Raw genomic sequence first — 114,346 nt, 5'->3', positions numbered from 1 at the left:
AGTGAAAAACCGTTTTGCCAAATCGACTTGGCAAAACGTTAGAGCCAGTGGCGAAGACGTGTCAAGCATCACTTTGAAGTGACGTGGGCTCCTTGACGAAGCCGTGGCGCCCGACCTAGGGTGAGCGAGAGGTGCAGATAAATCGTTTTGGCAACTTTGGCGGTCTCCCGCTCTCGTCACCAAAATCAAGGGAGAACAGACGGCCCTTCATCGGGCCTAGGAACAGGCACCAGGAGGCAAGATGTGGTCGGCGGGGCGGCACTACACCCTCCCGAGTCACCAGGGCGGGGCACGCCCGCGAGGACGTAGTACAGCTGGCAACCGCGACTGGTGAAACGTGTACTCTTCACCATCGGGTACCCATTGCGACGGAAACAGCGAGGGTCCAGCATTGGTACACCCGCCATCCATTATTCAAAGGAGCAGCTATGGACACCGCGGCCTACGGAATTGTGCATTTCTTTGCGGAGGGCACTAAGGAGCAGTACGAAGCCTCTATTGCCGCTGTTCATCCAGGGGAAGGGCGCTTGCCCGCCGGGCAGATCTTTCATGCTGCAGGTCCTTCCGCTGGTGGCTGGACGATTCTGGCCGTCCACGAATCAAAGGCCAGCTGGGAGCAGTTCCGGGACAACACGCTTCTTCCGCGTTTTCAACAGGGCATCGAGGGTGGTTTCACATCCATGCCGGAGGAAACTGTTATAGACGTATACAAATTGATGCCCTAGGGACAGGCCCTGCCGCCGGCGGCGCATTGCACCACACGCGGCCCGGCCACAGGGCACCTGCCCGACTTCCGGCAGCGTACAGAGCTGCTGCGAAGTCACCGTGATGCGAGTTAGGCGCGAGATCACCGTGTCCGGACAGCGGTCCTGTTGGACAGAGCCGGTTCACGGTCTGGGTGAGCGGACGGGGCCGGAAGACCTTGATCACGTACGCCACGGCGCCAGAGGCAGGTTCTTTCCGGTGGGTCAGGCAGAGGCTTCTTCGCGGGAAGGCTGGACCTCTTGTTGCCAGGGCCACTTCCCTGTGATCTCCAGTTCCAAAGAAAAGCTCAGGAAGGTCCGGATCAGGACAATCAAGGCCAACACCCCAACACTGGCGAACGTCGGTGTCACCGCTACGGCGCGAAGGATGTCCGCCGCGACGAGGAGCCAGGCCAAGGAGGATAGGCAGGTCCAGCAGTTGGCGGTACTGCCGGTACACCGAGGTGGCATGACTTCCATCGCTTCTGCCAGGCATCAGACACAGCCGTCCTCTGAAGCTGCTGGTGCCTTCGCCCTTGCATGAGGGGAGCCGGCCCGGACGGCTACTTCGCGATTGTGCGCAGATTCCGGCGTTCAAGGGCCGTGAGGCGGCTGACTCCTCGAAAGACCAGCGCGATGCTCATCGCCTCGGTGCATTCCGCTGGCCCCGCCCGCTCCAAGAGGCCCCGACGCTGGAGGGCCCGTCTCTCGTCAGCGAGATCTGCCTCGGTTCCAGCCGTCGCGTTCATGTTCTCTCGGCCGGCTTGGCTGAGCCAACGCGTCCATAATCTCCTCATCGCCGGGGAATCCTCCGGAGTCTTCCAGCGGGCCGCGCCTGGCACCGGCGGTCAGTCGGGCCCGCGGACCGATTTCGTCCGCGGGCCGGCGGGGAAACCAGCTTGAGCCGGTGAAGCCAGCCGTCACCACAGTCGCGAAGCCGGGGGTAGCCCGCATGGCCTGTTCATGGCTATGGTCAGGGCCTGTTCGCTTGGAGAATTTCGTGGCTCAACTTGTTAGGCGTCAGCGCGCTCAAATTCCTGCTCGTGGAGGCCGGTTTGTTTGCGGTTGGCGCGTTGATAGTGCTCCCGGCCGGTCGTCGCTCATGTCGTTTTGTGGTAGCTTGCCGTGATGAAGCGGATCCAGGTCGGCCTCGTGGCTGACCCTGCCTCGCCCACGGAGATCGCTCGCCGGATGATTGACCTCGAGCCGCCGGGCGGCGAGGATCGCGTCGCTTGGGACATCGAGATCGTGAGCGAGCCATTCACCATGGGTTCGGAGGACGTCGACACTGCGTTGGAACGGCTTCGGGACCAGGCTCGTCAGCACGAATGGGACGTCGTGATCGGGCTGACCGAGCTTCCGTTTCGCGACGAGGACGACGGCCGATACCTGCTGGTCGAGACCGACCCGCAGCGCCGCACGGCTGTGCTGTCGCTGCCGGCGCTCGGCGGGCTCCGTATGCAGGAGCGTGCCCGGCATGCCGTACGCGCGCTGGTCAGCGGCATGGCCGAGAACACGCGGGACGAGCACGGCGGGCCGCTCCCTCGCTTCACGAGCCGTTGGCGCTTGCTCGTGGGCATGGTTCTTGCCAACCGTCCGTGGCTCCTCGTGCCCGGGCTAAAGTCCGCGCTCGTGGCAGCACTGACAACGGGAGCGGTCGCCACGATCAACTCTACTGTTTGGCTGCTGGCCGGATCCCTGTCATGGTGGCGCCTCGTGGTCGCGACGATCGCCTCCATCACGCTCGTTGTTGCCTGGCTGGTGATCGACGGGGAATTATGGGACCGCCCCGACGACAACTCTGCGGAGGCCAGGGAAAGGTCCCGTCTCTACAACACCTCGACGTTGGTAACCCTGGCTATCGGGGTTCTCATCTGCTATCTGGCGCTCTACGTGGTGAACCTGGCCTGGGCGCTGTTTGTCCTCGACCCGGCTGTAATGGGCGGCTACCTCCACGTATCACTCGGCTATGGCGACCTGTTCGTGCTGACCTGGTTTGTCGCGTCGGCGGCGACCGTCGGCGGCGCCCTTGGCACCGGCCTGGAGTCGGACGAAGCAATCCGCGCAGCCGCGTACTCAAAGCGCGAGGAAGAGCGCCGCAACCGGCTCGCACGCGGGCGGACATAGGCCGCTGCACCTAGCCAGGACTGTTCTTGACACCGATGGAAGACCCGGAGAAGTCCGGTGTGCTGCTGCGGAGTGAACACGAGACCTGCAGGGCCCAGGCAAGTTCGAAGCTGCGCCGGTCTCACAGGTGTCCGGAGCGCTCTTTCATGGTGGCCGCAGGTCCCGGAACCGCCGGACAGGGCTCCTCATGCTTCGGCAGAACCGGGACCGCCTTACCCGCGACAGGTCCTCGGCACGGCATCGCCCAAACATTTTTCGGGCAACCTCTCGACACCCTTAGTAAGTGTGCTTAGCATTAAGGCTCGATCAGTTTCTCTCTTGCGTACAGACCGGGCAGCCGGGATTTTCCCGAACAGCCTGCCGGCTGAAAACCTTTGGCCCCCGACCCCTGGGGTGGCTCAGGGGCTACAATCCTTGTTCCCCATTTTCCTCGCCAGCTCCAATACGCGTATCCGGGTGACACTCCGCGCCCTTTTTCGGGCCGCCTTCCTGCAGGCGTGACTTTGCTGCGCGCCCGGAAGTTACGACTACTGGGCCACGCTCAGGATGGGATAAAAGAAAAGAGCGGAAAAGTGAAGGCAGTAGTTTACAAAGGACCGAACGACGTCAGCGTTGAGGACGTACCGGATGCCAAAATCGAACACCCGGCCGATGTGCTGGTGCGGATTACCGCGACAAATATCTGCGGCTCGGACCTGCACATGTACGAGGGCCGCACCAGTTTCGAACCCGGACGCACCTTTGGACATGAGAACCTGGGTGAAGTGGTCGAGACCGGCCCGGCGGTGAGAAAAGTGCAGGTGGGCGAACGTGTGGTGCTGCCGTTCAATATCGCCTGTGGGTTCTGTAAGAACTGCGAACGGGGTTTCACGAATTACTGCCTGACCATGCAGCCTGAACCACAGCTCGCCGGCGCGGCCTATGGGTTTGCGGACATGGGCCCGTACCAGGGTGGTCAGGCCGAATATCTGCGGGTGCCGTACGGGGACTTCAACTGCCTGCGCCTGGGCGAGGACTCGGTTGAGAAGGAGCTCGACTATGTGATGGTCGCCGATATCTTCCCCACCGGCTGGCACGCCACGGAGCTGGCCGGTGTGTACCCGGGAGACTCCGTGGTGATTTATGGTGCCGGACCGGTCGGCCTCATGGCCGCCTACTCGGCCGTTCTTAAGGGCGCCGGCAAAGTCATGGTTGTGGACCGCCAAAGCGACCGCCTGAAGCTGGCCGAACAGATCGGTGCAATCCCGGTGGATGATTCAGCAGTGGACCCTGTCGAGTTCGTCAAGGACCAGACCATGGGGTTCGGGGCCGACCGAGGCTGCGAATGCGTCGGCTATCAGGCCCATGACCCGGGCGGAAACGAACAGCCCAACCTGACCCTGAACCGGCTCGTGGACTCCGTCCGGTTCGTTGGTGGCCTGGGCGTGGTGGGGGTGTTCCTGCCCCAGGACCCTGGGGCCCCTGACGAACTCGCCAAGCAGGGGCAGGTGGCCTTCGACTACGGAAACTACTGGTTCAAGGGACAGACGATGGGCTCGGGTCAGTGCCCGGTCAAGAAATACAACAGGGCCTTGCGCGACCTCATTGCCGGCGGAAAGGCCAGCCCCTCTTTCATCGTCAGCCACGAGCTGCCGCTGGATCAGGCCCCCGAGGGCTACAGGAACTTCGACAGCCGCGAAGACGGCTGGACCAAAGTCGTGCTCCACCCGGCCAACGTCTGAGCCGCCCGGACAGGAGAATTTCGATGCCGGAACAAACTAGTCCCCGGAGGCGGTACTGATGCGGTCAATGGTGTATCGCGGGCCCTACAAGGTCCGCGTGGAAGAAAAAGACATGCCCCCGATCGAGCACCCCAATGACGCGATCGTACGCGTGACGCTGGCCGCGATCTGCGGATCCGACCTGCACCTCTACCACGGCATGATGCCGGACACCCGGGTGGGCATGACCTTCGGCCATGAATTCATCGGCGTGGTGGAGCAGGTCGGCCCGTCAGTGGAGCGGTTAAAGCCCGGAGACCGGGTGATGGTGCCGTTCAACATCTACTGCGGGTCCTGCTACTTCTGCTCCCGCGGGCTGTACTCCAACTGCCACAACGTCAACCCTAACGCCACCGCCGTCGGCGGGATCTACGGGTACTCCCACACCTGCGGAGGCTACGACGGCGGCCAGGCCGAGTATGTGCGCGTACCATTCGCCGACGTCGGGCCAGGCTTGATCCCCGACTGGATGGACGAAGAGGACGCCGTCCTGCTCACCGACGCCCTCCCCACCGGCTACTTCGGCGCCCAGCAGGGCGACATCGTTGAAGGGGACACCGTAGTGGTGTTCGGTGCCGGGCCGGTGGGGCTGTTCGCCGCGAAGTCCGCCTGGCTGATGGGCGCCGGCCGGGTGATCGTCATCGACCACCTGGAGTACCGGCTGGAAAAAGCCCGTACATTCGCGCACGCCGAAACGTACAACTTCGTGGAACACGACGACATCGTGGTGCACCTGAAGAAAGCCACCGACTACCTGGGCGCCGACGTCGCGATTGACGCGGTAGGGGCCGAAGCGGACGGCAACTTCCTCCAGCACGTCACGAGCAGCAAACTGAAACTTCAGGGCGGATCCCCCATTGCCCTCAACTGGGCCATCGACTCCGTCCGCAAAGGCGGGACCGTGTCCGTGGTGGGCGCGTACGGCCCGATTTTCAGTGCCGTGAAATTCGGCGATGCCATGAACAAGGGGCTGACGCTGCGCATGAACCAGTGCCCGGTCAAACGGCAGTGGCCGCGGCTGTTCCAACACGTCCGGAACGGGTACCTGAAGCCCAGCGATATCGTCACCCACCGCATCCCGCTAGAGCACATCGCCGAGGGGTACCACATGTTCTCCGCGAAGCTCGATGCCTGCATCAAGCCCCTCATCGTTTCCACGCCCGCCTGACGACGGCAGCCTGAGAGGAAGAGCACCATGGCTGAAATACCGACGCCTTACATAGCCGGCAAGCCTGCCTTGAAGGAGTCTGCGGAGGACCTGCGGGCGCGGATCCCCGGATGGGGCGCAGACCTCGACCCGGCGGACAGGCCCTCCTACCCCCGCGAGCAGCCCGGCATCGACACCGGCGCGCACTGGGACTTCCCTGAACGCCAGCCCGAGAAGTGGCCCCGGGAACGGTCCGTCGAGCACGCTTTCGTGACGCCGGTTTTCGGGACCTCCACCCCTCCCAGAGGCGCCTCCGGGGCCCTCCGGAAGTACGCCTACAAGTACAGCGAAGGCCGCGCCGCCCACTGGCTGCTGCTCATCGCTGCGGACAGGGTCGATGCGTGGGAAAGCCACCTGGGCTCATTCGCCACCCTGCGCCCGGACAACCCGGTCACCGAGACCGGAGTACTCAGCGAGTTCTCCCGCCACGGCGCCCGCTCCCGGTTCGGGAAAAAGCGCGCCGACCTGAGCCATCAGTGGATCGACCCGGTCATCGTCGGCGCCCCCTGGGCGCTGGCGGCCGGCGCACTCGCAGCCGCCGCCCTCAGGACCTTGCGAAAGCACCGCGCAGCCTAACAACTTTTCTGCCAGGCTGGGACCAAGGGCGTCAACAGCACCTCCAGTCGGAGATGCCATGAAATGACTACGTCAAAAGGGAAGGAGAGACCGGCCAAGCGTCTCCCAGGTTCGCATGCGGGGCTCCCGCCTCGCGCGCCGGTCTCTCCGCTCTCATCTTCGGCCCACTGTCTTTCGCGACTCGTCAGTTGACAGGCACGGAATTGATGAGGCGACGTAAGCCGCCTAAACAATTCGCAAGCCTGCTACGGGTCCTCGGCTGCGTCGCGCCCGGCAGATTTGCGTTCACTTGAACCTGGCCGTGCCGCCGGCGCCAGTGCCCCTCAAACCTCCGCCGCAGGAGCCGCGAACTGCGCCTCGTACAGCCGCGCATACGCACCACCCGCCGAAAGCAGTGAAGCATGCGTACCCTGCTCCACGATCTGCCCGGCCTCCATCACCAGGATCAGGTCGGCGTCGCGGATGGTGGACAGGCGATGCGCAATGACAAAGGAAGTACGGTCCGACCGCAAAGCACTCATCGCCTTCTGCACCAGCAGCTCCGTCCGGGTGTCCACGGAGGAAGTCGCCTCGTCCAGGATCAGCACCGACGGCCGGGAGAGGAACGCCCGCGCAATAGTCAACAGCTGTTTCTCCCCCGCCGACACGTTGGAGCCCTCGTCCTCGAGCACCGTGTCGTATCCCTCCGGGAGGGCACGCACGAACCGGTCCACGTACGTCGCCTGCGCCGCCTCCACGATCTCCGCCTCCGACGCCGAGGGCCGGCCGTATGCGATGTTGTCCCGGATGGTCCCCCCGAACAGCCACGTATCCTGCAGCACCATGCCCATCCGCGAGCGCAGCTCGCGCCGCGGGACAGAGGTGACGTCCACGCCGTCGAGCGTTATCCGCCCGGCGTCCAGCTCGTAGAACCGCATCATCAGGTTCACCAGGGTGGTCTTGCCGGCCCCGGTGGGGCCGACGATCGCCACCGTCTGCCCCGGCTCGGCCACGAGATTCAGAGAAGTAATCAGCGGCTTGTCCGGTGAGTAGGAGAACGAGACGTTCTCGAACACCAGCCGGCCCCGCCCGCCGGAAGGCGCAGCACCGGAAGATTCCGAAGACTGCTCCTCCTCATCCAGCAGCTCGAACACCCGCTCCGCCGACGCCACCCCGGACTGCAGCAGGTTGGCCATCGATCCCAGTTGGGCCAGCGGCTGCGTGAACTGCCGCGAGTACTGGATGAACGCCTGCACGTCGCCCAGCTGCATCGCGCCGGACGCCACCTGCAGCCCGCCCACCACCGCGATGCCCACGTACACCAGGTTCCCGATGAACGTCAGAGCCGGCATGATCAGGCCGGAAATGAACTGCGCCCCGAAGCTCGCCGCGAACAGTTCCGCGTTCTTCTCGCGGAACCGCTCCTCCACCTCACGCTGCCGGCCGAACACCTTCACCAGCGCGTGCCCCGTGTACGTCTCCTCGATCTGCCCGTTCAGCTCCCCGGTATGTTTCCACTGCGCCACGAACAGCTTCTGCGAGCGCTTGGCGATCAGCGCCGTCGTCACCAGCGTCAGCGGCACTGTCACCAGCGCAATCAGCGCCAGCACCGGCGAGAGCAGGAACATCATCACCAGCACGCCGAGCACGGTAAGCAAGGACGTGACCGCCTGGCTGATCGACTGCTGCAGGCTCTGCGAGATGTTGTCCACGTCGTTCGTCACCCGGCTGAGCAGCTCGCCGCGCTGGATCGAATCGAAATACCGCAGCGGCAGCCGGTGGATCTTCGCCTCGATCCGCTCCCGCAGCCGGTACACGGTCCGCTGCACCACGCCGTTCAGCACGTACGCCTGGATCCAGCCGAACGCCGACGCCAGCACATACAGCGCCAGCGCCCACAGCAGCACGTTCGCCAGCGCGGCGAAGTCAATCCCCGCGCCCGGCGTCAGTGTCATCGCCCCCAGCATGTCCGCCTGCGCATCCCGTCCGGACGCCCGCAGCCCGGCGATGACTTGCTCCTTACTCGCCCCGGCCGGCAGGTTCTTCGACACCACGCCGGCGAAGATCAGGTTGGTGCCTTCGCCCAGCAGCCGCGGCCCGGTCACCGAAAACGCCACGCTGACGACGGCGAGCGCCAGTACCAGCGCCAGCCACGCCCGCTCGGGGCGCAGCTCACCCAGAAGCCGCCGGGCCGACGGCCCGAAGTTCATCGCCTTCTCCGCCGGGACACTCATCCCGGCGAACGGTCCGCCGCGTCCAGGTCCGCCGGCGGGCCGCGGAATGCGTACGACGTCGGCCCGCTGGGTTCCGGGGGAAGCGCCCGTTCCGGGGGCCCCGGGTCCGGCGGTTCCGGTTCCTGGTGCCGACTGGCTTCCGCGGGCGCGGCTCGAGGTGCTCATGCCGCCTCCTCCGCCGCCAGCTGCGACGACACAATCTCGCGGTACGTCTTCGAGGTCTCCAACAGCTCGCCGTGGGTTCCGCGCCCGACGATCCTGCCGCCGTCGAGCACCAGAATCTGGTCCGCGTCCACGATGCTGGAGACGCGCTGGGCGATGATCACCAGCGTGGCCCCGGCCGTGTCCCGCCGCAGCGCCTGCCGGAGCCGGGCGTCCGTGGCGGTGTCCAGCGAGGAAAACGAGTCATCAAAGATGTACAGCTCAGGCCGCTTCACCAGCGCCCGGGCAATCGCCAGCCGCTGCCGCTGCCCGCCGGACACATTGGTGCCGCCCTGCGAGACGGGCGCGTCCAGGCCACCCTCCATCCCGCGCACGAAATCCGCTGCCTGCGCGGTGGCCAGCGCATGCCAGAGCTCCTCCTCGGTGGCGTCCGGCTTGCCATACAGCAGGTTGCTTCGCACGGTCCCGGAGAACAGGTACGGCCGCTGCGGCACCAGGCCGATGTGGCCCCACAACAGGTCCGGGTGCAGCTCCCGCACGTCCACGCCGCCCATCCGCACCGATCCGAAGGTGGCGTCGAACAGCCGCGGCATGAGGTTCACCAGAGTGGTCTTCCCCGAGCCCGTGCTGCCTATCACCGCCGTCGTCCTGCCCGCGGTGGCGGTGAAGCTGACACCGCTGAGGACCGGCCGCTCGGCACCCGGGTAGGCGAATCCGACGTCGCGCATTTCCAGCTCGCCGCGGGCGGTGCCGCTGTCAGAGCCGGCGAACACCACGGGGTTCACCGGAGGCCGCACGGACGACTCCGTCTCCAGCACCTCCCCGATCCGGTCCGCCGCGACGGCCGCACGCGGGATCATCACCGCCATGAACGTGGCCATCATGACCGACATCAAGATCTGCAGCAGGTAACTGAGGAACGCCACCAGCGTGCCCACCTGCATGGACCTGTCCTCGATCCGGAACGACCCGAACCAGATCACCGCCACGCTGGACACGTTCAGCACCAGCATCACCACCGGAAACGCGAGCGCCATCAGCCGCCCCGCCCGCAGCGCCGTGTCCGTGACGTCGGCATTCGCGCCCGCGAACCGCTCGGTTTCCAGGTCCTCGCGCACAAACGCCCGCACCACCCGGATGCCGGCCAACTGCTCGCGGAGCACCCTGTTGACGGCGTCAATCCGCAGCTGCATCAGCCGGAACAGCGGCACCATCCGGCTGACGATCAGCCCGACGCCTATCAGCAGCGCCGGCACGCTCACCGCGATCAGCCAGGACAGCTGGGCATCCTGGCGCACCGCCATCACCACGCCGCCGATGCTAAGCATGGGCGCGGCCACCATCAGTGTGGCGGACATCAGCACCAACTGCTGCACCTGCTGGACGTCGTTCGTGGACCGCGTGATCAGGCTGGCCGGGCCGAAGCGGGTGACCTCCTGCTCGGAGAAGCCGCCCACCCGGGTGAAAATCGCCCCGCGCAGGTCCCGGCCCATCCCCATCGCCGCCTTGGCCCCGAAGTACACCGCCGTCACCGCGCACGCGATCTGCAGGAGGGTGATGAACAGCATCAGGCTGCCGACGCGCAGGATGTACCCGGTGTCGCCCGTGGCCACGCCCAGGTCAATGATGTCCGCGTTCAACGTGGGGAGATAGAGGGACGCAATGGACTGCGCCAACTGAAAAACGACGACGGCGACCAGCAGCCGCCGTTGCGGCTGCAGGTACCGGACAAGAAGCTTCCAAAGCATCCAGATGCACCCTCGCAGCAGTCCTCGAAATGATGGGAAGGCCAGTGTACGTCCGGCGGCTTGGGACAGCCTGTAGGCTGGGGCCATCGCCGGAAATCCGGAAACACGCAATTGAAAACGCAAATTGAAGAATGGGGACTTCATTGAGCGATCAGCAGTTGGGCTTTGGCGAGCCCGGAAACATCGGTTTGGTAAACGCACCTGCGGCTGTCCGGCTCTCGGCAGCATGCTGGGTGGCCAGCGCCGTCGTGGCCGGCATGATGCCTGTCATTCTCGAGGTGGCCGGAATCGACTTTGGCCAGTCGATCCCCGCCTGGGCCGTGCCTTATCTCGTGGCGTTCGCCGTCCCGCTCACTGCCCTGCAGGTGCTTGCCGCCCAGCATCTGCTGCACGGCGCGCGCTGGGCCCGCATCCTTCTCAGTGTCGCCGCGGCCCTGTCGGCGCTCGGGGCACCCGTCGACCTGACAGCGCTGATCCTGGCCGGCCTGCTCCTGACGCTGGCCGGCGCCACGCTGATGTGGCTGCCCGCGTCCAACCGGTTCTTCCTGGTCCGCCGCGTTCCTGCCTATCCGGTGCCGGGTGCGGACAACCCACTTAATGACACCGCCCTCAAAGGAGAACTCCTGTGAGTGACACGCTCCTCCTGCCCGCCGTGGCCGAGGCCCTCGCCGCGCACGGCGTTGCCCACGAGATCCTCGAATGCTCGCCGGAACTCGCGGACACCGCCGAGTTCTGCGCCCACTACGGCTTCAGTTTGGAGCAGGCGGCCAACACCATCCTGGTCGCGTCCAGGAAGGTGGAGCCGCCCCGGTATGCGGTGTGCGTGGTCCTGGGCACCACCCGGCTGGACGTGAACCGTTCCGTGCGTGCCCTGCTTGACGTCAAGCGCGCCTCCTTTGCCGACGCCGAGACCACCACCGCGCTGACCGGCATGCTGGTAGGCGGGGTCACCGTGCCCGGAATCTCCGGGCTGCCCGTATACGTGGACCGCGCCGTGCTGGACGTGCCCCGGGTGGTCATGGGCGGCGGCAACAGGTCCAGCAAAATCGTCCTCAGCCCCGCCGAGCTCCTCAAACTGCCGGGGGTCGGGGTGGTGGACGGGCTCGCCGCGCCCCGCGAGCCGGCTGAGGTGCCGGGCGACTGAGACTGTGCTGCCGGTTCACCGGGCAGTTTCCCGGGGCAGGCAGATTCCCTGGCCAGGCAGATCCCCAGGGCAGACCACTTTCCCGGATTGGCTCTGGTGCCCGGCCCGGGCTACTGCCTACCGTGAATCGTGGGCTCGCCGGAGCCAGAGTAACCTCCGAGCCCGCAGTCCCCGAAGATTGAAGTCCAGAGAAAGAGCAGCATGGCCGCCACCGAATATCCCTTCTCGCAGGTCGACGTTTTTGCCCCCGGACCAAAGCCCGGCAACCCGGTCGCTGTCGTCCATGATGCCGACGGCCTGACCGCCGAGCAGATGCAGAGCTTCGCCAACTGGACCAACCTCTCCGAAACCACTTTCCTGCTGAAGCCCACGCAGCCGGAGGCGGACTACCGGCTGCGGATCTTCACGCCGGCCTCCGAGCTTCCCTTCGCGGGCCACCCCACCCTCGGCTCCGCGCACGCGTGGCTGGAGAACGGCGGACAGCCAAGGCGTTCCGGCGAGCTCGTGCAGGAATGCGAGGTGGGGCTCGTCAAGATCAGCCAGACGGCGGACGAACAGTTCTTCGAGGCCCCGCCGCTGCGCCGGTCCGGTCCCGTGGAATCCGAGGTGCTGGAGCAGGCGATCGCCAGTCTGGGCATTCCGGCCGAGCAGGTGCTGGACAGCAACTGGGTGGACAACGGCCCTGGCTGGCTCGGCATCCGGCTGGCCTCGGCCCGGCAGGTGCTCGACCTGGTGCCCGACTTCGTGGCCATGGGGAAGTTGAACGTGGGTGTGATCGGCGCCTACGGCGACGGAGGCCCGGCGGACTTCGAGGTGCGCGGCTTCGTTCCCGGCCTGGACATCCCGGAGGACCCGGTCACCGGCAGCCTGAACGCAGGGCTGGCACAATGGCTGATCGGCTCAGGAGTGGCGGAGGGCAATTACACCGTCAGCCAGGGCACTGTCCTGGGCCGCGGCGGACGGCTGACCATCACCACCGAAGGCGACAGCATCTGGGTGGGCGGCACCAGCCGCACGGTCATCCGCGGCAGCGTCTTCCTGTAGTCCCGCTGCCCTGAAATTCCCGCGGCGCCTGGATTACTGCCGCCGGTTTCGACGAACCTAGCCGGGGACGGGCCGGTGCCCCATTGCGCCTGCCCGTCCCAGTCCGTGGGGTTTCGGGGTCATGTGATGGTGATCTCCGTACCGGGAGTCTCTTGCGGGGCCGCGGCGCTTCTGCACGGCCCCTGCGGAATACTGTCCCCCGCCACGCTCAAGAATGGCGCAACTTTCCGGAAGGATCGCTGCAAGATCCGGCGGGCCCCGCCGTCGTGCGTTTTGGGGTGCAACCCCGTTACGAGCCGGAGCCAACCGCGTGACGTGTGCCTCAAAGCCGCAACGTTGCCCGGCCCCCGGCCGTTGGACAGGGGACGGAAGGAGGCCACATGATCATTGTTCTGACAGGAATCGACGGTTCGGGAAAGACGACGGCGGCCCGTTCCCTTGTTGCGGCAGCCCGGGCAGAGGGCAGGAACGCGCTTTTGCTGAGCCGGCGGCGGATGTCGCTGCTCAGCAGCCGCTTCGGCATCCGTCTGCCCGACCGCCTGGCCGACGCCGCGGAATCCGCCCTGCGGGTGTTCAACGTGCTGGTGTCACATGCCCGGGCATCGCGCTTCGAGGGGCTCGTGGTCATGGACCGGCACCTTCACTGCCAGCTGGCGCTGCGCGAGGCGAAGGGCCTGCGCCGGGGACGGCTTCTGCCCTGGCTGCTCCGGACCCTGCCGGTCCCCGACTTGGTCCTCCACTTGGACGTGAGCCCCGAAACCGCGCACCGGCGGATCGTCGCGCGCGGCACGGACGAGGAATCGGTGGCCGAGCTGACAGCCCTGCGGACCGCCTACCGGACATTACCCGAGTACGCGGACATGGTGATGATCGACGCCCACGGAAACCCGGCCGAGGTGCTCGCCAGGCTGGTTAACGCCGTCGATCCGCACCGGCGACTCAAGGTTTAGTCAAGAATTTCCGAAATGGCCGAATTTGGCTTCCCGGAAGTCGCGCCGGCTGTACATTTGTGCCAGCTCTCCTCTTTCCCCCCAAAAATGGAGTGCTGGAAGCCTCCGCGCTTGAGTCCTTTTGATTCGCGCGGAGGCTTCATGTTTCCCCCACGCACCCCAATCCGGCGCTGCCCGGTCTGGCCACGCTCCGCCGTCGAAGATATAGTAAGCATGCTGATGACTTCGGATTACCGGACCATCATCTGTTCACTTCGACGAAGGAGACACTATGAGCACAAGGGTTGAGAAGCGCATTCTGGTGAACGTGCCGGTCAGCACGGCATACAACCAGTGGACCCAGTTCGAAGACTTTCCGCACTTCATGGGCGGCGTCAAGAAAGTGACGCAGCTCAGCGATGACCGGCTCGAGTGGGTGGCCGAGATCGCGGGCGTAAAGCGCAAGTGGGAGGCTCGGATCCTCGAGCAGAAGCCGGACCAGAAGGTCGCCTGGGCCGCCACCGAGGGTGCCACCAACGCCGGCTCCGTGGAGTTTGAAGACGTTGGCGGCGGCCAGACTTCCATCAAGCTGTTCATCGACTACGAACCCGAAGGGGTCGTGGAGAAGATCGGCGACAAGCTGCACGTCGTGGAGCGCCAGGCCGAGGCCGACCTCAAAAAGTTCAAGGAATTCATCGAGGACGAAGGCTACGCCAGCGGCGCCTGGCGGGGTTCGGTCAACGAAGGCGGCTCAGTGGGCACACCGGGCGTCGAGCACGCGGCCGGGTCGCTCGGCGACAGCGGCAAGGCGGGCGTCTCCGGCAAGGTTGCGGCGGCGGCCGGAGTGGCGGCGGCAGCAGGCGCGGCAGCGGCCGTCGCTGCCGGCGGCAAGGACAAGGATGCCGACACCGTGTACGTCGTGGACGAAGCCGCTGTCGTCGATGAAGCAGTTGTCCCGGTAGACACCGAAACGACCGTTGTCACCGATACGACCGACACCCCGGGCTTCTCCGGTGGGACCGCGGCGGGCACCGTTGCCGGCGGGACCGCTGCGGGCGTGGCCGGGGGAACCGCGGCAGACGCAGGCTCCCCGCTGACGGACAAGAACATCGCCCACCCGTTCGACCAGACCAACGGACTGATTGACGACGAAGGCGACTCGGACGAAACAGCGGCCAGCGACACCCGAAGCGCCGCAGACCGGGCCGAATGGGAAGACGGCGGCCCCGGCACCGTCCCGCCCCTGGGCGGCACCTCCGGGCAGCACTGACCCTGGACAGCAATCACGGCGGCACCCGAATGGTGTCGCCGTGATTGCTGTTCTGTGTAGTTCCGGCTGCTGTCAGGATGCACTGTCAGAGTGCGGGATCCGGTGTTCCGGTTGACTTGTTGCGTGTTTCCATCAGGTGCAGCTGCAGTTTCGCTTCTGCTTCCCGGCGCCGTTTGGCCTGCTCGCGCATCTTGCGTGTTGCCTCGGAGCCTTCGGAGTGAATCAGTCCGGCCGTTTGAATACGGGGAGCGCCACCGCCGGAGGGTGCCGCCGCCATAAGTTCGTCGCTCATGCCCAATGGTCACATGGCCGTGATCTTGCGGGAAGAGTTGTTGCCCGAGCGTGACCGGATCGGAACCTGGCGTGCGGCATTGACTGACGGCATTCGTAAGGGCCGGCGGCGGTTGGGAAGGCACCCCGGGCTCGTAAGGATCGCTCTCCGGGGCTCTTGCCGTCGGCCCCACCTTTTATTTTACGAGCCCGGAGCCCCGCGAAACAGGGGCTTTTACCTCTTCCTGGTTGCCGACCCGGCAGATCTGCACCACTTTACGGCGCGGCCGCGGAAGCCGCCGTCGGAATAGCGCGGGAGCCGGCCCCGGACGGCGTCGAAAGTGGTGCAGATTTGCCCGGTCGGGGCTTTCATTTCGGAAATTTCCGACATATTCTGCAGACGTGCTTCCCGACATCTTCGGCGCCCTGGCCAACCCGGCACGGCGCACCATCCTTGACGAGCTCCGGAACGGGCCGCGGACTGCCGGTGACCTCACGGACCTGCTCGAACAGAGCCGCTCCGCGGCGTCGGAACACCTCGCAGTGCTTCGCGGGGCGGGGCTCGTCCGGGAAGAGCGGCATGGCAGGCACCGCATTTACCACCTTCAGGCCGCCGGCCTGGCTGAGGTGGGCGGCTGGCTGAAGCACTACGAGCACTACTGGAACCGGCGCCTTGATGCGCTGGGCAACCTACTGGATGAGGAGAACCCATCATGACCGAGAACACGATCCGCCTCACGCGGCATTTTCCGCACCCGCCCGAGGCCGTCTGGAAGGCGCTCACGACGCCGGACCTGCTCGCGCGCTGGTGGGCGCCGGGAGACATTGCCCCGACGGCCGGGCACCGCTTCACCATGGACATGGGCGCCTGGGGAACGCAGCAGTGCGAAGTTCTCAGCGTCCGCCCCGGCGCCTCCATCAGCTTCCTGTTCGCCGAGGGCGGCCTGGACACCACCGTCACATGGACGCTCGAGACCGTCGGGGACGGGACCGTTTTGCACCTCGAGCATGCGGGTTTCCAGCTCGACACCCCCATGGGCCAGCAGGCCTTCGACGGCATGGGCAACGGCTGGCCCGGGGTACTGTCCCGGATCGACGGTGTGCTGGTCGACGCAGCGCGAGCGTAAGGCAGCAACCACAACTACAGACCGCAAAATCGGGAAGGGCCGGCACCTCGGGTGCCGGCCCTTCCTGCGTTTCCACACTCGGAGTATTGGCGCGGCCCCAGCTCCCCTTGACTACCCCGGCCCCCCTTCCCTACACTTTTCATAAAGCAGAATCTAAATTCCACAAAGCGGAAACGGCGGAAGAGCCGAGAAGCAGGGAAGATAGATCAAAGCCCCTCCCCGGAAGGACCTACGATGACGTACACAGTGAACTGCTCCATCCTCCTGACGGAGCTGCCCCTGCTCGAGCGCCCCGCAGCCGCGAAGGCGGCCGGTTTTGACGCCGTCGAGTTCTGGTGGCCCTTTGAGAGCTCAGTCCCTTCCGACGCCGAAACCACGGCCTTCGAGCGCGCCATCACCGACGCCGGCGTCCAGCTCTCCGGCCTGAACTTCAACGCCGGCAACATGCCCGGCGGCGACCGCGGACTGGTCTCCTGGGTGGGCCGTGAAGGCGAGTTCAAGGACAACATCGACGTCGTCGCCGGCATCGGCGAGCGCCTCGGCTGCAAGGCCTTCAACGCCCTCTACGGCAACCGCCAGGAGGAGTCCAGTCCGGAGGAACAGGACGAACTGGCAGCCAGGAACCTGGCCGCCGCTGCAGAAGGCGTGGCCCGGATCGGCGGCACCGTCCTCCTCGAACCCGTCAGCGGGGCCCCGCGCTACCCGCTCCTCAAGGCCCAGGACGCGCTCGGTGTGATCGCCCGGGTCAAGGCGGAATCCGGCGCTCAGAACGTCAAGCTCCTCGCGGACTTCTACCACCTGGCCGTCAACGGGGACGACGTCGCCGCGGTGATCGAAAACCACGCCAAGGACTTCGGCCACATCCAGATTGCCGACAACCCCGGCCGCGGGGCTCCCGGAACCGGCGAGCTTCCCCTCGGCGAGTGGATCGCCCGCAGCCGCGAACTCGGCTACGGCGGCTACATCGGCCTCGAGTACAAGGAACCGCAGGAAACCGCCTTCAGCTGGGCCATCCGCGAACACGCTTCCAACTAACCACCCACCCGCACCTGCCCGCCCAACTGAGTAGCAGTAGATGTCGTTTAGAACCCTCAAAACGACATCTACTGCGAGCTAGTTGGGTAAGCCACCCACAGACTTTCAGTGAAGGAAAAACAATGAGCAACGTTGCAGTCATCGGACTCGGAATCATGGGCCTGCCCATGGCCATCAACCTCGTCAAGGCCGGCCACAACGTCACCGGCTTCAACCGCAGCCAGGACAAGATCGACAAGCTCGTCTCCGAAGGCGGCAAGGGTGCCTCCAGCATCGCTGACGCCGTCAAGGACGCCGACGTCGTCATCACCATGGTGCCGGACTCCCCCGACGTCGAAGGCGTCGTCAGCGGCCCCGACGGTGTCTTCGCCAACGCCAAGCAGGGCACCCTCTGGATCGACGCCTCCAGCATCCGCCCCGACGTCGCCAAGCGACTCTCGGAAGAAGCCACCGCAGCCGGCATCCGCCCCCTCGACGCCCCGGTCTCCGGCGGCGAACAGGGCGCCATCGACGCCGTCCTCTCCATCATGGTCGGCGGCGAGAAGGCAGACTTCGAGGCAGCCCAGGACGTCCTTAACGCCGTCGGCAAGACCATCGTCCACGTCGGCCCCTCCGGCTCCGGCCAGACCGTCAAGGCTGCCAACCAGCTGATCGTCGCCGTCAACATCGAGGTCCTCGGCGAGGCCATCGCCTTCCTCGAGGCCTACGGCGTGGACACCGACGCCGCCCTCAAGGTCCTCGGCGGCGGCCTGGCCGGCTCCAAGGTCCTCGACCAGAAGGGCCAGAAGATGCTCGACCGCAACTTCGACCCCGGCTTCCGCCTCGCCCTGCACCACAAGGACCTGGGCATCGTCACCTCCGCGGCCCGCGAAGCCAACGTCTCCATCCCGCTCGGCGCCGTCGTCGCCCAGCTCGTCGCCGCCACCGTCAACCAGGGCGACGGCGGCCTGGACCACTCGGGACTCTTCAAGCAGGTCCTGCAGCTCAGCGGCCGGAAGTAAGCCGGGCCGGTAAGAACCGGACAGAACAAGCAAAACCGGGCATCCGCCGTCGTACACAAACGACGGCGGCTCCCCCAGCACACCCAAATTCCGCCCCGAACCGGGCAAAACACAGACTTTTTAGGAGCACACCATGACCAAGATGCGCACCGTAGACGCTGCCATCGCCATCCTGGAAAAGGAGGGCGCCACCGAGGCGTTCGGCCTGCCGGGTGCGGCGATCAACCCGTTCTACTCCGCCATGCGGGCCCACGGCGGCATCCGCCACACGCTGGCCCGCCACGTTGAAGGCGCCAGCCACATGGCCGACGGCTACTCCCGCGCAGCGGACGGCAACATTGGCATCTGCATCGGCACCTCCGGCCCCGCCGGCACCGACATGATCACCGGCCTGTACGCCGCCTGGGCAGACTCCATCCCCATGCTCTGCATCACCGGCCAGGCCCCCGTGGCCAAGCTGCACAAGGAAGACTTCCAGGCCGTGGACATCGAGTCCATCGCCAAGCCCGTCACCAAGATGGCCATGACCATCCTGGAGCCCGGCCAGGTTCCCGGTGCCTTCCAGAAGGCCTTCCAGCTGATGCGCTCCGGCCGCCCCGGCCCGGTGCTGCTGGATCTGCCGATCGACGTGCAGATGGCCGAGATCGAATTCGACATCGACACCTACGAACCGCTGCCCGTCGAAAAGCCCAAGGCCTCCCGCAAGCAGCTGGAAAAGGCCCTGGACATGCTGACGGCCGGCGAGCGCCCGCTGATCGTGGCCGGCGGCGGCATCATCAACGCCGGCGCCTCCGCGCAGCTGGTGGAGCTGGCCGAGCTGCTGAACGTTCCCGTGATCCCCACGCTGATGGGCTGGGGCGCCATCCCGGACGACCATGAACTGATGGCCGGCATGGTGGGCCTGCAGACCAGCCACCGCTACGGCAACGAGAACTTCCTGCGCAGCGACTTCGTGATCGGCATCGGCAACCGCTGGGCCAACCGCCACACCGGCGGCCTGGAGACCTACACCGCCGGCCGCAAGTTCGTGCACATCGACATCGAGCCCACCCAGATCGGCCGCGTGTTCTCCCCCGACTTCGGCATCGCCTCCGACGCCGGCGCCGCCCTGGGCGGCCTGCTGGAAATCGCCCGCGAACGCCAGGCCGCCGGGACCCTGCCGGACTACAAGGGCTGGGTTGCCGAGTGCGCCGAGCGCAAGGCCACCCTGCACCGCAAGACCCACTTCGACAACGTGCCGATGAAGCCGCAGCGCGTATACGAGGAGATGAACAAGGCCTTCGGCAAGGACACCACCTACGTGTCCACCATCGGCCTGTCGCAGATCGCCGGCGCGCAGATGCTGCACGTGTTCGGCGCCCGCAAGTGGATCAACGCCGGCCAGGCAGGCCCGCTGGGCTGGACCGCCCCGGCCGCCCTCGGCGTGGTGCGCGGCAAGCCGGGCGAGAACGTGGTGGCGCTGTCCGGCGACTACGATTTCCAGTTCATGATCGAGGAACTGGCCGTGGGCGCGCAGTTCAACCTGCCGTACATCCACGTGGTGGTGAACAACTCCTACCTGGGCCTGATCCGCCAGTCCCAGCGCGGGTTCAACATGGATTACCACGTGTCCCTGGGCTTCGATAACATCAACTCACCCGAGACCGAGGGCTACGGCGTGGACCACCTGAAGGTCGCCGAGGGCCTGGGCTGCAAGGCCATCCGCGTGACCAGCCCCGAGGACATGCCTGCCGCGTTCGACAAGGCCAAGGCACTGATGGGCGAGTTCCAGGTTCCCGTGGTGGTTGAAGTGATCCTGGAAAAGGTCACCAACATCTCCATGGGGCTGGAGATCAACGCCGTGAACGAGTTCGAGGAGCTGGCTGCCACCGCTGCCGACGCCCCCACCGCCATCCTGGCCCTGCAGGACTAAACCAGTCCAAATCCAGCTGCACCAAAAAGTACCGAAGATAGGCAAGCAATGCGCATCGTGATCGCGCCGGACAAGTTCAAGGGCTCGCTCTCCGCCCCGGACGTCGCCCGGCACCTTGAAGAAGGGCTCCGGAAGGGCTCCGCCACAGCGGGCCAGTCCGAAACCCTTGAGGTACTGCGGATTCCCGTGGCCGACGGCGGCGAGGGCACCCTCGACGCCGCCGTCGGCTCCGGCTTCACCCGCCGCCGCGCCGTGGTCAGCGGCCCCACCGGGCAGCCGCTGGCCGCGGAGTTCGCGGTCCGCGGCCGGGAAGCCGTGATCGAAATGGCGGCAGCTTCCGGCCTCGCCGTCCTGCCGCCCTCCGCTCTTTCCCAGAACGACGGCGGGCGGCCGGGTTCCGCTTCCGCCAGGACTGCCAGCAGCCTGGGCACCGGTGAACTGATCCGCGCGGCGCTCGACGCCGGCTGCCGGCAGATCATTCTGGGCGTCGGCGGCAGCGCCAACACCGACGGCGGAGCGGGCGTGCTGCAGGGCCTCGGTGCCCGGCTGCTCGATGCCGCCGGTAACGAACTCCCCCTCGGCGGCGCCGCCCTCGCCGACCTCGCTGCCATCGACTTCTCCGGCTTCGACACCAGGCTGGAGGAATCGCGCTTCGTCCTCGCCAGCGACGTGGACAACCCGCTGCTCGGGCCGGAAGGAGCGGCGGCCATCTTCGGGCCGCAGAAGGGCGCCACCCCCGCGGACGTTGGCGAACTGGACGCCGCCCTCGCCAACTTCGTCCAGGTCCTTGCCGCGGAGATCGGCCCCCGGGCCGTCAAGGCCGCCAACGCGCCGGGTGCCGGAGCGGCCGGCGGCGTGGGCTACGCCGCCATCGCGGCACTGGCGGCATCACGCCGCCCCGGCATCGACGTCGTGCTTGAATTCACCCGGCTGGCTGAACGGCTGGCCGGCGCAGACCTGGTGATCACCGGCGAAGGCAGCCTCGACGAACAGAGCCTGCTCGGCAAGACGCCCATGGGCGTTGCCCGCGCGGCAGCCGCGGCCGGGCTGCCGGTCCTCGCCGTCTGCGGCCGCACCACGCTCTCGCCGGAACAGCAGCAGGGGTCGGGTTTCGGGCAGGTCTACCCTCTGACGGCGCTGGAAAGCAGAGTAGAGATATGTATAGCTGAAGCAGGCCGACTGCTTGAAGAATTGGGTCAGCACATCGGCGTGCACCTGACCGACAGTGTTAACACGAAGGAGCCCCTGAATGTCTGAAGAACGCTTTGACCTGGTCATCCGGGGCCGGCGCATCCTCACCACCGCCGGGATCGCCGCCCGTGAAGTGGGCGTCCGCGGCGGCAAGATCGTCGCTCTCGAGCCTCTCGGCAACGGCCTCGCCGGCGCCGAGGTCATCGAACTCGCCGACGACGAAACCCTGATCCCCGGTCTTGTGGACACCCACGTCCACGTCAACGAGCCCGGCCGCACCGAGTGGGAGGGCTTCGCCTCCGCTACCCGCGCCGCGGCCGCCGGCGGCGTCACCACCATCATCGACATGCCGCTGAACTCCATCCCGCCCACCACCAATGTTGAAGGCCTCAAGCTCAAGCGCGAGGTGGCCGAGGACCAGGCGTTCGTTGACGTCGGGTTCTGGGGCGGCGCCATCCCCGGCAACAAGGCGGACCTGCGCCCGCTGCACGACGAGGGCGTCTTCGGCTTCAAGTGCTTCCTGCTGCACTCGGGCGTGGACGAGTTCCCGCACCTGGAGGCGGACGAGATGGAGGAGGACATGCGCGAGCTGAAGTCCTTCGACTCGCTCATGATCGTCCACGCCGAGGATTCGCACGCCATCGACCACGCACCCCACCCCGGTGGCGCCCACTACTCAACGTTCCTTGCCTCCCGCCCCCGCGGCGCCGAGAACAAGGCCATCGCCGAGGTGATTGAGCGCGCCCGCTGGACCGGTGCCCGCACCCACATCCTGCACCTCTCCTCTTCGGACGCGCTGCCCATGATCGCTTCGGCAAAGCGCGACGGCGTGCACCTCACCGTGGAGACCTGCCCGCACTACCTCACGCTCATGGCCGAGGAGATCCCCGACGGCGCCACCGCGTACAAGTGCTGCCCGCCCATCCGTGAGGCCTCGAACCGTGAGCTCCTCTGGCAGGGCCTGCAGGACGGCACCATCGACTGCATCGTCTCCGACCACTCCCCTTCGACCCTGGACCTGAAGGACCTGGAAAACGGCGACTTCGCCGTGGCCTGGGGCGGCGTCTCCTCGCTGCAGCTGGGCCTGTCCCTGATCTGGACCGAAGCCCGGCACCGCGGCATCCCGCTGGAGCAGGTGGTGTCGTGGATGGCGGAGAAGCCGGCCGCCCTGGCCCGCCTCTCCAACAAGGGCCAGCTTGCACTGGGCTACGACGCCGACTTCTCCGTCTTCGCCCAGGACGAGGCCTTCGTGGTGGACGTCTCCAAGCTCAAGCACAAGAACCCCATCACCCCGTACGACGGCAAGGCACTCTCCGGCGTGGTCCGCCGGACGTACCTGCGCGGCAACGTGGTGGACGGCCAGACCCCCGGCGGCAAGCTGATCCGCCGCGGCGGCATCTGAGGGCCGCGCGGTGGCTGTGCATGCCCATTCACCGCGCGGCACGTCGGCCCGTAGTTTCGCCAAGGCCCACGGCCTGGCCGTCTGGGTGGCCCCGCCCGAAGGCCAGGACATCGATCCCGAGGTCCTCGCCCGGGCCGCCGGGCTGGTGCTGGCGCGGGCCCTTCAATTTGCTCCGGAGGCGGAAGTCCACTGGCCCGCCGCCGGAGCTGCTACTTCCGCCGCCGGGACGCACCCCGGCGCGCCCCCAGGGGAGGGGGAAGCCCTTGGTGCGCCCGACGGCGGAACTGCCGTGCCGCCGTCGTCCTCCCGGGAGGATTCCCAACCGGACTCCTCGGAAGGCGAGTCCCCGGAAACGGACGACGGCGGCGCCACCCACCTCCCGCCGTCGGCCGGGCACGTCAGCCGCGTGGCCGTGGACCTGGCGCAGTCTCAAGTACTGCTGGACGGCGAGCGGGTGCCGCTGACCGGCGTCGAGTTCAAGCTGCTGCGCTACCTGGTGGAGCACTGCTCGCGGACCGTTGACCGGGAGGAGCTGCGGCTGTTCCTGGAGTCGTTCGACAGCCCCGGCGCCGCGACCCGTTCCATCGACGTCTATGTGGGGCGTGTGCGGCGGAAGCTGCGCGGCGGCCGGCACGCGATCGCGACGGTCCGTGGCGGCGGCTACCGCTTCATCTGCGGTCCCGGGGCCACCGTGCGCGGCCCGGCGGAATACAGTATCTAGGGCTGCTGTTATCCATATCAGTCCGATCAGTCATTGCGCTTGACCAGATTTTTCGCTCGACCCAGATCCATCAGAAGGAATGCCATGAGCCCCAAACTGACCACCAAGCTCCAGCGCGGAACCCAGGCGCCGGACTTCACCCTGCAGGACGCAGACGGCAAGCAGACCGCACTGGCCGACTACCGCGGCAAGAACGTCATCGTATACTTCTACCCCGAGGCTGCCACCCCCGGCTGCACCACCGAGGCCTGCGACTTCCGCGACAACCTGGCTTCCTTCCAGGGCTCCGGCTACGCGGTGCTGGGTATCTCCCCCGACGCGCCGGAGAAGCTGGCAAACTTCACGGGCGACTTCGGCCTGACCTTCCCGCTGCTGGCAGACGAGGACCATGCCGTCGCCCTGGCCTACGGCGCCTGGGGCGAGAAGCTCATCGACGGCGAGGTCCACGAGGGCATCGTCCGCTCCACCGTGGTCCTGGACCCCGAGGGTAAGGTCACGCTCGCCCAGTACCAGGTCAAGGCGCAGGGCCACGTCCAGGCGCTCCGCGAACAGCTCGGCGTCTGACCCCCGACGCTTCCTCACTTTTCGCCGCTTAAACCGAAACGCTCCTGCAAGAACTGCAGGAGCGTTTCGGTTTAAGCGGCAGGACCTGAGGAAGCGTCCGGTCTATGCCGCAAGACCTGAGGAAGCGTCCCTACTTCAGGACCACCGTGCGGTTGCCGTTGAGGATGATGCGGCCTTCGCAGTGCCAGCGGACGGCGTTGCTGAGCGCCTTGCACTCCGTGTCCCGGCCGGCGGCGACCAGGTCCTCGGGGCCGAAGGTGTGGTCCACCTCCACCACCTGCTGCGCGATGATCGGACCCTCGTCGAGTTCCGCGTTCACGTAGTGTGCGGTGGCGCCCACGGTCTTCACGCCGCGGGCGTAAGCCTGGTGGTACGGCTTGGCACCCTTGAATGACGGCAGGAACGAGTGGTGGATGTTGATCGCCTTGCCGTCCAGCTTCCGCGCGAGGTCGTCGCTGAGAACCTGCATGTAGCGGGCCAGCACCACCAGCTCAACGTCGAGCTCGTCCACGATTTCCAGCAGCCGCGCCTCCGCCTGCGGCTTGGTGGCCGCCGGTGACGGGGATGTGGAAGAACGGGATGCCGTGCCAGTCCACCAGGGCCTGGTGGTCCGTGTGGTTGGACACCACGCCCACAACGTCGATGGGCAGTTCGCCCACGCGGGCCCGGAAAAGCAGGTCGTTGAGGCAGTGGCCGAACTTGGAGACCATGATCAGGACCTTGCGGCGGGACCCGTTCCGTTCCAGCCGCCACTTCATGTTGTACTTCTCGGCCACCGGGGCGAATCCGGCGCGGAGCTGTTCCAGCGTGGATTCATTGCCGTCGGACGCGAAGTGCACGCGCATGAAGAAGTGGCCCTCGGACCGGTCGCCGAATTGCTTGTTGTCGATGATGTCGCAGCCGTATTCCAGCAGGAAGCCGGAGACGGCGTGCACAATGCCCGGGCCTTCGGGGCAGTCCAGCGTCAGGACGTGCTCGACGCCGCTGTCCGCCTGCCCGGAGGCGCGGTTCTCAGTCTGAATAGCAGTCATTGCTCAGCACTCAATTACATTCACAGCGAGGCCTCCTCGAGAGGTTTCCTTGTACTTGGTTTTCATGTCGGCGCCCGTTTCGCGCATGGTCTTGATGGCCTTGTCCAGCGACACCTTGTGGCTGCCGTCCCCGTGCAGGGCCAGCCGCGCAGCGTTGATCGCCTTGACGCTGGCGATCGCGTTCCGCTCGATGCACGGGATCTGCACCAGGCCGCCCACGGGGTCGCAGGTCAGGCCCAGGTTGTGTTCGATCCCCACCTCGGCGGCGTTCTCCACCTGTTCGGGCGTGCCGCCCAGCACCTCGCAGAGCCCGGCGGCGGCCATGGAGCAGGCCGAACCCACCTCGCCCTGACAGCCCACTTCGGCGCCGGAGATGGAGGCATTGATCTTGAAGAGAATCCCGACGGCGGCCGCCGCCAGGAGGAAGCGCACCACACCGTCGTCGTCCGCTCCCGGAACAAACTTCACGTAGTAGTGCAGGACCGCGGGCACGATGCCGGCCGCCCCGTTGGTGGGGGCGGTGACGATGCGGCCGCCGGCCGCGTTCTCCTCGTTCACGGCCAGCGCGAAGAGGTTCACCCACTCCATGGCGCGCAGTGGATCGGCAGTGCGCGGGTCGGTGCTGCCGGAATCCTTGGACAGGGTCTGGAAGAGCTGCGGCGCACGCCGCTTCACATTCAGCCCGCCGGGGAGGATGCCTTCCGCGGAGCAGCCGTTGTCCACGCATTCGCGCATGACGGCCCACAGCTTCAGCAGTTCCTCGCGGAGCTCCGCCTCGCTGCGCCACGCCAGCTCATTGGCGAGCATGACATCGGAGATCGACATGTTTTCGCGCTTGCAGATCGCCAGCAGCTCGTTGGCTGTGGTGAAGGGGTACGGCAGCGGGGTCTCGTCCGCCACCAGCTTCGCGCCGGCATCGGCATCGCCGTCCACGACGAAGCCGCCGCCAATGGAGTAGAAGCTCCGTTCGCTCAGCACCCTGCCGGCGTGGTCCAGGGCGCGGAAGGTCATGCCGTTGGGGTGGGCCGGCAACGACTTCCGCCGGTGCAGCACCACGTCCTCGTCCCAGTTGAAGTCCACGCGGTGGTCCCCGCCGATCCGCAGCTCAGCGTCCAGGGCGGCGGCCGCCACCTGGTCGTCGGCGGTGGAGGTGTCAACCGTTTCCGGGTCCAGGCCCTGCAGGCCCAGCACCACGGCCTTGTCGGAGCCGTGGCCACGGCCGGTGGCGCCGAGGGAGCCGAAGAGCTCTGCCTGGACCCGGGTGGTGGCGCTCAGCAGCCCACCGCCTTTAAGTCCGTCGGCGAACTGCTTTGCCGCCCGCATCGGGCCGACCGTGTGTGACGACGACGGCCCGATGCCAACGGAAAACAGATCCAGGGCGCTGAGCGCCATCAGGGTACCTCGGGGGAAGCGAACTCCCTCATGGCATCCAGCAGCCAGCGGCCCAGGTAGTCCGCGAACGAGGCGCGGGGGAACAGCCGGAAGCTTTCCTCGCCGGTCTTGAACAGGACCACCGGGATGTTGCCCACCTCGGTGTTCAGGGCGGTGCCGGGCTTGAGGGTGCGCGGGTGCAGGTCCAGGGCGCAGCCCTTTTCCAGCACTGCACGGGCCCGCGGACCGGACAGCTCGAACGTGGTGCGGTTGGCGGACAGGTCCACCACCTGCCCGGCGGCGTCGCCCAGGGCAGACTTCAGGGAGCCGATCAGGTCCCCGCCGAGGGAGTCGTGGGCGTCTTCCGGTGCCACGATGAGGAACTCCTGGGGGCCGAGCCACAGGACGCTGATGCGTTCCGTGCCGCGGACCTCGCCGCAGCGCTCCGGCAGGCCGCCGGTGACGGAGGCGATCCGGGCGCCGGCCTCGGAGCTGGTGTCCACGCGGACGCCGACCATGGTCTGGAACGGGCCCTCTTTGAGGGTGACTGTTCCCTGCACGGACCCTGAAACGAATGCTTCGGCCAGGTGTGAGGCTGGGCTGCGGCGGATTTCCCGGAGTCCATTGATGCCTGTGAAGGCTGCTGTGTTAGCCATCTTTGCGGGTCCCTTCGGGGTCAAACAGTACGGTTTCTGCCACGACTACGTCGACGAGCTGGTTGCCGGCGGCGGCCACCAGGGTCTCGCCGATCCGGTTGCGGCCGTTCTTGATGAGGGCCAGGCCAAACGAGCGGCCCAGGGCGGCGCTGTGGTAGCTGGAGGTCACGAAGCCCTGCATCGGGACCGGGCCGTAGGCGGGGTTCGCCGGGATGCCCTTCTCCACCAGCTGGGTTCCTTCCGGAAGCTTCAGCGAGCCGTCCACCGGCAGGACGCTGACCAGGTGCTTGCGGTCGTCGCGCTGCTGGTCAGCCCGGGAGTAGGAGCGCTTGCCGATGAAGTCCTTCGCCTTGGAGACGATCCACTCCATGCCCGCGTCCTGCGGGGTGACGGTGCCGTCGGTGTCCTGCCCGACGATCGGGTAGCCCTTCTCGGCGCGCAGCACGTGCATGGTTTCGGTGCCGTAGGGGGTGATGTTGAATTCGGCACCGGCCGCGGCCACGGATTCCCAGGTGTTCAGCCCGTACCAGGACGGCACGTTGATTTCGTAGGCCAGTTCGCCGGAGAACGAGATCCGGCAGATGCGGGCCTTCACGCCGGACGCGAGGGTGGTTTCGCGGAAGGTCATGAACGGGAACGCCTCGGCGGACAGGCCGTCGTTGGCGGCCAGTTCCGGGGCGACCTTGGCGATGACGTCGCGGGACTTGGGTCCGACCACGGCGATCGTGCTCCACTGTTCGGTTACCGAGGTGCAGTGCACGTCGAGTTCCGGCCATTCGGTCTGCAGCCATTCCTCGAGCCAGTCCAGCACCTTGGCGGCGCCGCCGGTGGTGGTGGTCATGAAGTAGGTCTCTTCGTCCAGGCGCAGGGTCACACCGTCGTCGAAGATCATGCCATCCGGAAGGCACATGACACCGTAGCGGGCGGACCCCGGGGCCAGCTTCTTGAACGCGTTGGTGTAGATGCGGTTCAGGAACTCGCCGGCGTCCTTGCCACGGATCTCGATCTTGCCGAGGGTGGTGGCGTCCATGAAGCCCACCGAGTCGCGGACGGCGGCGCATTCGCGAAGCACGGCTTCGTCCATGTCCTCGCCGTTCTGCGGGTAGTACCACGGCCGCTTCCACTGTCCGACGTCCTCGAACAGCGCACCCTGGGCAACGTGCCACGGGTGGATCGAGGTGACACGGGCGGGGTCGAACAGCTCGCCGCGCTGGCGTCCTGCCAGTGCCGCGAAGGCCACGGGGGTGAACGGCGCACGGTAGGTGGTGGTGCCGATGTCGCCGATGCCCCGGGATGCCTCGCCGGCCTGGCGGAGTGCCGCGGCGATGACGCCGATGGCGTTCACGCCGGAGGTCTTGCCCTGGTCGTTGGCGGTGCTGATGGAGGTGTAGCGCTTGACGTGTTCCACGGACCGCATGCCGGCGCCGGTGGAGCGCAGGACGTCGGCCACGGACTGGTCGCGCTGGAAGTCGACGAAGTGGTGGTGCCAGTCGTCGGGGGTTCCGGTCTGGCCGGGGACCAGCCACAGCTGGCGGGTCGGGGCGGACGCCTTCGGCTCTGCCAGCGCGGCGGGCTCGACGGCGGACTCGAAGCCGGCAGCGATGGCCGCCGAAGCGCCGGCCGAGATGCCCTCGGCCAGGCAGTCAGCGAGGTCGAAGCTGCCGCGGCCGGAGCCGATGGTCTGCTGGTTCGGAACCACGGTGGCCGGCACGAAGGCGGCGAGGTCCTCGTCCCAGCGCAGCTTGCCCTGGCGCTGCGAGTGCAGGTGCACCAGCGGGCTCCAGCCGCCGGACACTGCCAGCAGGTCGGCGGCGATCTCTTCGATGCCCGAGGTGAGTTCGCCGTCGTCGTTAATGCTGCGGACGGTGACGCCGTTCAGCCGGCCGTCCGCGTCAGCGGCGGTGTTGGCAACCGCGCTGCCGATCAGCACCCGGATGCCGGCCTCGACGGCGGCGGCAGCCACCGGCGTGAGGGCGGGACGGGCATCGACGACGGCCCGCGACCTTGATGCCGGCGGCGCGCAGGTCCGCGGCCAGGGCGTAGGCGCTGTCGTTGGTGGTGCTGATCACCACACGGGAGCCGGCGGCCACGGCATAGCGGTTCAGGTAGCTGCGGACAGCCGAGGCGAGCATGATGCCCGGGCGGTCGTTGTTCTCGAACACCAGCGGACGCTCGTGGGCGCCGGGGGCCAGCACAACCTGGTTGGCACGGATGTGCCAAATACGCTGCCGGGAGACGCCGCCGGCGGCCGGGCTGGAGAGGTGGTCGGTGCGGTTCTGGACCGCGATGATGTAGTTGGCGTCGTAGGCGCCGAACGCGGTGGTGCGGTTCAGCACGGTGCTTTCGGCGCCGGAGACCAGCTCCGCCTCGACGTCGGCAACCCATTCCAGGGCAGGCTTGCCCTCGATGGTTTCCGCCAGGTCGGGGGCGGTGGATCCGGACAGCAGCGAACCGCCGAGTTCCGGCTGGTCGTCCATCAGGATGACGCGGGCTCCGCTGCGGACAGCTTCGCGGGCCGCGGCCAGGCCGGCGGGGCCGCCGCCGATGACGAGGATGTCGGTGTGCACGTACTTCTTGTCGTACTCGGCGCGGTCGTCGGCCGGGTCCAGCTTGCCGAGGCCGTTCAGGTAGCCGGCCTTCAGGCCGTCCACCAGCGAAACCGTGGTGGCGGGGAGCATGGACTCGGCGACGTCGCCGGGGAAGCGTGCTTCGACGCGGACCAGGGCGTTGGGCTCTTCCACGCCGGCGGCCAGGATGCCGCGGGCACGGTCCTCGTACAGTGAGTTGCCGGCGGCGATGCGGCCGTTGGCCAGCAGCGCGGAGGCCAGCGTGTCGCCCGGGTGTCCGGTGAATTCCTCGCCGTCCACCGTGAAGCGCCAGGAGATGCTGCGGTCGATGCGGCCGCCGGTGCTGAGGCGCGTGTTCTGGGAGGTCACTTGGTCGCTCCTTCCGGGGCGGTGCTGGGGCTGAGGGGGGTGGTGCTGGTGGCGCCGGTGCTTGCAGTGCCGGTGTCAGCTGCGGGCGGGACAGGCGCGGCGGGACGCGGCACCCCCATCGGGTAGACGGCCTGGATGTCGTAGGTGACCGTGTCGCGGAGCATGTTGAACCACTGCCGGCAGCCGGTGCTGTGCACCCACCGCTCGGCGAAGGTGCCCTTGGTGTTCTCGCGGTAGAACAGGTACTCGGCCCATTCCCGGTCGCTGAGGTCGTTGGGGTTCTCGGGGTAGGGCACGTGGGCCTGGCCGCCGTAGTGGAACTCGGTTTCGTCCCGCGGGCCGCAGTTGGGGCAGGAGATAAGCAGCATGTGCGTCTTCTTTCTTGTGGACCGTGGCTAGTGGGCGACGGCGGCAGCGCCGTGTTCGTCGATCAGGGCACCGGTTTCGAAGCGTTCCAGGGCGAAGGGCCTGTTGAGCTTGTGCGGTGCGCCGGTGGCGATGGTGTGCGCGAAGGTCAGCCCGGCAGCCGGCGTGCCCTTGAAGCCGCCGGTTCCCCAGCCGCAGTTCACAAACATGTTGTCCACCGGGGTGGTGCCCACGATCGGCGACGCGTCCAGCGTGGTGTCAACGATGCCGCCCCAGGTCCGTAGCACGTGTGCCCGGGCAAAGATCGGGAACAGTTCGACGGCGGCCGCCATCTGGTGCTCGATCACGTGGAAGGAGCCGCGCTGGCCGTAGCCGTTGTAGGAGTCGACGCCGGCGCCCATGACCAGTTCGCCCTTGTGCGCCTGGGAGACGTACACGTGGACGTGGTTGGACATGACGACGGTCGGGTGGACCGGCTCGTGCAGCTCGGAGACCAGCGCCTGCAGCGGGTGGGACTGGATGGGGAGCCGGAAGCCGGCCATTTCCGCCAGGACCGAGCTGTGGCCGGCGGCGCAGAGGCCCACCTTTTCGGTGTTGATGGTGCCGCGGTTGGTCTTGACGCCCACCACGCGGTTGCCGTCCTTGACGAAGCCGGTGACTTCGCAGTTCTGGATGATGTCCACGCCCATCTCGTCGCACTTGCGGGCGAAGGCCCAGGCGACGTGGTCGTGCTTGGCGATGCCGGCGCGGGGCTGGTAAGTGGCGCCCATGACCGGGTAGCGGATGTCGTCGCGGATGTTCAGGATGGGGCAGAGTTCCTTGACCTGCTGCGGGTCCAGCCATTCGGCGTCCACGCCGTTGAGCTTGTTGGCACCCACGCGGCGGATGCTTTCGCGGACGTCGCCCAGGGTGTGGGCCAGGTTCATCACGCCGCGCTGGCTGAAGAGGAAGTCGTACTCCAGCTCCTCCGGCAGGATCTCCCACAGCTTCAGGGCGTGCTCGTAGATGGCGGCGGACTCGTCCCAGAGGTAGTTGGAACGGATGATGGTGGTGTTGCGGGCCATGTTGCCGCCGGCGAGCCAGCCCTTTTCCAGGACGGCGATGTTGGTCATGCCGTGGTTCTTGGCCAGGAAGTAGGCGGTGGCCAGGCCGTGCCCGCCGCCGCCGACAATCACGGCGTCATAGGAGGACTTGGGCTCCGGGTTGTGCCACAGGAAATCCGGGTGCTCCGGGAGCTGGTGGGTGCTCACTGGCCTGCTCCAATCATGTCGTTTTCAAAGGCGGCAATCTCGGTGGCACCGCTGAGCTGGGGGTACAGGGGGAACTGCTCGGCGAGCGCGGTGACGCGGGCGCGGAGTTCGACGGCGGTGCCGTCGTCGAGCGTTCCGGTGCCGGCAGCGCTGGTGAGTGCCTTGGCGATGATGTCAGCGACCTCGGTGAACTCGGTGGCGCCGAAGCCTCGGGTGGCCAGGGCGGGGGTGCCGATCCGGAGCCCGGAGGAGACCATCGGCGGGCGGGGGTCGAACGGGACGGCGTTGCGGTTGACGGTGATGCCGATGCGGTGCAGCGTGTCTTCTGCCTGCTGGCCGTCCAGTTCGGAGTTCCGCAGGTCTACGAGGACCAGGTGGACGTCAGTTCCGCCGTTGACCACCGTAATGCCGGCGGCTTCGACGTCGGGCTGCAGGAAGCGCTCGGCCAGCAGCTTGGCGCCTTCCAGGACGCGCTCCTGGCGTTCCTTGAAGCCCTCGGTTGCGGCGAGCTTGAAGGCCACGGCCTTGGCGGCGATGACGTGCTCCAGCGGGCCGCCCTGCTGACCGGGGAACACAGCGCTGTTGATCTTCTTGGCGTACTGCTCCTTGGCGAGGATGACGCCGCCGCGGGGGCCGCCGAGGGTCTTGTGGGTGGTGGTGGTAACGACGTCGGCGAACGGCACCGGGTTGGGGTGCAGGCCCGCGGCGACGAGGCCGGCGAAGTGGGCCATGTCCACCATCAGGTAGGCACCGACGAGGTCGGCGATCCGGCGGAACTCGGCGAAGTCGAGCTGGCGGGAGTAGGCGGACCAGCCGGCCACGATCAGCTTGGGCTTGTGCTCCAGGGCCAGGGCCTCGACCTCGGCCATATCCACCCGGAAGTCGGATTCGCGGACGTGGTACGGGACCACGTTGTAGAGCTTGCCGGAGAAGTTGATGCGCATGCCGTGGGTGAGGTGGCCGCCGTGGGCCAGGTCCAGGCCGAGGATGGTGTCGCCCGGGTTCAGCAGTGCGAACATGGCGGCGGCGTTGGCCTGCGCGCCGGAGTGCGGCTGGACGTTGGCGAACTCGGCGCCGAACAGTGCCTTGACGCGGTCGATGGCCAGCTGCTCGACGACGTCGACGTGCTCGCAGCCGCCGTAGTAGCGCTTGCCCGGGTAGCCCTCGGCGTACTTGTTGGTGAGGACCGAACCCTGCGCCTCCATGACGGCCGCAGGAGCGAAGTTCTCCGAGGCGATCATTTCCAGCGTGGACTGCTGGCGGTCCAGCTCGCGTGCTACTGCCTGCTGGATCTCGGGATCGACTGCGGAAAGTCGGTCGTTCAACTGCTCAACCACGAATGCTCCTTATGAAATACCACTTAGCTTGGGACTGATATATCAGTGTGAGGTCAATGGTATGATTGAGCTCACAACAGAGTCAATAGCAGGAAGCAAAATGGCACTTCGCTTCCGCTTGGAGCCCATGAACGGAGTCCCGCTGTGAATGCTCTTCCCGCCATGCCGCCCGCCGAGGACGAAACGCTGTCCCATGCCGAGGCTGCGTACCGGCAGCTGCGCGACAAGCTGATCATGCTGGACATCCGCCCTGGCGATCCGATCAATGACGGCCAGCTGGCGGCCGAACTCGGGTTTGGGCGCACGCCCGTGCGTGAAGCCATCAAGCGCCTGGAAGTGGACCACCTGGTGGTGTCCTACCCGCGCCGGGGAACATTCGCCACCACCGTGGACTTCACGGAACTGGCCGACGTCTCTGAAATCCGGGAGCTGCTCGAACCGCTCGCGGCGCGCCGGGCCGCCAAGCGGGCCAACGCCGCCATGCGCGAGGAACTACTGGACGTGGCCAAGGCCATCTCGGAACTGGCGCCCACCCCCGCGCAGTCGCGGGAGCTCATGCGCTATGACCTCACGGTGCACCGGCTGATCTACCGTGCCGCGGCCAATCCGCACCTCGAGGACACCCTGATCCGCTATGACAACCTCGCCACGCGCATCTGGTGCCTGGTCCTGGACAAGGTCCCGTCGGTGAGCGGGCACATCGGCGAGCACGTGGACCTGCTCAAGGCCGTGGCCGAGGGCGATGCGGACAAGGCGGGCGAGCTCGCGCTGCACCACGTCACGAGCTTCGAGGAGACCATCCGCAAGGTGCTTTAGGGCTTTCGCACGTCGCCCCCATCCTCTTGTTAGCGGCCACCCGGGCGGCTATTCTGCCAGAAACGTCCGCCGCCAATGAGGGTGACCGCAGGGCCAGGTACCTGCCACTTCCAGGCCTGACCAGCGTTTCGAAAGAGGCACGCCGTGTCCGTTTCACCCACCCGCCAAGGCGCGTCCCGGCGTCGTCTGCTTTTGATCCTCCTTGCCGCTGTGGTGGTGGTTCTGGTGGGTGTGGCCATCGCAGTTTCTGTCCAGGCACCCCGGACGGACCAGCAGGCAGCCACCACTTCGCCATCGGCCCCAGCCGCCACTACCCCCGCCGACACGCCGGGCTCCGCGTCCCCGGCTTCCGCTTCCCCCACCCAGGAGGTTGTGAAACCGGCGGCCGCGGAGCTCCTGGACGAAGCCAACACGGTGTGTGAAATGCGCGTGACCGAGAAGTACCCTACCGCTGAGGTCCAGCCCGGCACCAAGTCCACCGCCAAGCCGAAGAGCGGCAACTTCCAAACCACCGGCTCCTATACCGACCCGACGGCCGGCAAGCCCGCGGCAACGGAATTCCAGTGCTCCTCGGTCAATGCCAGCGGCACCTGGACCCTGAACCTGGACCGGGGCTAGTTCCCGAGGGGCTTCGCTCCGCCGTGGGGGTGGAAAATATGCGTTTCGGGCACCTGAGAGCCTGCGGGCTAGTTTGGTGGCGGAGGGCACAGTTTTTTGTCCGCGGGACCGTGGATTGTTGCCTTCGAGCACGTGTGTCAGATTTGTTGTTTATCCGCCCTCCCCGAGACACATTCATCCCTGCCCCTGAAGAAATGGTTTTGGAAGGTGATCGGTCATGGAGGTCATTCACCCGCGCTGCGCGGGTGTCGATGTTTCGAAGAAGGACGCCAAGGTCTGCGTCCGCGTTCAGGGCCACGGCAACAGGGCCACCGCGTCCACCGTTACGACCTGGGCCGCAACGACCGGACAGATCCTGGACCTGAAGGAGCACCTGCTCAACGAGCACGTGAGCTTAGTCGTAATGGAGCCACCAGCGATTACTGGCGGCCGTTCTGCTACCTCCTCGGAGACGACGGGCGGGACGTGATCCTGGTCAACGCCCGCGATGCCAGAAACGTCCCGGGCCGCAAGACTGATGTCTCGGATGCGGCCTGGCTGGCCGATCTGGGCGCCCACGGACCGGTGAGGGCCTCGTTCGTGCCCCCGCCGCCGATCCGTGAACTTCGGGACCTGACCCGGGCGAGGACCATCATCACCCGTGAACGCACCCGGGAGGTGCAGCGGTTGGAGAAGCTGCTCGAGGATGCGTGCATTAAGTTGTCTTCGGTGGCCTCGGAGATCACCGGGCGCTCCGGGCGCCTGATGCTGCAGGCCCTGATCGACGGGGAAAGCGACCCAGCCGTCCTGGCCGAGCTCGCCCACGGACGGATGCGCGCGAAGATCCCCGAGCTGACCGAAGCGCTCACCGGCCGGTTCCGTGACCACCACCGCTACATGGCCGGACTCTATCTGCACCGCATCGACGCCCACACCCGGGACATCAATGATCTCAGCGCCAGGATCGAGGCGGCGATGGAGCCCTTTCGCCTCGCCCGGGAGCTCCTGACCAGCATCCCGGGATTCAGCACCACCATCGCAGAGGTCCTCATCGCCGAAACAGGGGCCGACATGACCGTCTTCCCCACACCCCAGCAGCTGGCATCCTGGGCAGGCACGTCCCCCGGGGCCAACGAGTCCGCCGGGCGGGTCAAATCCGCCGGCGCATCGCGTCCCGCCGCGGACCCCTCAAGGCCCTCGTCGCCGTCGAACATGCCATGCTCACCGCGGCCTGGCACATGCTCACCACCGGCGAGCTCTACCGGGACCCCGGAGCGGACTACTTCACCCGTCACACACCCGCTAAAACAAAGGCCCGCACGATCGGACAACTCGAATCACTCGGCTACAAAGTCACCATCGAACCACTGACGGCAACCGGATAGATCCGAGGGCCCAAACAACATGCCCTGCCCTCCGGATCCGTAGCCAACCGATTTGTGGGACCAACCTTATTTTCATGTCAGACCTGAACCAGGCTAGAGGTTCAGCGGCTGCCGAAGGCTCGGAGCGGTTCGGGCGTTCAACAGGAGATTCGTGATACCAAGCATTTCCTCCGTGGCCCGCAGCAGCGAGTAGTGGCTGTAAGCACCGGTCACCACAGTCCCCGGAACGACGGACGGCGCCACCACAAAGTTGGGGATGGGCGTGTCCTCGTCATACAGAACCACGACGGCGGTTCGTCCCGCCTGGTAGCTTTGGCTCGCCAGGATCACCGGCAGCCACCTCGAAAGCCACGTGTCGCCGGTGGTGATGCTGCAGTCGTGCGTGTCATTGCAGACATTCGGGGTGATCAGCGAGAAGCCGGGCAGCGTGTTGTTCGTCAGGTCGTTGAACAGGTTCCCGGACGTCGTGGTCCCCAGCGGGACGTTGTTCGTGGCGCACGCGGCCCTGTCGCCCGTCCCCTGGTAGTACGCCTCCGGGTTGTGCCTCACCGCGTATAGGCCGGAATTGGTCAGCCTGCAGTTCGCCGGCATGTCCTCCTGGTAGCTCTTCTGGGTCAGTCCGCGCGCCCGGACCTGGCGGAAGAGATTGTCCGCGGTGATGGCGGGAAGACTGCCCGGGCTGCTGTCCGATGTCACGCCCTGGTTGCTTCCGGAGGTCAGGGCGATGTAGTTCGGCAGCGAGGGGAACGCGGACCCGGCGTCGCTCCAGTTGGTCAGGCTGGCGCACTTTCGGGACGTCTGCGTCATGTATGGTGCGCTGGGGCTGCCGATGACCTGGGAGTACCTCTTGTTCTCGAAAATGATCCAGACGACGTGGTCATAGGTCGCCGGCGGCGCGGCTGCCGTTCCGCACGGTGATCCCGGCGGAGGTGGCGGCGGCGGCGGAGGCGTGGAGCCTGTGGTGAGCACCAGCTGCGGGCGGCGGGTGGCGTCGCTGAATTCCTTCGAGTTGTAGATAACCCCATCGGAGTTCGTGCTGCTGATGCGCAGGGAGTACGTTCCGTCGCCCTTGACCAGGCTGAAGACATCCACTTCCACCCAGGTGCCGGTGCTGACGGCTCCCAGCGAGGCGATGTTCGTGCTGCTTGCGGCAGGCGCGTTCGACCAGGTCACGGACCCCTCAGCCCAGCTGTTGTCCGGCACGTGCCGGAACTGTCCGCCGGAGGGCGAGGGATCTGCCACGAAGAGCCGGAGCTTCGCGGCTGTGACCGTGCCTCCCGTTCCGGTGACAACGAATTTCAGGAACGACATCTCCACGGGGCTGTTATCGGCCTTCAGGCCGGTCGCGGTGCCGTAATTCGTGCCCGGCGTCGCGCTCTTCACGACCGCGTCCGCCGATGGCCCCAGCGTAATTGTGGCGGCCCGGGCAGGCATGGCTGTTAACGAAAAAGTGGCCGTAAGCAACAATGCGACAGCCACAGAAAACGGTCGAAGATGACTATTCTTCGAACAGGAATTGCTACCCTGCAGATTAGCGCGTGGGGCTGCAGGGCTTAATTGGAGTTTCATGAGAAAGTTCCCATCTTGGCGAGGGCATGAAATAGTGTCTCGATGTCGGCCGGGGTCTTCCCCGGGAACCGCGGCGGGCGGGGGCTTCCACGTCCCTGACTGGCTGGACGGAGCGGCGCCTTTTGCCGGTGCGCTCATTATAGGAAGCACTATAAATGCATGGCTGTACGCACTTTTGCGTATGGCTTTTATGGATATGCTGCTTACGGACAATTGGTCAGCAAGTTTTGCAAGGCAATTATCAACGATTGTCATTGGGTCATTGCATTTGAAAACTGCAAAGCCGTGTATTTCATTGCTAGAATGCTCGGATGACGCGGAACGAAGCGTTATATCGGGAGTGGCTGGAATTTGTCGGCGAATTCCTGCAGCACCCATTTGCGGCCCACCCCCGTGCGGAGGAGGAGATCTCCAAGCGGCTCACGGCATCGTTCAACGCCGCATGCTGCAGCCGCAGCAGTGTTGGCCCGGACTGGGTTGACCACATGGAGGGCTGCTGGCCCGGCGATTATCTTCCCAAGCTGCCACCGGGCCCGCGCACTCCCGATGCCACGTGGCAGCCGCTGCTGCGCTGGTACGCCGTATCCGGGCTTTCGGGTCCCCAGTCGCTTGCCCGGGTTCCCAGCCAGGTGGCTGACCCGCGCATGCAATCCCAATGGCAGGACCTGGCGAAGCCGATGGGAATTAGCTACCAACTGGCCATCCCCCTGCTCCTGGATGGTCCGTTTCATCGTGCCTACCTGCTGGCGAGGCCTGACCTGGAGTTCGACGAGGGGGAGCTCACCTTGGCCAGTGCCCTGCAGCCGATTCTGACGGGACTGTACCGGCAGCTCGCCTGGGCCGCGGAGGACACGTCAGGAGAAGGGCCCGGGCTGACCCAGCGGGAACTCGCCATCCTGGGGCTGCTCGGCCAGGGGCTGACCGCCACGTCTTTGGGCCATCACTTCAACATCTCACCGCGGACCGCCCAGAAGCACCTCGAACACATCTACCGCAAGCTTGACGTGGGCGACCGGCTGATGGCCGTGCAGAAGGCCGCCCGGTTGGGCCTGCTGGACCAGGGGTTGGCTGTGGTGGCAAACGGCAGAGTCTGAGGCGCAACAGGGAATCCCCCGGGACCTTCTTCCCGGGGGATTCCTCTGTTCATGGGTGCATACAGTTCATGGGTGAATTCTGTTCATGGCGCGCATGGAGTTCATGGGTTGCTAGTGGCCGCCACCGCCGATCACGCCTTTCTCGACGGCCTTCGTGACGGCGTCGGCTTCGGCCTGGGTCAGGGTGCCGTCGTTGACGGCTGCGTCCAGCCTGGTCTTCAGTGCGGCGGCGCGTTCGGCCTGCTCAGCCGTGCGCATTTCCGCCAGGGCCGCGGTGACCTTGGATTCGTCCACGCCGAGAGCCGTCGCCAGGGATTTGGCCAGTGCCGCTTCCTGGGCAGTGCGGTCGGGCTTGGTGCCCTCGGTGGGCGCCGTCGTCGGTTTGTTAGCCTCGCGGAACGCCTGGATCGCCTCGGTCACTTTCGTTTCGTCGACACCCAGTTTGCTGGCAAGGTCTGCCGCAATCTGGCCGCGGTCCCCCTTGTGGCCCCTGAAGCCGTCAGCTGACGCATTGCTGTCCGTCGACGTGCTCGGCGTGGCGCTGGGGCTCGGGGTGGTGGCGGCCGAGGCCATCCCGGTTACCCCCAGGCCGGCGCCCAGCGCCAGGACGCCGGCGGTGATGCCGAGGGTGATTCTCTTGGTTCGTGACATGGTGTCTCCTTGATCGGCCGTGCAGTACGGCTTGAATGGAAGGGCATCTGTCCTAGCCCCTTCCTCAAAGATCCGGCAGCAGCTTAGGGCGCCGCTGTTCGGAAACTGTCAGGAGGCTGTGAACCCGGATGCCTGACGGAACTTTTCAACCAATAGGTGTCGCTGTTGCCCTACGCCAACGGGGAGCGCAAGCGGGCCGACCTGAAGGACAACGGAGGCTCCAAAGAGCCGCGTGACAGCGTCTTGGATCTCCGCCCGCTTGGCACGGCCTATGTCACAACTGCGTGTCTTCCGCCTCGTCCGTACCGCTTGAAAATAGCGGCCGCGCACGGTGTCAGAGTAACGGGCGGCCACAGCCCCGCGCCACCTCAATCGCGGCGGCAACTACCGAGGAGTAATGTGAAGGCCATGGGCGAGTCATCTCCGGACGGTGAACATACACCGGAACTGTTCCGCAACGTGGACGGAGAAACTCTCCGGCGCCAGGTGCTGGAGATCATCAGCGATGTGCTGGCGGACTCCGATCCGCAGAAGGCATGGGCCCGGGAGCAGTTGCTCGACCTGCTGGCAACCCACATGGACGACCCCGAACAGGCACTGCTGCACCACCTGATCAGCACCCGGAACGTCCCCAAGTCCGCAGCCGAGGATCCAGGGAAGGATTCTCCGGACGCCGAGGCCGCTGCGGGAAAGAGGATGCTGCTGACGGCCTTCCAGCCCATCAGGCAACTGCCTGGCGGAGAAGTGGTCGGGGTTGAGGCGCTGGCACGGTTCGTCAGCCATGAGGGGACCAGCGCAGACGTCTGGTTCCGCGGAGCGGCGGCCATGGGACTGGGGCCGGACCTGGAAATCGCGGCCCTGCACCTCGCCCTTTCCGCCGCAGGAGAGATTCCGCACCGCCTTTTTGCGTCATTCAACCTCAGCCCCACGGCATGCGCCGACCCCCGCGTTCAGGCGCTGATGCTGGGCGGGACGGTCGACCCGGACCGGATGGTCATCGAAATCATGGGCGACCTTGCAGACCGGGAGCTGTCTGGCCTCGCCGCGGTCCTGAGCCCCCTGCGCCAGCACGGTGTACGCCTTGCCGTGGACGGCTCCGGTCCGGCCGCCACCTCGGCGAAGCAGATCCTGCACCTGCTCCCCGACATCATCAAAGTCGACCGCGACTTCCTCGCCGGCGCCGTGGCGCCAGGAAACGGACCGGGTACGGCCCCCTTCGTTTTTGCACTGGCCGAGCAAACCGGCGCGACGCTGTCCGCGGAAGGAATCGAGAGCCGCGAGGAACTCGCCGCAGTCGTGAAACTCGGAATCACCAGGGGCCAGGGCTATCTGCTGGGCAGACCCTCGGTGGACCCCCGCGACTGGGCAGCCTGGACCGGCGAGGCTGATCCTTTGGGAGAGCGCCGCCTGGACTTCCCCGGCTGAGACGGGTTCCGCGGACGCCGGCAACAGGTCCGCCTACTGTCTCCGAGGTTCCTTCGGCTGGGCGCTTGAGCAGGGCCAGTTCACGCTCGAGCTGGACCTGCCCGACGGCGTTGAGGCCGCCGTCGAGCTCCCGGACGGCAGCACCAGGCTGGCGGCAGGAGGATCTCACCACTTCGCTGCCTGGAACCAAACTGTGAGTTCGCCCTTAATGTGACCCGCGGGCTTTGCGTCCCGGCCGAGCGGGCGTAACTTTCGAGAAAGGGCCTCTTCTCCCGGCGTCCGCGCCTTCAGATGCAGGCCGCCCGGTCCGGAAGGGGCCAAGATGAGAACACGTACGCGTAATGCCACAGTTGTAGCGGGCATGGCCATCCTCTTGGGGACGGCGGGCGGTGGAATGCTCACCGCGCAGGGGCCGGCGAAGCAACAGATCTCCAATGACGCTGTGATCCTGGTGTCAGCTACGTCCCCCGACCACCACTCCCGCGGGGAACACCGGACCGCCCACCGCACCAGGAACCGGTCTGCGCAGGAAACGACGGTGCAGAACCCGGCAGCCGTGGCCGGGGTGGAGGCGGCCGCAGATGTGGGGGCACGGGGCCGGGCCGCCAGCCAGTCCCCGAACGCGGCCACCACGGAGGTGGTTCTCAGATCCCTGCCCGGTCTCGATGCAGACGGGGATTCGTGCTCGTAGCGGGGCCCGTTTCCCGAACAGGAGTTAAAGACCGATGGCGGCCCCCACCTGTCGGTGAGGACCGCCCGGCGGCGGGTCCGCCGTCGGCCTTTCAAGCCGTCGGCTTTTTATCCAGGGAAGACCTAGACGATGGCTGCGCGGAGTTCCTTGGCGGCCAGTGCGGGGTCGGCTGCACCGTAGATGGCGCCGCCGGCGACGGCGACATCGGCGCCGGCCTTCTGGACGTCACCGATGGTGGCGAGCTTCACGCCGCCGGCCACGGAGAACGGAACGCGGGCCTCGGCGCCGGCGCGGAGCAGACCGTTCAGGTCAAAGCCCGGCTTGGCCTGCTCGTCCAGGCCGGCGTGCATCTCGACGAACTTCGCACCCAGGGCGCGGACTTCCTTGGCCCGGGTGACCTTGTCCTCGATGCCGATGAGGTCAACGACGACGCCCTTGTTGTGGGCCTGGGCTGCCTTGACCGCACCGGCAATGGTGGAGTCATCGGCGGCACCGAGCACGGTCACCAGGTCGGCGCCGGCCTTGAACGCGATGTCGGCTTCGAGCTCACCGGCGTCCATGGTCTTCAGGTCAGCGAAAACAACCTTGTCCGGGTGGGCGTTCTTCACCGCGGTGATGACGGACAGGCCTTCGGCCTTGATCAGCGGGGTGCCCAGTTCGATGATGTCAACGTGCTCGGCAACCTTGCCGGCCAGCTCGAGGGCAGCTTCGGTGGTCAGGAGGTCAATGGCAACTTGGAGCTTCATGAGTCTTTCCTTTGTTCGTGCGGTCTTTCAGGATTGGTTTTTCCCTGCTTCCATCCTCGAAGGCCAGACGGGCGGGCGCCACGACATAATCGGACAGTCTTTCCCACCCAAAGGGATAGGCAGCGCCTCGGATTTCTATACACTGGACAGGGGTCAGTCACCACCGAAGCCACCTTTCGCCCGACGCCAGACACCGCCGAAGGTGTAAAACCCCTGCTCGCGGCGATCGCGTCCCTGTCAACGGCGTCGCTGAGCGAGATTGCCCAACGGTTGCACCAGGCCACCCTCCCGTACCTGCGCAGCAGCGCCCTCGTGATCTTCACGGAAGACTGCACCGGCCGGCCGCAGAAGAAGTCCGGCGACGAAGCCGTGATCAGCCAGGTTTCCATCGCTGAACTGGACGCCATCAAGGCGACACTGTCCGCAGATGAAACGTGGCAGGGCCGGGCACCGATAGGCGGGCAGGAACACCCGGTCCTGGCGCTCCCCTCCCCCACGAATGCGTTGCTGGTCCTGGTCGATACCCGGCCGGTCAGCGGCGAAGGAGGCGGAGAAGGCGGTGCGCACCTCTCCGGGCAGGAGGTTCCGGTGCCCTGGCTGGTTCGCTATCTGTGGAACCTCGCGGCCGAGCGTATCCGCGAAAAGGTGGCGGATGCACCGCCGTCGTACCTCATCGAGTCCCGCGCAGCGTCCGCCGAACGGGTCAGGGTCACTGCCGAGTTGGTGGACCGCCACTCAACCACGCTGGAGACTCTGCTTGCGGCGCTGCGCGCCCCCTCCCTCGCTGACGATGCGGCACGGAAGTCTGCTACCGACGTCGCCGCTAAGGCCCTGGTGGAACTGCGCACGCTCAATGACCGCACCACGGAACTCGTTGAAGAACCAGTTGCCACGGCGTTCCAGCGCCTCCGCGACGATCTCCGCCCGCTCATGCATTTCAGCGGCATGGACGTCCAGTTCATCGAGCCGCCTGTCAACGGCCGGGCGCTTCCCGGGGAAGTGGCGCATGCTGCCCGGGCGATCGTGCGGGGCCTGGTGCTCGCCATGGTTGAGCAGCCGGACGTGCGCCGCATCCGCACGCAGTGGGATTGCGACGGCGAGAACCTCCTGATCAACGTCCGCGACGACGGCCAGGGCAACTTGTCCCGCGAGGCCCCCAGCATTGTCCGCCTACTGCAACGGGTGGAAGTCCTGGACGGCCGGATGACGATTGACCTGATGAAGGGTTGGGGCGCCGACGTCGCCGTCACCCTTCCGCTGGACCCGCCGGAGCGCAAACTGCCCGCCGCTGGGTCCTGGAACCTGGGCGACCGCGAACTCGAGGTCCTGCAGCTGCTGGCCGCCGGGCAGCGGAACCGGGCCATCGCGGCCATGCTGCACGTCAGCGAGAACACCGTGAAGTTTCACCTCCGCAACATCTACCGCAAGCTCGGCGCCACGTCGCGCACCGAGGCGATCGCCCTGGCGCACAGCAACGGCCTGCGCTAGGACTGCGGCCCGGTTCCAGTTTCGCTGGTTCCCGGTTGTGCGACTGTCCGCAGCCTGCCGCCCGGCAGCGGTGGTGCAGTGGAGTGGTAGGTGTGGCCGGTGGGCGTGGTGACTTCGAAGGTATGCCGGGGTCCTGGTCTGGGTTGGGCTTTCCAGCCGGGGAGTTCTTTGGTGTGGTTGCACGCTTCGCACAACCCGGCACCATTGGTCAGGGTGGTGGGGCCGTCGTTGTGCCACGGGATGATGTGGTCGTCGTGGCGGATCGGGGCGTCGCAGTAGGGGGTGCGGCAGGTGTCGTCGCGGATGTGGATGGAGCGGCGCAGCGAGGCCGGGAACAGGCGCCGGTTTGAGTCCATGGCTGCGAGGTCACGGGTCCCGGGGGCGGTGTAGAGCCGCCGGACCCAGATCTTGAGCTCTTCCCGGCTGGTTGAATCGACCGCAGCCGCAGCGTGCGCCGCGGGTTGGACCGGGCCCGGCTCTCCCAGTCCCTGTCCCTGTCCTTGCGTGCTGAGTTCGCGGGCCCAGGCGCCGGGAACGATGCCGTAGCCGGGGAGGCGGGCGGGTTCGGTGTCGCCTTGGAGGAGGGTGCGGCCGGTCATGACGAGGTTCAGTTCGATGCCGGTGATGCCGCCGGGGGTGCCGGTGGCCCTTTCGACCAGGGTGTCGGCCTTGATCTGGTTCAGCGTGCGCGGGTCCCCGGCGGACTTCAGAGATCAGCCGCCGGAAGAAGCCACCCCAAGGGTGTTGTAGGTCCACGGTCACGGACGCCGGAACCGAGTGCGACGTGCCAGGAGGTGCCCGCTGCCGAAGGGTACGCCGTCGTCGAAAGCTCTGTCATCAAAGAGGTCCCCGTCGAAAGGACGGTCCGCGAGCAGGGCATCGGGAAACGCGTCCTCCGGAAACGACACCGGATACACGGCGTCGAGATCATCGTCATACGGCAGGGCGTCATCCGCGAACGCATCGAAGTGGAAATTGCCGTCGGGAAAGGCAGCACCATGCAGCGCGGCGCAGTGCCGCGCCTGCGAACGCCCTGAAGTGCTACCCACTTGGGCGCCGACATCTCTTGCTTCCGCTCCGGGCCGGTGGCAGGGTGGCGGCATGGCGATCGAAGTCCGGCCGGCGACGCAGTTTGAGGATGTGAAAGCGGTGGTGGGGCCCAAGCGCCCGGACGCGACCGTGTGCTGGTGCCTGAGCTACCGTATCCCCTCCAAACAGAACGTGGAGTTGCGCGGCACAGCCCGCGGGGAGCTGGTCCAGGAACTGCTTACGGAGGATCCGCCGCCCGGGGTTCTGGCGTACGACGGCGGGGAGGCAGTTGGGTGGGCAGGGGTCCATCCGCGCGCCGATACCGGCTTTGCCCGGAACCGCCGCATCCCCCACGTGGACGATCTGGACGTATGGTCGGTGTGGTGCATCCGGGTCCGGCCGGGGTACCGCGGCAAGGGAATCTCCCACCGGCTGTTGCGGGGGGCCGTCGACTTTGCCCGCTCCTACGGCGCGCCAGCCATCGAGGGTTATCCTGTGGACAATCAGGGCCGGAAGGTTGACCTCACCATGGCCTACGTTGGCACGCGCAAGCTCTTCGAGGCGGCAGGCTTCACCAAGGCTGCGGACACCAACTCCGTACTCAACGGCTTCCCGCGCGTGCTGATGCGCCTTGACCTGCGGTGATTAAACCCATTGAGCATGACGCCCTACGGCGCTACCCGGCTTAACGCGATGTCGGCTCCGTCACACTTCCCGGCATAGGATCGGGACATGGCTTCGAACAATATCCCGGAATCCGGTGCCGACGCCGAGGGCGAGGGCGGCCAGCAGGGCGGCGTCCAGTCCGTCGACCGGGCGCTTGCTGTCCTGGAGATCCTGGCCCGCGATGGCCATGCAGGCGTGAGCGAAATCGCCGAGGAAATGGGCATCCACAAGTCCACGGTGTCCAGGCTCCTGGGTTCCCTTGTTGGCAGGGAGATGGTCCACCAAAACAGCGAACGGGGCAAGTATCAGCTGGGATTTGGCATCCTTCGCCTGGCAAGTTCCATCCCCGGCCGGCTGAGCCTGGTCCGCGAGGCGCGCCCGGTGCTCGAGAACCTGGCCGAGGAATTCAAGGAAACCGTGAACCTCGCCGTTCTCCGCTCCAACTATGCCGTCAACGTGGACCAGGCCATGGGGCCCTCAACCCTCGCCACGTACGACTGGGTGGGAAGCCTTACGCCCCTGCACGCGACGTCGAGCGGGAAGGTCCTGCTGGCAGCACTGGAAGCGGATGAACGTGAGCGCATCCTGAAGGAGACAGGGCTGCCGGCCCGGACACCGCGGACCATCACCAAGCGCGACAAACTCGAAAAGCAGCTGATCGACGCTGCCCACGACGGCTACGCGGTGACCCTCGAAGAGTTCGAAATAGGGCTGAATTCGATGGCGGTGCCGGTCTACAACCACCTTGGAACGGTGATCGGCGCCGTCAGCATCTCCGGGCCGGCCTTCCGATTCGACCCGGAGAAAGTACCGGGCCTCGTCGAGGGCCTGGGCCAGGCCGGCCTGCGGATCAGCGCCAACATGGGCTACACCCGGCGCTGATCCAGCCCGCTCAGATACTTCTCCATGGCATCGGCGGCCGCCGTTGCCCCGCCGGAGGTGCGGACGCGCTGGCTCATCCCCTCAATGTTGCCCCGGATCTCCTGGTCCCGGCCGACCTCCGTCACCATGTCGTGGATCAGCCCCGGGGTAAGGCCCTCGGCGGGCAGGCGGCGTCCCAGTCCCAGGTCCTCGACGCGGCGGGCGTTGGCCTCCTGCTCCGGCTGCAGCGGAAACGCCACGAGGGGAACGCCCAGGTACAGCGCCTCCATGGTCGAGTTCATCCCCGTGTGGGAGAGGAACACACGGGCATGCCGCAGGACCTCCAGCTGCGGAAAGAAGGGCCGGACCTCTGCGTTCGGCGGGATCTCCCCCAGTTCGGCCACCTCCAGACGGTCACCAATGGCCATGGCCACCTGCCAATCAGTGCCCGCGAATGCCTCCAGGCACATGCGGAAGAAATCCGGCCGGTCGTTCAACGGCGTGGTCCCCAGCGAAATGAACAGCAGCGGCGCGTCCTTGACACGGGGCTGCCACTCGTCTTCGCCGCCCCTGTGGCCAAGGCTGGGTCCCACGAAATGGAAACGGCCATCGAAGGTGTCGCCTGCGGGCTGGAATTCCCGCGGGATAAAGCAAATGTTCAGGGAAGCCGGAGGTCCCTCCATGAAGTTGAACCCGGCCAGACCCTGCTCGCTGGCGAAATTTTCGATGAGCTGGCGGGCCTGCTTCCACGCCGCGAGCATTTCTGCTGGCGGACGGGCGGGCATCAGCTCCCGCATCGAGAAATGCTCGTTGGTGGCATAGGTCGGCAGCAGCGCGACGTCCGGCAAATCCAGCTTCATGGCGGCCATCTTCCCGGCGAGGGTCATGGCGTCGTAGCAGACCGCGTCCGGCTGATCCGCGCGGAGGCGGGACAACAAAGCGGGGAATTCTTCCCGGGCCCTTTCCAGCAGCCGCTCCAGCAGCCCGGACATCATGCCGGACCCCAGCCCCGCGAGCATGCCCGCCCGAGGCGACCGGCCGGCGTCGTCCTGGGCGGGACTGCCGGGAGCAGGAGCGCCGAACCTGGGAAACTGCGACGACAGGTCCTCGCCGTTCTCGAAAAAGATGGCCCCGGCAGATTCGACGGCGGCCGCGTACTTGGCCGAGGTGGCATACGTGACCCGGTGGCCTCGTCGGACCAGCTCGGCGACCACCGGCAGCGTGGGGTACACGTGGCCCGTGGCTGGAAGGCAAACAAAGGCGAAATGCATGACAGACACTCCTCCGCCGGGCAGCGACAGGATCATCGTACGCGCTTAAAAACTGATTGAGCCTGCCCGGAGTCGGGCAGGCTCAATCAGAGGTTCTTCAGGCCCAGTCAGTGGATTGGAACCTTAGGAGGCCGGGGCAGTAGTTTCTTTGCGTTGCAGGGTTTCGGCGCGTTCCTCCAGCGGCGGGGTGTCCGCGGTGAGGCCGAGCAGGGCCTCGCCGGTGAGCTTGACGTCGCCGACCTTTTCGTTGACCCAGTCGTGGAAGGCACCGATGTGGTGCTCGGACGGGACCAGGACCCCGCCCTTGGCGTAGGACTTGGAGGCCATGCCCGGCTGGCAGCGTTCGCACGCGTCGAAGTCCTGCATGTTCACCCGGTGGAACAGCTCCACCGACGCCGTGACATCCTTGCCGGACTCCACGACCGAAGGCAGATACAGCCAGTCGCACTCAACGATCGTGTGGTCCGCGGACATCGGGAACATCCGGTGGATGATCACATGGTCCGGGACCAGGTTCACGAACACCGTCGGCTTGATCGTGATCGCGTAGTACCGGCGGTCCTGGTCCTCGCCCACGCCCGGAATGACGTCCAGACCCTCGGACCCGTCCACGGTGAAGCCCTTGATGTCCTCACCGAACTCCGCGCCGTGGCCCACAAAGTACTGCGCGGCCAGGCCGTCAGCGAACTCCGGCAGGACCTCGGTCAGTTCCGGGTGGATCGTAGCGCAGTGGTAACACTCCATGAAGTTCTCAATGATGAGCTTCCAGTTCGCCTTCACGTCATACCGGATCCGCCGGCCCACGGACAGGTTCGCCACGTCGTACCCGTCAATGGCGTGCACGTTGCCCAGGCGCTCCTCGATCGCGCCCATCACATCCTCCTCGAAGGAGGGCGGCTCCTCGGCCAGGCACACCCAGACGTAGCCAAGGTACTCGCGGATGTGGACCTTGGACAGGCCGTACTCGTCCCGGTCGATGTCCGGCATCTTGGTCAGGTTCGGGGCAGCGATCAGCTTGCCCTCGAAGTCATACGTCCAGGCGTGGTACGGGCACTGGAAGTTCCGGGCCGCTTCACCCTTTTCCTCCATGCACAACTTCACGCCACGGTGCCGGCACACATTGTAAAAGGCCCGGATCTCACCCTTGCGGGTCCGCGAGATCAACACCGATTCCCGGCCCACCTGCACCGTCTGCCACGCCCCGGCCTTATCCAGGTCCGAGGACCGGATCGCGCAGAACCACATCTGCTCAAAAATACGCTCCTGCTCCGCCCGGAAAATCGCCGGATCCGTATACAGGTGGCCGCCCAACGTCGGGATCAGGCTCGGAGTGGATACCTCAACAGACAATTTGCTCTCCTCAGAACGGCACTCACAGGTGCAGGGGAAATCTTGGGTGTTATGGATTTTGTGTGGGCGCCGGTTTGGCGCCTCGGTTTTTGTCTAGTGTGTGGTTGCCGCGGCGGGCACGACGGCAGCTGCCGGCTTGGGTGCCGCCGGCACCAGGCTTCGCCGCCACCGGGTAAAGAGCCGTGGCTGGTTCATGCCCAAAACGGCCACCGCGTCCTCGCCCCGGTAATAGACAGCGAGGAAATTGTGTTCGCTGGGGTCGCCCGTCTCTATCTCCACGCGGTCGTGGCCCGTTGAGTGGCCGGCGAACTGGATCTTCACCCCGTGCTGGTCCGACCAGAAATACGGCGGCTTCAGCGGCTGAACCGGGGCGTCACTGTCCAGCAGCGCCTGCACCGCCAGCGCCGCCCGCTCCAACGCACCGGTCCAGTGCTCCACCCGGCGATGCCTATCAACAGCGGCGTCGAACCAGGCAGCGCAGTCCCCCACCGCCACAATGCCCGGAACACTGGTGCGCCCCATCGCATCACACAACACACCGCCGTCGACCTCCACCCCCGACCCGGCAAGCCACTCAACATTCGGCTCCGCACCGATCCCCACCACCACAACGTCAGCGGCCAGTTCCCTGCCATCCGCGAGGCGAAGTCCGGTCACGTGGTTCCCCGTGCTGTGGAACTCGTCGATGCCGGTGCCACAGATAAGGCTCACGCCGTTGGCCTCGTGGAGGTTGGCCACCACGGATCCCATGTCCTCTCCGAGCTGGGCCGTGAAGGGGACCGGCGAATTGTTGATCATGGTCACCTCCATCCCCCGGGAAGCGGCGGCAGAGGCAACCTCGGCACCGATGAAACCGGCGCCGACCACAATCATGCGGGCCCCGGCCACCAACCTGGGAGTCAAACCCTGGGCATCAGCCATGGTCCGCAGGTAGAACACGTTGTCGAGGCCCGCGAGGGCAGGTATCTGGCGTGCCCGCGCACCGGTCGCGATGACAATGCCGTCTGCAGTGACGGTGCGGCCATCGTGAAGGCGGATGGTCCGCGTGTCTGTGTCCAGGCTGGTCGCGCTGCCTCCGAGAATCCACTCGGCGTTCAGTCCGTCGTCGTCGGTCTCGAGGAAGAGGTCTTCGGCCGTAATGGTGCCCAGCAGGAAATCCTTGGACAGGGGCGGCCTGTCGTAGGGCCGGTGATGCTCATCGCCAATGATGACCAGCCGTCCCGAGAAGCCTTGAGCGCGGGCCGCCCGGGCTGCCGAAAGGCCGGCCAGTGAGGCTCCCACGATCGCAAGCGTCTGCATAGTCACTTCTTTCTTAATTGCTTCATGCGCAACAACAATCACAATAAGCAACAGAGTGCTGCATCACATCTCCGCTGTCAAGAGGTGACGGCGGCAATAAAAAGTCCTTGACAACGCGTGTGAGCTGGCGCACTCTGTTGCTGAAGGCGAAGTGTGTTGATTACTGCGGAACTCCTGAGCACAGCGGGTGCTCCCGGCAAAACTGCCGGTCCGCATTCACAAAGTCAGGATCGTCGACGGCGACCATCCTGACTGTCCTCCGTGGACGATCCGAACCTGCCGCGGGCCCAAACCCCGATGGCAAGGCTGGGCCGTCCCGCACATTCAATTAAGGAAAACCCCTCATGACAATCAATAGTGACGTCACTATCGATGAAAGCAGTGAAGACGGTCGGGCCCCGGGGGTGGAGCCGGCCTTGGAACAAGAAACTGAAACTACCCGGGAGGACCTGGAAATCCTTCAGGCCCTGCGGGAAACCGAATCAGAACATGAAGAAGCACGGCGCAGCAGCCAGCTGTTCCGCCATGGAGGCTTGGACAAGGTGGTCTTCGGCATCGCCGGACTGCTCACACTGGCCTTTGTGATCTGGGGATTTGCCGGCAAGGAAAACCTGGCCGCCACTTCCCAGGTTGTCCTTGACTGGGTCATGGAAAACACCGGATGGCTGTTCGTTGCCCTCTCCTCCCTGTTTGTGGTCTACGTACTCTGGCTGGCAGTCAGCCGCTTCGGGAACATTCCCCTGGGGAAAGACTCGGAAAAGCCCGAGTACTCGATGGTCTCGTGGGTCTCGATGATGTTCGCGGCCGGCATGGGCATCGGCCTGATGTTCTACGGCGTAGCCGAGCCGCTCTACCACTACATTTCGCCGCCGCCGGGCACGGTGGACGGCCAGACTCCCGCGGCCGTCCAAACGGCAATGGCAACCTCGATCTTCCACTGGACCCTGCACCCGTGGGCAATGTACGCGGTGGTGGGCGTTGCCATGGCCTACGGGTCCTACCGCCTCGGCCGCAAGCAACTCATTTCCACCGTTTTCACGTCGCTGTTCGGCATCCGCAGGGTGGAAGGTCCGATCGGCAAGGTCATCAACATGCTGGCCATCTTTGCCACACTCTTCGGAACGGCAGCATCCCTCGGACTCGGGGCACTGCAGATCGGCAGCGGGATGGCATCCAACGGCTGGATCGGCGGCCAACTTGCCACCCCCGTGCTCGTGGTGATCGTTGCCGTACTCACAGCCTGTTTTGTGGCCTCGGCAGTCTCCGGCATCAGCCGCGGAATTCAGTGGCTGTCCAACATCAACATGGTTTTGGCTGCAGTCCTGGCCATCATCGTGTTCGTGGCCGGCCCGACACTCTTCATCCTGAACCTGATCCCGGCGGCTGTCGGCGACTATGCACGGGATCTGGCTGAGATGGCTTCCCGGACCGAGGCCGTCGGTGACGATGCCCTGCGCACGTGGATGTCCGGCTGGACCATCTTCTACTGGGCCTGGTGGGTCTCCTGGACTCCCTTCGTGGGCCTGTTCATCGCCCGCATCAGCCGCGGCCGCACCATCCGCCAGTTCGTCACCGGCGTCCTGCTGGTCCCCAGCGTCGTGAGCGTGATCTGGTTCGGCATCTTCGGCGGCGCCGCCATCCACATCCAGTCCACGGCAGACGCCACACCGGACAAGACTGATGGCCTGGCCAAGATCGTCGATGGGACTCCGACGATTTCCTTCGACGGGGCTCTGTTCGATTTGCTCCACCACTTGCCGCTGCCCAACGCCATTGCAGGCGCGGTTTCCATTCTGGCGATGATCCTGGTTGCCATCTTCTTCGTCACGGGTGCTGACGCGGCCTCCATCGTGATGGGCTCGCTTAGCTCCAACGGTGCTGAAGAACCCCGCCGGGGAGTGGTTATCTTCTGGGGTACCCTCACCGGCGCAGTCGCCGCAGTGATGCTCCTTGCAGGCGGCGACAAGCCTGCCGAAGCACTCGCGGGACTGCAACGGATCACCATCGTGTCAGCCCTGCCCTTCGTCATCGTGATGTTCCTGATGTGCCTTGCCCTGACAAGGGACCTGCGCAGGGACCCGCTGTCGCTGCGCAGACGGCTGGTGACCTCCGTCGTCGAGCGCTCCATCCGCAGCGGGGTCGAACGTCACGGCGGCGGCCAGTTCGACCTGGTGACAAAGCACGAATGTGACGAACGGTGCGCCAACAATGAGCTCGATGCGCATGGGGACAAGCGGCACTAAGCACAGGGCTGCACTGAGTCCAGAGCAGCAATGAGCACAGAGCAGCATTAGGGGCGGCCGGATACGGGTGGCACTAGCCACCGGGATCCGGCCGCTCTTGCGTTGAGCCCTACCCCGCTCCGGCCGGGCCGCCGCGTCCGGCGTCCTTGCCGCCCCGGCTCCCGGCCCGGTCCTCGCACAGCCGGAACGCGATGCCTGCGGCCCGGGCGGTCGCTTCGCTGCCCCCTACAGAGCCCGCGTTGTTTTTCCCGGCTCCCTGGCCCGCCGCGTAGCCCACCAGGAAAGCCGTCACCGGCGCCGCGGCATGAATGACATGATCGGCAGATTTCCGCGCCAGGTCCAGCAGCAGCTCCTGATCGACGTCGAGATCAGGGATCTCCAACGCCCTCGCCAGCTGCTCGTACCACTCACCGAGGATCTGCATTTCATCGTTGACGGCCATGATCTCTCCTTCTACAGGGCACTTCGTTCAGCTTGCCCCTTGCCGCGTTGACGCAGCAAGGCCCGGGGCATACGATCGCTTATATATCAGTTATCTGGCTCACAAAATATCAATGGAATATCAGCTGCGCTGATGTCCTCCGGCAACGCCCCGCTCCCCCGCGAACAGCGCCACAGGCCTGCCGGGTGGACTGCGTCAGCCGCAGAACACCCGAAAGGAATGTGACCTCATGGTTCATAAAGTTAAGGCAGTTGTTGTCAGGGCGAAGGATGCTCCGGTGTCGGTGGAGACGATCCTGGTGCCGGATCCGGGCCCGGGTGAGGCGCTGGTTGATGTTCTGACGTGCGGGGTGTGCCATACGGATCTGCATTACAAGCTGGGTGGTATTGGTGATGAGTTCCCGTATCTGCTGGGCCATGAGGCCACCGGTGTGGTTTCCGCGGTGGGTGCGGGTGTGACCGAGGTGGCGCCGGGGGACCGGGTGATCCTGAACTGGCGCGCGGTGTGCGGGCAGTGCCGGGCGTGCGCGAAGGGCCAGCCGCAGTATTGTTTCAACACGGCCAACGCCACGCAGAAGATGACCCTGGAGGACGGGACCGAGCTGTCCCCGGCGCTGGGGATCGGGGCGTTCGCGGAGAAGACCCTGGTCGCTGCCGGGCAGTGCACGAAGGTTGATGAGGACGCCGACCCGGCCGCGGTGGGTTTGCTGGGCTGTGGTGTGATGGCCGGGATCGGTGCGGCGATCAACACCGGTGAGGTCAAGCGCGGCGAGTCGGTGGCCGTGATCGGCTGCGGCGGGGTCGGGATCGCGGCGATCGCCGGCGCGAAGCTGGCCGGGGCGACGACGATCATCGCCGTGGACATCGACGAGAACAAGATCGCGATGGCCAGGTCCCTGGGCGCGACGCACGGGGTGAACTCCCGCGAAGTTGACCCGGTCGAGGCGATCCGGGACCTCACGGGCGGGAACGGCGCGGATGTGGTGATCGAGGCCGTGGGCCGGCCCGAAACGTACAAGCAGGCGTTCTACGCCCGTGACCTGGCCGGGCGGGTGGTCCTGGTCGGTGTCCCGACCCCGGAGATGGTCCTGGAACTGCCGCTGCTGGATGTCTTTGGCCGGGGCGGGTCGCTGAAGTCCTCCTGGTACGGGGACTGCCTGCCCTCCCGGGACTTCCCGATGCTCGTCTCCCACTACAAGGCCGGCAACCTGGACCTGGACGCGTTCGTCTCCGAACGGATCACGATCGACCAGGTCGAGGAAGCCTTCGACAAAATGCACGAAGGCAAGGTCCTGCGCTCCGTCGTCGAAATCCAGCCCGCCACCGAAACCCGGTCCGCTGCCGCAACCGCAGGAGCATCCGTATGAGTGTCACGATCGAGAACCTGGTCACCTCGGGAACGTTTTCGCTGGACGGCGGGACGTGGGATGTGGAGAACAACGTCTGGATCGTGGGCAACGATGAGGAGTGCGTGGTCATTGATTCCCCGCACGACGCCGCCGCGATCATCAACGCCGTGGCCGGCCGGAAGGTGAAGGCGGTCCTGCTCACGCACGCGCACAACGACCACATCGGTGCCGCCCGCGAACTCGCCGACGCCGTGGGTGCCCCGGTGTGGCTGAACCCGGAGGACCAGGTCCTCTGGGAACAGGTCTACCCCGGCACCACCCCCGATAAGGCGATCAAGGACGGGGACGAGTTCGCCGTCGCCGGCGCCACGCTCACGGCGATCCACACCCCGGGCCACTCACCCGGCTCCACCTGCTTCCACCTCGACACCGAGGGGACCGTGTTCACCGGCGACACCCTGTTCAACGGCGGACCCGGCGCCACGGGCCGCTCCTACAGCGACTACCCCACCATCCTGACCTCCATCCGCGAACGGCTCCTCACCCTGCCCCCGGACACCATCGTCAGGACCGGACACGGCGAGAACACCACCATCGCCGCCGAACGCGAAACCCTCGCCAAAATCCCCGAGTAAGAAGTAGCCGGGTAAGACCCGGTAAGCAGCGGACGGCCCCGCCAGGCAGTGGCGGAGGCCGTTCGCTGTCCCATTTAAGCAGCCGCACTCCCCGGTGTCATGTTCTTGACAATGGACTGTGAGCTGACGCACTCTGTTGCATAAAGCGAACCCTGTTGATTCATGCGGAACACGGGAGGATCCCACGCGCGGTCCCACGTAGAAAGCCATAGTCCCGGACGGCGCCTTCCGGGCCCTGGAGTCCGAGAACCCGAATCTGTCCGCGGGGTGAAGGGCAGCCCGCTGCCTGCAAGTCCCCGCCAACACTCAGTAAGGAACCCTTTATGACAGTCAAAGGTGATGTCACAACCGACCAGAGCAGTAAAGACAGACCGTACTCCCGCCGGCTCACGGTGTCCGACGTCAATGTCGTGGACCAGCGGATGCTCAAGAAGGCCCTCGGCGGCACGATCGTGGGCAACACCATGGAGTGGTACGACGTCGGGGTTTTCGGCTATCTGATCACCACCATGGGTCCGGTGTTCCTTCCGGAGGCCGACAGGACGGTCCAGACCCTGTTCCTGCTCGGCACGTTCGCAGCGACGTTCATCGCCCGCCCCATCGGAGGCGTCGTCTTCGGCTGGCTTGGCGACAAGGTGGGGCGGCAGAAAGTGCTCGCCGCGACCCTCATGCTGATGGCGGCCAGCACTTTCGCCGTCGGCCTCCTGCCCGGCTACGCACAAATAGGCGTCTGGGCCGCGGCGCTGCTGGTCCTCCTGAAGCTCGTGCAGGGCTTCTCCACCGGCGGTGAGTATGCCGGCGCCACCACGTTCGTCTGTGAATATGCCCCTGACAAGCGGCGCGGCTTCTTCGCCAGCTTCCTGGACATGGGCTCCTACATCGGTTTTGCCCTGGGCGCCGCCACCGTCTCTGTCCTGCAGGTCACCCTCGGCGAAGCCGCCATGGAGGACTGGGGCTGGCGGCTGCCCTTCCTCGCGGCCGGACCGCTGGGCCTGATCGCCATCTACTTCCGGAACAAGATTGAGGAATCCCCCCAGTTCCAGGCGGTCCTTGGCGCAGAGACAGGGGCGCATGAGTCCGGATCGCAGAAGGAAGCCTCCGCCGGCGGCCCGGTGCGCCTTCTGAAAAGCCACTGGCGCCAGATCGTGCTGGCCATGATCCTCGCCGGGGCCGCGAACACCGTCGGCTACGCCCTGACGTCCTACATGCCCACCTACCTGACCGAGTCCAAGGGCTACGACCCCGTCCACGGCACACTGCTTACCCTTCCGATCCTCGTGGTGATGTCCCTGTGTATCCCGCTGACCGGCAAGCTTTCGGACCGCATCGGAAGGCGCCCGGTGCTGTGGATCGGGGCCGGAAGCACCATCCTGTTTGCCGTCCCGGCCTTTCTGCTAATTGGCATCGGAAGCGTCTGGTCCACCCTGGCGGGTCTGTCCCTGGTTGCCTTCCCTGTGACCTTTTATGTGGCCAACCTTGCCTCGGCACTTCCGGCGATGTTCCCCACGTCATGCCGCTACAGCAGCATGGGCATCGCTTATAACTTCTCCGTGGCGATCTTCGGCGGGACGACGCCGTTCCTGGTCCAGGGCCTGATCGCGGCCACCGGGGACGACATGGCCCCCGCCTATTACCTGATGGCGACGTCGGTCATTGGAGCGATAGCCATCTATTTCCTTCGGGAGTCCGCAGGACGACCGCTGCCGGGCTCCATGCCGAGCGTGGACACCGAAGCAGAGGCGCACGAGATCATCGCCGCCCAGGACGCGTGGCGGTAGCCGCACCCCAGAAACAGAAGTGTCCCCGTCGCAGGAGCGACGGGGACACCTCTTTAGCGATAACGACGGCGGGGCAACGTCACGCCGTCGGCCTTAGGCGGCGAACAGGGCCGTCCGCACGGCCTTCTCAAAACCGTCCACGTGTTCGCGGGCCAGTTCTGCCGCCCGGGCCTCGTCGCCCTCGATCACCGCTTCCAGCAGTCTGACGTGCTCGTGCACGTGCCTGGAAAGGTTCGGCAGGCGGTCCAGCACCATGCACCAGATGCGTGTTGCCAGGTTGTCGTAGCGGATCAGCGCGTCCTCCAGGTGTGGATTTGCCGCTGCGGCGTAGATCCCCTGGTGCACCCGTGCGTCCAGGCGCAAGGTCTCCACCACAGATGCGCTGTCCACGTCGAAGGCCTCCACTTCCTCCACGATGAGGCGGAGGCGGTCCCGGGCGGCCGCGCTGGCAACCCTGGCGGCACGGGAGGCTGCGAGGGGCTCCAGCTGGGCGCGGATCTCGGAGATGAATGCGAGGTCCGTAACCTCCACGCGCGTCGCGAAGGTGCCGCGCCGCGGATAGGTCACCACCAGCCGGTCCACCTCAAGGCGCTTCAGTGCTTCCCGGACCGGAGTGCGCCCCACGCCGAGCTCCTTGGCGATCCCTTCGTCATAAAGCGGATCGCCGGGCCGGATCTCCAAGGTCAGCAGGCTGTCGCGGATCCGTTCATAGGCCACATCGGCCAGGGACCTCGAACCTCCGGCCTCCGTTACCGCCAAAGCTTCAAACGCCACCGCTCCGCCTCTCCTGCGGGCCAACATTCGACTATTGACCTCATCCGCACACCAGTATACGCTGGCCATCACCCCTGATATATCAATACGGTGATTAACCATATATCTAAAGGATGCGACATGACCGTTGTGGACACAGCCACAAACACCAGGCCGGCCGCGCAGCCAGAAGCCTCTAAAGAAACCAAAACCGGCAAGTTCGTGCTCACACTGTCGTGTGCGCAGCGTGCCGGGATCGTTCAGGCAGTAACTACTTTCCTGTTTGAGCGTGGATTCAACATTGAAGAGCACCAGCAGTTCGATGACGGCCTGCGCCAGACGTTGCACCTGCGCACGGCTTTCTCGGGTGCCACGGATTACGATCTGCAGGTGCTCGAGGAGGAGTTCCGTCCCATCGCGGAGCGTTTCGAGATGAAGTTCAACGTCCATGATGAGACCAAGCAGCGGGTTTCTGGTCATGGTGTCCAAGTTCGGGCACTGCCTCAACGACCTGATTTTCCGTTGGCGGGGCGGGAGCCTTGGCGGGGACCTGGCCCTGGTGGTTTCCAATCACGAAACGCACCGGGCGATGGCCGAGGCCGCCGGTCTCCCGTTCGTCCACATTCCGGTGACTCCGGAAACCAAGCAGGATGCCGAGCGGCGCCTGCTGGAGCTGGTGGAGGAGTACAACATCGACCTCGTGGTCCTGGCCCGGTACATGCAGGTGCTTTCCGATGACCTGTGCCGGTCGCTGGCGGGCCGGGCGATTAACATCCACCACTCGTTCCTGCCGGGGTTCAAGGGTGCACGCCCCTACCACCAGGCTTACGACCGCGGCGTCAAGCTGGTGGGCGCGACCGCGCACTACGTCACCGCCGACCTTGACGAGGGTCCGATCATCGAGCAGGAAGTCATCCGCGTGGACCACAGCTACGGACCCGCCACGCTCTCCACTATCGGGCAGGACGCGGAGGCCCTGGCGTTGTCCCGCGCGGTGCGGTGGCACTGCGAGCACCGTGTGCTGATCGACCAGTCCAGCACCATCGTCTTCCGCTAAAGCGGCCACGCACCGGCCGCGCAGCAGCCCAATACTTAGATCCGCAGGAGAAAGCACATGGCATCCACGCCACGTATTGTCATCATCGGTGCCGGCATCGTCGGCACCAACCTGGCCGACGAACTGGTCGCCCGGGGCTGGAACAACATCACGGTCCTGGACCAGGGGCCGCTGAACATGCCCGGGGGCTCCACCTCCCACGCCCCGGGCCTGGTCTTCCAGACCAACCCGTCCAAGACCATGGCGTCCTTTGCCAAGTACACGGTCGAAAAGCTGCTCTCCCTGACCGAGGACGGTGTGGGCTGCTTCAACCAGGTGGGAGGCCTGGAGGTGGCGACCACCGAAACCCGCCTCGCCGATTTGAAGCGCAAGCTCGGTTACGCAGCCTCCTGGGGCATCGAGGGCTCCATCCTTTCGGCGGCGGAGTGCAAGGACCTCTACCCGCTGATCAACGAGGAGGACATCCTGGGCGGCCTCCACGTCCCCAGCGATGGCCTGGCCAGCGCCGCCCGGGCCGTGCAGCTGCTGATCAAGCGCACCGAGGCCGCGGGCGTGAAGTACCAGGGCAACACCACCGTCACCGGGATCGAACAGTCCGGCCGCCGGGTCACCGGCGTGCAGACGGCCGAGGGCGTGATCCCGGCTGACATTGTGATCTCCTGCGCCGGGTTCTGGGGCGCCAAGATCGGCGCCATGATCGGCATGGCCGTTCCCCTGCTTCCGCTGGCCCACCAGTACGTGAAGACGACGGCGGTACCCCAGTTGAGCGGCCGCAACGAAGTGCCCAACGGGGCCACCCTGCCGATCCTGCGCCACCAGGACCAGGACCTCTACTACCGCGAACACGGCGAACGCTACGGCATCGGCTCCTACGCCCACCGCCCCATGCCCGTGGACCTCGAGACTCTGGGAACCTACGCCCCCGAGTCCGTCAGCGAGCACAACATGCCCTCCCGCCTGGACTTCACCCTCGAGGACTTCCTGCCCGCATGGGAGGCGTCCAAGCAGATCCTCCCCGGCCTGGCCGAAAGCGAGATCGAGGATGGCTTCAACGGCATCTTCTCCTTCACCCCCGATGGCGGGCCCCTCCTTGGCGAGTCCAGGGAACTGGACGGCTTCTACGTCGCCGAGGCCGTCTGGGTCACGCACTCCGCCGGTGTCGCCAAGGCGATGGCCGAACTGCTGACCACCGGCCGGTCCGAAACAGACCTCGGCGAATGCGACATCAACCGCTTCGAGGAAGTCCAGCTCACCCCCGAATACGTCAGCGAAACCTCGCAGCAGAACTTCGTGGAAATCTACGACGTCCTGCACCCGCTCCAGCCCAAACTCTCCCCCCGGAACCTGCGCGTCAGCCCGTTCCACGCCCGGCACAAGGAACTCGGAGCCTTCTTCCTGGAATCCGGCGGGTGGGAACGTCCCTACTGGTTCGAAGCCAACGCCCCGCTCCTGAAGGAGATGCCGGCCCAGTGGCTGCCCCCGGCCCGGGACGCCTGGTCCAACATGTTCAGCTCCCCCATCGCCGCGGCCGAAGCGTGGAAGACCCGCACCGCCGTGGCCATGTACGACATGACCCCGCTCAAGCGCCTGGAAGTCTCCGGCCCCGGCGCCCTGAAACTGCTGCAGGAGCTGACCACCGCGGACCTGGACAAGAAACCCGGCGCGGTCACCTACACCCTCCTGCTCGACCACGCCGGCGGTATCCGCAGCGACATCACCGTCGCCCGGCTGGACGAAGACACCTTCCAGCTCGGCGCCAACGGCAACATCGACACCGCCTACTTCACCAGGGCAGCCAGGCACCAGAGCCAAAGCGGCTCCGCCTCCGACTGGGTCCAGGTCCGCGACACCACCGGCGGCACCTGCTGCATCGGCCTCTGGGGCCCGCTGGCCCGTGACCTCATCGGCAAGGTCAGCGAGGACGACTTCACCAACGACGGGCTGAAATACTTCCGCGCCAAGAACGTCGTCATCGGCGGCATCCCGGTCACCGCCATGCGCCTGTCCTACGTCGGCGAACTCGGCTGGGAACTGTACACCTCCGCGGACAACGGACAACGGCTCTGGGACGCGCTCTGGCAGGCAGGACAGCCCTTCGGCGTCATCGCGGCCGGCCGGGCAGCGTTCAGCTCCCTGCGCCTCGAAAAGGGCTACCGCTCCTGGGGAACAGACATGACCACCGAACACGACCCCTACGAAGCCGGCCTCGGCTTCGCCGTCAAGATGGCCAAGGAAAGCTTCATCGGCAAGGCCGCCCTCGAAGGCCGGACCGAAGAAGGCTCCGCCCGCCGGCTGCGCTGCCTGACCATCGACGACGGCCGCTCCATCGTCCTCGGCAAGGAACCCGTCTTCTACAAGGAACAGGCCCTCGGCTACGTCACCAGCGCCGCCTACGGCTACACCGTGGCCAAACCCATCGCCTACTCCTACCTCCCAGCCACCGTTTCCCTGGGCGACTCCGTCGAGATCGAATACTTCGGACGACGCATCACCGCCACCGTCACCGAAGACCCCCTGTACGACCCGAAAATGACCAGGCTCCGCGGCTAAGCAGCCCGCAGGGCCCTCCGGGGGCACGCGGCCCGGCTCATCCTCGCAACGGGAGCCGGGCTGCGTGCAGCCCCCTTTCCGCCCCAGCCCCTACCAGCCCAGGAATGGACAAATGATCGGTTCAGAAACAATTAACGACTACCTCGGCAGGCTTGCCTCGCGGAAGCCCACCCCTGGTGGCGGCGCGGCTGCGGCGCTGCACGCGGCGCAGGGTGCTGCCCTCGTGGCAATGGTGGCGCGGTTCAGCACCGGCGACAAATATGCGCAGCACGAAGAGACTACCTCCAGAATCATTGCCGCCGCGGACCAGCTCATCGGCGAGACGCTGGGGCTGGCCGACGCCGACGAAGCCGCCTTCAAAGCCGTGATCGCTTCCTACAAGCTGCCCGCCGCCAGCGACACTGAGCGGACGGCACGCGCAGCCGCCATCAACGACGCGCTTGGCCAGGCTGCCCAGCCGCCGGCGCGCCTGATCAGGCTGTCGGGCGCCGTCGTCGAGCTCGCCGCCGAGCTTCTGGATATTGCCAACCCCAACGTCATCAGCGACATCGCCGCCGCAGCCGACGCGGCCAGGGCTGCCGCTACCACGGCCCGCGTCAACATCGACATCAACGTCGTGGCCATCAAGGACGCCCCGGCGCGCGCCGCACTGGCGGAGCAAACCGATGGGCTTGAAGAAAAAGTCGTTCTGGCTGCTGACTCGCTCTCACGCCAGGTACGCGAAAGGATCCTCCGATGACGGCATCTCTGCTCTCCGGAAAGCCCCTCGCCAAACTGATCCAGCAGCAGGCCACCGCCCAGGCCACGGCTCTGGCCGAGGAGGGCACACGCCCAACCCTCGCCGTCGTAGTTGCGACGGAGGACAGCTCCACGCACTGGTACGTGCGCTCCATCGAGCGCGCCGCGGAAAACGCCGGCATCGGCTGCAGGATCATCGACGTCGGCCACGACGCCACCGAACAGGTGCTCGCCGCCGTGCTGAAGGACCTGAGCGCGGACCCTGCATTCCATGGCATCATCCTGCAGACACCCCTGCCTCCCGGCGTGAAAACCCAGGCGCTGGTCAGGTACATTGCACCGGAAAAGGACATCGACGGCGCCAACCCGCTGAGCCTCGGACTGCTCGCCGTCGGGGAACGCGCCTTCGCCCCGGCCACGGCACGGGCCGTGGTGGAAATCCTGGACCACTTCGACATTCCGGTGGCCGGCCGCAGCGTGGTGGTGGTGGGCCGTTCCACAGTGGTCGGCAAGCCGCTGTCCCTGCTGCTGCTGCAGAAGGACGCCACCACCACCGTCTGCCACTCGAAGTCCGGTCCGCTCGGGAAGTACACCAAGGCCGCCGACGTCGTGGTGGTTGCCGCGGGCCGCACCGGGCTGCTCACCGGGACGGATGTTTCGGACCATTCAGTGGTCATCGATGTGGGAACCAACGTGCTCTCCGACGGCTCGCTCGCGGGCGACGTCGACGAAGCCAGCGTCCGTCCGGTCGCTGCCGCGCTGACGCCTGTCCCCGGCGGCGTGGGCTCAGTCACCACGGCGCTGCTGCTTCTCCACACGGCCGAAGCTGCCCGCGAACAGCTCCGCGCGGTCCCGACGCCTGTCCTCGCGCGGTAACCGGGGCACTGATGACAGCCAGCACCGCTCCCCAGGCCGCCGGCACGAAGGTCGTGGCCGACTGGTCTGCGCTCAGGCCGGGCGATTTCGTCACCGTGCTGGAGCAATACACGGTCCCCCACAGCGGCTGGGTCGACGATCTGACCGAGGACGGCCGGATCATCTGGCTGGTTCGCACCTTCGGGGGCGGCCGCCGTATGTTCTTCCGCGAGAACGGCGACGTCGTCACAGTCGGCGTTCCCTAGGCAACGCACGCCCCACTGCACTGCGCGGACAAACACTGCACGGATTTACACGGCACTGATCTGAAGGAAAAGCCCATGGCCTCCAAAGCCCCCCGCGAGAACATCGATGAGTCAAAGCTGAGCGTCAGCAAACCCAAAACCAAGGCGGTCGGCATCCCCGCGGTGGCCAACGCCCTGAAGATATCGCTGGAGCAGATGGGGCCGCTGCGCAGCGTCCAGACGCTGATGGCCGTCAACCAGATCGACGGCTTCGACTGCATGGGCTGCGCCTGGCCGGAACATGAAAAGCGCAATGCCGCGGAATTCTGCGAGAACGGCGCCAAGGCGGTGGCGGAGGAGGCCACCCGCCGCCGGGTGGGTCCGGAGTTTTTCGCCCGCCATTCCGTCGCCGAGCTGAAGACCCGCGATGACTACTGGCTGGGACAGCAGGGACGACTGACCCACCCGATGGTCCTGGACGAGGGCGCAACCCACTACAGGCCCATCGACTGGGACGATGCCCTGGAACTGATCGCCCAGGAACTCAGGGACCTGGACGATCCGGACCAGAGCGTCTTCTACACCTCCGGCAGGACCTCCAACGAGGCGGCCTTCGTGTACCAGCTGCTGGTCCGCGGCGTGGGCACGAACAACCTTCCTGACTGCTCGAACATGTGCCACGAGTCCTCCGGATCGGCACTGGTGGAAACCATTGGCATCGGCAAGGGATCTGTCAGCCTCAAGGATCTGGAAACGGCGTCCCTCATCTTTGTGGCAGGCCAGAACCCGGGCACGAACCACCCGCGCATGCTCAGTGCCTTGGAAAAGGCCAAGAAAAACGGCGCCGCCATCGTGTCCGTCAACCCGCTCCCCGAGGCAGGGCTCCTGCACTTCGAGAACCCGCAGACCATCTCGGGCACGCTGGTGGGAACGCAGCTCACGGATGACTTCCTGCAGATCAGGGCCGGCGGCGACCAGGCACTCTTCCAAGGCCTCGGGAAATACCTGCTGGACGCGGAACGCGCAGGCAGGAACACCCCGGGCCTGGCCACTGTCTTTGACCACGACTTCATCAGGAACCACACGTCCGGCGTCGAGTCCTACCTCGCACAGCTGGAACAGGTGCAGTGGGACGACATCGTCGAAGCGACCGGCCTGAGCCGGGAGCAGATCGACGCCACCGGTGAACGGCTCCTGGCCTCGGGCTCCACGATCGTCTGCTGGGCAATGGGCCTAACCCAGCACAAGCACTCGGTGCCCACCCTCCGCGACGTGGTCAATGTCCTGCTGCTGCAGGGCAATATCGGCAAACCCGGAGCGGGAGTCTGCCCGGTCCGCGGACACTCCAACGTCCAGGGCGACCGGACCATGGGCATCTTCGAACGGATGCCCGAGGGCTTCCACGACCGGCTGGACCAGGAATTCCAGTTCCGTTCGCCCCGGGCGCACGGCTACGACACCGTCGCCGCCATCCGCGCAATGCGTGACGGAAAGGTCAGGCTCTTCGTGGGCATGGGCGGGAACTTCGTGCGGGCAGCCCCGGACTCGGACGCCACCGAGAAGGCCCTCGCCAACACCCGGCTGACCGTGCAGATCTCGACGAAACTGAACCATTCCCACCTGTCGACGGGAAAGCGCGCCCTGATTCTTCCCACGCTGGGCCGCACAGAACGGGATGCCCAGCGTTCCGGTGACCAGAGAGTCACCGTGGAGGATTCCATGAGCGCCGTCCATGCATCCCGCGGCCGGCTCAAGCCCGCCAGCGAGCACCTGATGTCTGAGGTAGCCATCGTCTGCAACCTCGCGCACAAGGTGTTCACCGGCGCGGACGGCCAGCCCCGCCCCAACTCGCCGGTGGCCGACTGGCCCGCGCTCCGGGACGACTACTCCCTGATCAGGAAGCACATCGAGGCCGTCATCGACGGCTTCGAGAATTTCGAGGAGAGAATCCAGCACCCCGGCGGTTTCGTGCTGCCGCACCCGCCACGGGACAACAGGGAATTCAAGACCACCACCGGCAAGGCACACTTCACGTCGAACCCCCTGGAGTACATCCGGGTCCCGTCCGGCCGGCTGGTCCTGCAAACCCTGCGTTCACACGACCAGTACAACACCACCATTTACGGCAAGGACGACCGCTACCGCGGAATCCACGGGGGGCGGCGCGTAGTGCTGGTCAACGAGGCCGACATCGCGGAGCTGGGCTATGCCGACGGCGACCTGGTGGACCTGGTGTCCGAGTTCCGGGGCACGGAACGCCGTGCAGAAAGCTTCCGCATCGTTAGCTACTCCACGCCGAAGGGCTGCGCGGCGGCCTACTACCCGGAAACCAACGTGCTGGTGCCGCTTGACTCCGTGGCCGACACCAGCGGAACCCCAACGTCCAAGTCCGTCGTCGTGCGGCTCGAACCAGCGGGCGCCAAGGCAAAGGAAAATCAGATGCTTGCAACCCTTCCTAACTGATATATCTTTACGATATATTTGGAATATCAGGGCGCAAGGCGGTCCGGGTGGGAGCCCGGACCGTCAAGGACGTAGAGCAGTTTCGTTTCCCGTAAACGGTGTTTCGGAGGCCTGAAATACCTGGGGAGGTAAGCGCCGGAGCACCGCTTTCGGGAAACGACACCTGCCAACCATCCAACGAGGGAACAACCCGTGACAGCTCCAGCCCTTCGAACCATCGAGAGTCCGGGCACAGCCGGCGGCCCCGCCGCCCACGGCGAGCACACCTGGGCGGAAGCACGGCGTCTGGCCTTTGACTGCGCCAGCGCCCTTGGACCGGAGCATGTCCCGCTCCGGGAGGCGAACGGAAGAACCCTTGCCGGGGACGTCGTCGCGCTTCAGGAGATGCCCCATTACGCCTCGTCCGCCATGGATGGCTGGACGGTCAGTGGCGACGGGCCCTGGGTACTGACGGAACCGGGGGCCCCGCTCCGCAGCGGAGAGGCCAGCCCCGTGGTCACCGGCGGCGTCATCCCTCCGGGCGCCCAGGCGGTGCTCCGCGTTGAGAGCGGACGCGTTGCCCCGCAGGCTGACGGCCGGACCGTGTTGTTCGTGGGTGAGGCGGCATCCCCCGGCGAACCCCGCCCGGGCCAGCACATCCGCAAGTCGGGCGAGGAAGCGGCAGCCGGCGAGGTGCTGGTCCCCGCCGGGACAACCCTGAACCCTGCGCATATCGCGCTGGCCGCCGTCGCCGGGTTCGACCGGTTGACGGTCCGCGGCAAGCCACTGGTGAAAATGCTGGTCACCGGTTCAGAGGTGGTCACGGGCAGCACGCCGGCACCGGGACAGGTCCGGGATGCATTCGGCCCCCAGCTCGGCACCGTCATCCAGATGCTTGGCGGTGTTCCGGGGCCGCTGGTCCGGATCGGGGACTCCTACGAGGAATGGCTCACGGCCCTGGGCGCCTCCGAGGCGCCGATGGGGCAATGGCCCGACGTCATCGTGACCACCGGCGGCACAGGACGCTCCGGCGCGGACCACTTCCGAAATGCCGTGCTGGCGCTCGGCGGGCGGCTCCTCATCGACGGCATCGCCATGCGGCCCGGCCACCCCGCCGCCTTGGGCAAACTGCCCAACGGCCGGTTCGTCGTCGGACTTCCCGGCAATCCGCTCGCCGCCCTCATGGCACTCTTCACGGTTGGCGGCCCGCTGCTGGCCGCGCTCGGCCACCAGCCGCTGCCCGGCATCAACCGGGTGCCGTGCGGCACCACCATCGACGCCCACCGCGCGTCCACCCGGCTCATGCCGTTCCGTTGGGTCAACGGCTTGGCGGCTCCCGTCCACTACACCGGGCCCGGAATGATGCGCGGACTGGCCAACGCCGACGGCGTCATGGCCGTTCCGTCGCGCGGCGTTCAGCTGGGCGAGCCGGTTCCGGCATTTGCGCTCCCCTGGCACCCGGAGCTGCGGCCGCCGCTGGTCAGATGACGCCCGGTTGTCCGCCGCGGTCTAGGATCAGACGTGTGAAGTAAGCGCGATGGTGCAGGCCTGACCGCTGGTCACGGCGACAACATGGGAGCACCACTGATGGCTGCAAGAGATGAACCAGGGACTGGCAGGGACCCGGACGCCCAGGGCGGAGGCGTCCAGTCAGTGGACCGCGCCATGCAGATCCTGGAGATCCTCGCCCGGGACGGACACGCTGGCGTGAGTGAAATCGCCGACGAAATGGGCGTCCACAAGTCCACCGTCTCGCGGCTCCTCGGCTCGCTGGTGTCCAGGGAGATCGTGCGGCAGAACAACGACCGTGGCAAGTATCAGCTGGGCTTTGGCATCCTGCGGCTGGCCAGTTCCATTCCCGGCCGGCTGAGCCTGGTCCACGAAGCACGCCCCATCCTGGAAAGCCTCGCAGACCAGTACAAGGAAACCGTCAACCTCGCCGTCCTACGCTCAAACTATGCGGTGAACGTGGACCAGGCCATGGGCCCGTCAACGCTGGCAACGTCCGACTGGGTGGGCAGTCTGACGCCCCTCCATGCCACCTCCAGCGGCAAGGTACTGCTGGCAGCACTGCCGGTTGAGGAACGCTCCCGGATCCTGGGCAAGGTGGGCCTTCCGGCCCGCACCCCGCGGACCATCACGGACCGGGAGATCCTGGAAAACCAGCTCCTCGACGTTTCCCGCGACGGTTACGCCCTTGTGCACGAGGAATTCGAGATCGGGCTCACCGCGGTGGCGGTGCCCGTGTACAACCACTTCGGGACGGTCATCGGGTCCGTCAGCATCTCCGGCCCCGCCTTCCGCTTCGACCCGGAAAATACGCCGGGCCTGATCCAGGGACTCCAGGAGGCCGGCCTGGCCATCAGCGCAAAGATGGGCTACACACACCGGTGACAGTTGCCGCTTAAATGACTGAGCCTGCCGAAACCTTGGTTTCGGCAGGCCCAGTCAGTGGATTGGAACCTTAGGAGGCCGGGGCAGTAGTTTCTTTGCGTTGCAGGGTTTCGGCGCGTTCCTCCAGCGGCGGGGTGTCCGCGGTGAGGCCGAGCAGGGCCTCGCCGGTGAGCTTGACGTCGCCGACCTTTTCGTTGACCCAGTCGTGGAAGGCACCGATGTGGTGCTCGGACGGGACCAGGACCCCGCCCTTGGCGTAGGACTTGGAGGCCATGCCCGGCTGGCAGCGTTCGCACGCGTCGAAGTCCTGCATGTTCACCCGGTGGAACAGCTCCACCGACGCCGTGACATCCTTGCCGGACTCCACGACCGAAGGCAGATACAGCCAGTCGCACTCAACGATCGTGTGGTCCGCGGACATCGGGAACATCCGGTGGATGATCACATGGTCCGGGACCAGGTTCACGAACACCGTCGGCTTGATCGTGATCGCGTAGTACCGGCGGTCCTGGTCCTCGCCCACGCCCGGAATGACGTCCAGACCCTCGGACCCGTCCACGGTGAAGCCCTTGATGTCCTCACCGAACTCCGCACCGTGGCCCACAAAGTACTGCGCGGCCAGGCCGTCAGCGAACTCCGGCAGGACCTCGGTCAGTTCCGGGTGGATCGTAGCGCAGTGGTAACACTCCATGAAGTTCTCAATGATGAGCTTCCAGTTCGCCTTCACGTCATACCGGATCCGCCGGCCCACGGACAGGTTCGCCACGTCGTACCCGTCAATGGCGTGCACGTTGCCCAGGCGCTCCTCGATCGCGCCCATCACATCCTCCTCGAAGGAGGGCGGCTCCTCGGCCAGGCACACCCAGACATAGCCAAGGTACTCGCGGATGTGGACCTTGGACAGGCCGTACTCGTCCCGGTCGATGTCCGGCATCTTGGTCAGGTTCGGGGCAGCGATCAGCTTGCCCTCGAAGTCATACGTCCAGGCGTGGTACGGGCACTGGAAGTTCCGGGCCGCTTCACCCTTTTCCTCCATGCACAACTTCACGCCACGGTGCCGGCACACATTGTAAAACGCCCGGATCTCACCCTTGCGGGTCCGCGAGATCAACACCGATTCCCGGCCCACCTGCACCGTCTGCCACGCCCCGGGCTTATCCAGGTCCGAGGACCGGATCGCGCAGAACCACATCTGCTCAAAAATACGCTCCTGCTCCGCCCGGAAAATCGCCGGATCCGTATACAGGTGGCCGCCCAACGTCGGGATCAGGCTCGGAGTGGATACCTCAACAGACAATTTGCTCTCCTATCAAAAACACAAACAACTCAAAAAATGCAGAAGGGTGGGGACTACAGTCCCGCGGCGGCACCGGCGAGGGCGGGTTGGGCCGCCGGCGTCGCCAGGCTCCGCCGCCACTTGGTGAACAGGCGCGGCTGGTTCATGCCCAACACGGCAACGGGAACGTCTTCCCGGTAGTACACGGCCAGCAGACTGTGCTCGGCAGCATCCCCCGCTTCGACGTCGAGGCGGTCATAGCCGGCTGAGTGGCCGGCGAACTGGATCTTCACCCCGTGCTGGTCCGACCAGAAATACGGCGGCTTCAGCGGCTGGGCCGGGGAATCACTGTCCAGCAGGGCCCGCACCGCCAGCGCCGCCCGCTCCAGCGCACCGGTCCAGTGCTCCACCCGGCGATGCCTATCAACAGCGGCGTCGAACCAGGCAGCGCAGTCCCCCACCGCCACGATGCCCGGGACACTGGTGCGACCCATCGCATCACACAACACACCGCCGTCGACCTCCACCCCCGACCCGGCAAGCCACTCAACATTCGGCTCCGCACCGATCCCCACCACCACAACGTCAGCGGCCACGAACGTTCCGTCGGCCAGGCGGAGTCCGGTGACGTTTCCTTCGCCGGCGTAGAAGTCCTCAATAACGGCCGACGAGATGAGCCGGACGCCCTTGGCGGTGTGGAGGCCGGCCACCACGGAGCCCATCTCCGTGCCCAGCTGGGCTGCAAATGGCACCGGCTTGGTGTCGACCAGGGTGACGTCCATGCCGCGGGAGGCGGCGGAGGAGGCAACCTCGGCGCCGACGAAGCCTGCCCCGATGACGGCCATCTTGCTTCCCGGCACCAGTTCCGGCGCGAGGCTTTGCGCATCGGCGAGGGTGCGCAGGGAGAAGACGTTGCTCAGGCCGGCGAGTTGGGGGAGCTGGCGGGCCCGTGCACCGGTGGCAATGACGATGCCGTCGGCCTGGACAACCTGACCGTTGGCCAGGCCGATGATTTTCGAATCAGCGTCCAGGGACACGGCGCGCGTACCCAGCAGCCATTCGGCGCCGAGGTCGTCGGTTTCGGTTTCCAGGGACAGGTCCTCGGCCGTAATGGATCCAAGCAGGAAGTCCTTGGAGAGCGGCGGCCTGTCATACGGACGGTGCTCTTCATCGCCGATGATGACGAGACGTCCGGTGAAGCCTTGGGCGCGGGCTGCCCGCGCGGCGGAAAGGCCGGCCAGCGAGGCACCTACGATCGCAAGCGTCTGCATTTTCTTCACCCTCTTTCTATTGCTTTTAGCGCAACAACAATCGCTATATGCAACAGCGTGATCCAAGCCACGGTGACTGTCAAGGGTTTGGCGACTCATTAAAGGGCGGCCGCGTAATCGGACCCCTACCCCTTGACAAAACGGTGTGATCGAAAGCACGCTGTTGCATATTACGACGGCTGTTGAACTATACGGAACAGACCGCCAGCAAGACCTACATACCTTCCCAACTAGAAAAGAGGCCCCCCATGCACAAGGCATGCCCGCTCAGCGAACTGGCACCAGGGGAAGCCCTGCGCCTGAACACCGCGCCGCCCATCGCCGTCTTCCACACCGAGGAAGGCGAGCTCTTCGCCATTGACGACACCTGCACCCACCAGGACGCCTCGCTGACCGACGGCTGGGTGGAAGGCTGCGAGGTCGAGTGCCCGCTGCACGCTTCCAAGTTCAATCTCCGCACCGGACAGGTTGATGCGCCGCCGGCCAAACTCCCTGTCCGCACGCACGAAGTCACCGTTGTGGACGGCGACATCATGGTCATCGAGTCCAAAGAAGAACCCAACCTTCCCCCCGGGCTGACCGTAAACGGCCACGTCTAAGCCGCCCTGCCACTGCATCGCTGCTGCTACCCCTAGGAGAAAACCTTGTCCACAGTCCTTGAAGGCGCGCCCGCAGCCGGTGCCAGTGCCAAGACCCGTACCGCTGAGTTTGTCCTCACCCTGGCCTGTCCCGAGCGGCCGGGCATAGTCCGCGCCATCACCACGTTCCTGGCCGACCGCGGCTTCGACATCGTGGAGCACCAGCAGTTCGATGACCACGTCAGCGGCAAGCTCTACCTGCGCACGGCGTTCACCCATGGTGCGTTCACCCAGAGCGCCGACGGCCAGACCGGCGATGAAGCCGGCCAGACCGCCGAAAGCCTCAGCTCCGAGTTCGCAGCTACCGCCAGCGAGTTCGGCATGGACTTCAGCATCCACGACGGGCGCCCCCAGCGGCTGCTGGTCATGGTGTCGAAGTTCGGCCACTGCCTGAACGACCTCATCTTCCGGTGGCGGGCGGGCAGCCTGGGTGCGGAGATCGCCGTCGTGGTTTCCAACCACGAGGACCTGCGGCCCATGGCCGAGGCGGCCGGGCTGCCCTTCATCCATGTGCCGGTTACGGCCGGCACCAAGCCCGAGGCCGAGGCACGGCTGCTCGAGCTGGTGGCCGAATACGACGCCGACCTGGTGGTGCTGGCCCGCTACATGCAGGTGCTGTCCGACGATCTGTGCAGGAAGCTGCGCGGACGGGCCATCAACATCCACCACTCGTTCCTGCCCGGGTTCAAGGGCGCGAAGCCCTACCACCAGGCCTACGACCGCGGGGTCAAGCTCGTGGGCGCCACCGCCCACTACGTCACCGCGGACCTCGACGAGGGGCCCATCATCGAGCAGGAGGTCTTCCGGGTGGACCATGCCCAGGACCCCGATGCGCTGGTGACGGTGGGCCGGGACGCGGAGAGCCAGGCGCTCTCCCGCGCGGTGAAGTGGCACTGCCAGCACCGCGTCCTGCTCAACAAGACCCGCACGGTCGTATTCCGCTAATTTTCCGCTAACGCGAACCAGGAGAACCACACACCATGAGCGCATCACCACGCGTCGTCATCATCGGCGCCGGCATCGTCGGCACCAACCTCGCGGACGAGCTGGCCAGCCGCGGCTGGGACAATATCACCGTCGTCGAGCAGGGCCCACTGGAGCTGGCCGGCGGTTCCACGTCGCACGCCCCCGGCCTGGTGTTCCAGAACAACCCGTCCAGGACCATGACGGAATTTGCCACCTACACGGTGAACAAGCTGCTTTCCCTGAGCAAGGACGGCGAGTCCTGCTTCAACCAGGTGGGCGGCCTGGAACTGGCAACCACTCCCGAGCGCCTGAACGACCTCAAGCGCAAGATGGGTGTGATGACCTCCTGGGGCGTCGAAAGCCGGATCGTCGACGCCGATGAATGCGAAAAGATCTATCCGCTGCTGAACACCGGCAAGCTCACCGGCGGCCGCGAGGTCCTTGGCGGCCTGCTCATCCCCACCGACGGGCTGGCCCTGGCTGCCCGTGCCGTGCAGCTGCTGATTGAGCGCTCCCGGGAGCGCGGCGTGACCTTCCTCGGCTCCACCACCGTCACCGGCATTTCCCAGTGGGACGGCAAGGTCACCGGCGTCGAGACCTCCTCGGGCGTGATTCCGGCCGACATCGTGGTCTCCTGCGCCGGTTTCTGGGGCCGTGAGCTCGGCAAGATGGTGGGCCTGGAGGTACCGCTGCTGCCGCTGGCCCACCAGTACGTCAAGACCACGCCGCTGCCTGAACTCCAGGGCGTGAACGACCTGCCCAATGGCGCCCAGAAGCCCATCCTGCGCTACCAGGACCGCGACCTGTACTTCCGCGAGCACGGCGACCGGATCGGCATCGGCAGCTACGCCCACCGGCCGATGCCGGTGGACATGGAACAGCTGCCCCGCGTCGGCGCGGAGGAAATGTCCGACCACCGGATGCCGTCGCGACTTGATTTCACCCTAGAGGACTTCGCGCCCGCGTGGGAGGACTGCCAGGACCTGCTGCCCGCCCTGCACGCCACCCAGATCGAGGACGGCTTCAACGGTATCTTCTCGTTCACCCCCGACGGCGGCCCGCTGATCGGCGAAGCCCCGGAGCTCTCCGGCTTCTTCGTTGCCGAGGCCGTTTGGGTGACACATTCCGCAGGCGTGGCCAAGGCTGTGGCGGAGCTGCTCACTGAGGGCCGTTCCCGCACCGACCTGCACGGCACCGAGCTCACCCGCTTCGAGAAGGTGCAGACCAGCGACGACTACGTCAGCGAGACCTCGCAGCAGAACTTCGTGGAGATCTACGATGTCCTGCACCCGCTGCAGCCCAAGGAATCCCCGCGGGACCTGCGCGTCAGCCCGTTCAACGTCCGCCAGAAGGAACTCGGTGCCTTCTTCCTCGAGTCAGCCGCATGGGAGCGCCCGCACTGGTTCGAGGCAAACCGCCCCCTGCTGGATGAACTGCCGGCAGAGTGGCAGGCCCCGGAACGCGAACCCTGGGCGGCCATGTTCTCCTCCCCCATTTCGGCGGCCGAAGCGTGGAAGACGCGTACCGCCGTCGCGCTTTATGACATGACGCCGCTGAAGCGCCTGGCCGTCAACGGCCCCGGCGCACAGGAGCTGCTGCACCGCCTGAGCACCGGAAACATCGCCAAGAAGCCCGGCGCGGTGACCTACTGCCTGCTGCTGGAGCACGACGGCGGCATCCGCAGTGACGTGACCGTCGCCCGGCTCGCGGAGGAAGACTTCCAGCTCGGCGTGAACAGCAACGTGGACTTCGACTACCTGCGCGTCGAGGCCCGCAAGCAGTCGGCCGCCGACCCGGCGAAGTGGGTGCACGTCACCGACATCACCGGCAGCACCTGCTGCATCGGCCTGTGGGGCCCGCTCGCCCGCGAGGTCATCGGCAAGGTCAGCGCCGACGACCTCACCAACGACGGCCTAAAGTACTTCCGCACCAAGGAAATTTCGGTGGGCGGCATCCCCGTCACGGCCATGCGGCTGTCCTACGTGGGCGAACTCGGCTGGGAGCTGTACACCACCGCCGAATACGGCCTCAAGCTCTGGGACCTGCTCTTCGAAGCCGGACAGGAGCACGGCATCATCGCCGCCGGCCGCGGCGCCTTCAACAGCCTGCGCCTGGAGAAGGGCTACCGGCTCTGGGGCACGGACATGAACACCGAGCACCACCCGTACCAGTCCGGCCTGGGCTTCTCCGTGGCGAAGGACAAGGAAGGCTACGTGGGGGCCGAGGCCCTGGTTGCGCTCAAGGAACAGCCGGCGGAGAAGGTGCTGCGCTGCCTGACGATCGACGACGGCACATCCATCGTGCTGGGCAAGGAACCCGTGTACGTGGGCGGGGTAGCGTCCGGCTACGTCACCAGCGCGGCGTACGGCTACTCGATCCGCAAGCCGATCGCCTACGCCTGGCTGCCCGCCGCTGTATCGGAGGGTGACGCCGTGGAGATCGAGTACTTCGGCCGCCGCGTCCTCGCCACGGTCAGCGCCGAGCCGCTGTTCGATCCCGGCATGGAGCGCCTCCGCGGCTGACGCTGGCTACGTCCACAAGCCAAGAACGGCCCGCTTACCAGAACGGCCCGCTTCCGAAAGGAAGCGGGCCGTTCTGGTCGAGCCTGGAATCACGTTTTGCGGAAGTGGTCGGACCATATGCAATTTGGCCTTGTTTCCAGACTTCCCGCCCTCCATGGCATGGGGCATACTTAAGTGAATCTCATTCACTTAAGTATGTTGAGCTCAAGCCGTACCGAAGTCGTTACGGCCCCAGCAAGACCCGCCGCCAGGCCGGAGCCGATGGAGGAACAGCATGGCAAGCACTACTTCCGAGCAAAGCAGGATTACCGTTGACAACTGGCAGGAGCCCGGCAGCCTGGCCTGGTCCTTCCTTCACATGGACGAACTGTTTCCCACTGCCGGGATTGAAGGTGAGTCCACGGGCTGCGCCGCCACAGAGCCGGCGGCATTGCCTGGGGACTCCTGGGGGCTTCGGGGACTGGCTGTCCCGCTTCCCGGTGGCGCCGGCACCACCGTTGCCGAGATCCTGGCGACCACCCACACCGATGCGTGGATGGTCCTGCGGGGCAATGAGGTGCTCGTTGAGGAGTATTTCGGCGAGATGGGCCCTGGAACCAGGCACCTGCTGATGTCCGTCAGCAAGTCCATTGTCTCCACGGTGGTCGGCGTCCTGGTGGGGCAGGGGAAGATCGAATACCGCCGAACGGATAGACCATTACATCCCCGAACTGGCTGCCTGCGGTTACCGGGGCGCCACTGTCCGCGACGTACTGGATATGCGCAGTGGCATCCAGTTCTCCGAGGAGTATCTCGACCCTGGCTCCGAGGTGCGGCAGCTGGACAAAGCCGTGGGCTGGGCACCCCGCCGCCACGGTGAAGCAGCCACGCTGAAGCAATTCCTGGTGACTTTGGAGCAGAAGCGTGAACACGGCGGTCACTTCGAGTACCGCAGCTGCGAGACCGATGTCCTCGGCTGGCTGTGCGAGGCGGTGAGCGGCCGGCAGTTCGCCGAACTCACCTCCGACGTTCTCTGGTCACCGCTCGGGGCCTGCCATGACGCGTATATCGCCCTCGATGCGGTGGGGACCGGCATGTTCGACGGCGGCATCTGCGCCACGCTGGGAGACATGGCCCGCTTCGGAGCAATGATTCGCGACGGCGGGGTCTCACTGGGCGGCCAACGAATCCTGGAATCTGCGTGGGTTGACGACATCTTCGCCGGCGGGCCCGATTCCGCGGAGGCGTTCGCGGCGGGCAAGGACGCAGAAGCGATGCCCGGCGGAAAGTACCGCAGCCAGTTCTGGTTCCTCTCGGACGACCGGGATACGGCCTACTGCCTGGGCATCCATGGGCAAATGGTCTACATCAACCGGAAATCGGGAGTGGTGGGGGTCAAATTCTCGTCGACAGCGCTACCCGTTGATCCGCTCGCCGGCCCTGCAGCAGCAGCGATGTTCGAGGCCATCAGCAAAGCTCTCGACTGACAGCTCCCCCAAGCCGGTGCAGAACGGCCCGGGGTGAGTGGGGAGGTAAACCGGCGGGCGCCGAGGGCGCCCGCCGTTGTCAGCGTGCGGAACCTGCTTCGGCCACGGCGACCTGCTGTTCCACCACGACTTCGCCGTCAACCATCGTGAGGATGACCGGGGCGTGCGCGAACTCGTCCGGGTTTGTCGTCAGAGGGTTGCAGCCAAGAACCGTCAGGTCCGCCCGTGCACCGACCTCCAGCACGCCGCCTTTCTCGCCGACCGACTGCCAGTACTGGCTCGTGTAGCCTTCCAGGGCTGCGCGGGCGGACAGTGCCTGCTGCGGCTGCACGGGTTCGACGTCGGGCCGGCCGGCTGGCCGGCGGGTCTGGGCGGCGGCAATGATCCCGCGAGGATCGAACGGCGCGATGGGCCAGTCCGAACCGAGGGCGACCACGGCCCCGGCGTCGCGGAGATCACGCGTCCGCCAGGCGTGGTTGGCTCGCTCCGTGCCCAGCCTGCGGGACCAGTTGTCGGCGTGATCCGCGCGGCTATACAGGGCGCAGTGTGTTGGTTGCAAGCTTGTGGTGGCACCGGCATCAATGATTTCCTTCAGGACCGGGTCCGGAATGGACTCGATGTGTTCGATCCGGTGCACCGTCCCGTTCGGTGGAAGGGCTCCAATGGTCTTTGCCACAAAGGCGACAGCCTTGTCCCCGATGGCGTGCGTCGCGGTGGGGATGCCGTTTTCGTGGAAGAACCTCATGGCTGCGGCAAGTTCCTCAGGCTGCCGCCACAGCGGATGCAAGGATTCGCCGTGGGTGTCAGGATCGAACAGCCAGGCGGTGCCGTTGTCGATGGTTCCGTCCATCATGAGTTTGATGCCGCGCACATGCCAGCGCCGGCCGTGCCGGCCCTGCAGGGCCAGCATGGCGTCGAGGTCGCCCCTGGCTGCGCCCGGCATGATCCACGGCGAGATCCGCAGCCGGATGGCCAGATCGCCCCGCTCTTCCAGAGCCTCCAGCACCTCAAGGGAGTCTGGCTGGCCGAAGTCCAGCATCTGGCCGGCCACCAGCCCGGACTCGGCCATGCGGTGAAGGAGCCGTTCGAGTTCGTCCACGCGCTCCTCGAAGGACAGTTCCGGGAGGATGGCCCGGACGAGGTCCATGGCTGCCATCTCGTAGAGCATGCCGGTGGGCTTGCCTCTGTCATCGATGCCGACGTAGGCGGAACCGTCCAGTTGCTCCTGGCCGGTCACCCCGGCCAGTCGGATGCCTGCGTCGGAGACGAGTGCTGCGTGCGCGTCGAAGAGCGTGATGAACACAAGCTCCCCGTCAAGGATGCCGTGGAAGAGGCCGTTGCTGAAGACACTGCCCCCGAAGATCACCGGGTCAAGTCCCCAGGCGAACAGCCAGTCCTGGCCTGGGCGGTGGGGCGTGGCTGCGGCGTAGCGGGCGAGTGCGGCCCGGACGGCGCCGGCCTCCGCGATGCCGCTGAGGTCCAGGCCGCGGGCGATGGTGGCACCGCCCAGGATCGGGTGGATGTGTGCGTCGATCAGTCCGGGTGTGATGGTGGCATCCCCGACGTCGATCACGCAGCCGGCGTGTCCGGTCCATGCCGGTGCGTCTTTGGAGGGTCCGATGGCGGTGATACGGCCGTCGGCGATGGCGATGAATCCTGCCACCTCCTGGAGGTCGTCTCCGTGGAGGATGCTGGACGAGAGGATAACTGTGTCGGTGGGTTGGGGGGTGTTCACGCTGTGCTCCTGGTGTTTCGGGATCGCGGCGGCACCCCGGGTATGGCTAGGTGCCGCCGTTGATGGCCGCGCGCAGCCCTGCCGACAGGACGTCGGCAAGGAACGCGAAGCGGTCCACCTGGCTGGTGGCCGCGGCCGTCTGGGCCGCGGACAGGTTCGGGTAACTGGGCCGGTCCTCTTCGTTGATGCTCCAGGCCGATTCCATGGTGATGGCATCGAGGCTGGCACCGATGGCGGCACTGTCGAGTGTTTCCAGGGTGGGCAGGACCAGCTGCTCCGGGACCCCGGCGTTGAGGAAGATTGCTGCGAACCTGTCGTACAGGGCCAGTGCCGCCGGGTGCGACACGGGCTGGGTCAGCAGCTCCGGCAGCAGTGCCGGCACTTGGGCGTAGGCCTTCCGCAGAGATTCGAAGATGCGGCGGATCGCGGTGTCCAGATCGTCCGGGCCCGCTTCGTTGGTGCCGGGGCCGGGGACCCGAACCCGGTCGACCAGGGATCCGCGGGCAAGTTCGATGATTTCCTGGCGCCCGGTGACGTGCTTGTAGAAGGACGACTGCCGGACCCCGAGCCGTTCCGCGAGGCGCGGGATCGAGAGCCCCTTCTCCTCTTCGAACAATGCCAGGGCTTCCCGGCCAATGGCCTTTCGTGAAAGCCTCGGGGTCTTGGGCCGTCCCATGCGGCTGGTCTGCTCGGATGTCTGCATCCTCCAAGACTAGGCCGCCCAAGATCAGGCCCGGCCCTTTCATTCGGCGTGGCCGATCCGGTCGTACGCGGGACGGTTGATGCGGCGCAGGATGATGGCGGCAGTGCCTCCCGCGGCGAAGACCAGCGGTGCGATGACCAGCAGGGCGGTGTTGATCGGGTCCCCGTCAGGCAGCCCGGTGATCAGTTCAGCGTTGTCTACCATCAGGTAGATCACGGCACACATGATCAGGCTGGCGGTCACCGCGGAGGGGATGACGTACCAGCGCAGGCCGTGGCCCGTACGGCGGGCGAAGAAGACCACCACGCCCACCCCGGTAAGTGTCTGCAGGAGCAGGATCCCCACGACTCCGGGGGTGTTGGTCCAGATCAGGAACTGCGTGAAGGGATCAAGCCGCAGCAGGGCCGCTCCGGCCACGAGGACCAGCGCGAGCAGGGTCTGTTCGACTCCGGCGACGGAGGGGGTGTTGTAGCGGGGGCTGATCCGGCCGGAGCGCCTGGGGAAGATGCCCTCGCGGCTGAGGGAAAGGCTGTAACGGTTGATGGTGTTGTGGAACGACAGCTGGGAGGCGAAGATGCTGGTCACGATGAGCACACTCATGAGGTTCACGCACCATTCCCCGGCGAACTGCCCGGCCATGAGGTAAGCGGTGTCGCCGGCATCCAGGTGCCCTGCCGCGAAGTCCTGGACGGTGTCGGGCCCGAACGCCTGGACAATCACCCACACGGCGAAAGCGTAAAACGCTCCGATGAAACCGATGGCGATGTAGGTCGCGCGGGGGACGCTGCGGTCGGGGTCGCGGGCTTCTTCCCGGTAGAGTGCCCCGGATTCGAAGCCCATGAAGGCGGAGAAGCCAAGGCCGAGGACTGCGGCGAACTGCGGGGAGAAGACCGCTTCGGGGCTGAAGGAGTCCAAGCCGATGCCATGCGCGCCACCTTGGGCCAGGACGAAGGCCGCGACCAGGGCCACGATGGCTGTTTCCAGGGTCAGCAGGACGGCCAGGACCTTGGCGCCGACGTCGATTCCGCGCCAGCCCAGGTACCAGACGGCGCCGATCGCGGTGGCGGCGTAGAGCCACCAGGGCAGCTCGATGCCGGTGAAGGATTTCACCGCGAGGTTCGCTTGGATGCCCAGGAGGCCGTAGAGGCCGACTTGGATGCCGTTGTAACTCATCCAGGCGGTGAGGCCGGAGCCAAGGCCGATGACGCGCCCCAGTGACTTGGTGATGTAGCCGTAGAAGCCGCTGTAGGACTGGATGTGACGGGTAAGCGCCATGAAGCCGATGGCGAAGAGCGCCAGACCGGCCGCCGCGGCGAGGTAGATGACCGGGGCGCCGACCCCGCCCACCGCGAGGGCGAGCGGTGCGATCCCGACGACGATGGTCAGCGGGGCGGTCGCTGAGACCAGCATGAACACAATGTCGCGGGTGCCGATTGCGTTCTTCTTCAGCCCAGCCCGGGGGGTGATTTTTGTGGGCGGCTCCGTTGCCGCTTGATTAGTGAAAGCCATTCACTTATTGTTGACGCAGCTCACATGACCCGTCAAGGCCGGGCCAACCACGACCCGGTATACATCCCGTCGACGCCTGGTTTGTGAGCCCCTTCAGCCGGTGCCGGTTCCGAGGAACCGGCGGATGGCCGCTTGCGTGATGCTGCGCGGCAGGCCCAGTCCCTGTACCCCAAAGGAATCCCATGAGCAATGTTTCCCAACAGGAGCGAACGGTGCGCCGCCAGCACACCTCGCTTCCAGCAGTTGCCGCCTCCAGCCTCGCCGGCACCGCCGTGGAGTGGTACGACTTCTTCCTCTACGGCACGGCAGCAGCCCTCGTCTTCAACAAACTGTTTTTTCCCAGCGCAGATCCGTTTGTTGGCACCATGCTGGCCCTGGGCACCTTCGCAGCAGGCTTCGTTGCCCGCCCCCTGGGCGCGATCGTCCTCGGCCACCTCGGCGACAGGCACGGACGCAAATCCACCCTGGTGGCAAGCCTGCTCCTGATGGGCATCGCCACCGCGCTCATCGCATTCATTCCCCCGTATGCCTCCATCGGCGTCGCCGCACCTCTGATCCTGCTACTCCTTCGCCTCGTCCAGGGCTTCGCCCTGGGTGGGGAATGGGGCGGGGCGGTCCTGCTCGTCTCCGAGTACAACGACGACAGCACCAAGCGTGCCTTTTGGGCATCGTGGCCGAACGTCGGCCCGCCCCTGGGCAACCTGATGGCAGCCGGTGTCCTTGCTGTCCTGTCGGCAGTCATGCCCCCGGCGGATTTCCTGACCTGGGGCTGGCGGATCGCCTTCGGCCTCTCGGCCCTGCTCGTGATCATCGGGCTCATCCTGCGCCTCTACGTCCAGGAAACACCGCTGTTCCTTGCGTCCCAGGCGAAGGCCGACGCCGAGCACGCCAAGCAGGCCAGGCTCCCGCTGGCCGAGCTCTTCCGCGGCAACTGGAAGGAAATACTCATCGCCGCCGGCGCCCGGATGGGTGAGAACGCCGGCTTCTACATCTATTCGCTGTTCCTGATCACCTACGTCACCGAGATCCTGAAGCTGGACCGCCAGACCGGCCTGACCGCCGTCATGACCGGACAGGGCGTGGCGGTCGTAACCATTCCGCTGCTGGCGGTCTTCGCGGACCGTATCGGCCGCAAGCCCATCATGATCGCTGCCTCGGCCGCGACGGTGATCTGGGGATTCGCCTTCTTCGCCCTGCTGGATACCCGCCAGCCGGTCATGATCACCCTCGCCGCCGTCGGCGGCCTGCTGATCTTCGCCGCCTACAGTTCGGTAATCGGCGCGTTCTTCTCGGAACTGTTCCCTACCAAGGTCCGCTACAGCGGAACGTCCGTCGCGTACAACATCGCCTCCCTGATCGCCGGTTCCCTCTCCCCCATCATCGCCCTGGCCCTGTACCAGGCGTTCGGCTCGGGTCAGGCGATCGCCCTCTATCTCGTGCTCATGGGCGCCATCTCGATCGTCTCGGTTTCCTTCGCGAAGGAAACCAAGGACCTGAAGCTGAGCGACCTGGACGCAAAGACTGCACAAAGGGCGCTCCGGTGAGTCTCTCCCACACCCAGAGTCCGACAGCTGCCGAGACCGCCTATCAATGGCTGCGCCGTGAAATCTCGTCCCATCCCTGGGACCAGGACGCCTTCCTGACCGAGAATGCGATCGCCCGGGCCGCAGGCGTGTCACGCACCCCCGTCCGCGACGCCCTGCTTCGCCTCGAGGCCGCCCGGCTCATCCGCCGGGTCCCGCAGAAGGGTGCGTTCGTTCCGGCACTGACGGCCCAGGACATCGAGAACATGATGGAAGTGCGGCACGTCATCGAAGACTGGGCAGTCCGCAAGGTCACGGCGGCCGGCCGGAGGGGCCCGGAGCTGGATCGTTTGCTGCGGGCCCAGGAAGCAAGCCTCGCTGACCCCGTGGCATTCATCGAATGCGACATCCGCTTCCACAAACACATCATCCGCGCCGCCGGCAACCCCGCGCTCGAGGAACTCTACGACTCCCAGCGGATCAAGCAACAGCGCATGGGCGTCAAAGCCATCCAGGACCGGCAGGGCCGATCCGACCACGTTGTGACCGAACACCGGGCCATCGTGGAGGCCATCGGCAGCCGGGACTCCGAGGCCGCCTCCGCCGCAGTACGCAGCCACCTGAGCTCCACCCTCACCGCCCTCAAGGCAATGCCCGCCCACGCAGGGCATGACTGAACCACCTTTCCCTACACTGCCCCACACGAAGGAGCATCCATGGACATAGCACTCATCCAGTTCTCCAGCCCGGACAACGAGACCCAGCCACGGCGCATCGAACGCGCCGAAACAGTGCTGCGCCAACAGGAAGGGGCGGACCTCATCGTCCTCCCTGAGCTCTGGAGCGCCGGCTACTTCCATTTCGACCAGTACCCCGCACTGTCCGAAACGGACGACGGGCCCACCATGCGCATGTGCAAAGCTGTGGCCAAGGCTCTCGGAACCTACGTCCACCTCGGCAGCATCGTCGAGCGGACCGCTGGCGATACGCTGCGTAACACATCCTTCCTGGTGGACCCGCAGGGAAACGTCGCCCACCGGTATTCCAAGCTGCACGTCTTCGGCTACAAGTCCCTTGAGGCCGAACTCCTCACCGCGGGAACAGCCCTGCCGGTCGCACCCACCCCGTTCGGGCAGATCGCCGGCACCACCTGTTATGACCTGCGCTTTCCGGGCCTCTGGTCCGAACTGAGCGTCCGCGGCGCCGAGATCGTCATCGTGCCCGCCGCGTGGCCGGCCGCCCGGCGTGAGCACTGGCAACTGCTGACCTCAGCCCGTGCCGTCGAGCACCAGGTCTTCGTCCTCGCCTGCAACGCCGCAGGCGTCCAGGAGGGCATCGAACTTGCCGGCAGCAGCCGCGTCGTGGATCCGGCCGGACGCCTCCTCGCAGAGGCCGGAACGGACGAGGAGATCCTTCGCGTCACCATCGATCCCGCTCTTGTCCAAACCACCCGCCGCGAGTTCCCGGTCATCACCGACAGACTCGCCGACTACTCGGGCCTGGCCCGCTGACCAAGAAAGCAACCTTATGAAGACCAGTACGGAAACCCTGACATTCACCGTCGCCGGCACCGGCGAGACGATCGAACTCACCGACTTCTACGCCGTCGTCGCCGGCTACACCGGCCGTGACGCCGCCGCGGTCCAGCACCACATCGACGAACTCGCCGCCATCGGCGTCGCCCCGCCGCCTGAGGTGCCAATGTTCTATCCCGTGGACAGCAGCACCGTAACCTCCGCCGCGGAGCTCAGCGCCGCAGGCGAGAAGACCTCGGGCGAAATCGAACCCCTCTATATCCGGCACGACGGACGCTACTACTTCGGCATCGCCTCCGACCACACGGACCGCCACATCGAAACCCGGGACATCGGCGAGTCGAAGCGGGCGTGCCCCAAGCCCGTGGCCGGAACCGTCATCCCGGTGCCGGACCTGCAGGAGCTCTCGCTTGATGACTGCCGGGCGCGCAGCTGGGTGGACGGGCGCCTGTACCAGGACGGCACCCTGGACGGGTTGCGGACACCGGCGAACGTCATCGAACTGCTCCTCGAGCGGAATCCCATTGGGGAACGGGACTTTGTCTGCCTCGGCGGGACCCTGCCCGTCATCGGCGGCGACTTCATCTACGGCCGCGAATGGCGGATCGAACTTACCTTCCCCGACGGCACCACCATCGACCACACGTACACCATTACGAAAGGACACCAGTCATGAGGACCGGAGACGAATACATCAAGACGCTCAACGACGGGCGCACCGTGCTGATTGACGGGGAAGCCGTCGACAACGTCGCCGAACACCCCGCATTCGGCAACGTCATCCGCACCATCGCCGAACTCTTCGACATCGCCGCAGACCCCGCGAACGGCATGCAGTATCACAGTGAAGAAATCAACGGCACCGCCAACCGCGTTTTCAGCATCCCGCGCACCGCGGAGGAACTCAAGCTGCGCCGCCAGGCCGTGGAGCGCTGGGCCAAGCACACCCACGGCTGGGTGGGCCGCAGCCCGGACCACGTCGGCACCTTCTTCGCCGCCTTCGGCGCACACGCCGAGGTCTTCGAGAACTCCGAGCGCGACTTCTCCGGCAACATCCGCCGCTACTACGAGCGGATCCTGCGCGAGAACCTCTACGTTTCCTACGCGATCATCCCGCCACAGGTCTCCCGGGCAACGACGGCGTCCGGCTGGGAAGGCGACTTCCTACAGGTCGGCGTCGTTAAGGAAACCGATGAGGGCCTGATCGTCCGCGGCTCGCAAATGCTCGCCACCGGCGGCGCCATCGCCGACGAAGTCTTCGTCACCTGCATCAAGCCGCTCGGCCCCGATGATGTTGACTTCGCCATCAGCTTCGCGCTGCCCGCAGCCACCGAAGGCCTCAAATTCCTGTGCCGCCGCCCGTTCGCCCCGGCAGCCACCAGCGAATTCGACTACCCGCTGACCAGCCACTACGACGAACCCGACGCCCTGGTCATCTTCGAAGACGTCCTGGTTCCCTGGGACCGCATCTTCATCGACCGCAACGTCGAGACCCTGCGCCGCCAGTTCTTCGAAACCGGCGCCCACGCCCTGGGCAACTGGCAGGCCCAAACCCGGTTCACCACCAAACTTCAATTCATCGCCGCGGTCGCACGCAAAATCACCCAGGTCAATGGCACCGACAGGATCCCCGGCGTGCAGGAAAAGCTCGGCGAACTCGCCGCGCTGGTCGCCTCGGTCGAGTCCGCCCTAATCGCCGCAGAGTACACGGCTGAGGCCGATTCCTCCGGAATGCTGGTCCCGGGCAAGCGCGCCCTCTACGGGGTCATGGGCCTGCAGTCCGAAACGTACCCGCGAGTCATTGCGATCCTGCGTGACCTGGTCGGCGGCGGCGTCCTGCAGCTGCCCTCCAGCGTGGTGGACATGAAGAGCCCCGTGACCGCTGCCGACGTCGAACGCTACATCACCTCACCGGGCGTATCGAGCGAGGAGCGCATCAAGCTCTTCCGGCTGGCCTGGGACATCATCGGCTCCGAATTTGCCGGACGCCACCAGCAGTACGAACTCTTCTACGCCGGCGCCCCGTTCGTCGTCAAGGGCGTGTACACCTACCGGAATTACGGCTACGAAGCGCAGGTCGCGGAGCTCGACGAGTTCCTGGCCAGCTACGGCGTTGACGGACGCAAGGAGGAGAACTAGTCATGGCCAAGCCGGAATTTGAATTCACGCCCACCTCGTCGGTGGAGTTCGCGCCGTGCGTGCCGCACATTGAGGGTCTCTCCGAGGCCATCCTGGCCCGAGACGACTCGAACGATTCCGTCACCCGGATCCTCAAGTTCGAACCGGGCACCGACACCTCCCCCAACGGTGCGCTGACCCACGACTTCTGGGAAGAGGTCTTTATTTTCGAAGGCTCCTTCACCGACCAGCGCCTGGGCAGGACCTTCCGCGCCGGTGACTGGGCAACCCGTCCGCCGGGCATGGAGCACGGCCCGTGGGTTTCTGAAGGCGGAGCCAAGATGTTCGAAGTGCGCTACTACCAGGACGGAAAGAACTGACATGGCTACTCCAGCAGTCTTTACTGAGCCCGACGGATTGGCCATGCGCCGGACGATGGGCAGGTTCCTCACCGGAGTCGCGGTGGTAACCACGGAGCACAGCGGCGAGCAGTACGGCATGACCATCAACTCACTCACCTCCATCAGCCTGGACCCGCCGATCCTGATGATCTCGCTGAACTTCAACACCCGCACCGGCGACGCGGTGCTGGCCAGCGGGAAGTTCGCGATCTCGATCCTCGGTGCCAAGCAGGAAGCCGTGGCCCGGCAGTTCGCCCAGCGAGGCGGAGCACGCTTTGAAGCCGGCGAGTTCGACACCACCGAGGGCGGCCTGTCCGTCATCACTGGTGCGCTGTCTCAGGCAGAGTGCAAAGTGGTCCACCGGTACGACATCGGTGACCACCAGGTGTTCTTCGGCAAAGTCATGGCGTGCCGCGACCGCGACGGCGATGGGCTGGCATTCAACGCTGGAAAGTTCGGCTCGTTCCGCGACTTCAACCACGACGCCATGCCCTGGACGTTCTAAGACAAAAGCTCTGGCAACAACCTCCGGGCCGTCCCTGCTGTCCCATTCGGGAACAGCGGGGACGGGTCCAGGCCCGGGGTGCAGGCCCAGCGCCGGAATCGCCCGGGGACACGAGGAATCTGCCGAACAGGTCGCTGAACAACCGCAGATGCGGCCATGGCCCAATAGCTATCTGGGCATCTGGGAGCCCACTTTCGCCTCAAGAGCGCGGACACCGATAACCGCCGTTCTGTCAACCCGGGGCAGCGGTCCAGCGAGTCCTCTCCGTCGGCAATCGGGGCTGAGCATGTCGGAACCGCGGTTATCGGCGTTTGGGAATGGGACCGAAACAGCCGCCAGAACTGGTCCGGCTGCAGTTCAGCTGGGGTGTTCCTCCTCCGTTAGTGAACGGGCGCAAGGGGCGTGCCGAGCTCCTGAAAATTTAGGAAGCATCAGCAAATGCTGACAGGTTTCCTGGGAGTGGAACCATCCCACAGCAGGCCTACGCACCATCGGCTCGGCAGTTTAGAGCCGCCGTGGTTCGAGGCAGCTGCCGCCTGCACGCTTCGCCCGGTCTCCGTGCCGCTGGCTGTGGGCACTCAGGCTGGCGGACCTCGTGGCCGGAGCGCCGGTCGACACTCCCGGGCGTTCTGGTTTCCTGTGGATGTCCGGAAGGCAGTTGTTCACAGCCTCCAGTACGGGCGCGCCGGTTCCGGTGGACATGCTGGGTTCAGCCGCTGCCGGCGGCATTTTGCTGCTTGGACCCTCAATAGAGGCGAGAATCGTGCATGGCCTGACGCTACGGCCGGTTCCAATTCGCTCGGTAGCCCGCAGGGCTTTAGTCTTGGACGTCTTCGTCCGACGGGTCCACTTCTTCAAACCACCGGACGACGGCGTTGGCGCCGTAGGCCCGGCTGATAGTCTCTTGCAGCCCCTCGGCCTGCTGTACAGCAAGATCCAGCTCTTCGACCGTCGTCATAATGCCTATGGTGCTGTCGTCGTGGTCCCCGTCGAAATGCCTGCCGGCCTCCGCTGCGCGGTGCCACTCTGCCAGCTGGGCCAGGGACGCCTCGAGGGAACGCATCGTGTCCAGGACATTGCCCAGGATCGCGTAGCTGTCGGCGGGGCGGTCCAGGAAATCGGCGTTCTGCATAAGGTCCCGTGCCGCCCGTGACAGCCTCGCAGCCGCGTGGTAGGCCAGACGGGACTGTTCAGTCACTGGGGGCTGCCTTCGCTACGGTGCAGCTGCGTAGCTTCCAGACGCATCTCCATGCGCTTCACACTACCGCCCTGGCTCCGGGTACAACACGCGGGTTGTCAGCGTCATTGCTTTCCCATGGGCGCCGGTTGAACCTCAGGTTCTCCAGGACGGCATCATTCCCCAAGAAGCCAATGGACAACCCCGCCGGATACGGCTAGGGCCCGAACACGGCCCAGCCGTAGCCGGGGATGCTGGCTGCATTGCTGTTCTGCATCCTTGTTCCCCGGCCTGCGAGCAGGGTGCGGGACGATGACGGCACGGGTAGTTGCGCGGCCATGCCCGACAGGTTCAGGGCGACCGTGATGCCGGCGCCGTCGCTGCTCGCCTCGTACACGAGGTGGTCGTTGCTGAGTGTCGTCACCTTCGTGCGCGCGTTGTGCAGCCACGGGTGCCTGCGGCGCAGGCCGATCAGTTCCTGGTGAAGGTGGTAGACCGGGTGGCCGACCCGCGCCAGCTCAGCGGGCCCGGCAGGGAATGCGGGCCGCACCGCGTCGTCTCCCCCGGCCCGGTCCTCCTTGAGGCCGCGGAAGGCCTGCTCGTCGCCGTAGTAGATGGACGGCGTTCCGCCAACGGTCAGGAGTACCGCCAGCGCGAGCGGAAGCTGGTCCGGGTTCTTCAGCTTGCTGGCAAGGCGGGTGACGTCATGGTTACCCACGAAGGTCAGAGGCGCAAACGTCTCAAGAAAGCCGTTGTGCCGTTCCAGGGCGGCCGCGAGTTCGTAGAAGTTGGCGTCATTAAGGGAGCTCCAAATGGCCTTCCACAATTCATACTGGGTGACCGCGTCCAATGCCCCTGCGTCCACTGCCCGTGCATAGTCGCCGTGAATGAACTCGCCCACGAAGTATGCCTGCGGGTACTCGCGGCGGACATCGTCCAGCACTGCCTTCCAGAAGGTTGGCGGTACGGCGTAGGCGGCGTCCAGACGCCAGCCGTCGGCTCCGCGCCCCAACCAATGCTTCATCACATCGGCAACGAACCCGGACACTTGGGGTTCGTCATGGTTCAGTGCGACGAGGTGACGGTGTCCCTCGAAATCCTTATAGTCGGGCTCGCTCCCTAGCTTCCATTCGGTCTTCGGCCAGGTCAACCGGAACCATGCAGCAGTGGGTGCGTCAGGGCCTTCGACCAGCACCTGTTGGAATGGGCCGAAGCCGCGGCCGACGTGGTTGAAAACGCCGTCGAGCAGAACCTTCAGTCCCCGCGCTTGCGCCTGCCCGATCAGTTCGTCAAAGTCTTTGTCATCGCCGAGCCGGGGATCGATGCGGAAATAATCCGTGGTGTCATACCCATGCGTTTCTGAGGCGAATACCGGGCCGAGGGCCAGACCCGACGCCCCGAGTTCCACGGCGTAGTCAAGCCAGGCGTGAAGTTTGGGGAGCCGGTGCAGCGTCGGCTGTCCGGCAGTGAGGGCTGGTTCCGCACCCGTGAAACCCAGGGGATACACGTGCCACCAGATCGCATGCTGGACCCACGCGGGCTCTGTCATTGATGACCCACCTTTCGTCTATAAGCCCCCAACCTACCGGGAACCATGGGGCGGCATCCCGTTACCCTGGCCACCAGCGACGCGTTGAGGTGGTCGGAGTTCCGCTCCCCTGCCTCACCCGGCGCACGCCTCAGCGTGCAGAATTTTCAGGGGGTGCAGCAAACTTTTGGCGGAGATGACACGATAGCTCGATGAAGTCCGGAAAACCCCTGCCTAGACGTTGTCTGTTGCTCGGTACGGCTGCCACTACGGCGGGCGGCGCCCTGGCCCTGTCCGCCTGCTCGGTCTCACCCGCGGGCAGCGCCACCGTCCCGGAGGCTCCCGGCGCTTCAGCGCCGCCCGGCCGTCCCTTCCGGATCGGGAGGCTGAGCGAGGTTAACGTAGGCGACACTGCCACCGGGAAAGCCAATGGAAGGACCGTCGTTGTCTTCAGACCTGAAGACCGTACGGTCGTGGCTTATGACGCAACGTGCACACACGCCGGTTGCGCGGTGGCGCCTGCCGGTATGAATTTCGAATGTCCCTGTCACGGCTCCGCATTCAAGGGATCGGACGGCAGCGTCATCACCGGGCCGGCGCGCCGCCCTCTCATGCCTCTCACCGCCGCAATCGACGGGGACTGGATCACGGTCATCGCCTGACAATGTGGGCCCCGAGGGGAACGTGGCGCCCCGCTTCGACCTTAGGTCTGCTCTCTGAGACTCTAACCCCAGATGCGCCTGAGGGCGTCGGCAGCTTCGGTCGTCTTTAGTCCGCCACGGCCCGGCATACCAGCTGATCATGGGAGGCCAGCGCGCTGCGCCTTGGCATGAGCAAACAAGCTGTCCACCGCAAATACGGAAAAGCACTAATCCCTGTTCGGGCTTCGGACCTTATCGCCCTCTTGCTGGGGCCAAGCTCCCATGCCGCTGATCAACAGCGACTTTGAAATTGGCTATGCCGTTACTGCCAACATGAGCGCATCATCGATGATCCAGCTTGCAAAGAAACTGGTGTCTGAATCAAAGACTGTCAGCGACCAGGACAGGGCGGAGGCCTTGGCCTTGCTTGCGGAAGCGAAAGCGGCCTTAGAGCAACGCAATAAGATCCTGCACGCGACTGTGGGAGACTCCATGTTCGAAGGCAAGATGGCTTTCTACAATAGTCGGCGAAAAAACGGACCCGCTGCCGCCGGACAGCAACCGCAGGTGGAGGCCGCTTTCCACGGCGCAAAAGACCTTGACGAGATTGGCGCACGGCTTTTCAGGGTGTCGGAGGACCTCTGGGGATATGTTCACTTGCCGCCCCAATAAGCCCCTCTCAGTCCCAGCTTTACGAAAAGTGCCCTATCGGCTTTTTTTAGAACCGAAGGGGACGGCTACCAGCTGCGTGCCAAGAATGTCCCATAGGTAGCGAATCAACTTCAGATTTGGGAAGCCGAATGAGATCCTGATGAGCTGCTGATTACCTTGTCCCGTCCGGCGAGCAGGCCTGTCACGGCGAGGATCGCCATAACGCCGGCGGTGAGGAACAGCGGAGGTGCCCAGTCTCCGCTCAGGTCGCGAAGACCACCGAAAATGACTGGGCCCGCTGCGCCCAGTCCGTAACCTACGGATTGCGCCATGCCTGATAGCGACGCTGCCTGCGCGTAGTTCACGGTTCGGAGGCTGAAGAGAGACAGGGCGATGACAATGAGGCTCCCGCATCCGATTGCCCCCAGTAGGACCCACAGCAATACGAGGTCTGGCGCGAGTGCGAGCCCCAGGAACGTTAGGAACGTGAGCGCAGCACTCGTGAAGGATACGATCCGCTGGTCCGAACCCCGGTGAAGGATGCCCCCTGTGGCAAGGCTGGCAAAGACGCTGATGAGCAGGAAAACGGAGAGGTGGATACCAGCGGTGCTGGCGGGCACCCCGCGGCTCTGCTCGATGGTTGGAAGCCATGCCATCAGGACGTAGAAGGCGATCGATTGCAGTCCCATGAAGATCGTCACCTGCCAGCCCAAGGCTGAGGCCCACGGCGACCGGTAGGAGGTATCCGTCGCGGTGCCACGCATGGTGCCTGTCCTGTGCCGGCGCAGCCAAGGCATGAGTACGGCCATGGCGATGAGGGCCAGACCCACCCAGATTCCGAGCGCAAGCCGCCATCCTGCCGGGGACGTTTGCGCAACGGGAACCACGACGGCGGCCCCAACTGATGCAAAGGCAGCCTGGGTGGCCGTATAGCTTCCGGTGACCCGGCTGACCCTCGTTGGAAAGTCACGCTTCACGAGCGAGGGGACGAGGACATTGAGAAACGCGATAGCCAGGCCGATCAGTGCTGTGCCCGCCCAAATGAAGCCCGGCATGGGCAGGGATCGGGCCACGATGCCCAAGGCGAGGATCAACAGGGACACCCACAGCGTGCGGTCCAAGCCCAGGCGTGCAGCGAAACGGGGCGCCACGGGTGAGAACACGGCGAAAGCAACGAGTGGAAGACCTGTGAGAAATCCTGCTGCTGCGCCGGACAGGCCCAGGTCGCTGCTGATGTTCGCGAGGACCGGCCCCACGCTGACAAACGACACCCGAAGGTTTACGGCAATGAGCAGAACGCCAATGAAGGCGAAGCCGATGCTGGCGGTGCGGTCCGGCGCGTTTCGAGGAGCAGCGGGCATCGTGCGTTCTTATCTCCTTCGGGAACCAGGAGCCTTCACGCCCCCTCCGCTCCCATTGCCAACGGGAGCAGGCTCTGGCTAAGCATTCACTTTGCCGACAACTTACCCTAGTAAAACCCATGTGGGAGCCAAGTAGCTCACCAGGACGATGGTCCCAACGACGGCGACTGCTGGAAGGCCCTCCATGCAGCTCCGGTCAAAAGGGGTTCGCTTATACAACAGCACCGTTGTCAGGAATCAGGAGAAACATGTCTACGCAAATGAACGAATATGCGCAGCCAATCGGTCAGCCCATGCCCGATTGGAAAACGCGTCCCGCACCCGGACGTGTCGCTATCGAAGGGCAATTTTGCCGCCTGGAGCCACTGAGCGCAGACCGGCACGCGGAAGACCTGTATACCGCCTACTCTCTCGCTGCTGACGACAGGGACTGGACATACATGCCGGTCGGCCCGTTCAATCGCAAAGAGGACTATCTGACGTACGTAGCGGCCGCTATAAAAGCGGATGACCCCATGCACTTCGCAGTGATCGACCTCAACAGCGGTAAAGCGGTAGGTACGCTCGCCCTAATGCGTCAGGATCCCACCAACGGGGTCATCGAAGTTGGGTACGTGACATTCTCACCCCGGCTCAAGCAAACTCCGCTGGCCACCGAAGCGCAATTCCTCTTGATGTCCTACGTCTTTGAAGGGCTCGGCTACCGGCGCTACGAGTGGAAATGCGACAGTCTCAACGGCCCGTCCAGGAGAGCTGCACAACGACTCGGCTTCACTTTCGAGGGCATCTTCCGCCAGGCGTTGGTCTACAAAGGGCGTAACCGCGATACTGCGTGGTACTCCATCATTGACTACGAATGGCCCGAGATTGGCAACGCTTTCCGGGCATGGCTTGAACCGGGGAACTTCGACGCGGACGGTAGCCAAAGGCGGTCCCTGTCGGACATACGCTCAGCATAGGCAACCCGGGCCTGTTTCAACCCCCAGAAACAAAATGATGCCTAAGGCAATAGCGCAACATGAACTCGCACGAACATAACGTCCCGCTGCCATACGGACGCCCTGCAACCCCTATTGAACTCGCCAGTGCGGCCGCCTTCCGTTTCATTGAGCTACACCCTAACCTGACACAGCGCTGCCTGGTCCTGGGAACAATCGGAGTCGATCCGGTTGACCGAGTCACATCCGCCCGCGCCGATAGCCGGGGACAATTCTCTTAGGTTACCCACTGCTACTGCTGCCCGGGAGCTACCCCAGCGGCTCCCATTTTCAGCCGTGGATAACCTGAATTGACCCAACTATGGACGGATTGGAGTCACCACCCGCTCCGGCCGCGTGATCAGCAAGCACGAGTCTGCCCGGCGAGGCAGCTTGACGGAACCTACATTATCGGCGCTGGATTAAGGGGAGTCGAAGGGGCGCTCGTCTATATGTGCCAAGAGGTCATCGGCCCCACCAGCAAGACCGTCTCGGTAAGCAGCTCGGAAAGCTCGACTGTTAGCGGCCATGAAAAACTGCCCGTAGATGGCCATGGAATTGCCCGCTGATGGCCACCGGGGCTGCCCATATATGGCCATGAGTTCTGCCCAGTTATGGCCGTTTGGTTTGCCCGCATTGTTCGCTTATCCCGCCGTGTCGTGAGACGGCGGGGGCCTCTTCCCGTTTGGATTTCGGTGTCGAATCGAATCCGCTGACAGGAAGAGGCCCTGAATGAAGGATGCCCTAGAAACCGTGAAAATTCTTGCTGCTTATGATCTGACCAGGTCGCTGCGCGGTGCAGCCGAGCTGTCAGGTTGTTCCCACCACACTGTCGACCGACTGGTCCAGGCCCGTGATGCCGGGCGTGCACCGGGGGCCGTGTCCGACCGGCCCAGGGTGACCGATGCGTGGCTGCCGAAGATCGAGGAATGGGTCGAAAAGTCCAAGGGACGGATCCGCGCCGATGTCGTCCATGCCAAGCTCGCCGCCATGGGCTACCAGGGTTCGGACCGCTCGACCCGCCGCGCCGTCTCCCAGGTCAAAGAGGCTTACCGGCGCGGGAACAAGCGGGTCCACCGTCCCTGGATCACCGAGCCGGGCGCCTGGCTTCAGTACGATTTCGGCGACGGACCGGTCATCGATGGAGTCAAGACTGTCCTGTTCGTCGCCTGGCTGGCCTGGTCCAGGTTCCGCATCGTGATCCCGCTGCGTGACCGGACGGCGCCGAGCGTTTTCACCGCCCTGGACCGGTCATTCCGGCTGCTCGGCGGCGCGCCGACGTATGTGCTGACCGACAACGAGAAGACCGTCACCACCATGCATGTGGCCGGCGTGCCGGTCAGGAACCAGCAGACCCTGGCGTTCGCCAAGCACTACTCCGTCGAGGTGCTCACCTGCCAACCGGCGGACCCGGCATCCAAAGGCGGCGTCGAATCGTCCGTGAAGATCGCCAAGGCAGACCTGGTGCCCAAAGACACCAACCTGCGAAACGCCTACGCCTCGTTCACTGAGCTCGAGGCAGCCTGCACTGCGTTCATGGACCAGGTCAACATGCGCGAGCACCGGACCACCCGCCGCCGCCCGGTCGACATGCTCGCCGAGGAAGCCTCCTCCCTGCACCGCGTCCCGGACACAGCCCACACCCTCGCCTACGGGGTTGGGCGCCGGGTGCCGGAAAACACGCCCATGGTCTCGTTCGAAAACGCCCAATACTCCGTGCCTGCCCATCTGCTCGGGGCCGAAGTGTTCGCCCGGTTCCACGGGACCGGCCCGGACGCGCAGGTCGTGATCGTGCACGTCGGCACCGGCGGGCCGGTCGAAGTCGCCCGCCACGCACTTGCCCGGCCGGGGTCCCCCGCGATCCTGGACGCCCACTTCCCAGACCACCAACAGAAGGTGCCCGGCGACTACAAACCCGTGCCCCGCTCCAAGGCAGAAGCCGAATTCCTTGGCATCGGCGCCGGCGCGCGCACCTGGCTGCTCGAGGCCGCCGCGGCCGGAGCGCAACGGATCAACGTGAAGATGGCTGAGGCCGTCGCGCTGGCGAAGATCGCCGGGACCGACGAGGTCGATAAGGCCCTCGGCGTCGCCGCGATCCACCACCGCTTCGCGCACGGAGACCTCGCGTCCCTGCTGAACGCCGGCGGAACCCGCACCGGGCTGCGCACCGCCGCAGAGGACAAGTCCCTCACCCAGGGCACCGCCGGCTGGGCCGGCCTCGGCACCACCGGCGCCGGGGAGGGCACCCGATGAGCATCACGACCGCGAACACCACCGCCCCGGCCCTGCCCGCCGACCTCGAAGCACTCATGCGGCAACTGAAAATGCCCCACGCCCGCGCCATCGCCCCGGACGTCCTGGCCACCGCCCGCGCCCAGCGCTGGGAACCGGCCGAGGTCATCAAAGCCCTGCTCGCCGAAGAAACCAAGGGCCGGGCACGGTCGATGCTCGCCACCCGGCGTAAGGCCGCAGGGTTCCCGACCGGCAAGACCTTCGCCCTCTGGGACGAAGCCGCGTCATCCATTCCGGCACCGACCCAGCAGGCCCTGCGCACCCTGGAATGGATCCACCGGAAAGAAAATCTCGTCGTCTGCGGGCCCTCCGGAACCGGGAAGACCTTCTTCCTCGAAGCCCTCGGCCAGCAGGCCGTCGAAGAAGGGATGCGGGTCGCGTGGTTCACCCTCGAGGACCTCGGCGCCCTCATCCGCTCACACCGGGCCGACGACACCGTCACCCGGGCCGTGGCCAGGATCCTCCGCGCAGATTTGGTCGTCGTGGATGACATCGGCCTCCTCGCCGTGGCCACCGACGCCGCCGAAGGCCTCTACCGGGTCGTCGACGCAGCCTATGAAAAACGGGCCGTCGCGGTCTCCTCGAATCTCCACCCCGCAGGCTTTGACGAGCTCATGCCCAAGACCCTCGCCACCGCGACCGTCGACCGGCTCCTGCACCACGCCCACGTCTGCCAAACAACCGGCGATTCCATCCGCCTTACCCAGGCCCTGGCCGGAAAGGGCGTCATGCCACTGAACTAACCCCCAAACCGGTGGCCAGCACAAACCCCACCCCAAAAGCGGGCAAACCAGCAGGCCACCACTGGGCAGTTCTACTGGCCACCAGCGGGCAGAAATGCTGGCCGCCTACGGGCAATTCCTAATGGCCGTTGACACTCGACACACGTGCCAGAAGTTTCTTGACCCGCACCTGCCTCTAGTGAGGACTTCTTTGTCGTTGACCTGTGTCTGGTATCAACCCTCCTGAGAGGTCTTCACCTAGTCACGATGTAATCAACGTCTTGACTCCGTACATCTACGCGTCGGTCGGCCGGATTTGCATCATCAGCCCGAAGAGGTCCGGGAGACCGTGCTCTTCACTGATCTGACCATTCATGAACCGATAAATGTTCATTGCCTGCGTTTGGATCTGTTTGCCTGTTGCAGGGACGCCGAGGAAGTCCCCTTGGTGTGTGGCGCGAAGGATGAATCGAGCGGCTACTGTGTTTCCTTCAATAATGGTCTCTTCCAGCGACCACTGGACGTCGGGAAACGCTTGCCGCATGATCCCGATGATTTTGAGGTAGCCGCCTGGACCCTGCACCGGCTCTGGCAGGAAAGGCACATGGAACGTTGCCGACGGCGAGATGATCTCATCACCAATCCTTTCGTCGGCTGAATTGATGAATTCGACGAAACGGTCCATGCGTTCACGCAGTTCTTCAGTCATTTGCTTGCTTCCTTCACATCTATTTCACTACGGCACACACACTATTTTGGTGGCTATCGGATGATGAACTCTGGTTCCCGCAAGCGTCTCAGCTAGGTCGCACTGCAGCCGCCGCCGGCTCGACTGGCATGTAGCAGCCGACCGAGCAGTTCCATGAGTTCATCCGTGTTCTGCTCGGTGAGCACAGGATTTAGTCGCAGATGCAGCTCGGTTTGAACCGGGTGTTCCTGGCCCCTTCCAGCAAAAGTCGACCGTCCGCCGTTAGCTCGATGAGGGAGGACCTTCGATCGACTGGGTTAATTCCCCGACGGCAATATCCGGCCTTTTCAATCCGGTAAATGAGCTTGCTCGTGCCTTCGACGGCAGGTCTTTAGGAGTTCGGGAGGGGTGTGGGCTGGTAGGCGATGAATTTCCATTCGTCGCCTTCTTGGATCCATACGGCCAGTGAGCTGTTGTTTATGGTCTTATCGGTTCCGTTGACCGTCAGGTCGGCCTTCATGCGTCCCAGCACCAAAGCTGTATTCCCGATGATGGTGATGCTTTCAATGGAATTCTCGATCCTGTGATAGCGGAGGGTGCCAGTGCGGAGCTTGGCCGTGTAGTCCTGCCTGGAGTCGCGGTTGCCTCCGGAGTGGGAGTAGACGAGTTCGTCATGGCAGAGATCGTCGAAGGTAGCGAAGTCCTGCTCGAGGACGGCCTTGTAGCGCTTCGCTTCCAACTCTTGGATGACGGATTCCGATGTTCGTTCGGAGTCAGTCATGGGACTTGGGTATGTTGCCGGCCTCTGGGGCGAGGACGATGTCGAATCGGGTTCGGGCCCAGGGCTGGCCAGCGAGGTCTCGGCTGTTGGGTGTGGGGGTGCCGGGTTTCTGTTCGATGAATTTCTTGATCAGGGAGTCCTTGACTCCGAACACGGAGTCGCCGATGGCGATCTGGGGGTCGCCGTCGACGAAGATGTGTGTCACCAGGGTGCGTTGCCCCGGGGCTGTGACCATGAAGTGTAGGTGTGAGGCGCGTACCGGTGACCGGTTGACTGCAGCCAGGAGTTTGCCGACGGGCCCGTCGTGCGGGATGGGGTATGGCGTGGGGGTCAGTCCCCAGAAGGAGTATTGGCCGTTTTCGTCGGCGAACAAGTGGGCGCGGCCGGCAATCCGTCCGTCGGAGTACTGGGCGTCGTAGAACCCTTCGTCGTCGGCTTCCCAGACTTCGATCCGGGCACCGGGGACTGGTTTACCCTCGGTGGTGGTGATGGTGCCTTCAACCCAGCAAGGTTGTCCGGTGGCGCCGCCGGCGATGTCTCCTCCGTTGGGGATTTCGGGGGCGTCCTCTGTGAAGAAGGGTCCGAAGACTGTGGCCTCGGTGGCGTTGCCGTGGGTGGGGTTGTTCACTGCGACCGTTTGCATGGAGGCGCCGAATATATCCGAGAGCAGGATGAACTCCTGCCTTTTGTCGTCGGTGATATGTCCGCATGCGGTCAGAAAGTTGATCGCGGCGTCCCATTCCTCTTCGGTGAGACGCACTTCTCGGATGAAGGAGTGAAGGTGCCGTGTGAGGGATTCCATGAGCGTCTTCAGCCGCTCGTCCGGAGTGTTTTTGAAGGACGCGACGACAGTGTCTGTCAGTTCCTGTTCGACGGCGACCTGGACTGGGTCGGGAGCCATGGAGGTTCCGGTGGTGGTGGTCATGGGAGTGTCCTTTGTTGTCTTCACAAGGTGGCCAGTTCAGGGGCGGGGACGTCGCCGGCCTGTGCCGCGGAGAGCAGCGCTGTGATGTTCTCCTCTGTGGCAGATGTCGGGTTCGATTCCGGCACCACGGCAAGGACCCGGCGGACGGCCTCGGGGATGTCTTCTGGGGTGAAGCCGTAGTCGGCGAGGGACTTTGGGGCGTTGAGGCTTTCCCGGAGGCTGTTCAGTGCCTTGACTGCCGAGGTGTTGGTGCCCTCGGCGTGTCCTAGGGCGGCGGCGAGCCGAGCGGCCAGTTCCGGTACGGCCGGGGCGTTGAGCGTAAGAACGTACGGGAGGATTACGGCGTGGGTTTCGGCGTGTGGCAGATTGAAGGTTCCGCCGAGGACGTGGCAGATCTTGTGGTGCAGCCCGGAACCTGCGGAGGCGAAGGCGACTGCGGCAAGATAGCAGCCATAGAGTGACTGCTCGCGGGCATGGATATTTCCGGAATCCGCCGTGATCCCTGTCAGGCCGGCAGCCAATGCCCGGACTCCTTCCAGCGCGAGTGCCTGGTTGATGGGGTCTGCCTTTGGCGCCCACAGTGAATCCACGCAGTGTGCCAGGGCGTTCAATCCTGATGCCACAGACATGCCCGCGGGGAGCGATACGGTGAATTGCGCGTCGTAGATGACCGTGACGGGAAGGACCCTGTCATCAACCCCAGTGGTTTTGGTGCGGTCTTCGGTCAGGCCCCAGACGTTGGTTGCCTCAGACCCGGCGTACGTGGTGGGAACAGCAATGATCGGTATCCCAGTTGTCAGAGCAACCGCCTTGGCCAGGCCCGTGGTCGAGCCTCCCCCTACGGATACCAGGAGGTCGACGTCCGCGTCCACTGCCGCCGCCCGTGCCTTCTCAGCCGTTTCCACCGGGACATGCATGACCACGTCGTCGTGCCAAAGGGCAACCTCGATCTCCCCGCACGCCTGCCGCGCCATCTCCGACTCGAACTGGGAGGCGATCACCATCACCTTCTTCGCGTCCAGCCGGGTTACCTCTGCTGCGAGGTAGCCGGCCGCCTTCCCGGAGCCGAAAAGCACTCTCTGCCCAAGCGTCGTGTGCTCGAATTCCATTCCCATATATCTCGTACTCCTGCTCATGCTCATATTGTGTTGATGCTCGAATCGAAGGCCCCGGGCGGTGCTCATGCCATCCTGTCAACGCGGCATGAGCACCGCCCGAAACGCCTGAGGTCCGTCCGCTCAGGCGGTCGTGCCGGTTACTTCGCCGAAGTGGCCAAAACGCTCGAGGCGTTGGCGTCATCTCCCAAACGAAGCAGCTTTTCGGCGTTCCGGTAGCTGATGTTGGCGCGGTCCGCCTCACTGATCGGAGCGTTGTCCAGGAACTTCGCCGCCTCCTCAATGGTTTCGAACGGGTAATCCGTGCCGAACAGGATGTGTTCTGAGCCCAGCGCCAGCAGTGCACACAAGAGCGGGGCGGGCGAGCACACCCCGCTCGTGGTGACGTAGAGGTTTTCGCGCAGGTATTCCGAGGGCTTTCCCTTGGCGAGTTCGATACCGTGGTGGTTGTGGAAGCCCCAGCGTGAATCCATTCGCCACAGAACGTAGGGCAGTCCTTCGCCCATGTGTCCCAGGAGCAGTTTCGCGTTGGGGAAGTCGTCAAAGACCCCGCCGAAAATCAGCCGAAGGGCATGGGTGGAGGTATCGATACCCCAACTCCACATCGGGCCCACCAGTTCAGGGTGTCCACTGAGTACGTGGGCCGTGTCCACGCCATTGGCCGGGTGCAAGTACAACGGAACGTCGAGGCCTTCTGCCATTTCCCAGACAATGCGGAGCTTCGGATCATCCAAGTACATGCCGTTGGTGTGGGCATTAACCAAAGCACCTTTCATGCCCAGGTCCTTGACGGCGCGTTCCAGTTCCTTAGCCGCGGCCTGGGGATCCTGCAGCGGCAGCGCAGCGAAGCCTGAGAACCTGTCGGGCCTTTCAGCCATGATGCCGGCTAGGAAGTCATTCACTGTCTTGGTCTTGGCAATAGCCACAGCGGGGTCGGTTTCGGCCTGGATGCCCGGGGAGTTGAGCGACAGGACTTCCATGTCGATCCCGTGCAGATCCATTTCTGGCAGCCGCTCCTCTGTAAAGTCCAGGAGCCTGCGCGAGGCATCAGCCCACGCCTGCGGCTGCGCAATGTTCGAGGTGCTGCTGCCATAACCCACCAGATCAGGGGTCACGAAGTGTTCTTCGAGGGCAATCTTCTTCATCGGGTCTCCTTTGAGCCTAAGGTCGCTGCGTTCACTATTATGCATTGACTTTATCTATGATGAATTTTAGTGTTGTCTGTGTCAAGCGTCACAGAAGCTGCTTGCCGAGAGATTTGAGGATTTGAGGATGAAAAAGTACGACGTTGCTGTCGTGGGATACGGTCCGGTGGGCATGGCCATGGCGGCACTGCTCGGTCAGGCCGGGCACCATGTGGTTGTGCTGGAGCGCTACGCCGGCCTGTATAACCTTCCCCGGGCTGCGATTTTCGATGACGAGACCATGCGCACATTCGCCAAGCTCGGCATCGCCGAGGAACTCCTGCCCAAGGTCAGTGCCCAGAGAAACTATGAATGGCGCAACGGCGCCGGTGATCTGCTCATCGAGCATGAGTTTGCCCTGAAGGGCGCTTCAGGCTGGTCGGAGTGGTACATGATGTACCAACCCGACCTGGAAAATGCGCTGTCCGCCCTCTGCACTTCCCTTCCTAATGTCGAAATCAGGTTCAACGCCAAGGTCGACGGATATGAAGACAGGGGCGACGAAGTCCGCATGAATGTGGCCGGGGCTGAAGCTGTGAGTGCCAAATACGTGGTTGCCTGCGACGGTGGCAACGGCACTACCCGGGCGAAGATCGATGCCGAACTGACAGACTTCGGCTTCTCCGAGCCCTGGCTTGTATGCGATTTCCGGCTTACCGGCGACGCCCGGCCGCCCCACGCCCGTCAAGTATGTGATCCCAAACAGCCACAGTCGATCATCTCCCTGGGGCCGGACCACCACCGGTTCAGTTTCATGCTCGACTCTGAAGCCGACTTTGAAATCGAGCGTGACCCCGAGCGTGTCTGGAACCGCGTGGCGCCCTATTTGGCGCCGAACCAGGCGGAACTGGTCCGCGTCGCCACATACACCTTCAGGTCGCTGCTTGCTAACCCATGGCGAAGGGGAAGGATCATTCTGGCCGGCGACGCCGCCCACCAGATGCCGCCTTTCCTGGGCCAGGGAATGTGCTCCGGCATCCGGGATGCCCATAATCTGGCGTTCAAGCTTGACCTGCTGCTGGCCGGGCAGGCTCAGGACTCCATCCTTGATACCTACCAGTCCGAGCGCGAACCCCACGTAGCCGCCGTGGTACACAAAGGCATCGAACTCGGGAAGGTCCAGACCATGCGTGACCCCGAGGCGGCAGCCGAACGGGACCGGCAATATCTGGCCAACCGGGCCCGGAACCACAACCCGGAAAAACTGCGCTTTCCCGGCCTCGGCCCGGGCTTCCTGTCCAGCAATGGCCACCCCGCTGCCGGCCACCTGTTCATCCAGGACGAGGTACGCACCGCGGCAGGGGACCAAGGCCGCTTCGACGGGATCTTCGGCTACGGCCCTCGGCTGCTGCTCCTCCGCTCAGCCTACGAAGAGTTCGCCCCCGAAAACGCCCATGACATCGCCGGCGGAGACGTCGTCGTGGTAAACCCCGCAACTGGTCGGGCCGAAGCATTCACGGATGTCAACGGCAGCTACCGGAGCTGGTTTGAGACCAACCAATGCTCAGCAGTACTGGTTCGCCCCGACTTCTACATCTTCGGGGCCGTACGAACAGGCGGTGAAGTCAATGGACTCATCCGCGAGTACGACAAAAGCTTCGCATTCGAAACCAAAATCCCTGCAACATCAGGAAGCGTGAGCGCATGAGCACCAAAGAACAGACTCAGGGAAAAGAACACCTCAGGGCAATCTCCGAGCGCGTTCTGTTGACCGTCGCACTGGTCATTGGCGGTTTGGAAGGCTATGACCTGGCAGTATACGGCGTAACCGTCCCCTCGTTGCTGGCCGACCACGCCCTGAACGTCGACAAGGGCGCCGCTGGCACTCTCGGCTCCGTGGTCGCGGTTGGCATGATGATCGGCGCAGGCCTGGCAGGCGCCATGATCAGCCGCATCGGCCCGAGACGGCTCATCCTGGCCAGCTGCATGATCTTTTCGGTCGGCATGCTCCTTTCAGCCGCGGCGCCCAGTGTCCTCATTTTCGGTCTCGGACGCATCCTGGTGGGGTTGGGTCTTGGAATCGTCCTGCCCACCCTGCTGGCCTACGTGGCTGACTTGTCTCTGCCCGGCCGCCGTAACAGGAATACAGGCATCGTAATGGCCGGATACGCCGTAGGCGGCCTTGCCGCCCCGCTGCTGGGCGCTGCATTGCTCCCCGGCGCCTCATTCCGATGGTTGTACGTCATAGGAATCATCCCGGCCGTGGTGATCCTTCCCTTTGCCTGGAAGCTTCTGCCCGAAACGCCCGTCCACCTTCTGCGCCTGCGTCGTACAGAGTCCGCACACCGCCTCAGCGCCGCCATGGGCTTGCCGGAGCCAGTCCTCGTCGCTGCAGGGAAGCGACACTTCGCAGGCATCGGACCGCTCTTTTCTGCCGGCGTCGCCGGGGCCACGATCCTGTTCTGGATCATGACCTTCTGCGGGCTCCTCCTGGTGTTCGGTATCACCGCGTGGCTGCCCACGATGATGCAGGCCAACGGTTACTCACTCGGATCCGCCCTTCTGCAGACTGCTGCCATGTGGATCGGCGTCGGCGTCGGCGTCATCGTCGGCGGAAAAATCGCCGACAGAATCGGGGCGAAACCAGTTGTCGTGACTGCATTCCTGATGGGGGCACTCAGCCTGGTAGCTATGAGCCTGAACCCGAACGTCGTCGTACTATTCATCCTGATGTTCCTCAGTGGGGTTGGCTTCATAGGCTCGCAAATTCTTGTCAACGGCTTCATTCTGACCCGGTACCCCGACGACATGCGCGGAAGCGGCCTTGCGTGGGCGCTGTCCTTCGGCCGGCTCGGGGCCATTGTCGGGCCGTCACTGGGCGCATGGGTCCTGACCTCAGGACTGTCCGTCGAATGGAACTTCTACACCTTTGCCATCCCCGCAGTAGTAGGAGCTATCGCGTCACTCCTGGTCCCACGGATACGAGTCAGCGAACCTGGAAGCCACGAACAAGTCGGTGCGCTTAGAGGAGACGTACCGGCGAAGTAACTGGATAAAACCGCCGGACCATTGACCGCGATCGATTACCCGACCGATACGATCAAGATCGGCAAACAATGCGTAAGGAAGTGCATGGTCATGAGCGACATGGAAGCCGCCCCGTCAGAACGCCAAGGTATCCAGTCCGTTGAGCTCGCAATGCGGATCATCGAAGCCCTCGAATCCGGCGGTGGCCCCATGTCCCTTTCTGAAATCGCGGAGCGAAGCGGCTTCCAACCCAGTAAGGCTCACCGGTACCTGGTGAGCCTTACCAGGATCGGACTTGTCAGCCAGTCCCCGAAGACCGGCCGGTACGACTTCGGGGCAGCCATGCGCCGTCTAGGGGCAGAATCACTGCGCAGGACCAACGAGGTCTCGGTGGCATCTGACTACACCCCCGATCTACGGGACGAATGCGGACACTCGGTAAACATTGCGGTCTGGGGAGACGACGGCCCAGTCGTCGTCCGTTGGGACTATGGAAGCCACGCACTGCCCATCAACATCCGTCTCGGCGCCACACTCCCCATGCTTACCTCGTCCAGCGGCCAGGTCTTCCTCGGTTTCCTGCCGGAATCCATGTGGGCTACAACGCTGGCAGCAGAACGCTCCCGGCGGAGCCCCAACGCATACACAGACGAAGATATCCAGCGACTCCGGAGCGAAGTCGCAACCAACGGATATGCCTTTACATCCGGAGGCGTCATCCCGGGTGTGTCCTCGATCGCAGCTCCCGTATATTCATCGCTCGATGCAATCCCATTGACGGTCGCGGTTGTCTTCCCCACCGAAGTCGTCCACGAAGACGAACTGGAACTGGTAAAAACCCAGCTGCTCAGCATCACACGAAAAATCTCAAGTGAGCTCGGCATGCCCTTTGAAGGCGACGCCGCTATATCTGCATAAGAAGGCTCTCGTCCCAGACCCTGGGAGGTAGCGACTCGATTCGAGACACAAAAGCAGCACGCGACTGCATCCGTGGGTGTCAACCTGCCCGCTTGAGTGCACGACAGCTATCCCCTTGAGTCGGTGCTCCATAATGCTTGGAAGGAAACACCATGATTCAACTGTGGGACCACCTGGCCTCTTTGCTTGACGCCAGTGGCCAAGAAAAACCAGAGGGCGCAGCGGAATTGCCCTTCTCGAATACTAGGCTCAACTCGGCCGCATGGATTGGCTGGTACGAGGAAGACGCCTGATATCCACCAAGCACCGGCAGAACCATATTCAATACCGTTCCGCCTCTTCTCTACACCTTCTTGCCCGGATGGCGTACACCCCAACCTGACGCCTACGGCCTACGGCCTACAGCGGAGGGCCTTGTCTTGTAACGGTTGTTATCCCAATCCGAGGGCCGCGCTCATCGCTTCATCCGGCATCTCGCCGGCTGCTTCGGCAAATGCCGATAGCGCCGTTTCCAGCATGCGACGGTCATCTGGTTTCATGCGCTCCACCACGTCGTTGAGCGCGTGCCTGCGGTGAGACATTACGCGCTCAACCAGTGAACGTCCCTCATCGGTGAGCCGGAGGCGGAGGGAACGCCGGTCCACGGGGTCTCCCTCCCTGCAGACCAGCCCAGCGGCTTCGAGCCGGTCTCCTGTGCGTGTGGCATTGGAAGGGTGTACTCCCAAGTCTGCTGCCACTGCCCCAAGGGTCTGTGGACCGCGTGTCGCGATCAGAATCAGGACGCGCCACTGGGGTGGGGTGACGAGGTCCTCAACTTCGGCAATCGACTGGGCCACGACGGCGACAAACACCCTCGAGGCCCGCAGTACCGCGTCCAGGTCCGATTTCTCGTATAGCTTGTTCTCTGGTGGACTGCCCATGCCGTCCAGTATCGGCTGATCGAGGATATAAGCGCAAAGAACACGAGGGTTCAGGGGTGCTGCGCGGGCCTGAGAGTGTCAGAACGACAAGGGACGGAAGAGCCGGCCCATGATGGGACGAGAGGCCTCAGCACAGTGTGCTGTGGGCTCTCGTCCCCGACGTTGGTTTTGGCCGTACTCCATCTGGCCGCCCCAGGACTCAGGGGCGCTTCCACTGGTGCCGGAACGATACACAGCATCCTCCGCGATAGTTTGGCTGTCGCCTGCGTCTTCTTGCACCTGCTGCCAGAGATCGCCGAAGGTAACGAAGCAATCGGAGAAACACTATCCGACGTCGTGACACCCACCCCCGTTGTTCGACCTCGCGATCTTCTCATCGCATTAACGAGGCTCCACCGACTTCCATGGATTCGAACGCATGGCGGTGCCGCAAAAGGAAAACGTAAGGGCAGGAGAGGGCCCTGGTCAGGGACTAAAAGAAGGGGCTGTGGGTAGTTCCGGGCGTCCTCCCCCACCGGTGGCTATCGGCTCCACCTGGGGTCCTTCATTGTTCACTCCTAACCGCAGCGCACACCATCGACGTAGCCGTTGCCGGGACCAAAGGGAATGCGCCCCCAGTATCAACCGCAGGCAGGGCTCAACCACAGCCAAGGGCGTGGCAGGCAGCCCGGCAGGGGAATGGTCTCCCCGCCGGGATGCGATACGCGACCACCGGGATATCGCCTATGTCCCGGTGACGACTCCCTGAGCCCACCTGTTCTGGTGGGCGGGAAGTTGATGACTTGTGGGAGTCCAAGGTTTTTTTAAGGACGCCGCACCATCCTGATTTCGTTGCGCCAAAGCAACTTTTGGTGCAGGTGCCATTCCAGGCCGCTTCGCCGGCCGGGCGGACAGGCAGTGAAATCAGGCGCGCCTCATGAAGGGGACGTGGCCGGCTCGCTTCATTTTGGACACGGAGATTGGGGAGGAAGCCATGGCAACTCGACGGGATTTGTTGAGGCTGGGATTGGTGGGTGGTGCTGTCACCCTTGGCGGGATGAACGCCGGGTCGGCCTTGGCCGGGGTGCCGGCCAGGAAGGGCGGGGGCGAGGATTCGACGTCGGGGTCGCTCACCACGCCGAGCCGGTTGGCGGCGAAGAACATGCCGCTCCCCTACGCTCGAGCGTTTGCCCGGCCGCCGGAGCTGGTACCGTACTCGACCGGGCGTGACGCGGACGGGCAGCCGTTCGCGAAGTATTCCCTGACGCAGAAGCTGGGCAAGGCGAACTTCGTCCCAGGGTTGTCGACGACCCTGGCCGGGTACAACGGAATTTTTCCCGGTCCCACCATCAGGGTTCCGCAGGGCACCCGGTCCGAGGTGCGGATCAGCAACCGCCTGCCCGCGAAGAGCCTGCTGGACGCGGCGCCCTTCAATACGGTCACGCACCTGCACGGCTCGGCCTCCCTGCCGCAGTACGACGGGTACGCCAATGACCGCACCGCCCCGGGAAACGTGAAGAACTACCACTATCCGAACTGGCAGACCGGCAGGACGCTCTGGTACCACGACCATAACCACCTGTTCACGGCCCAGGGGGTCTATTCGGGGCTCGCGGCGTTCTACGCGCTCACGGACCGGTACGAGCAGGCGCAGCTGCCGCAGGGCGAGTTCGATGTGCCGGTCATGGTCTCGGATGCGATGTTCAATGCGGACGGGTCCCTGGGCTACAACGACAACGGCCACGCCGGGCTGTGGGGCGACATCATCATGGTCAACGGCGTGCCGTGGCCCACCATGAAGGTCAAGCCACGGATTTACCGGTTCCGGTTCCTCGTCGGCTCCATCACCCGTTCCTACCGCTTCGCCCTCTCCAACGGCGCCCCCTTCTACGTGGTCGCCACGGACTGCGGCATGGTGCCAAAGGTCCAGGCCGTGTCATCCTGGCGGCAGGGCACTGCCGAACGGTACGAGGTGCTGATCGACTTCCGGAAGTACAAGCCGGGACAGAGCGTGGAGCTGCGGAACCTGAGCAACAAGAACAACGTAAACTTCGCCAACACCGGCAAGGTCATGAAGTTCCAGGTCGTGGCCGATTCCCCCGCCCAGCCCGGGTCCCGGACCCTCAGTTCCATCCCCACAATGCTGGATAACGGCGGTTCACCCCGGAAAGCCAAGGGCGGGCTGGACCCGATGTCCCTGACCCCTGACATGGCGGTGGCCAAGCGGGTCATGCGCGTCCAGCGCCAGGGCGGGGAATGGACCATCAACGGCGAAACCTGGGACGACGTCGAAAAATCCGGTTTCATGCGCACCTTCGGGAACCCTCAGCGCGACCAGGTCGAACAGTGGACCATCGTCAACGAGTCCGGCGGCTGGTTCCACCCCCTGCACATCCACCTGATCGACGGCAAGATCATCGCCCGGAACACCAACGGCGGCAAACCCTTCGCCTGGGAGGCCGGCGCCAAGGACGTCTTCTACACTGGGGAAAACGAATCCGTCACGGTCCTGATGCAGTTCGACACCGGCGAGCACGAGGGCGGCCGGTACATGGTGCACTGCCACAACCTCGTCCATGAAGACCACGACATGATGATCCAGTTCGCCGTCGGCGACCCGCGCAACAACGACCCCATCACCGCCGACAAACCCGTGCTCGAAACCAGACCCGAAGGATATTTCGCCTCAAAGTACAAGCTGGCCTACCCGGCGGGTACCTGACATGAAAAGCAGACTTCTCGCTATCCCCTGCGTTGTGCTCGCGCTGGCCCTGGCCGGCTGCACCGGCGGCGTCCAAACCGGTCCCGCGGCAACCCCGGCGCCCGCCGTGCAGGCCAGCAATGCGGCGGCCGGGAGCACCGCGGACCGGGTTCTCGCCCAGGCTGAGGAAGGCCAGGAGCTCGGTAACGGGCGGCCCGTGGTGAGCTATGACGGACTCATGGTCCGCCGCCGGGTGGTCATCGCCGTCCAAACCGGTCCCGGCGCCGATACCGCCGGCATCCGCAAGCGGCTGGACACCGCAGCCGGCGCCAACCACACCATCCTTTCAGCCGTCTCCCCGGACGTCCTCGAACCCGACGTGCTCCAGCAAATGGTCCCGGAAGTCACTGTAGCCCTCCCGGCAACGGCCACTGCCGACGATGGACGCACCATCGTGAGGGCAGCCACCGAAGAGGACACCGGCAACCTGGGCGTCAAGAACTTCTACGTCCTTCCCGTCCTGGTGCACGACCTGAGCTTCTCCGTTGCCGCAGCCGACCCGGCCGCGGTGTCGTCCGCCGTGGACCGGGAAGGCATCGCCTCCGACGCCCTCGGCAACTACGACACCACAGCCAAAGACGGGCAGCTCACCATCAGCTACACCGGCCCGTTACTGGGCGACGAAACCATCGAAAGCGTCCGCGAGGGCATCAGCCGGCAGGCACACGTCCCAGCCGCCGACGTGAGCGTCACGCCGCGCTCCGCGACCGGAACCGGGGTAGACATGGCCAGCGAACCGCCTTGGGACCCCGAACAGCTCATCACCGAACCCGAACACGCACACGGGGACCGATGATGACCGCACCCGCGCACGACGACAAGCGAGACGTTGAGACTTTCGTGGTTCCCGGCCACCCCCAGGTCCGGCCCAGAGCACCATGCCGCCGTACCCGGGGACAGGTGACCAAGGATAACGACATAGACCGGGTCCTGCCCGGTGCTGACGGAAGAGCCCCCCCAATGGCTGGAGCGCAAAATGATGAAATCACCTGTTCAGGCGTGGAGTTGTCGGAGGCACTGCCGCCTCCCTGATGTGCGCCCTGGCGCTGGGAGCCGTCCCGGCCCATGCTGCCACGTGCCAGCCAGGAACCCCTGCTCCTGCCGGCACCTACCCCGGAACAGCGGTAATGGCGAACAATTTCGAACCCGGGAAGCTGGAGGGATTCACGTCCACGACCGGAGGCACAGGCAGTGCCGCCGTTTCCTCTGACCTCGCCAGCTCAGGGACCTGCGCAGCCTACCTGCACACCACCACTGATGCCCGCTCCTTTGCCAACTTGTCCGCGCCGCTGCCAGCCGGTGCAGTAACCGCCCTTTACCGATGGCTGATTCAACATCACACCTACGCCGGAAGGCCGGGCGGCGGCTTCGCCGCCGCCCGGCCTATCGGTATCGGCTGGGGCAGCTACCACCTCACAGTCGGTCGCTGGCGCAAAACCGACAAGTACCCCGGGGATCCTCGCCTACGACGCCGCCGGAACCCTCTGGTACTACGGCAACAGCAGCGGACTATCCATGTCGCCCCGGATTAAGACCGGTGTCGGTTGGGCAGGGCTGTACGTCACCGTGACCGACTTCGACCAGGACGGTGGACAGGACCTGCTGGCCAAACGCAGCGACGGCAGAATGGTGCTCTACCGCTCCACCGGGACCGGTGGCTTCGTCTCCGGGACCAGGCACACGGTAGGCACCGGCTGGAACAGCATCAACACCATCACCGCCGTGGACGGCTTTCAGAGCACAGGCAGTCACGGGCTCATGACCCGGCTCGTCGACGGCCGCCTCGCCCACTACCCCTTCAGCAAAGGCACCTGGGCGCACGGACCATCGTCGGCACAGGCTGGAACAACAACCTCTTCCGGTAGTCGGTTCTCTGGCCCCGCCTGGGCTGGCCCTCCCGGCCAAGCCGCAAGACCAGGCATGGCGACGAACCCGCAAAAACCTGGCGTTGCGTTCCGCCGTTCAGTTTGACAGGTTGTTATGCAGCTCTCCGGGAAGCCGTCAGGGAAAGGCAGTCAGGCGGTCTGCACCGCAATCTGCCATCCCCTCCTGGTAAATGGCCGTTCAAAGGAGGAACGACATGAAGGCGATTGTGGTCGGCGCTGGTATCGCCGGCCTGGTCCTCGCCAGGCAGTTAGGTCTCGCCGGCTGGAGGGTTGAGCTTGTGGAGAAATCCCGCGGCCCTCGTCCTGACGGCTACATGATGGACTTCTTTGGTCCGGGAGTAGAGGCTGCGGTCCGGATCGGCCTGTACCCGCGCCTTGAGGCGGTGGCGTACGACGTCGAGGCCGTCGAGTACGTTGACCCGGCTGGGCGGGCAACCTCTCGCCTTGATTATCACCGATTCGCGCGCCTTGCCGGAGGGAAGGTTCTGAGCCTTCTGCGTCCCGACATGGAACGCACTGCCCTGGCCGCCCTTGACGATGTCCCGCCTGACCGCGTCCGGCTCCACTATGGGGCCCGTGCCACCCAGGTGCGCGCCGGTGAGGACTATGCAGAGGTGACCGTCAGTCCGTCGGGCAACACATTGAGAGCGGACGTCCTTATTGGAGCCGATGGCATTCACTCCGAAGTCCGGGCCGAGCTGTACGGTCCGGAACCCAGGTTTCTGCGTTCCTTGGGTATGAGGGCTGCGGCGTTCATCGTATCTGACGCCGAGCTAAGCGCGCGCATCGGGAACCGCTTCATGCTGACCGACAGCATTGGCCGTACGGCAGGGCTTTATGGTCTCCGCACGGATGAGGTAGCGGCGCTCCTCGTCTACCAGGATTCGCCTGAATATCCAGACTCACCGGGCTCCGGGTTGCTTCGGGAACGGCTCCGGCGCGAATTCGCTGGCCTGGGCGCGACGGTCGATCGGCTCCTCGAACTCTGCCCGGAGCGACCGTACGACGACACCGTGGCGCAAATCGTCATGCCAACCTGGCACAAGGGGCGCACCGTCCTCGCCGGAGACGCCAGCGGGGCTGTGTCGCTCCTCGCCGGGCAGGGCGGTTCCCTCGCGATCGCCGGCGCCACGCTCCTCGCCGAAATTCTTGCTCCCGTCGAATCGCCCAAGGCGATCGCGCCGGCGCTTCTGGCGTTCGAGCAACGCTGGCGGCCGGTGGTGGAATCGGCGCAGGCGTCCGGCCGACGTGCGGCCTCGGCATTCCTGCCTGCCAACAGGGCTCAGCGCCTCGTGCGCCGATGGACCATCCAGGGCACCGCCCTTCCTGGTATCGACCGCTTGGTGGCCCGTCGGATCCTCCGGACGATTGCAAAATGATGGCCGAAGGTGCCCGTCACTGCCTTGCCCACCTACCGGCGATGCTTCGGTTGACCAGCCGGTTCCGGTTTTGATGCGGGGTAGAGGGTTGATCCGGTGCTGTTGCGGTAGTACCAAAGGGTACCGACGGCGACACACAGTAGTCGAGGCTACGCGGGAACTGGTCACTGGTGCGCCAGCGGCCGGAGGTCGCGGGCAAGTGCAGCCGCGTAGCCCGCTGTGGCGCCTGACGGATGCGGGCTTGCATAACGCCTCGCCTGCCAGGATTCATAGCGACCGTAGTTGCGCGGATTTCATTAACATGAACTCCGAGCCGCCTGGCCGCACGTTAGTGGCGCCTTGGCCTTCCACTGGAAGTCCAAGCGGCTTGATTCATTCCACCCCGGCCGCCCGGAAGCCTGCCGGTTGACGTAGCTTTGTCCGCGGCTGATCCGGCGGTGAAACCAGGGCATGGCATCAGGAGATGCATGGCCCTTCCGCTGAGCATGCCAAGGATAGCGCCAGACTCATGCACCGGCTGAGCGGTGGCGCCGGGGTAGGCCTTCCGGTTTTCCCGTCCGTTGAGGACCGGATGGGCAATTGAATGCCTGGCACATTAACACGTCAGACGCTCGCAGGTTTCCTGCTCCACACAATTATGAGCCGCGGGACTGGCCTTGCAGCTTAGGCCTCTCGCCCCGCATCCCGTTGTGCGCGGCGCCAGGTAAGTGCTTCAGTAGCGTCTGTGAAGTAGCGGCTCGCACCGGGGCGATCTGATCCCCAGAATCTTGTTCGCCACGACGCGGTCCACCTGGGTCCCGTCCCAGCAGGGCAAGGGCCGTGACGGGAACCACCTTGACGTAGTCTGTCATCGCGGCGCCGTCTATGAAGCCGACACTATTCAGGCTCAGTAGCAAGCCGCGGGGCTCTCCGGAGAAGGTTGCAATGAGTTGCCCGCTGATGGTCCGGGTGTGCGGCGGTGATCCGCACGCATTCAGGAAGCTGCATGCAGACCAGCCCGCGTTCGAATTGATCAATCACAACCCCGAAACCGTCGGGCTTGCCGCAGTTCCTGAAACGTTCCGCCCAGCAAGGTCCGGTTGCCACCGTACTGGCGGCGGCCTCTGTCGGCTTGTATCTGACCCGCTACGCTTGTCGATGACCGTTTGGTTCAGGATCAGGGCGTTGCGGCGGCCTGGATTGTCCCCGCGCGCCGTGCCTGGGGCCCGAACCGGGGCCGGTCCGCGAGGGCTCTCTGCAGGCGCGGAAGGTGGAGCTCGATGTCCCGTGCGACGGTTGATGCAGCGGCCCAGTCGGCCAATGCCAGGGCCAACTCGAGTTCACGGCACAGCTCGTTCATCCTCAGCGCACCGACCAGCCACGATTTCGTCTTCAGACTCAGCGAGGCATCCAGTGCCAGATCCTTGTCCCGGACGGTAATCGTGCGCACAACCCGTTCAACGAACCGGGGGAGGCCAGCAACGTAGTCGGTGGCGAATGACTCTGCCGCCTCCAGGGAGGCCTGGTCCACGAGTTTCCGGAGGTGCTGTACTTCCAGCGTCAGCTTCACTCCCTCATCCAGCTGGTCCCCCCTGCGCACTGCCAAACTCCTTCCCCGCCCCCGCCGCTGCATCACGGCCCTGACTACCGGGGGGCGCGTTCTTCCCATTGCTGTCAGCCTATGGCGTGTTTCCTTACACTTCACAGCCAAGATGCATGGTCGGCGTCAAGAATCGCGCAGCAAATGCGCAGTATCGGTGAAAGAACAACTGGCCCGCCGGCGGGTGGAGGTGTCCGCCGGGCTCGGGTGCAACGGGGGGAATACTTTCCGCGCCCGGCCGGTCTGAAGCTGCGGGTGCGGCGGCCTTTAGCTTCAGGCACGCGATGAACTTCCGGCTGGGGCTTTGGGAACCGCAGGTGCTGGCACGGGGCCATAGCGACCATGGACCCATCATTTGAGCGGCCGAACCCATGCTCCAGATCCGGATGGGCTTACAGGTGGTTTAGGCTCTGGTCTTCGGCTGCGGACCTGGTCCCCCGGGGCCGGGCGAGTTCGACCTAACGAACGCGACCCTCTTTTGTCGACCGTGCACCGAAAGTCCCTTGACATCCCGAGCGTGGAAGTCTATTGCTGGGCATGTCCACCGGCCACCCACCACCAGCAAAGGAGCAAAGATGGACGCCGCACCATACGGAATCGTGCACTTCTTCCCCGGAGGCACCAAGGAACAATATGAGGCCTCGATTGCCGCAGTTCACCCAGGAGAGGGCCTCCTGCCCGAGGGCCAAACGTTCCACGCCGCTGGCCCGTCAGACGGTGGTTGGACCATCATGGCCATCCACGAATCGAAGGCAAGCTGGGAGAAGTTCCGCGACAACATTCTGATGCCTCGAATGCAAGCGGGCATCGACGGCGGGTTCACCTCACCGCCGGAAGAGACCGCCGTGGATCTGTACAAGGTCATGCCTTAGACATTCGGGAGGTCGCTTACCGGAAGTCCGGTGGTCGGCCTCCCTCCACCAATGGCTGGTATTGTCAACGGGAGCCCGATGTCGAACGGCGGCCGAGAATAGCATTCTTCCAGCGGAGGGCATTGGCGTCCTCTCGGTCCGTGGCTTCGATGGAGGCGTCATGGAGAGCAGAGCGAAAGCCGGCGGTCACGCAATCCACCAGCAGCCCGTTGCCGCAAATCGTGCTGCTGATGCCAGAGTATCAATTCCTTAGATTGCTTGATTTGCCTGTGATCACAGCCCCGTCATTTTGAAGTGTAAGCATTAGCAGGATGTACGGCCAGGCTGTCGGCGCGTCTGTGGAATCTGCGGGCCAGTGCGTAGGCTTCACGAGCTTCGTCCAGGAACTCTGCACCTGCAAGGTCCCCGGCCCATTCCAGCAGATCAGCAATCTTCTTCAGATGCTCATAGCGAGGAGCGATCTTCTCTGATAAGTGCATGTCCCCATCCCAATGCTTGTTTGGCCCGGCCCCTTTCACGCCTCGCCGTTGCTGCTACATATATCACCCAATTCATTGACCTCTCAATAAGTTTGCTGATGATCTCCGGTCCCTTGAAGTGCAGCGTTCCACGAGGGGAGGTGCGGGAGTGGCGGCGAATCCCCATCCGGACCAGTCCTCCTATTGTCAGGCCTTAGCCCCTTGGGGCAGGGTCTGAACCAAACCAGTAAGCAGCCTTAGCATTAACGTGCCATTCGGCCTTTGGGCTCTGGGCAGCCCAATTGCGGGAGGCCCAGGCGCAGCCGGCGGCGGGGCTGCAGTTACTTCCTCAGTGCCTCCACCGACACCTCATTCCCATATGAAGATTCGATGCCGGATCGCTACCCTCAGCGTCGGCCAGTGCGGGACCCCTCAGTAAGGGCCTGCCGAGGAAGACTTGACCTGTTGTTGGCCATCGTGGATCGATAACGGCGCGCGGCTTTTCAAGTGATGACCGGGTTCGTTAGGATATTTCCCTCCAGACGGTATGCAGAATCCGTCCTCATTGTCCAAACGACCAGGCCGGCGCGCCTCCTGCAGCAGGGCAAGGCAGAAACCTGTATGTGCTGTTACGGAACAAAGCCCGCGCCTGGGTTTCCCTGATCGTCACTCCCAACGAGGGGAGAGATGGAGTAAAAACCATGGCAGGTCAATTCGAAGTATTCACCGCCCCTGAAAGCGGATAAAGATTCAGGCTGGTAGATTCCGCCGGCCACACGTGGGCGACGTCGGGAACCTACCCGACAAAGCAGGCCGTTTCCGCCGCCATATTCCTTTTTCGGGAGATCGCCGGCACCGGCCTGATCAGCGACCGAACCAAAGACCACCATGGCGAAACGGCGCAGT

97 protein-coding genes and 7 pseudogenes are annotated in these 114,346 nt (G+C 65.1%); 67 read left to right on the top strand and 37 right to left on the bottom strand.

The annotated features are described in order from the left end of the window. Positions 1–428: 428 nt before the first annotated feature. Positions 429–725 (top strand): hypothetical protein, encoded by a 297-nt coding sequence (locus ABIE00_RS01775; protein ID WP_354255958.1) that lies wholly within the window; start codon positions 429–431, stop codon positions 723–725. A gap of 243 nt (positions 726–968) precedes the next feature. Here ABIE00_RS01775 and ABIE00_RS01770 read toward each other — a convergent pair. Beyond that, positions 969–1,206: pseudogene (locus tag ABIE00_RS01770) on the bottom strand (DUF1622 domain-containing protein); the annotation flags it as partial. A gap of 785 nt (positions 1,207–1,991) precedes the next feature. On the opposite strand from ABIE00_RS01770, the gene ABIE00_RS01765 reads away from it, so the two are divergent. The 4 genes from ABIE00_RS01765 to ABIE00_RS01750 all read left to right on the top strand — a co-directional run bounded on the left by ABIE00_RS01765 (position 1,992) and on the right by ABIE00_RS01750 (position 6,413). Next, positions 1,992–2,870, top strand: a complete 879-nt coding sequence (locus tag ABIE00_RS01765; protein ID WP_354255955.1) for a hypothetical protein — start codon at positions 1,992–1,994, stop codon at positions 2,868–2,870. 572 nt (positions 2,871–3,442) lie between these two features. Continuing rightward, positions 3,443–4,591: a glutathione-independent formaldehyde dehydrogenase gene (locus tag ABIE00_RS01760; RefSeq protein ID WP_354255953.1), complete on the top strand. Its 1,149-nt coding sequence runs from the start codon at positions 3,443–3,445 to the stop codon at positions 4,589–4,591. A gap of 58 nt (positions 4,592–4,649) precedes the next feature. Further along, positions 4,650–5,798: a zinc-dependent alcohol dehydrogenase gene (locus tag ABIE00_RS01755; protein WP_354255950.1), complete on the top strand. Its 1,149-nt coding sequence runs from the start codon at positions 4,650–4,652 to the stop codon at positions 5,796–5,798. 27 nt (positions 5,799–5,825) lie between these two features. After that, positions 5,826–6,413, top strand: a complete 588-nt coding sequence (locus ABIE00_RS01750; RefSeq protein WP_354255947.1) for a hypothetical protein — start codon at positions 5,826–5,828, stop codon at positions 6,411–6,413. 323 nt (positions 6,414–6,736) lie between these two features. On the opposite strand, the gene ABIE00_RS01745 is transcribed toward ABIE00_RS01750, so the two are convergent. Then, on the bottom strand, positions 6,737–8,791 hold the full coding sequence (locus ABIE00_RS01745; protein WP_502914182.1) for an ABC transporter ATP-binding protein: 2,055 nt from the start codon (positions 8,789–8,791) through the stop codon (positions 6,737–6,739). Next, positions 8,788–10,536, bottom strand: a complete 1,749-nt coding sequence (locus ABIE00_RS01740) for an ABC transporter ATP-binding protein (protein WP_354255944.1) — start codon at positions 10,534–10,536, stop codon at positions 8,788–8,790. The genes ABIE00_RS01745 and ABIE00_RS01740 overlap by 4 nt, the downstream gene beginning before the upstream one ends. 143 nt (positions 10,537–10,679) lie before the next feature. Here ABIE00_RS01740 and ABIE00_RS01735 point away from each other — a divergent pair, with 143 nt between their 5' ends. The 5 genes from ABIE00_RS01735 to ABIE00_RS01715 all read left to right on the top strand — a co-directional run bounded on the left by ABIE00_RS01735 (position 10,680) and on the right by ABIE00_RS01715 (position 14,923). Continuing rightward, entirely contained in the window at positions 10,680–11,165 is a 486-nt protein-coding gene (locus tag ABIE00_RS01735) for a hypothetical protein (protein ID WP_354255941.1), read from the top strand. Further along, a complete protein-coding gene (locus ABIE00_RS01730; RefSeq protein WP_354255939.1) occupies positions 11,162–11,680 on the top strand; it encodes a YbaK/EbsC family protein in 519 nt (172 codons plus the stop codon). Before ABIE00_RS01735 ends, ABIE00_RS01730 begins: the two co-directional genes overlap by 4 nt. Positions 11,681–11,881: 201 nt before the next feature. Further along, the gene (locus ABIE00_RS01725; protein ID WP_354255936.1) at positions 11,882–12,724 is read left to right on the top strand and encodes a PhzF family phenazine biosynthesis protein; all 843 of its coding nucleotides are present in this window, start codon (positions 11,882–11,884) and stop codon (positions 12,722–12,724) included. Between the two features lie 380 nt (positions 12,725–13,104). Next, positions 13,105–13,674 (top strand): dTMP kinase, encoded by a 570-nt coding sequence (locus tag ABIE00_RS01720; RefSeq protein ID WP_354255933.1) that lies wholly within the window; start codon positions 13,105–13,107, stop codon positions 13,672–13,674. 271 nt (positions 13,675–13,945) lie between these two features. Continuing rightward, positions 13,946–14,923 carry an SRPBCC family protein gene (locus ABIE00_RS01715; RefSeq protein ID WP_354255930.1) on the top strand — a complete coding sequence of 326 codons (978 nt, stop codon included), beginning with the start codon at positions 13,946–13,948 and terminating at the stop codon, positions 14,921–14,923. An 85-nt stretch (positions 14,924–15,008) separates the two neighbouring features. Here the strand turns inward: ABIE00_RS01715 and ABIE00_RS01710 are convergent, their stop codons facing one another. Continuing rightward, the gene (locus ABIE00_RS01710; RefSeq protein ID WP_354255927.1) at positions 15,009–15,215 is read right to left on the bottom strand and encodes a hypothetical protein; all 207 of its coding nucleotides are present in this window, start codon (positions 15,213–15,215) and stop codon (positions 15,009–15,011) included. 380 nt (positions 15,216–15,595) lie between these two features. Here ABIE00_RS01710 and ABIE00_RS01705 point away from each other — a divergent pair, with 380 nt between their 5' ends. From ABIE00_RS01705 to bcp, 9 genes are all read left to right on the top strand, one after another. Beyond that, entirely contained in the window at positions 15,596–15,910 is a 315-nt protein-coding gene (locus ABIE00_RS01705) for an ArsR/SmtB family transcription factor (RefSeq protein ID WP_354255924.1), read from the top strand. After that, a complete protein-coding gene (locus tag ABIE00_RS01700) occupies positions 15,907–16,320 on the top strand; it encodes an SRPBCC family protein (RefSeq protein WP_354255921.1) in 414 nt (137 codons plus the stop codon). The genes ABIE00_RS01705 and ABIE00_RS01700 overlap by 4 nt, the downstream gene beginning before the upstream one ends. Before the next feature lie 234 nt (positions 16,321–16,554). Beyond that, the gene (locus ABIE00_RS01695; RefSeq protein ID WP_354255918.1) at positions 16,555–17,355 is read left to right on the top strand and encodes a hydroxypyruvate isomerase family protein; all 801 of its coding nucleotides are present in this window, start codon (positions 16,555–16,557) and stop codon (positions 17,353–17,355) included. Continuing rightward, positions 17,244–18,356 carry a 2-hydroxy-3-oxopropionate reductase gene (locus ABIE00_RS01690; protein ID WP_354255915.1) on the top strand — a complete coding sequence of 371 codons (1,113 nt, stop codon included), beginning with the start codon at positions 17,244–17,246 and terminating at the stop codon, positions 18,354–18,356. The genes ABIE00_RS01695 and ABIE00_RS01690 overlap by 112 nt, the downstream gene beginning before the upstream one ends. Before the next feature lie 133 nt (positions 18,357–18,489). Then, positions 18,490–20,268, top strand: coding sequence for a glyoxylate carboligase (gene gcl, locus ABIE00_RS01685; RefSeq protein WP_354255912.1), 1,779 nt, complete (start codon positions 18,490–18,492; stop codon positions 20,266–20,268). Between the two features lie 48 nt (positions 20,269–20,316). Beyond that, positions 20,317–21,525 (top strand): glycerate kinase, encoded by a 1,209-nt coding sequence (locus ABIE00_RS01680; protein ID WP_354255909.1) that lies wholly within the window; start codon positions 20,317–20,319, stop codon positions 21,523–21,525. After that, entirely contained in the window at positions 21,518–22,861 is a 1,344-nt protein-coding gene (gene allB / locus ABIE00_RS01675) for an allantoinase AllB (protein ID WP_354255906.1), read from the top strand. The genes ABIE00_RS01680 and allB overlap by 8 nt, the downstream gene beginning before the upstream one ends. A 10-nt stretch (positions 22,862–22,871) precedes the next feature. Then, complete coding sequence (locus ABIE00_RS01670; protein ID WP_354255903.1) at positions 22,872–23,582, top strand: winged helix-turn-helix domain-containing protein; 711 nt, start codon at positions 22,872–22,874, stop codon at positions 23,580–23,582. Positions 23,583–23,666: 84 nt separating this feature from the next. Next, a complete protein-coding gene (gene bcp, locus ABIE00_RS01665; RefSeq protein WP_354255900.1) occupies positions 23,667–24,146 on the top strand; it encodes a thioredoxin-dependent thiol peroxidase in 480 nt (159 codons plus the stop codon). A 130-nt stretch (positions 24,147–24,276) separates the two neighbouring features. Here the strand turns inward: bcp and purU (ABIE00_RS01660) are convergent. The 7 genes and pseudogenes from purU (ABIE00_RS01660) to glyA all read right to left on the bottom strand — a co-directional run bounded on the left by purU (ABIE00_RS01660) (position 24,277) and on the right by glyA (position 33,093). Continuing rightward, positions 24,277–25,177: pseudogene (purU, locus tag ABIE00_RS01660) on the bottom strand (formyltetrahydrofolate deformylase). A gap of 3 nt (positions 25,178–25,180) precedes the next feature. Continuing rightward, on the bottom strand, positions 25,181–26,569 hold the full coding sequence (locus ABIE00_RS01655) for an L-serine ammonia-lyase (RefSeq protein ID WP_354255897.1): 1,389 nt from the start codon (positions 26,567–26,569) through the stop codon (positions 25,181–25,183). Continuing rightward, on the bottom strand, positions 26,569–27,204 hold the full coding sequence (locus tag ABIE00_RS01650) for a sarcosine oxidase subunit gamma (protein WP_354255894.1): 636 nt from the start codon (positions 27,202–27,204) through the stop codon (positions 26,569–26,571). The genes ABIE00_RS01655 and ABIE00_RS01650 overlap by 1 nt, the downstream gene beginning before the upstream one ends. Continuing rightward, positions 27,197–30,140, bottom strand: a pseudogene (locus tag ABIE00_RS01645) (sarcosine oxidase subunit alpha family protein). Before ABIE00_RS01645 ends, ABIE00_RS01650 begins: the two are co-directional and overlap by 8 nt. After that, positions 30,137–30,508: a sarcosine oxidase subunit delta gene (locus ABIE00_RS01640; RefSeq protein WP_354255891.1), complete on the bottom strand. Its 372-nt coding sequence runs from the start codon at positions 30,506–30,508 to the stop codon at positions 30,137–30,139. Before ABIE00_RS01640 ends, ABIE00_RS01645 begins: the two are co-directional and overlap by 4 nt. 27 nt (positions 30,509–30,535) lie before the next feature. Continuing rightward, positions 30,536–31,756 (bottom strand): sarcosine oxidase subunit beta family protein, encoded by a 1,221-nt coding sequence (locus ABIE00_RS01635; protein WP_003806275.1) that lies wholly within the window; start codon positions 31,754–31,756, stop codon positions 30,536–30,538. Further along, the gene (gene glyA / locus ABIE00_RS01630; protein ID WP_354255887.1) at positions 31,753–33,093 is read right to left on the bottom strand and encodes a serine hydroxymethyltransferase; all 1,341 of its coding nucleotides are present in this window, start codon (positions 33,091–33,093) and stop codon (positions 31,753–31,755) included. The genes ABIE00_RS01635 and glyA overlap by 4 nt, the downstream gene beginning before the upstream one ends. 144 nt (positions 33,094–33,237) lie before the next feature. Here glyA and ABIE00_RS01625 point away from each other — a divergent pair, with 144 nt between their 5' ends. The 3 genes and pseudogenes from ABIE00_RS01625 to ABIE00_RS01615 all read left to right on the top strand — a co-directional run bounded on the left by ABIE00_RS01625 (position 33,238) and on the right by ABIE00_RS01615 (position 35,891). After that, complete coding sequence (locus ABIE00_RS01625; RefSeq protein WP_354255884.1) at positions 33,238–33,909, top strand: GntR family transcriptional regulator; 672 nt, start codon at positions 33,238–33,240, stop codon at positions 33,907–33,909. Positions 33,910–34,053: 144 nt separating this feature from the next. Then, a complete protein-coding gene (locus tag ABIE00_RS01620) occupies positions 34,054–34,527 on the top strand; it encodes a hypothetical protein (protein ID WP_354255881.1) in 474 nt (157 codons plus the stop codon). 217 nt (positions 34,528–34,744) lie between these two features. Further along, positions 34,745–35,891, top strand: a pseudogene (locus ABIE00_RS01615) (IS110 family RNA-guided transposase). Positions 35,892–35,984: 93 nt separating this feature from the next. Here ABIE00_RS01615 and ABIE00_RS01610 read toward each other — a convergent pair. Beyond that, positions 35,985–37,325 carry a CBM96 family carbohydrate-binding protein gene (locus ABIE00_RS01610; RefSeq protein WP_502914181.1) on the bottom strand — a complete coding sequence of 447 codons (1,341 nt, stop codon included), beginning with the start codon at positions 37,323–37,325 and terminating at the stop codon, positions 35,985–35,987. Between the two features lie 446 nt (positions 37,326–37,771). Here ABIE00_RS01610 and ABIE00_RS01605 point away from each other — a divergent pair, with 446 nt between their 5' ends. Further along, entirely contained in the window at positions 37,772–38,554 is a 783-nt protein-coding gene (locus ABIE00_RS01605; RefSeq protein WP_354255875.1) for a response regulator transcription factor, read from the top strand. A gap of 111 nt (positions 38,555–38,665) precedes the next feature. Here the strand turns inward: ABIE00_RS01605 and ABIE00_RS01600 are convergent, their stop codons facing one another. Continuing rightward, the gene (locus tag ABIE00_RS01600; protein ID WP_354255872.1) at positions 38,666–39,205 is read right to left on the bottom strand and encodes a hypothetical protein; all 540 of its coding nucleotides are present in this window, start codon (positions 39,203–39,205) and stop codon (positions 38,666–38,668) included. A gap of 408 nt (positions 39,206–39,613) precedes the next feature. On the opposite strand from ABIE00_RS01600, the gene ABIE00_RS01595 reads away from it, so the two are divergent. The 3 genes from ABIE00_RS01595 (at position 39,614) to ABIE00_RS01585 (ending at position 41,321) form a co-directional block, all read left to right on the top strand. Continuing rightward, complete coding sequence (locus tag ABIE00_RS01595; protein WP_354255870.1) at positions 39,614–40,630, top strand: EAL domain-containing protein; 1,017 nt, start codon at positions 39,614–39,616, stop codon at positions 40,628–40,630. Beyond that, on the top strand, positions 40,533–40,844 hold the full coding sequence (locus ABIE00_RS01590; RefSeq protein WP_354263238.1) for an alpha-L-rhamnosidase C-terminal domain-containing protein: 312 nt from the start codon (positions 40,533–40,535) through the stop codon (positions 40,842–40,844). Before ABIE00_RS01595 ends, ABIE00_RS01590 begins: the two co-directional genes overlap by 98 nt. A gap of 108 nt (positions 40,845–40,952) precedes the next feature. After that, positions 40,953–41,321: a hypothetical protein gene (locus ABIE00_RS01585; RefSeq protein WP_354255867.1), complete on the top strand. Its 369-nt coding sequence runs from the start codon at positions 40,953–40,955 to the stop codon at positions 41,319–41,321. A 122-nt stretch (positions 41,322–41,443) separates the two neighbouring features. On the opposite strand, the gene hxlA is transcribed toward ABIE00_RS01585, so the two are convergent. Then, the gene (gene hxlA, locus ABIE00_RS01580; protein ID WP_354255865.1) at positions 41,444–42,067 is read right to left on the bottom strand and encodes a 3-hexulose-6-phosphate synthase; all 624 of its coding nucleotides are present in this window, start codon (positions 42,065–42,067) and stop codon (positions 41,444–41,446) included. Between the two features lie 270 nt (positions 42,068–42,337). Here hxlA and ABIE00_RS01575 point away from each other — a divergent pair, with 270 nt between their 5' ends. Further along, positions 42,338–43,555, top strand: a complete 1,218-nt coding sequence (locus ABIE00_RS01575; protein ID WP_354255862.1) for a helix-turn-helix transcriptional regulator — start codon at positions 42,338–42,340, stop codon at positions 43,553–43,555. Here ABIE00_RS01575 and ABIE00_RS01570 read toward each other — a convergent pair. Beyond that, positions 43,552–44,268 (bottom strand): annotated as a pseudogene (locus ABIE00_RS01570) (HNH endonuclease); the annotation flags it as partial. The gene ABIE00_RS01575 and the pseudogene ABIE00_RS01570 sit on opposite strands and share 4 nt — an antisense overlap. 81 nt (positions 44,269–44,349) lie before the next feature. Between ABIE00_RS01570 and ABIE00_RS01565 the strand changes: the two are divergent. The 3 genes from ABIE00_RS01565 to ABIE00_RS01555 all read left to right on the top strand — a co-directional run bounded on the left by ABIE00_RS01565 (position 44,350) and on the right by ABIE00_RS01555 (position 46,132). Continuing rightward, positions 44,350–44,592, top strand: a complete 243-nt coding sequence (locus tag ABIE00_RS01565) for a hypothetical protein (RefSeq protein ID WP_354255859.1) — start codon at positions 44,350–44,352, stop codon at positions 44,590–44,592. A gap of 64 nt (positions 44,593–44,656) precedes the next feature. After that, positions 44,657–45,229 carry a GNAT family N-acetyltransferase gene (locus ABIE00_RS01560; RefSeq protein WP_354255856.1) on the top strand — a complete coding sequence of 191 codons (573 nt, stop codon included), beginning with the start codon at positions 44,657–44,659 and terminating at the stop codon, positions 45,227–45,229. An 87-nt stretch (positions 45,230–45,316) separates the two neighbouring features. Continuing rightward, positions 45,317–46,132: an IclR family transcriptional regulator gene (locus tag ABIE00_RS01555; RefSeq protein ID WP_354255853.1), complete on the top strand. Its 816-nt coding sequence runs from the start codon at positions 45,317–45,319 to the stop codon at positions 46,130–46,132. On the opposite strand, the gene ABIE00_RS01550 is transcribed toward ABIE00_RS01555, so the two are convergent. From ABIE00_RS01550 to ABIE00_RS01540, 3 genes are all read right to left on the bottom strand, one after another. Beyond that, the gene (locus tag ABIE00_RS01550; protein WP_354255851.1) at positions 46,117–47,382 is read right to left on the bottom strand and encodes a macrolide family glycosyltransferase; all 1,266 of its coding nucleotides are present in this window, start codon (positions 47,380–47,382) and stop codon (positions 46,117–46,119) included. The genes ABIE00_RS01555 and ABIE00_RS01550 overlap by 16 nt on opposite strands. Before the next feature lie 123 nt (positions 47,383–47,505). Next, positions 47,506–48,732 (bottom strand): aromatic ring-hydroxylating oxygenase subunit alpha, encoded by a 1,227-nt coding sequence (locus ABIE00_RS01545; protein ID WP_354255848.1) that lies wholly within the window; start codon positions 48,730–48,732, stop codon positions 47,506–47,508. 93 nt (positions 48,733–48,825) lie between these two features. Continuing rightward, positions 48,826–50,031 (bottom strand): NAD(P)/FAD-dependent oxidoreductase, encoded by a 1,206-nt coding sequence (locus tag ABIE00_RS01540; RefSeq protein WP_354255846.1) that lies wholly within the window; start codon positions 50,029–50,031, stop codon positions 48,826–48,828. A gap of 344 nt (positions 50,032–50,375) precedes the next feature. On the opposite strand from ABIE00_RS01540, the gene ABIE00_RS01535 reads away from it, so the two are divergent. Further along, entirely contained in the window at positions 50,376–52,274 is a 1,899-nt protein-coding gene (locus ABIE00_RS01535) for a BCCT family transporter (RefSeq protein WP_354255844.1), read from the top strand. A gap of 109 nt (positions 52,275–52,383) precedes the next feature. On the opposite strand, the gene ABIE00_RS01530 is transcribed toward ABIE00_RS01535, so the two are convergent. Next, positions 52,384–52,716 (bottom strand): DUF6457 domain-containing protein, encoded by a 333-nt coding sequence (locus ABIE00_RS01530; RefSeq protein ID WP_354255842.1) that lies wholly within the window; start codon positions 52,714–52,716, stop codon positions 52,384–52,386. 229 nt (positions 52,717–52,945) lie between these two features. On the opposite strand from ABIE00_RS01530, the gene ABIE00_RS01525 reads away from it, so the two are divergent. The 3 genes from ABIE00_RS01525 (at position 52,946) to ABIE00_RS01515 (ending at position 56,477) form a co-directional block, all read left to right on the top strand. Further along, positions 52,946–54,082, top strand: a complete 1,137-nt coding sequence (locus tag ABIE00_RS01525; RefSeq protein ID WP_354255840.1) for an S-(hydroxymethyl)mycothiol dehydrogenase — start codon at positions 52,946–52,948, stop codon at positions 54,080–54,082. Continuing rightward, positions 54,079–54,699 (top strand): MBL fold metallo-hydrolase, encoded by a 621-nt coding sequence (locus ABIE00_RS01520; RefSeq protein WP_354255838.1) that lies wholly within the window; start codon positions 54,079–54,081, stop codon positions 54,697–54,699. The genes ABIE00_RS01525 and ABIE00_RS01520 overlap by 4 nt, the downstream gene beginning before the upstream one ends. Positions 54,700–55,022: 323 nt before the next feature. Further along, positions 55,023–56,477 (top strand): MFS transporter, encoded by a 1,455-nt coding sequence (locus ABIE00_RS01515; protein ID WP_354255836.1) that lies wholly within the window; start codon positions 55,023–55,025, stop codon positions 56,475–56,477. A 93-nt stretch (positions 56,478–56,570) separates the two neighbouring features. On the opposite strand, the gene ABIE00_RS01510 is transcribed toward ABIE00_RS01515, so the two are convergent. After that, on the bottom strand, positions 56,571–57,251 hold the full coding sequence (locus ABIE00_RS01510) for a GntR family transcriptional regulator (protein ID WP_354255833.1): 681 nt from the start codon (positions 57,249–57,251) through the stop codon (positions 56,571–56,573). Positions 57,252–57,371: 120 nt separating this feature from the next. On the opposite strand from ABIE00_RS01510, the pseudogene purU (ABIE00_RS01505) reads away from it, so the two are divergent. The 8 genes and pseudogenes from purU (ABIE00_RS01505) (at position 57,372) to ABIE00_RS01470 (ending at position 67,511) form a co-directional block, all read left to right on the top strand. Then, a pseudogene (gene purU / locus ABIE00_RS01505) lies at positions 57,372–58,287 on the top strand (formyltetrahydrofolate deformylase). A 57-nt stretch (positions 58,288–58,344) separates the two neighbouring features. Continuing rightward, positions 58,345–60,837, top strand: a complete 2,493-nt coding sequence (locus ABIE00_RS01500; RefSeq protein WP_354255830.1) for a GcvT family protein — start codon at positions 58,345–58,347, stop codon at positions 60,835–60,837. 112 nt (positions 60,838–60,949) lie between these two features. Then, positions 60,950–61,576 (top strand): cyclodeaminase/cyclohydrolase family protein, encoded by a 627-nt coding sequence (locus ABIE00_RS01495; protein ID WP_354255827.1) that lies wholly within the window; start codon positions 60,950–60,952, stop codon positions 61,574–61,576. After that, positions 61,573–62,451, top strand: a complete 879-nt coding sequence (locus ABIE00_RS01490; RefSeq protein ID WP_354255824.1) for a bifunctional 5,10-methylenetetrahydrofolate dehydrogenase/5,10-methenyltetrahydrofolate cyclohydrolase — start codon at positions 61,573–61,575, stop codon at positions 62,449–62,451. The genes ABIE00_RS01495 and ABIE00_RS01490 overlap by 4 nt, the downstream gene beginning before the upstream one ends. An 11-nt stretch (positions 62,452–62,462) precedes the next feature. Continuing rightward, positions 62,463–62,696, top strand: a complete 234-nt coding sequence (locus ABIE00_RS01485; protein ID WP_354255821.1) for a hypothetical protein — start codon at positions 62,463–62,465, stop codon at positions 62,694–62,696. A gap of 75 nt (positions 62,697–62,771) precedes the next feature. Next, entirely contained in the window at positions 62,772–65,138 is a 2,367-nt protein-coding gene (locus ABIE00_RS01480; RefSeq protein ID WP_354255818.1) for an FdhF/YdeP family oxidoreductase, read from the top strand. A 192-nt stretch (positions 65,139–65,330) separates the two neighbouring features. After that, positions 65,331–66,605 (top strand): molybdopterin molybdotransferase MoeA, encoded by a 1,275-nt coding sequence (locus ABIE00_RS01475; RefSeq protein WP_354255815.1) that lies wholly within the window; start codon positions 65,331–65,333, stop codon positions 66,603–66,605. A gap of 99 nt (positions 66,606–66,704) precedes the next feature. Beyond that, complete coding sequence (locus tag ABIE00_RS01470; RefSeq protein WP_354255812.1) at positions 66,705–67,511, top strand: IclR family transcriptional regulator; 807 nt, start codon at positions 66,705–66,707, stop codon at positions 67,509–67,511. Positions 67,512–67,581: 70 nt separating this feature from the next. Here ABIE00_RS01470 and ABIE00_RS01465 read toward each other — a convergent pair whose 3' ends face one another. Both ABIE00_RS01465 and ABIE00_RS01460 read right to left on the bottom strand, forming a co-directional pair. Beyond that, positions 67,582–68,808, bottom strand: a complete 1,227-nt coding sequence (locus ABIE00_RS01465; RefSeq protein WP_354255809.1) for an aromatic ring-hydroxylating oxygenase subunit alpha — start codon at positions 68,806–68,808, stop codon at positions 67,582–67,584. 53 nt (positions 68,809–68,861) lie between these two features. Further along, positions 68,862–70,058: an NAD(P)/FAD-dependent oxidoreductase gene (locus ABIE00_RS01460; protein WP_354255806.1), complete on the bottom strand. Its 1,197-nt coding sequence runs from the start codon at positions 70,056–70,058 to the stop codon at positions 68,862–68,864. 248 nt (positions 70,059–70,306) lie between these two features. On the opposite strand from ABIE00_RS01460, the gene ABIE00_RS01455 reads away from it, so the two are divergent. The 5 genes and pseudogenes from ABIE00_RS01455 (at position 70,307) to ABIE00_RS01435 (ending at position 75,650) form a co-directional block, all read left to right on the top strand. Continuing rightward, positions 70,307–70,657, top strand: a complete 351-nt coding sequence (locus ABIE00_RS01455) for a bifunctional 3-phenylpropionate/cinnamic acid dioxygenase ferredoxin subunit (RefSeq protein WP_331569311.1) — start codon at positions 70,307–70,309, stop codon at positions 70,655–70,657. A gap of 45 nt (positions 70,658–70,702) precedes the next feature. Then, complete coding sequence (purU, locus tag ABIE00_RS01450) at positions 70,703–71,641, top strand: formyltetrahydrofolate deformylase (RefSeq protein WP_354255802.1); 939 nt, start codon at positions 70,703–70,705, stop codon at positions 71,639–71,641. A gap of 35 nt (positions 71,642–71,676) precedes the next feature. Continuing rightward, positions 71,677–74,184 carry a GcvT family protein gene (locus ABIE00_RS01445; protein WP_354255800.1) on the top strand — a complete coding sequence of 836 codons (2,508 nt, stop codon included), beginning with the start codon at positions 71,677–71,679 and terminating at the stop codon, positions 74,182–74,184. Positions 74,185–74,458: 274 nt separating this feature from the next. Next, positions 74,459–74,803: pseudogene (locus tag ABIE00_RS01440) on the top strand (serine hydrolase domain-containing protein); the annotation flags it as partial. 10 nt (positions 74,804–74,813) lie between these two features. Then, a complete protein-coding gene (locus ABIE00_RS01435) occupies positions 74,814–75,650 on the top strand; it encodes a serine hydrolase domain-containing protein (RefSeq protein WP_354255797.1) in 837 nt (278 codons plus the stop codon). 79 nt (positions 75,651–75,729) lie between these two features. Here the strand turns inward: ABIE00_RS01435 and ABIE00_RS01430 are convergent, their stop codons facing one another. Genes ABIE00_RS01430 through ABIE00_RS01420 form a run of 3 tightly spaced genes read right to left on the bottom strand, consistent with a single transcriptional unit; the run spans position 75,730 to position 79,597 of the window. After that, positions 75,730–77,385 (bottom strand): amidohydrolase, encoded by a 1,656-nt coding sequence (locus ABIE00_RS01430; RefSeq protein WP_354255794.1) that lies wholly within the window; start codon positions 77,383–77,385, stop codon positions 75,730–75,732. Between the two features lie 46 nt (positions 77,386–77,431). After that, on the bottom strand, positions 77,432–78,088 hold the full coding sequence (locus tag ABIE00_RS01425) for a TetR/AcrR family transcriptional regulator (RefSeq protein ID WP_354255791.1): 657 nt from the start codon (positions 78,086–78,088) through the stop codon (positions 77,432–77,434). Positions 78,089–78,127: 39 nt separating this feature from the next. Next, entirely contained in the window at positions 78,128–79,597 is a 1,470-nt protein-coding gene (locus ABIE00_RS01420) for an APC family permease (RefSeq protein ID WP_354255788.1), read from the bottom strand. A gap of 182 nt (positions 79,598–79,779) precedes the next feature. Here ABIE00_RS01420 and ABIE00_RS01415 point away from each other — a divergent pair, with 182 nt between their 5' ends. The 7 genes from ABIE00_RS01415 to ABIE00_RS01385 are packed head-to-tail and all read left to right on the top strand — an operon-like array spanning position 79,780 to position 85,679. Next, the gene (locus ABIE00_RS01415) at positions 79,780–81,141 is read left to right on the top strand and encodes an MFS transporter (RefSeq protein ID WP_354255785.1); all 1,362 of its coding nucleotides are present in this window, start codon (positions 79,780–79,782) and stop codon (positions 81,139–81,141) included. After that, positions 81,138–81,797, top strand: a complete 660-nt coding sequence (locus ABIE00_RS01410) for a GntR family transcriptional regulator (RefSeq protein WP_354255782.1) — start codon at positions 81,138–81,140, stop codon at positions 81,795–81,797. The genes ABIE00_RS01415 and ABIE00_RS01410 overlap by 4 nt, the downstream gene beginning before the upstream one ends. A 39-nt stretch (positions 81,798–81,836) precedes the next feature. Continuing rightward, a complete protein-coding gene (locus ABIE00_RS01405) occupies positions 81,837–82,631 on the top strand; it encodes a carbon-nitrogen family hydrolase (RefSeq protein ID WP_354255780.1) in 795 nt (264 codons plus the stop codon). A 16-nt stretch (positions 82,632–82,647) separates the two neighbouring features. Further along, the gene (locus tag ABIE00_RS01400) at positions 82,648–83,331 is read left to right on the top strand and encodes a DUF2848 family protein (protein ID WP_354255777.1); all 684 of its coding nucleotides are present in this window, start codon (positions 82,648–82,650) and stop codon (positions 83,329–83,331) included. Continuing rightward, positions 83,328–84,794 (top strand): 4-hydroxyphenylacetate 3-hydroxylase family protein, encoded by a 1,467-nt coding sequence (locus ABIE00_RS01395; RefSeq protein ID WP_354255774.1) that lies wholly within the window; start codon positions 83,328–83,330, stop codon positions 84,792–84,794. Before ABIE00_RS01400 ends, ABIE00_RS01395 begins: the two co-directional genes overlap by 4 nt. 2 nt (positions 84,795–84,796) lie before the next feature. Next, a complete protein-coding gene (locus ABIE00_RS01390) occupies positions 84,797–85,153 on the top strand; it encodes a cupin domain-containing protein (protein ID WP_331569366.1) in 357 nt (118 codons plus the stop codon). 1 nt (position 85,154) lies between these two features. Further along, entirely contained in the window at positions 85,155–85,679 is a 525-nt protein-coding gene (locus tag ABIE00_RS01385; RefSeq protein WP_354255771.1) for a flavin reductase family protein, read from the top strand. An 817-nt stretch (positions 85,680–86,496) separates the two neighbouring features. Here the strand turns inward: ABIE00_RS01385 and ABIE00_RS01380 are convergent. Together ABIE00_RS01380 and ABIE00_RS01375 are read right to left on the bottom strand one after the other, a co-directional pair. Then, complete coding sequence (locus tag ABIE00_RS01380) at positions 86,497–86,877, bottom strand: hypothetical protein (protein WP_354255768.1); 381 nt, start codon at positions 86,875–86,877, stop codon at positions 86,497–86,499. Positions 86,878–87,073: 196 nt separating this feature from the next. After that, entirely contained in the window at positions 87,074–88,405 is a 1,332-nt protein-coding gene (locus tag ABIE00_RS01375) for an alpha-amylase family glycosyl hydrolase (RefSeq protein ID WP_354255765.1), read from the bottom strand. Between the two features lie 191 nt (positions 88,406–88,596). Between ABIE00_RS01375 and ABIE00_RS01370 the strand changes: the two genes are divergently transcribed. Together ABIE00_RS01370 and ABIE00_RS01365 are read left to right on the top strand one after the other, a co-directional pair. Continuing rightward, positions 88,597–89,046 carry a QcrA and Rieske domain-containing protein gene (locus tag ABIE00_RS01370; RefSeq protein WP_354255762.1) on the top strand — a complete coding sequence of 150 codons (450 nt, stop codon included), beginning with the start codon at positions 88,597–88,599 and terminating at the stop codon, positions 89,044–89,046. Positions 89,047–89,307: 261 nt separating this feature from the next. Further along, positions 89,308–89,697 (top strand): hypothetical protein, encoded by a 390-nt coding sequence (locus tag ABIE00_RS01365; RefSeq protein ID WP_354255759.1) that lies wholly within the window; start codon positions 89,308–89,310, stop codon positions 89,695–89,697. Between the two features lie 110 nt (positions 89,698–89,807). Here ABIE00_RS01365 and ABIE00_RS01360 read toward each other — a convergent pair whose 3' ends face one another. Continuing rightward, positions 89,808–91,037 carry an MFS transporter gene (locus tag ABIE00_RS01360; RefSeq protein WP_354255757.1) on the bottom strand — a complete coding sequence of 410 codons (1,230 nt, stop codon included), beginning with the start codon at positions 91,035–91,037 and terminating at the stop codon, positions 89,808–89,810. Positions 91,038–91,285: 248 nt separating this feature from the next. On the opposite strand from ABIE00_RS01360, the gene ABIE00_RS01355 reads away from it, so the two are divergent. The 3 genes from ABIE00_RS01355 (at position 91,286) to istB (ending at position 95,049) form a co-directional block, all read left to right on the top strand. After that, on the top strand, positions 91,286–91,996 hold the full coding sequence (locus tag ABIE00_RS01355) for a GNAT family N-acetyltransferase (RefSeq protein ID WP_354255754.1): 711 nt from the start codon (positions 91,286–91,288) through the stop codon (positions 91,994–91,996). 750 nt (positions 91,997–92,746) lie between these two features. Beyond that, the gene (gene istA / locus ABIE00_RS01350) at positions 92,747–94,267 is read left to right on the top strand and encodes an IS21 family transposase (protein WP_354255751.1); all 1,521 of its coding nucleotides are present in this window, start codon (positions 92,747–92,749) and stop codon (positions 94,265–94,267) included. Next, positions 94,264–95,049, top strand: a complete 786-nt coding sequence (gene istB, locus ABIE00_RS01345; protein ID WP_354255748.1) for an IS21-like element helper ATPase IstB — start codon at positions 94,264–94,266, stop codon at positions 95,047–95,049. The genes istA and istB overlap by 4 nt, the downstream gene beginning before the upstream one ends. 274 nt (positions 95,050–95,323) lie before the next feature. On the opposite strand, the gene ABIE00_RS01340 is transcribed toward istB, so the two are convergent. The 5 genes from ABIE00_RS01340 to ABIE00_RS01320 form a co-directional block, all read right to left on the bottom strand. Continuing rightward, positions 95,324–95,737: an ester cyclase gene (locus tag ABIE00_RS01340; RefSeq protein WP_354255745.1), complete on the bottom strand. Its 414-nt coding sequence runs from the start codon at positions 95,735–95,737 to the stop codon at positions 95,324–95,326. 370 nt (positions 95,738–96,107) lie between these two features. Then, on the bottom strand, positions 96,108–96,497 hold the full coding sequence (locus ABIE00_RS01335) for a nuclear transport factor 2 family protein (RefSeq protein WP_354255742.1): 390 nt from the start codon (positions 96,495–96,497) through the stop codon (positions 96,108–96,110). Further along, positions 96,490–97,422, bottom strand: coding sequence for a hydroxyquinol 1,2-dioxygenase (locus ABIE00_RS01330; protein ID WP_354255739.1), 933 nt, complete (start codon positions 97,420–97,422; stop codon positions 96,490–96,492). The genes ABIE00_RS01335 and ABIE00_RS01330 overlap by 8 nt, the downstream gene beginning before the upstream one ends. Positions 97,423–97,442: 20 nt before the next feature. After that, positions 97,443–98,537: a maleylacetate reductase gene (locus tag ABIE00_RS01325; RefSeq protein WP_354255736.1), complete on the bottom strand. Its 1,095-nt coding sequence runs from the start codon at positions 98,535–98,537 to the stop codon at positions 97,443–97,445. A 140-nt stretch (positions 98,538–98,677) separates the two neighbouring features. Beyond that, a complete protein-coding gene (locus ABIE00_RS01320) occupies positions 98,678–99,682 on the bottom strand; it encodes an amidohydrolase family protein (RefSeq protein WP_354255733.1) in 1,005 nt (334 codons plus the stop codon). Between the two features lie 127 nt (positions 99,683–99,809). On the opposite strand from ABIE00_RS01320, the gene mhpA reads away from it, so the two are divergent. The 3 genes from mhpA to ABIE00_RS01305 all read left to right on the top strand — a co-directional run bounded on the left by mhpA (position 99,810) and on the right by ABIE00_RS01305 (position 103,606). Further along, entirely contained in the window at positions 99,810–101,369 is a 1,560-nt protein-coding gene (gene mhpA, locus ABIE00_RS01315) for a bifunctional 3-(3-hydroxy-phenyl)propionate/3-hydroxycinnamic acid hydroxylase MhpA (RefSeq protein WP_354255730.1), read from the top strand. Further along, entirely contained in the window at positions 101,366–102,709 is a 1,344-nt protein-coding gene (locus tag ABIE00_RS01310) for an MFS transporter (RefSeq protein ID WP_354255727.1), read from the top strand. The genes mhpA and ABIE00_RS01310 overlap by 4 nt, the downstream gene beginning before the upstream one ends. A 90-nt stretch (positions 102,710–102,799) precedes the next feature. Then, on the top strand, positions 102,800–103,606 hold the full coding sequence (locus ABIE00_RS01305; protein WP_354255724.1) for an IclR family transcriptional regulator: 807 nt from the start codon (positions 102,800–102,802) through the stop codon (positions 103,604–103,606). A gap of 431 nt (positions 103,607–104,037) precedes the next feature. Here ABIE00_RS01305 and ABIE00_RS01300 read toward each other — a convergent pair whose 3' ends face one another. After that, positions 104,038–104,526 carry a MarR family winged helix-turn-helix transcriptional regulator gene (locus ABIE00_RS01300; protein ID WP_354255721.1) on the bottom strand — a complete coding sequence of 163 codons (489 nt, stop codon included), beginning with the start codon at positions 104,524–104,526 and terminating at the stop codon, positions 104,038–104,040. 903 nt (positions 104,527–105,429) lie between these two features. Next, complete coding sequence (locus ABIE00_RS01295) at positions 105,430–105,669, bottom strand: hypothetical protein (RefSeq protein WP_354255718.1); 240 nt, start codon at positions 105,667–105,669, stop codon at positions 105,430–105,432. Between ABIE00_RS01295 and ABIE00_RS01290 the strand changes: the two genes are divergently transcribed. The 4 genes from ABIE00_RS01290 (at position 105,668) to ABIE00_RS01275 (ending at position 110,531) form a co-directional block, all read left to right on the top strand. Then, positions 105,668–107,227 carry a multicopper oxidase family protein gene (locus tag ABIE00_RS01290; protein WP_354255716.1) on the top strand — a complete coding sequence of 520 codons (1,560 nt, stop codon included), beginning with the start codon at positions 105,668–105,670 and terminating at the stop codon, positions 107,225–107,227. The genes ABIE00_RS01295 and ABIE00_RS01290 overlap by 2 nt on opposite strands. Position 107,228: 1 nt before the next feature. Beyond that, the gene (locus ABIE00_RS01285; RefSeq protein WP_354255713.1) at positions 107,229–108,062 is read left to right on the top strand and encodes a hypothetical protein; all 834 of its coding nucleotides are present in this window, start codon (positions 107,229–107,231) and stop codon (positions 108,060–108,062) included. A gap of 719 nt (positions 108,063–108,781) precedes the next feature. Further along, positions 108,782–109,237, top strand: coding sequence for an FG-GAP repeat domain-containing protein (locus tag ABIE00_RS01280; protein WP_354255710.1), 456 nt, complete (start codon positions 108,782–108,784; stop codon positions 109,235–109,237). A gap of 109 nt (positions 109,238–109,346) precedes the next feature. Next, positions 109,347–110,531, top strand: a complete 1,185-nt coding sequence (locus tag ABIE00_RS01275; protein WP_354255708.1) for an FAD-dependent monooxygenase — start codon at positions 109,347–109,349, stop codon at positions 110,529–110,531. 1,156 nt (positions 110,532–111,687) lie between these two features. Here ABIE00_RS01275 and ABIE00_RS01270 read toward each other — a convergent pair. After that, positions 111,688–112,110, bottom strand: coding sequence for a hypothetical protein (locus tag ABIE00_RS01270; RefSeq protein WP_354255705.1), 423 nt, complete (start codon positions 112,108–112,110; stop codon positions 111,688–111,690). Positions 112,111–112,685: 575 nt separating this feature from the next. On the opposite strand from ABIE00_RS01270, the gene ABIE00_RS01265 reads away from it, so the two are divergent. Beyond that, positions 112,686–112,982 (top strand): hypothetical protein, encoded by a 297-nt coding sequence (locus ABIE00_RS01265; protein WP_354255702.1) that lies wholly within the window; start codon positions 112,686–112,688, stop codon positions 112,980–112,982. A gap of 284 nt (positions 112,983–113,266) precedes the next feature. On the opposite strand, the gene ABIE00_RS01260 is transcribed toward ABIE00_RS01265, so the two are convergent. Beyond that, positions 113,267–113,461, bottom strand: coding sequence for a hypothetical protein (locus ABIE00_RS01260; protein WP_354255700.1), 195 nt, complete (start codon positions 113,459–113,461; stop codon positions 113,267–113,269). Positions 113,462–114,346 lie beyond the last annotated feature (885 nt).

It is taken from the genome of Arthrobacter sp. OAP107 (assembly GCF_040546765.1).
Lineage (GTDB): Bacteria > Actinomycetota > Actinomycetes > Actinomycetales > Micrococcaceae > Arthrobacter.
The sequence above is the reverse complement of the archived record's forward strand: the minus strand, read 5'-3'. Positions and strand labels throughout refer to the sequence as shown.

What these genes read in the sequence shown, in the direction of transcription:
- ABIE00_RS01550 (WP_354255851.1), bottom strand. Translation starts at nt 47,382, where the DNA reads ATGCATTTCGCCTTTGTTTGCCTTCCAGCCACGGGCCACGTGTACCCC.
- allB (WP_354255906.1), top strand. Translation starts at nt 21,518, where the DNA reads ATGTCTGAAGAACGCTTTGACCTGGTCATCCGGGGCCGGCGCATCCTC.
- ABIE00_RS01680 (WP_354255909.1), top strand. Translation starts at nt 20,317, where the DNA reads ATGCGCATCGTGATCGCGCCGGACAAGTTCAAGGGCTCGCTCTCCGCC.
- ABIE00_RS01655 (WP_354255897.1), bottom strand. Translation starts at nt 26,569, where the DNA reads ATGGCGCTCAGCGCCCTGGATCTGTTTTCCGTTGGCATCGGGCCGTCG.
- ABIE00_RS01495 (WP_354255827.1), top strand. Translation starts at nt 60,950, where the DNA reads ATGATCGGTTCAGAAACAATTAACGACTACCTCGGCAGGCTTGCCTCG.
- ABIE00_RS01530 (WP_354255842.1), bottom strand. Translation starts at nt 52,716, where the DNA reads ATGGCCGTCAACGATGAAATGCAGATCCTCGGTGAGTGGTACGAGCAG.
- ABIE00_RS01405 (WP_354255780.1), top strand. Translation starts at nt 81,837, where the DNA reads ATGGACATAGCACTCATCCAGTTCTCCAGCCCGGACAACGAGACCCAG.
- ABIE00_RS01390 (WP_331569366.1), top strand. Translation starts at nt 84,797, where the DNA reads ATGGCCAAGCCGGAATTTGAATTCACGCCCACCTCGTCGGTGGAGTTC.
- ABIE00_RS01300 (WP_354255721.1), bottom strand. Translation starts at nt 104,526, where the DNA reads ATGGGCAGTCCACCAGAGAACAAGCTATACGAGAAATCGGACCTGGAC.
- ABIE00_RS01330 (WP_354255739.1), bottom strand. Translation starts at nt 97,422, where the DNA reads ATGACCACCACCACCGGAACCTCCATGGCTCCCGACCCAGTCCAGGTC.
- ABIE00_RS01420 (WP_354255788.1), bottom strand. Translation starts at nt 79,597, where the DNA reads ATGGCTTTCACTAATCAAGCGGCAACGGAGCCGCCCACAAAAATCACC.
- ABIE00_RS01585 (WP_354255867.1), top strand. Translation starts at nt 40,953, where the DNA reads ATGAGAACACGTACGCGTAATGCCACAGTTGTAGCGGGCATGGCCATC.
- ABIE00_RS01360 (WP_354255757.1), bottom strand. Translation starts at nt 91,037, where the DNA reads ATGCCCGCTGCTCCTCGAAACGCGCCGGACCGCACCGCCAGCATCGGC.
- ABIE00_RS01260 (WP_354255700.1), bottom strand. Translation starts at nt 113,461, where the DNA reads ATGCACTTATCAGAGAAGATCGCTCCTCGCTATGAGCATCTGAAGAAG.
- ABIE00_RS01385 (WP_354255771.1), top strand. Translation starts at nt 85,155, where the DNA reads ATGGCTACTCCAGCAGTCTTTACTGAGCCCGACGGATTGGCCATGCGC.
- ABIE00_RS01325 (WP_354255736.1), bottom strand. Translation starts at nt 98,537, where the DNA reads ATGGGAATGGAATTCGAGCACACGACGCTTGGGCAGAGAGTGCTTTTC.
- ABIE00_RS01710 (WP_354255927.1), bottom strand. Translation starts at nt 15,215, where the DNA reads ATGAGCGACGAACTTATGGCGGCGGCACCCTCCGGCGGTGGCGCTCCC.
- ABIE00_RS01320 (WP_354255733.1), bottom strand. Translation starts at nt 99,682, where the DNA reads ATGAAGAAGATTGCCCTCGAAGAACACTTCGTGACCCCTGATCTGGTG.
- ABIE00_RS01295 (WP_354255718.1), bottom strand. Translation starts at nt 105,669, where the DNA reads ATGTTCTTCGCCGCCAACCGGCTCGGCGTGGTGAGCGACCCCGACGTC.
- ABIE00_RS01555 (WP_354255853.1), top strand. Translation starts at nt 45,317, where the DNA reads ATGGCTTCGAACAATATCCCGGAATCCGGTGCCGACGCCGAGGGCGAG.
- ABIE00_RS01485 (WP_354255821.1), top strand. Translation starts at nt 62,463, where the DNA reads ATGACAGCCAGCACCGCTCCCCAGGCCGCCGGCACGAAGGTCGTGGCC.
- ABIE00_RS01455 (WP_331569311.1), top strand. Translation starts at nt 70,307, where the DNA reads ATGCACAAGGCATGCCCGCTCAGCGAACTGGCACCAGGGGAAGCCCTG.
- ABIE00_RS01470 (WP_354255812.1), top strand. Translation starts at nt 66,705, where the DNA reads ATGGCTGCAAGAGATGAACCAGGGACTGGCAGGGACCCGGACGCCCAG.
- ABIE00_RS01460 (WP_354255806.1), bottom strand. Translation starts at nt 70,058, where the DNA reads ATGCAGACGCTTGCGATCGTAGGTGCCTCGCTGGCCGGCCTTTCCGCC.
- ABIE00_RS01275 (WP_354255708.1), top strand. Translation starts at nt 109,347, where the DNA reads ATGAAGGCGATTGTGGTCGGCGCTGGTATCGCCGGCCTGGTCCTCGCC.
- ABIE00_RS01310 (WP_354255727.1), top strand. Translation starts at nt 101,366, where the DNA reads ATGAGCACCAAAGAACAGACTCAGGGAAAAGAACACCTCAGGGCAATC.
- ABIE00_RS01370 (WP_354255762.1), top strand. Translation starts at nt 88,597, where the DNA reads ATGAAGTCCGGAAAACCCCTGCCTAGACGTTGTCTGTTGCTCGGTACG.
- ABIE00_RS01725 (WP_354255936.1), top strand. Translation starts at nt 11,882, where the DNA reads ATGGCCGCCACCGAATATCCCTTCTCGCAGGTCGACGTTTTTGCCCCC.
- ABIE00_RS01595 (WP_354255870.1), top strand. Translation starts at nt 39,614, where the DNA reads ATGGGCGAGTCATCTCCGGACGGTGAACATACACCGGAACTGTTCCGC.
- ABIE00_RS01740 (WP_354255944.1), bottom strand. Translation starts at nt 10,536, where the DNA reads ATGCTTTGGAAGCTTCTTGTCCGGTACCTGCAGCCGCAACGGCGGCTG.
- ABIE00_RS01375 (WP_354255765.1), bottom strand. Translation starts at nt 88,405, where the DNA reads ATGACAGAGCCCGCGTGGGTCCAGCATGCGATCTGGTGGCACGTGTAT.
- mhpA (WP_354255730.1), top strand. Translation starts at nt 99,810, where the DNA reads ATGAAAAAGTACGACGTTGCTGTCGTGGGATACGGTCCGGTGGGCATG.
- ABIE00_RS01540 (WP_354255846.1), bottom strand. Translation starts at nt 50,031, where the DNA reads ATGCAGACGCTTGCGATCGTGGGAGCCTCACTGGCCGGCCTTTCGGCA.
- ABIE00_RS01490 (WP_354255824.1), top strand. Translation starts at nt 61,573, where the DNA reads ATGACGGCATCTCTGCTCTCCGGAAAGCCCCTCGCCAAACTGATCCAG.
- ABIE00_RS01290 (WP_354255716.1), top strand. Translation starts at nt 105,668, where the DNA reads ATGCCGCTCCCCTACGCTCGAGCGTTTGCCCGGCCGCCGGAGCTGGTA.
- ABIE00_RS01560 (WP_354255856.1), top strand. Translation starts at nt 44,657, where the DNA reads ATGGCGATCGAAGTCCGGCCGGCGACGCAGTTTGAGGATGTGAAAGCG.
- ABIE00_RS01600 (WP_354255872.1), bottom strand. Translation starts at nt 39,205, where the DNA reads ATGTCACGAACCAAGAGAATCACCCTCGGCATCACCGCCGGCGTCCTG.
- ABIE00_RS01720 (WP_354255933.1), top strand. Translation starts at nt 13,105, where the DNA reads ATGATCATTGTTCTGACAGGAATCGACGGTTCGGGAAAGACGACGGCG.
- ABIE00_RS01480 (WP_354255818.1), top strand. Translation starts at nt 62,772, where the DNA reads ATGGCCTCCAAAGCCCCCCGCGAGAACATCGATGAGTCAAAGCTGAGC.
- ABIE00_RS01355 (WP_354255754.1), top strand. Translation starts at nt 91,286, where the DNA reads ATGTCTACGCAAATGAACGAATATGCGCAGCCAATCGGTCAGCCCATG.
- ABIE00_RS01650 (WP_354255894.1), bottom strand. Translation starts at nt 27,204, where the DNA reads ATGGCTAACACAGCAGCCTTCACAGGCATCAATGGACTCCGGGAAATC.
- ABIE00_RS01335 (WP_354255742.1), bottom strand. Translation starts at nt 96,497, where the DNA reads ATGACTGACTCCGAACGAACATCGGAATCCGTCATCCAAGAGTTGGAA.
- ABIE00_RS01640 (WP_354255891.1), bottom strand. Translation starts at nt 30,508, where the DNA reads ATGCTGCTTATCTCCTGCCCCAACTGCGGCCCGCGGGACGAAACCGAG.
- ABIE00_RS01700 (WP_354255921.1), top strand. Translation starts at nt 15,907, where the DNA reads ATGACCGAGAACACGATCCGCCTCACGCGGCATTTTCCGCACCCGCCC.
- ABIE00_RS01745 (WP_502914182.1), bottom strand. Translation starts at nt 8,791, where the DNA reads ATGAGCACCTCGAGCCGCGCCCGCGGAAGCCAGTCGGCACCAGGAACC.
- ABIE00_RS01285 (WP_354255713.1), top strand. Translation starts at nt 107,229, where the DNA reads ATGAAAAGCAGACTTCTCGCTATCCCCTGCGTTGTGCTCGCGCTGGCC.
- ABIE00_RS01395 (WP_354255774.1), top strand. Translation starts at nt 83,328, where the DNA reads ATGAGGACCGGAGACGAATACATCAAGACGCTCAACGACGGGCGCACC.
- ABIE00_RS01750 (WP_354255947.1), top strand. Translation starts at nt 5,826, where the DNA reads ATGGCTGAAATACCGACGCCTTACATAGCCGGCAAGCCTGCCTTGAAG.
- ABIE00_RS01445 (WP_354255800.1), top strand. Translation starts at nt 71,677, where the DNA reads ATGAGCGCATCACCACGCGTCGTCATCATCGGCGCCGGCATCGTCGGC.
- ABIE00_RS01535 (WP_354255844.1), top strand. Translation starts at nt 50,376, where the DNA reads ATGACAATCAATAGTGACGTCACTATCGATGAAAGCAGTGAAGACGGT.
- ABIE00_RS01515 (WP_354255836.1), top strand. Translation starts at nt 55,023, where the DNA reads ATGACAGTCAAAGGTGATGTCACAACCGACCAGAGCAGTAAAGACAGA.
- ABIE00_RS01415 (WP_354255785.1), top strand. Translation starts at nt 79,780, where the DNA reads ATGAGCAATGTTTCCCAACAGGAGCGAACGGTGCGCCGCCAGCACACC.
- ABIE00_RS01520 (WP_354255838.1), top strand. Translation starts at nt 54,079, where the DNA reads ATGAGTGTCACGATCGAGAACCTGGTCACCTCGGGAACGTTTTCGCTG.
- gcl (WP_354255912.1), top strand. Translation starts at nt 18,490, where the DNA reads ATGACCAAGATGCGCACCGTAGACGCTGCCATCGCCATCCTGGAAAAG.
- ABIE00_RS01400 (WP_354255777.1), top strand. Translation starts at nt 82,648, where the DNA reads ATGAAGACCAGTACGGAAACCCTGACATTCACCGTCGCCGGCACCGGC.
- ABIE00_RS01500 (WP_354255830.1), top strand. Translation starts at nt 58,345, where the DNA reads ATGGCATCCACGCCACGTATTGTCATCATCGGTGCCGGCATCGTCGGC.
- hxlA (WP_354255865.1), bottom strand. Translation starts at nt 42,067, where the DNA reads ATGAAGCTCCAAGTTGCCATTGACCTCCTGACCACCGAAGCTGCCCTC.
- ABIE00_RS01280 (WP_354255710.1), top strand. Translation starts at nt 108,782, where the DNA reads ATGTCGCCCCGGATTAAGACCGGTGTCGGTTGGGCAGGGCTGTACGTC.
- ABIE00_RS01715 (WP_354255930.1), top strand. Translation starts at nt 13,946, where the DNA reads ATGAGCACAAGGGTTGAGAAGCGCATTCTGGTGAACGTGCCGGTCAGC.
- istB (WP_354255748.1), top strand. Translation starts at nt 94,264, where the DNA reads ATGAGCATCACGACCGCGAACACCACCGCCCCGGCCCTGCCCGCCGAC.
- istA (WP_354255751.1), top strand. Translation starts at nt 92,747, where the DNA reads ATGAAGGATGCCCTAGAAACCGTGAAAATTCTTGCTGCTTATGATCTG.
- ABIE00_RS01425 (WP_354255791.1), bottom strand. Translation starts at nt 78,088, where the DNA reads ATGCAGACATCCGAGCAGACCAGCCGCATGGGACGGCCCAAGACCCCG.
- ABIE00_RS01605 (WP_354255875.1), top strand. Translation starts at nt 37,772, where the DNA reads ATGACGCGGAACGAAGCGTTATATCGGGAGTGGCTGGAATTTGTCGGC.
- bcp (WP_354255900.1), top strand. Translation starts at nt 23,667, where the DNA reads ATGAGCCCCAAACTGACCACCAAGCTCCAGCGCGGAACCCAGGCGCCG.
- ABIE00_RS01340 (WP_354255745.1), bottom strand. Translation starts at nt 95,737, where the DNA reads ATGACTGAAGAACTGCGTGAACGCATGGACCGTTTCGTCGAATTCATC.
- ABIE00_RS01695 (WP_354255918.1), top strand. Translation starts at nt 16,555, where the DNA reads ATGACGTACACAGTGAACTGCTCCATCCTCCTGACGGAGCTGCCCCTG.
- ABIE00_RS01265 (WP_354255702.1), top strand. Translation starts at nt 112,686, where the DNA reads ATGGACGCCGCACCATACGGAATCGTGCACTTCTTCCCCGGAGGCACC.
- ABIE00_RS01610 (WP_502914181.1), bottom strand. Translation starts at nt 37,325, where the DNA reads ATGCCTGCCCGGGCCGCCACAATTACGCTGGGGCCATCGGCGGACGCG.
- ABIE00_RS01305 (WP_354255724.1), top strand. Translation starts at nt 102,800, where the DNA reads ATGAGCGACATGGAAGCCGCCCCGTCAGAACGCCAAGGTATCCAGTCC.
- ABIE00_RS01365 (WP_354255759.1), top strand. Translation starts at nt 89,308, where the DNA reads ATGCCGCTGATCAACAGCGACTTTGAAATTGGCTATGCCGTTACTGCC.
- ABIE00_RS01755 (WP_354255950.1), top strand. Translation starts at nt 4,650, where the DNA reads ATGCGGTCAATGGTGTATCGCGGGCCCTACAAGGTCCGCGTGGAAGAA.
- ABIE00_RS01775 (WP_354255958.1), top strand. Translation starts at nt 429, where the DNA reads ATGGACACCGCGGCCTACGGAATTGTGCATTTCTTTGCGGAGGGCACT.
- ABIE00_RS01525 (WP_354255840.1), top strand. Translation starts at nt 52,946, where the DNA reads ATGGTTCATAAAGTTAAGGCAGTTGTTGTCAGGGCGAAGGATGCTCCG.